118 protein-coding genes, 1 pseudogene and 1 riboswitch (2 of these 120 running past the window's edge) are annotated in these 115343 nt (G+C 36.3%); of the genes and pseudogenes, 100 read left to right on the top strand and 19 right to left on the bottom strand.

What is annotated here, in order from left to right; translation table 11 throughout:
- A protein-coding gene (locus KD050_RS02385) for a hypothetical protein (RefSeq protein ID WP_211894680.1) crosses the window boundary here: on the top strand, positions 1-106 show its 3' portion. The gene continues 95 nt to the left of window position 1, outside the view; 106 of the gene's 201 nt are visible here — the last part of the coding sequence; its start codon lies beyond the left edge, outside the window; it ends in the stop codon at positions 104-106.
- A 265-nt stretch (positions 107-371) separates the two neighbouring features.
- Positions 372-797, top strand: a complete 426-nt coding sequence (locus KD050_RS02380) for a hypothetical protein (RefSeq protein WP_211894679.1) — start codon at positions 372-374, stop codon at positions 795-797.
- 103 nt (positions 798-900) lie between these two features.
- On the opposite strand, the gene rpsT is transcribed toward KD050_RS02380, so the two are convergent.
- Complete coding sequence (gene rpsT, locus KD050_RS02375) at positions 901-1149, bottom strand: 30S ribosomal protein S20 (protein WP_090563860.1); 249 nt, start codon at positions 1147-1149, stop codon at positions 901-903.
- A gap of 148 nt (positions 1150-1297) precedes the next feature.
- On the opposite strand from rpsT, the gene gpr reads away from it, so the two are divergent.
- The 26 genes from gpr to recO all read left to right on the top strand — a co-directional run bounded on the left by gpr (position 1298) and on the right by recO (position 26983).
- Complete coding sequence (gene gpr, locus KD050_RS02370) at positions 1298-2314, top strand: GPR endopeptidase (RefSeq protein WP_211894678.1); 1017 nt, start codon at positions 1298-1300, stop codon at positions 2312-2314.
- Positions 2315-2369: 55 nt separating this feature from the next.
- Positions 2370-3185: a stage II sporulation protein P gene (gene spoIIP, locus KD050_RS02365; protein WP_211894677.1), complete on the top strand. Its 816-nt coding sequence runs from the start codon at positions 2370-2372 to the stop codon at positions 3183-3185.
- A gap of 235 nt (positions 3186-3420) precedes the next feature.
- The gene (gene lepA, locus KD050_RS02360) at positions 3421-5250 is read left to right on the top strand and encodes a translation elongation factor 4 (RefSeq protein ID WP_211894676.1); all 1830 of its coding nucleotides are present in this window, start codon (positions 3421-3423) and stop codon (positions 5248-5250) included.
- 271 nt (positions 5251-5521) lie between these two features.
- Positions 5522-6655: a radical SAM family heme chaperone HemW gene (gene hemW, locus KD050_RS02355; RefSeq protein ID WP_211894675.1), complete on the top strand. Its 1134-nt coding sequence runs from the start codon at positions 5522-5524 to the stop codon at positions 6653-6655.
- Positions 6656-6750: 95 nt separating this feature from the next.
- Positions 6751-7788, top strand: a complete 1038-nt coding sequence (hrcA, locus tag KD050_RS02350; RefSeq protein WP_211894674.1) for a heat-inducible transcriptional repressor HrcA — start codon at positions 6751-6753, stop codon at positions 7786-7788.
- Positions 7789-7803: 15 nt separating this feature from the next.
- Positions 7804-8346 (top strand): nucleotide exchange factor GrpE, encoded by a 543-nt coding sequence (grpE, locus tag KD050_RS02345; protein ID WP_211894673.1) that lies wholly within the window; start codon positions 7804-7806, stop codon positions 8344-8346.
- A gap of 41 nt (positions 8347-8387) precedes the next feature.
- Complete coding sequence (gene dnaK / locus KD050_RS02340; protein ID WP_211894672.1) at positions 8388-10214, top strand: molecular chaperone DnaK; 1827 nt, start codon at positions 8388-8390, stop codon at positions 10212-10214.
- Between the two features lie 324 nt (positions 10215-10538).
- Positions 10539-11663 carry a molecular chaperone DnaJ gene (gene dnaJ / locus KD050_RS02335; RefSeq protein ID WP_211894671.1) on the top strand — a complete coding sequence of 375 codons (1125 nt, stop codon included), beginning with the start codon at positions 10539-10541 and terminating at the stop codon, positions 11661-11663.
- 14 nt (positions 11664-11677) lie between these two features.
- Positions 11678-12622 carry a 50S ribosomal protein L11 methyltransferase gene (gene prmA / locus KD050_RS02330; RefSeq protein ID WP_211894670.1) on the top strand — a complete coding sequence of 315 codons (945 nt, stop codon included), beginning with the start codon at positions 11678-11680 and terminating at the stop codon, positions 12620-12622.
- A gap of 11 nt (positions 12623-12633) precedes the next feature.
- A complete protein-coding gene (locus KD050_RS02325; RefSeq protein WP_211894669.1) occupies positions 12634-13374 on the top strand; it encodes a 16S rRNA (uracil(1498)-N(3))-methyltransferase in 741 nt (246 codons plus the stop codon).
- A gap of 15 nt (positions 13375-13389) precedes the next feature.
- A complete protein-coding gene (gene mtaB, locus KD050_RS02320) occupies positions 13390-14730 on the top strand; it encodes a tRNA (N(6)-L-threonylcarbamoyladenosine(37)-C(2))-methylthiotransferase MtaB (RefSeq protein ID WP_211894668.1) in 1341 nt (446 codons plus the stop codon).
- A 90-nt stretch (positions 14731-14820) separates the two neighbouring features.
- Positions 14821-14979, top strand: a complete 159-nt coding sequence (locus KD050_RS02315; protein WP_211894667.1) for a hypothetical protein — start codon at positions 14821-14823, stop codon at positions 14977-14979.
- 239 nt (positions 14980-15218) lie between these two features.
- Entirely contained in the window at positions 15219-15890 is a 672-nt protein-coding gene (gene deoC, locus KD050_RS02310; RefSeq protein WP_211894666.1) for a deoxyribose-phosphate aldolase, read from the top strand.
- A gap of 302 nt (positions 15891-16192) precedes the next feature.
- Positions 16193-16366: a 30S ribosomal protein S21 gene (gene rpsU, locus KD050_RS02305; protein WP_016426884.1), complete on the top strand. Its 174-nt coding sequence runs from the start codon at positions 16193-16195 to the stop codon at positions 16364-16366.
- A 314-nt stretch (positions 16367-16680) separates the two neighbouring features.
- Positions 16681-17955, top strand: a complete 1275-nt coding sequence (locus tag KD050_RS02300) for an NfeD family protein (RefSeq protein WP_211896178.1) — start codon at positions 16681-16683, stop codon at positions 17953-17955.
- Complete coding sequence (floA, locus tag KD050_RS02295; protein WP_093060609.1) at positions 17952-18950, top strand: flotillin-like protein FloA; 999 nt, start codon at positions 17952-17954, stop codon at positions 18948-18950. The genes KD050_RS02300 and floA overlap by 4 nt, the downstream gene beginning before the upstream one ends.
- Before the next feature lie 22 nt (positions 18951-18972).
- Positions 18973-19407 carry a hypothetical protein gene (locus tag KD050_RS02290; RefSeq protein WP_211894665.1) on the top strand — a complete coding sequence of 145 codons (435 nt, stop codon included), beginning with the start codon at positions 18973-18975 and terminating at the stop codon, positions 19405-19407.
- A 51-nt stretch (positions 19408-19458) separates the two neighbouring features.
- Positions 19459-19701, top strand: a complete 243-nt coding sequence (locus KD050_RS02285) for a hypothetical protein (RefSeq protein ID WP_211894664.1) — start codon at positions 19459-19461, stop codon at positions 19699-19701.
- Positions 19698-20804, top strand: coding sequence for a sporulation protein YqfD (locus tag KD050_RS02280; RefSeq protein ID WP_211894663.1), 1107 nt, complete (start codon positions 19698-19700; stop codon positions 20802-20804). Before KD050_RS02285 ends, KD050_RS02280 begins: the two co-directional genes overlap by 4 nt.
- Complete coding sequence (locus KD050_RS02275) at positions 20801-21754, top strand: PhoH family protein (protein ID WP_211894662.1); 954 nt, start codon at positions 20801-20803, stop codon at positions 21752-21754. Before KD050_RS02280 ends, KD050_RS02275 begins: the two co-directional genes overlap by 4 nt.
- A gap of 133 nt (positions 21755-21887) precedes the next feature.
- Positions 21888-23993: an HD family phosphohydrolase gene (locus tag KD050_RS02270; protein WP_211894661.1), complete on the top strand. Its 2106-nt coding sequence runs from the start codon at positions 21888-21890 to the stop codon at positions 23991-23993.
- A 20-nt stretch (positions 23994-24013) separates the two neighbouring features.
- A complete protein-coding gene (gene ybeY, locus KD050_RS02265) occupies positions 24014-24499 on the top strand; it encodes an rRNA maturation RNase YbeY (RefSeq protein ID WP_211894660.1) in 486 nt (161 codons plus the stop codon).
- Entirely contained in the window at positions 24486-24851 is a 366-nt protein-coding gene (locus tag KD050_RS02260; RefSeq protein WP_211894659.1) for a diacylglycerol kinase, read from the top strand. The genes ybeY and KD050_RS02260 overlap by 14 nt, the downstream gene beginning before the upstream one ends.
- A 23-nt stretch (positions 24852-24874) precedes the next feature.
- Positions 24875-25273: a cytidine deaminase gene (locus KD050_RS02255; protein ID WP_370627216.1), complete on the top strand. Its 399-nt coding sequence runs from the start codon at positions 24875-24877 to the stop codon at positions 25271-25273.
- Entirely contained in the window at positions 25257-26177 is a 921-nt protein-coding gene (era, locus tag KD050_RS02250) for a GTPase Era (protein WP_211894657.1), read from the top strand. Before KD050_RS02255 ends, era begins: the two co-directional genes overlap by 17 nt.
- Before the next feature lie 17 nt (positions 26178-26194).
- A complete protein-coding gene (recO, locus tag KD050_RS02245; protein WP_211894656.1) occupies positions 26195-26983 on the top strand; it encodes a DNA repair protein RecO in 789 nt (262 codons plus the stop codon).
- An 886-nt stretch (positions 26984-27869) separates the two neighbouring features.
- Here recO and KD050_RS02240 read toward each other — a convergent pair.
- The gene (locus KD050_RS02240; RefSeq protein WP_211894655.1) at positions 27870-29252 is read right to left on the bottom strand and encodes a glycine--tRNA ligase; all 1383 of its coding nucleotides are present in this window, start codon (positions 29250-29252) and stop codon (positions 27870-27872) included.
- Positions 29253-29575: 323 nt separating this feature from the next.
- Here KD050_RS02240 and KD050_RS02235 point away from each other — a divergent pair, with 323 nt between their 5' ends.
- The 9 genes from KD050_RS02235 to KD050_RS02195 all read left to right on the top strand — a co-directional run bounded on the left by KD050_RS02235 (position 29576) and on the right by KD050_RS02195 (position 39308).
- Entirely contained in the window at positions 29576-30214 is a 639-nt protein-coding gene (locus KD050_RS02235; protein WP_211894654.1) for a transcriptional regulator CcpN, read from the top strand.
- 11 nt (positions 30215-30225) lie between these two features.
- Complete coding sequence (locus KD050_RS02230) at positions 30226-31035, top strand: pyruvate, water dikinase regulatory protein (protein WP_211894653.1); 810 nt, start codon at positions 30226-30228, stop codon at positions 31033-31035.
- A gap of 216 nt (positions 31036-31251) precedes the next feature.
- Positions 31252-33081 (top strand): DNA primase, encoded by a 1830-nt coding sequence (gene dnaG, locus KD050_RS02225; protein WP_211894652.1) that lies wholly within the window; start codon positions 31252-31254, stop codon positions 33079-33081.
- A gap of 28 nt (positions 33082-33109) precedes the next feature.
- The gene (gene rpoD, locus KD050_RS02220; protein WP_211894651.1) at positions 33110-34234 is read left to right on the top strand and encodes an RNA polymerase sigma factor RpoD; all 1125 of its coding nucleotides are present in this window, start codon (positions 33110-33112) and stop codon (positions 34232-34234) included.
- Positions 34235-34320: 86 nt separating this feature from the next.
- The gene (locus KD050_RS02215; RefSeq protein WP_211894650.1) at positions 34321-34878 is read left to right on the top strand and encodes a hypothetical protein; all 558 of its coding nucleotides are present in this window, start codon (positions 34321-34323) and stop codon (positions 34876-34878) included.
- 877 nt (positions 34879-35755) lie between these two features.
- Positions 35756-36895, top strand: coding sequence for an acyl-CoA dehydrogenase family protein (locus KD050_RS02210; RefSeq protein ID WP_211894649.1), 1140 nt, complete (start codon positions 35756-35758; stop codon positions 36893-36895).
- 150 nt (positions 36896-37045) lie between these two features.
- Positions 37046-37408, top strand: a complete 363-nt coding sequence (cccA, locus tag KD050_RS02205) for a cytochrome c550 (RefSeq protein WP_211894648.1) — start codon at positions 37046-37048, stop codon at positions 37406-37408.
- Between the two features lie 88 nt (positions 37409-37496).
- A complete protein-coding gene (locus KD050_RS02200) occupies positions 37497-38186 on the top strand; it encodes a tRNA (adenine(22)-N(1))-methyltransferase (RefSeq protein ID WP_211894647.1) in 690 nt (229 codons plus the stop codon).
- Between the two features lie 3 nt (positions 38187-38189).
- Complete coding sequence (locus tag KD050_RS02195) at positions 38190-39308, top strand: Nif3-like dinuclear metal center hexameric protein (protein WP_211894646.1); 1119 nt, start codon at positions 38190-38192, stop codon at positions 39306-39308.
- Positions 39309-39353: 45 nt separating this feature from the next.
- Here KD050_RS02195 and KD050_RS02190 read toward each other — a convergent pair whose 3' ends face one another.
- Both KD050_RS02190 and vrrA read right to left on the bottom strand, forming a co-directional pair.
- Entirely contained in the window at positions 39354-40331 is a 978-nt protein-coding gene (locus tag KD050_RS02190) for a 4-hydroxy-3-methylbut-2-enyl diphosphate reductase (protein ID WP_211894645.1), read from the bottom strand.
- 67 nt (positions 40332-40398) lie between these two features.
- A complete protein-coding gene (gene vrrA / locus KD050_RS02185; RefSeq protein ID WP_211894644.1) occupies positions 40399-40899 on the bottom strand; it encodes a VrrA/YqfQ family protein in 501 nt (166 codons plus the stop codon).
- A gap of 104 nt (positions 40900-41003) precedes the next feature.
- Here vrrA and KD050_RS02180 point away from each other — a divergent pair, with 104 nt between their 5' ends.
- Together KD050_RS02180 and KD050_RS02175 are read left to right on the top strand one after the other, a co-directional pair.
- The gene (locus tag KD050_RS02180) at positions 41004-42302 is read left to right on the top strand and encodes a DEAD/DEAH box helicase (RefSeq protein ID WP_211894643.1); all 1299 of its coding nucleotides are present in this window, start codon (positions 41004-41006) and stop codon (positions 42300-42302) included.
- A gap of 12 nt (positions 42303-42314) precedes the next feature.
- Entirely contained in the window at positions 42315-43199 is an 885-nt protein-coding gene (locus KD050_RS02175) for a deoxyribonuclease IV (RefSeq protein ID WP_211894642.1), read from the top strand.
- 102 nt (positions 43200-43301) lie between these two features.
- Here the strand turns inward: KD050_RS02175 and KD050_RS02170 are convergent, their stop codons facing one another.
- Positions 43302-43478, bottom strand: a complete 177-nt coding sequence (locus KD050_RS02170; RefSeq protein ID WP_211894641.1) for a hypothetical protein — start codon at positions 43476-43478, stop codon at positions 43302-43304.
- Positions 43479-43665: 187 nt separating this feature from the next.
- Here KD050_RS02170 and KD050_RS02165 point away from each other — a divergent pair, with 187 nt between their 5' ends.
- From KD050_RS02165 to KD050_RS02155, 3 genes are read left to right on the top strand one after another with little or no spacing between them, the layout of a single operon-like run.
- A complete protein-coding gene (locus KD050_RS02165) occupies positions 43666-44433 on the top strand; it encodes a metal ABC transporter ATP-binding protein (RefSeq protein ID WP_211894640.1) in 768 nt (255 codons plus the stop codon).
- Entirely contained in the window at positions 44430-45278 is an 849-nt protein-coding gene (locus KD050_RS02160; RefSeq protein WP_211894639.1) for a metal ABC transporter permease, read from the top strand. Before KD050_RS02165 ends, KD050_RS02160 begins: the two co-directional genes overlap by 4 nt.
- Positions 45275-45685, top strand: coding sequence for a Fur family transcriptional regulator (locus KD050_RS02155; RefSeq protein ID WP_211894638.1), 411 nt, complete (start codon positions 45275-45277; stop codon positions 45683-45685). The genes KD050_RS02160 and KD050_RS02155 overlap by 4 nt, the downstream gene beginning before the upstream one ends.
- Before the next feature lie 334 nt (positions 45686-46019).
- On the opposite strand, the gene KD050_RS02150 is transcribed toward KD050_RS02155, so the two are convergent.
- The 4 genes from KD050_RS02150 to KD050_RS02135 form a co-directional block, all read right to left on the bottom strand.
- Positions 46020-46598 carry a hypothetical protein gene (locus tag KD050_RS02150; RefSeq protein ID WP_211894637.1) on the bottom strand — a complete coding sequence of 193 codons (579 nt, stop codon included), beginning with the start codon at positions 46596-46598 and terminating at the stop codon, positions 46020-46022.
- 12 nt (positions 46599-46610) lie between these two features.
- Positions 46611-47735: a flavodoxin-dependent (E)-4-hydroxy-3-methylbut-2-enyl-diphosphate synthase gene (ispG, locus tag KD050_RS02145; RefSeq protein ID WP_305080234.1), complete on the bottom strand. Its 1125-nt coding sequence runs from the start codon at positions 47733-47735 to the stop codon at positions 46611-46613.
- Positions 47736-47828: 93 nt separating this feature from the next.
- On the bottom strand, positions 47829-48149 hold the full coding sequence (locus tag KD050_RS02140) for a hypothetical protein (protein WP_211894636.1): 321 nt from the start codon (positions 48147-48149) through the stop codon (positions 47829-47831).
- Positions 48150-48198: 49 nt separating this feature from the next.
- Positions 48199-48699, bottom strand: a complete 501-nt coding sequence (locus KD050_RS02135; RefSeq protein WP_211894635.1) for a DUF1189 family protein — start codon at positions 48697-48699, stop codon at positions 48199-48201.
- A gap of 172 nt (positions 48700-48871) precedes the next feature.
- Between KD050_RS02135 and KD050_RS02130 the strand changes: the two genes are divergently transcribed.
- From KD050_RS02130 to phoU, 9 genes are all read left to right on the top strand, one after another.
- Entirely contained in the window at positions 48872-50503 is a 1632-nt protein-coding gene (locus KD050_RS02130; protein ID WP_235753903.1) for a Na/Pi cotransporter family protein, read from the top strand.
- Positions 50503-50982 (top strand): DUF456 domain-containing protein, encoded by a 480-nt coding sequence (locus KD050_RS02125; RefSeq protein WP_211896175.1) that lies wholly within the window; start codon positions 50503-50505, stop codon positions 50980-50982. Before KD050_RS02130 ends, KD050_RS02125 begins: the two co-directional genes overlap by 1 nt.
- 273 nt (positions 50983-51255) lie before the next feature.
- Positions 51256-51864: a superoxide dismutase gene (locus KD050_RS02120; RefSeq protein ID WP_211894634.1), complete on the top strand. Its 609-nt coding sequence runs from the start codon at positions 51256-51258 to the stop codon at positions 51862-51864.
- Between the two features lie 126 nt (positions 51865-51990).
- Entirely contained in the window at positions 51991-54192 is a 2202-nt protein-coding gene (locus KD050_RS02115; RefSeq protein WP_211894632.1) for a peptidoglycan D,D-transpeptidase FtsI family protein, read from the top strand.
- A 963-nt stretch (positions 54193-55155) separates the two neighbouring features.
- Positions 55156-56133 (top strand): PstS family phosphate ABC transporter substrate-binding protein, encoded by a 978-nt coding sequence (locus KD050_RS02110; RefSeq protein WP_211894631.1) that lies wholly within the window; start codon positions 55156-55158, stop codon positions 56131-56133.
- Positions 56134-56197: 64 nt separating this feature from the next.
- The gene (gene pstC, locus KD050_RS02105) at positions 56198-57166 is read left to right on the top strand and encodes a phosphate ABC transporter permease subunit PstC (protein WP_211894629.1); all 969 of its coding nucleotides are present in this window, start codon (positions 56198-56200) and stop codon (positions 57164-57166) included.
- 1 nt (position 57167) lies between these two features.
- Complete coding sequence (gene pstA, locus KD050_RS02100) at positions 57168-58046, top strand: phosphate ABC transporter permease PstA (RefSeq protein ID WP_211894628.1); 879 nt, start codon at positions 57168-57170, stop codon at positions 58044-58046.
- A gap of 27 nt (positions 58047-58073) precedes the next feature.
- Positions 58074-58874, top strand: a complete 801-nt coding sequence (gene pstB, locus KD050_RS02095) for a phosphate ABC transporter ATP-binding protein PstB (RefSeq protein ID WP_211894627.1) — start codon at positions 58074-58076, stop codon at positions 58872-58874.
- Between the two features lie 19 nt (positions 58875-58893).
- The gene (gene phoU, locus KD050_RS02090; RefSeq protein WP_211894626.1) at positions 58894-59553 is read left to right on the top strand and encodes a phosphate signaling complex protein PhoU; all 660 of its coding nucleotides are present in this window, start codon (positions 58894-58896) and stop codon (positions 59551-59553) included.
- 680 nt (positions 59554-60233) lie between these two features.
- On the opposite strand, the gene KD050_RS02085 is transcribed toward phoU, so the two are convergent.
- Together KD050_RS02085 and KD050_RS02080 are read right to left on the bottom strand one after the other, a co-directional pair.
- On the bottom strand, positions 60234-60704 hold the full coding sequence (locus KD050_RS02085) for an MltG/YceG/YrrL family protein (protein ID WP_211894624.1): 471 nt from the start codon (positions 60702-60704) through the stop codon (positions 60234-60236).
- The gene (locus tag KD050_RS02080) at positions 60704-61054 is read right to left on the bottom strand and encodes a hypothetical protein (RefSeq protein ID WP_211894623.1); all 351 of its coding nucleotides are present in this window, start codon (positions 61052-61054) and stop codon (positions 60704-60706) included. The genes KD050_RS02085 and KD050_RS02080 overlap by 1 nt, the downstream gene beginning before the upstream one ends.
- Before the next feature lie 174 nt (positions 61055-61228).
- On the opposite strand from KD050_RS02080, the gene rpmG reads away from it, so the two are divergent.
- The 5 genes from rpmG to KD050_RS02055 all read left to right on the top strand — a co-directional run bounded on the left by rpmG (position 61229) and on the right by KD050_RS02055 (position 65541).
- Positions 61229-61378: a 50S ribosomal protein L33 gene (gene rpmG / locus KD050_RS02075; protein WP_090563747.1), complete on the top strand. Its 150-nt coding sequence runs from the start codon at positions 61229-61231 to the stop codon at positions 61376-61378.
- A gap of 59 nt (positions 61379-61437) precedes the next feature.
- The gene (locus KD050_RS02070) at positions 61438-62022 is read left to right on the top strand and encodes a 5-formyltetrahydrofolate cyclo-ligase (protein WP_211894621.1); all 585 of its coding nucleotides are present in this window, start codon (positions 61438-61440) and stop codon (positions 62020-62022) included.
- Between the two features lies 1 nt (position 62023).
- Complete coding sequence (locus KD050_RS02065; protein ID WP_211894620.1) at positions 62024-62218, top strand: YqgQ family protein; 195 nt, start codon at positions 62024-62026, stop codon at positions 62216-62218.
- A 223-nt stretch (positions 62219-62441) separates the two neighbouring features.
- The gene (locus KD050_RS02060) at positions 62442-64346 is read left to right on the top strand and encodes an LTA synthase family protein (RefSeq protein WP_211894619.1); all 1905 of its coding nucleotides are present in this window, start codon (positions 62442-62444) and stop codon (positions 64344-64346) included.
- A gap of 91 nt (positions 64347-64437) precedes the next feature.
- Positions 64438-65541 carry a YqgU-like beta propeller domain-containing protein gene (locus KD050_RS02055; RefSeq protein WP_211894618.1) on the top strand — a complete coding sequence of 368 codons (1104 nt, stop codon included), beginning with the start codon at positions 64438-64440 and terminating at the stop codon, positions 65539-65541.
- Positions 65542-65594: 53 nt separating this feature from the next.
- Here KD050_RS02055 and KD050_RS02050 read toward each other — a convergent pair whose 3' ends face one another.
- Positions 65595-65774 (bottom strand): DUF2759 domain-containing protein, encoded by a 180-nt coding sequence (locus tag KD050_RS02050; RefSeq protein ID WP_090563737.1) that lies wholly within the window; start codon positions 65772-65774, stop codon positions 65595-65597.
- Positions 65775-65928: 154 nt separating this feature from the next.
- On the opposite strand from KD050_RS02050, the gene KD050_RS02045 reads away from it, so the two are divergent.
- A complete protein-coding gene (locus tag KD050_RS02045) occupies positions 65929-66570 on the top strand; it encodes an MBL fold metallo-hydrolase (protein ID WP_211894617.1) in 642 nt (213 codons plus the stop codon).
- Between the two features lie 379 nt (positions 66571-66949).
- On the opposite strand, the gene KD050_RS02040 is transcribed toward KD050_RS02045, so the two are convergent.
- Together KD050_RS02040 and KD050_RS02035 are read right to left on the bottom strand one after the other, a co-directional pair.
- Entirely contained in the window at positions 66950-67192 is a 243-nt protein-coding gene (locus KD050_RS02040) for a DUF2626 family protein (protein WP_211894616.1), read from the bottom strand.
- A 142-nt stretch (positions 67193-67334) separates the two neighbouring features.
- Positions 67335-68015 (bottom strand): helix-turn-helix transcriptional regulator, encoded by a 681-nt coding sequence (locus KD050_RS02035; protein ID WP_211894615.1) that lies wholly within the window; start codon positions 68013-68015, stop codon positions 67335-67337.
- 175 nt (positions 68016-68190) lie between these two features.
- Here KD050_RS02035 and comGA point away from each other — a divergent pair, with 175 nt between their 5' ends.
- The 12 genes from comGA (at position 68191) to KD050_RS01975 (ending at position 77684) form a co-directional block, all read left to right on the top strand.
- Positions 68191-69207 (top strand): competence type IV pilus ATPase ComGA, encoded by a 1017-nt coding sequence (comGA, locus tag KD050_RS02030; RefSeq protein WP_211894614.1) that lies wholly within the window; start codon positions 68191-68193, stop codon positions 69205-69207.
- The gene (gene comGB / locus KD050_RS02025) at positions 69194-70252 is read left to right on the top strand and encodes a competence type IV pilus assembly protein ComGB (RefSeq protein WP_211894613.1); all 1059 of its coding nucleotides are present in this window, start codon (positions 69194-69196) and stop codon (positions 70250-70252) included. The genes comGA and comGB overlap by 14 nt, the downstream gene beginning before the upstream one ends.
- A gap of 10 nt (positions 70253-70262) precedes the next feature.
- The gene (comGC, locus tag KD050_RS02020; protein ID WP_211894612.1) at positions 70263-70577 is read left to right on the top strand and encodes a competence type IV pilus major pilin ComGC; all 315 of its coding nucleotides are present in this window, start codon (positions 70263-70265) and stop codon (positions 70575-70577) included.
- Positions 70570-71025: a competence type IV pilus minor pilin ComGD gene (comGD, locus tag KD050_RS02015; RefSeq protein ID WP_370627158.1), complete on the top strand. Its 456-nt coding sequence runs from the start codon at positions 70570-70572 to the stop codon at positions 71023-71025. Before comGC ends, comGD begins: the two co-directional genes overlap by 8 nt.
- Entirely contained in the window at positions 71015-71323 is a 309-nt protein-coding gene (locus KD050_RS02010) for a hypothetical protein (RefSeq protein WP_211894609.1), read from the top strand. Before comGD ends, KD050_RS02010 begins: the two co-directional genes overlap by 11 nt.
- A complete protein-coding gene (gene comGF, locus KD050_RS02005) occupies positions 71302-71757 on the top strand; it encodes a competence type IV pilus minor pilin ComGF (protein ID WP_211894608.1) in 456 nt (151 codons plus the stop codon). Before KD050_RS02010 ends, comGF begins: the two co-directional genes overlap by 22 nt.
- Entirely contained in the window at positions 71735-71932 is a 198-nt protein-coding gene (locus KD050_RS02000) for a hypothetical protein (protein ID WP_211894607.1), read from the top strand. The genes comGF and KD050_RS02000 overlap by 23 nt, the downstream gene beginning before the upstream one ends.
- A 115-nt stretch (positions 71933-72047) precedes the next feature.
- On the top strand, positions 72048-72560 hold the full coding sequence (locus KD050_RS01995; protein WP_211894606.1) for a shikimate kinase: 513 nt from the start codon (positions 72048-72050) through the stop codon (positions 72558-72560).
- A gap of 116 nt (positions 72561-72676) precedes the next feature.
- A riboswitch (glycine riboswitch) is annotated at positions 72677-72771 on the top strand.
- 156 nt (positions 72772-72927) lie between these two features.
- The gene (gene gcvT, locus KD050_RS01990; RefSeq protein ID WP_235753902.1) at positions 72928-74031 is read left to right on the top strand and encodes a glycine cleavage system aminomethyltransferase GcvT; all 1104 of its coding nucleotides are present in this window, start codon (positions 72928-72930) and stop codon (positions 74029-74031) included.
- Between the two features lie 24 nt (positions 74032-74055).
- On the top strand, positions 74056-75402 hold the full coding sequence (gene gcvPA / locus KD050_RS01985) for an aminomethyl-transferring glycine dehydrogenase subunit GcvPA (RefSeq protein ID WP_211896173.1): 1347 nt from the start codon (positions 74056-74058) through the stop codon (positions 75400-75402).
- Positions 75395-76855: an aminomethyl-transferring glycine dehydrogenase subunit GcvPB gene (gcvPB, locus tag KD050_RS01980; protein WP_211894605.1), complete on the top strand. Its 1461-nt coding sequence runs from the start codon at positions 75395-75397 to the stop codon at positions 76853-76855. The genes gcvPA and gcvPB overlap by 8 nt, the downstream gene beginning before the upstream one ends.
- 304 nt (positions 76856-77159) lie before the next feature.
- Positions 77160-77684, top strand: a complete 525-nt coding sequence (locus tag KD050_RS01975) for a DinB family protein (protein WP_211894604.1) — start codon at positions 77160-77162, stop codon at positions 77682-77684.
- Positions 77685-77779: 95 nt separating this feature from the next.
- Here the strand turns inward: KD050_RS01975 and KD050_RS01970 are convergent, their stop codons facing one another.
- From KD050_RS01970 to KD050_RS01960, 3 genes are all read right to left on the bottom strand, one after another.
- A complete protein-coding gene (locus tag KD050_RS01970) occupies positions 77780-78160 on the bottom strand; it encodes a ribosomal maturation YjgA family protein (RefSeq protein ID WP_235753901.1) in 381 nt (126 codons plus the stop codon).
- A gap of 59 nt (positions 78161-78219) precedes the next feature.
- Positions 78220-79494 carry an AAA family ATPase gene (locus KD050_RS01965; protein WP_211894602.1) on the bottom strand — a complete coding sequence of 425 codons (1275 nt, stop codon included), beginning with the start codon at positions 79492-79494 and terminating at the stop codon, positions 78220-78222.
- 65 nt (positions 79495-79559) lie between these two features.
- On the bottom strand, positions 79560-79943 hold the full coding sequence (locus KD050_RS01960) for a rhodanese-like domain-containing protein (RefSeq protein WP_211894601.1): 384 nt from the start codon (positions 79941-79943) through the stop codon (positions 79560-79562).
- A gap of 101 nt (positions 79944-80044) precedes the next feature.
- Here KD050_RS01960 and KD050_RS01955 point away from each other — a divergent pair, with 101 nt between their 5' ends.
- The 5 genes from KD050_RS01955 to efp all read left to right on the top strand — a co-directional run bounded on the left by KD050_RS01955 (position 80045) and on the right by efp (position 86099).
- Positions 80045-80881: a lipoate--protein ligase family protein gene (locus tag KD050_RS01955; protein WP_211894600.1), complete on the top strand. Its 837-nt coding sequence runs from the start codon at positions 80045-80047 to the stop codon at positions 80879-80881.
- 159 nt (positions 80882-81040) lie between these two features.
- The gene (locus KD050_RS01950) at positions 81041-83602 is read left to right on the top strand and encodes a vitamin B12-dependent ribonucleotide reductase (protein ID WP_211894599.1); all 2562 of its coding nucleotides are present in this window, start codon (positions 81041-81043) and stop codon (positions 83600-83602) included.
- Between the two features lie 363 nt (positions 83603-83965).
- A complete protein-coding gene (locus KD050_RS01945) occupies positions 83966-84388 on the top strand; it encodes a hypothetical protein (RefSeq protein WP_211894598.1) in 423 nt (140 codons plus the stop codon).
- A 73-nt stretch (positions 84389-84461) separates the two neighbouring features.
- Positions 84462-85523 carry a M24 family metallopeptidase gene (locus KD050_RS01940; RefSeq protein ID WP_211894597.1) on the top strand — a complete coding sequence of 354 codons (1062 nt, stop codon included), beginning with the start codon at positions 84462-84464 and terminating at the stop codon, positions 85521-85523.
- A gap of 15 nt (positions 85524-85538) precedes the next feature.
- Positions 85539-86099, top strand: coding sequence for an elongation factor P (gene efp, locus KD050_RS01935; RefSeq protein ID WP_211894596.1), 561 nt, complete (start codon positions 85539-85541; stop codon positions 86097-86099).
- A gap of 486 nt (positions 86100-86585) precedes the next feature.
- Here the strand turns inward: efp and KD050_RS01930 are convergent.
- Positions 86586-86769 (bottom strand): annotated as a pseudogene (locus tag KD050_RS01930) (IS1595 family transposase); the annotation flags it as partial.
- Between the two features lie 378 nt (positions 86770-87147).
- Between KD050_RS01930 and KD050_RS01925 the strand changes: the two are divergent.
- From KD050_RS01925 to KD050_RS01830, 20 genes are all read left to right on the top strand, one after another.
- The gene (locus KD050_RS01925; RefSeq protein WP_211894595.1) at positions 87148-87357 is read left to right on the top strand and encodes a SpoIIIAC/SpoIIIAD family protein; all 210 of its coding nucleotides are present in this window, start codon (positions 87148-87150) and stop codon (positions 87355-87357) included.
- 401 nt (positions 87358-87758) lie between these two features.
- Positions 87759-88670, top strand: coding sequence for a stage III sporulation protein AE (locus KD050_RS01920; protein WP_211894594.1), 912 nt, complete (start codon positions 87759-87761; stop codon positions 88668-88670).
- 498 nt (positions 88671-89168) lie between these two features.
- Positions 89169-89306, top strand: coding sequence for a hypothetical protein (locus tag KD050_RS01915; protein WP_211894593.1), 138 nt, complete (start codon positions 89169-89171; stop codon positions 89304-89306).
- Position 89307: 1 nt separating this feature from the next.
- A complete protein-coding gene (locus tag KD050_RS01910; RefSeq protein ID WP_211894592.1) occupies positions 89308-89838 on the top strand; it encodes a SpoIIIAH-like family protein in 531 nt (176 codons plus the stop codon).
- Between the two features lie 171 nt (positions 89839-90009).
- Positions 90010-90507: an acetyl-CoA carboxylase biotin carboxyl carrier protein gene (accB, locus tag KD050_RS01905; RefSeq protein ID WP_211894591.1), complete on the top strand. Its 498-nt coding sequence runs from the start codon at positions 90010-90012 to the stop codon at positions 90505-90507.
- A 13-nt stretch (positions 90508-90520) separates the two neighbouring features.
- Positions 90521-91873 (top strand): acetyl-CoA carboxylase biotin carboxylase subunit, encoded by a 1353-nt coding sequence (gene accC, locus KD050_RS01900; protein WP_211894590.1) that lies wholly within the window; start codon positions 90521-90523, stop codon positions 91871-91873.
- A 15-nt stretch (positions 91874-91888) separates the two neighbouring features.
- Entirely contained in the window at positions 91889-92281 is a 393-nt protein-coding gene (locus tag KD050_RS01895) for an Asp23/Gls24 family envelope stress response protein (RefSeq protein ID WP_211894589.1), read from the top strand.
- Between the two features lie 123 nt (positions 92282-92404).
- On the top strand, positions 92405-92782 hold the full coding sequence (gene nusB, locus KD050_RS01890; protein ID WP_211894588.1) for a transcription antitermination factor NusB: 378 nt from the start codon (positions 92405-92407) through the stop codon (positions 92780-92782).
- A 27-nt stretch (positions 92783-92809) separates the two neighbouring features.
- A complete protein-coding gene (gene folD / locus KD050_RS01885; RefSeq protein ID WP_211894587.1) occupies positions 92810-93667 on the top strand; it encodes a bifunctional methylenetetrahydrofolate dehydrogenase/methenyltetrahydrofolate cyclohydrolase FolD in 858 nt (285 codons plus the stop codon).
- A gap of 441 nt (positions 93668-94108) precedes the next feature.
- Positions 94109-95467 carry an exodeoxyribonuclease VII large subunit gene (gene xseA, locus KD050_RS01880; RefSeq protein ID WP_235753900.1) on the top strand — a complete coding sequence of 453 codons (1359 nt, stop codon included), beginning with the start codon at positions 94109-94111 and terminating at the stop codon, positions 95465-95467.
- Positions 95468-95472: 5 nt separating this feature from the next.
- On the top strand, positions 95473-95694 hold the full coding sequence (gene xseB / locus KD050_RS01875; protein ID WP_211894586.1) for an exodeoxyribonuclease VII small subunit: 222 nt from the start codon (positions 95473-95475) through the stop codon (positions 95692-95694).
- Complete coding sequence (locus tag KD050_RS01870; RefSeq protein WP_211894585.1) at positions 95687-96571, top strand: polyprenyl synthetase family protein; 885 nt, start codon at positions 95687-95689, stop codon at positions 96569-96571. The genes xseB and KD050_RS01870 overlap by 8 nt, the downstream gene beginning before the upstream one ends.
- An 87-nt stretch (positions 96572-96658) precedes the next feature.
- Positions 96659-98554 (top strand): 1-deoxy-D-xylulose-5-phosphate synthase, encoded by a 1896-nt coding sequence (dxs, locus tag KD050_RS01865; RefSeq protein WP_211896171.1) that lies wholly within the window; start codon positions 96659-96661, stop codon positions 98552-98554.
- On the top strand, positions 98551-99369 hold the full coding sequence (locus tag KD050_RS01860; RefSeq protein WP_211894584.1) for a TlyA family RNA methyltransferase: 819 nt from the start codon (positions 98551-98553) through the stop codon (positions 99367-99369). Before dxs ends, KD050_RS01860 begins: the two co-directional genes overlap by 4 nt.
- Positions 99370-99471: 102 nt before the next feature.
- Positions 99472-99921 (top strand): transcriptional regulator AhrC/ArgR, encoded by a 450-nt coding sequence (gene ahrC / locus KD050_RS01855; RefSeq protein WP_211894583.1) that lies wholly within the window; start codon positions 99472-99474, stop codon positions 99919-99921.
- 16 nt (positions 99922-99937) lie between these two features.
- Positions 99938-101641 (top strand): DNA repair protein RecN, encoded by a 1704-nt coding sequence (gene recN, locus KD050_RS01850; RefSeq protein WP_211894582.1) that lies wholly within the window; start codon positions 99938-99940, stop codon positions 101639-101641.
- Positions 101642-101735: 94 nt separating this feature from the next.
- Complete coding sequence (locus KD050_RS01845) at positions 101736-102695, top strand: SpoIVB peptidase S55 domain-containing protein (RefSeq protein ID WP_211894581.1); 960 nt, start codon at positions 101736-101738, stop codon at positions 102693-102695.
- Between the two features lie 611 nt (positions 102696-103306).
- Entirely contained in the window at positions 103307-104098 is a 792-nt protein-coding gene (gene spo0A, locus KD050_RS01840) for a sporulation transcription factor Spo0A (RefSeq protein ID WP_211894580.1), read from the top strand.
- Between the two features lie 436 nt (positions 104099-104534).
- Entirely contained in the window at positions 104535-106106 is a 1572-nt protein-coding gene (locus KD050_RS01835) for a flagellar assembly protein A (protein WP_211894579.1), read from the top strand.
- On the top strand, positions 106099-106818 hold the full coding sequence (locus KD050_RS01830; RefSeq protein WP_211894578.1) for a glycerophosphodiester phosphodiesterase: 720 nt from the start codon (positions 106099-106101) through the stop codon (positions 106816-106818). Before KD050_RS01835 ends, KD050_RS01830 begins: the two co-directional genes overlap by 8 nt.
- A gap of 3 nt (positions 106819-106821) precedes the next feature.
- Here the strand turns inward: KD050_RS01830 and KD050_RS01825 are convergent, their stop codons facing one another.
- Positions 106822-107073 (bottom strand): DUF2627 domain-containing protein, encoded by a 252-nt coding sequence (locus KD050_RS01825; protein ID WP_211894577.1) that lies wholly within the window; start codon positions 107071-107073, stop codon positions 106822-106824.
- Positions 107074-107201: 128 nt separating this feature from the next.
- Here KD050_RS01825 and KD050_RS01820 point away from each other — a divergent pair, with 128 nt between their 5' ends.
- The 6 genes from KD050_RS01820 to KD050_RS01795 form a co-directional block, all read left to right on the top strand.
- The gene (locus KD050_RS01820) at positions 107202-109223 is read left to right on the top strand and encodes a sigma 54-interacting transcriptional regulator (RefSeq protein ID WP_211894576.1); all 2022 of its coding nucleotides are present in this window, start codon (positions 107202-107204) and stop codon (positions 109221-109223) included.
- Positions 109224-109297: 74 nt separating this feature from the next.
- Positions 109298-110392, top strand: coding sequence for a branched-chain amino acid dehydrogenase (bcd, locus tag KD050_RS01815; protein WP_211894575.1), 1095 nt, complete (start codon positions 109298-109300; stop codon positions 110390-110392).
- A gap of 93 nt (positions 110393-110485) precedes the next feature.
- Positions 110486-111916, top strand: a complete 1431-nt coding sequence (lpdA, locus tag KD050_RS01810) for a dihydrolipoyl dehydrogenase (protein ID WP_211894574.1) — start codon at positions 110486-110488, stop codon at positions 111914-111916.
- 170 nt (positions 111917-112086) lie between these two features.
- On the top strand, positions 112087-113100 hold the full coding sequence (locus KD050_RS01805; RefSeq protein ID WP_211894573.1) for a thiamine pyrophosphate-dependent dehydrogenase E1 component subunit alpha: 1014 nt from the start codon (positions 112087-112089) through the stop codon (positions 113098-113100).
- The gene (locus tag KD050_RS01800; RefSeq protein WP_090563651.1) at positions 113100-114083 is read left to right on the top strand and encodes an alpha-ketoacid dehydrogenase subunit beta; all 984 of its coding nucleotides are present in this window, start codon (positions 113100-113102) and stop codon (positions 114081-114083) included. Before KD050_RS01805 ends, KD050_RS01800 begins: the two co-directional genes overlap by 1 nt.
- Before the next feature lie 18 nt (positions 114084-114101).
- Positions 114102-115343, top strand: partial view of a dihydrolipoamide acetyltransferase family protein gene (locus KD050_RS01795; protein ID WP_211894572.1) — the 5' portion only. It continues 63 nt past the right edge of the window; the window shows 1242 of its 1305 coding nt (coding positions 1-1242); the start codon lies at positions 114102-114104; the stop codon falls past the right edge of the window.

Here is a 115343-nt window from a genome sequence, read left to right as displayed (position 1 = left end):
TTTATTAGACCAAATGGTAGGAGCTTCGATGGGTATTGTACTTCTTATTGCAACTTTGATTTGGAGAAATATATTTGTTAAGCGCATGGCTGCAATAGTGAAATAAAAAGCTGATAATCTAATCTATAGTTGAGTTCGAACGAATTAAAATTAAATTAAAAAAGAAACCATTTTGAACAAAGTCTTTTATAAAAAATGGTTTCTTTTTTGTCCCCAAATATGAGTTTGTTTTGAACATACTTTTTTTAAAAAAAGTTACACGAGATTGACCTGATATTCTAAAAGTTAGTAGAAAAAAGAACAAATTTTGAAACTTTTTGAATATTCTAACGTAATAATATTACATTTATTTTACGTTTAGGAGGGATATTATGAACATCGTATTTATGGTGATTTTTACAGGTATAGCTATAACAGTTTTATTTAAAGCAGCCCATCTATTATATTTATTATTCAAATTGGGTTTCAGCTTCGAAGTAATCAAATTCCTAGTCGTCCTTGGGGTCATGACTACCTTTTCAACGTTCATATTAGTTGGTACAGATTTTAGTACGGCAGGTTTCATCATATTTTCACTTATAGGCGGTGCTATGTTACCTTCTTTATCCGACATGACAAAGATGAAGCCGAAATCTCACTACGGTAAAAAGAAGCCTGTAAGTGTATCTGAAAGCAACTACGCATGGAGCTACTATGGTGGTGGAAATGGGGATTGTGGAAACGTAGGTTTTAGTAATGGTAGCGCTAGTTTTAATAGTGATAGCGGTGGTGATTGTGGTGGTGGCGGCGGTGACTAACTTCACAATAACAGAAATAAATTTTATTAAATCTTATTAATCTGCCAAATATTTTAAGCATAAAATAAAGACTGTCCGATTTAATCGGCCAGTCTTTTTTTTATTACGCTTTTTTCATTAATTGAGACTTCTTACGAGAAGCTGCGTTTTTATGAATTAAACCTTTTGAAGCTGCTTTTTCAAGTTGTTGAATAGCAGTTTTAATAAGATCTTTTGCGTTTTCGTCGTTATTAAGAGCAGCAGTATCAGCTTTTTTCACAGCAGTACGCATTGCTGATTTTGCTTTTGCGTTTTGAGTGTTTAATCTCTCATTTGTCTTAACACGTTTAATAGCAGATTTAATGTTTGGCATACCTTTCACCTCCTAGTAAGGTCTGAGATGATACATTTCTTTCTAATACAACAAGCATTATTTTAACAAACACAAAAACAAATTGCAATATATAAATGCAAAGAATATTTACTTGACACTTCGACCACACTAAATAAGAGGTGATATTATGTGGGGAAGAACTGATTTATTAGATGAATCGGATGAAATGGTAAAGCATCGTACACATGAGGAAAAAAACAAACTCACAAATTCAGAAGGTATTACATTTGATGAAAATCGTGAAGGCGCAGTACTTATTACATCAATCGAAGTAAATGAAGAGGGCGAGAAAAAAATAGGGAAAAAGAAAGGTAAATATATTACGTTAACGGACTTGACGGTGAGTCCAGATAGTGAGGATAGCTTCAAGCCCATTGAAAAAATATTTATCGAAAAGCTCAAAGAGATGCATCATGATTTAAATCTAACGAAGGATTCAAAAATATTAATCATAGGATTAGGTAACGCGACTATAACACCTGATGCAATTGGTCCAAAGGCAATTGAGTATTTACAAAGTTCTTCACTAACCGAAAGTGCTGAACGAGTAAAAGTGGTGATGTATGCTCCAGGGGTAACTGGACAAACCGGTTTTGAAACTAGTGATTTTGTTGAAGCAATTAGTAATGCTTATAAACCGGATTTAATCATTGTGTTAGATGCTTTGGCAGCCAGAAATAGCGAACGTCTATGCAAAACGATTCAACTAACGAATACAGGAATTCATCCAGGATCAGGTGTAGGTAACCAACGAAAAGAAATTTCAGAAGAAGTATATGGGGTTCCTGTAACCGCTATTGGCATTCCGATGGTTGTAGATGGACCAGTTTTATACGCTGACGCAATGGAGCAAGTCATTCATTATATTGGTTCTAAGGTTGAAGAAAAAGGGAGACCTTCTTCTGCATTAGCTGTCACGCCAATGGTATCTAGTAAAAAAGCGAACATTGACAACTCTGTACTTCAACCAATTTTTGGGGAATGGGTTACGTGGCCAACGGAAGAAAAAAGAAAATTATTTGAAGAAGTATTTGTCGGGAAAAATCCATCTTTATTTGTAACCCCTAAAGAGACGGATGCCTGGGTTGAACACTATGCATATATTCTTTCTAATGGAATAGAAAGTTGGATTACAACAAGATAAAATTGTTCTAAAAATGCAGCTCTCTTCATACGATTGTGTGAGGAGAGTGGAAATTATGGCTAAGTCCTTAAAGAATGTTGTTAGCATTTTATTACTTTTATTTTTAGCACCAATTATTATTGCAACCGTCCAAACGCCTCTTTTCCCGGTACAAAAGCAACAATCAGAAACAAAAGAAGTAATACCAAAAGAGGAAGGCACTGCTGTTGTCTATGCAGCACAGTTAGAAACAAAAACTGTTGTTTCCGAAATTTTAGAACCTAAAAAAGCATTTGTCTATTTTACCCATTCTCAAGAAGCCTATAAGCCTATATTAGCTGCTAAAGGCGAAAAAATCGCTACCTATCATCCAGTAAACAATATTACGTCATTTCAAGAGCAGATCACTAATCAATTCGCATTCCATCAGTTAGAAACTGATATTTTGGGACCCGAGAGTACGGGGAATGCAAAGCAATATGATTCGATACGACCTTTAGTTCAAGAAGCAATTGGGCAAAAAGAATATGATATTATTTTAGACATTCATAGAGATTCCGCAAAAGCAAATGTGACGACGCTTATAAGTGGAGAAGAAAGTTACGCTAAATTTATATTCGTTATTGGCCGAGAGCACCCAAACTATAGATGGAATGAGCAGCTTGCACAAAATCTCTCTAACCAATTAAATAAATTAGTACCTGGAATTTCACGTGGAATATTACCAAAAGAAGGAAAGGGAGTAGACGGTGTATATAATCAAGACCTTTCCAAAAATTTACTCAATGTAGAATTGGGTGGCATTGATAATAATGAACAAGAAATAAATCGTTCGATTGCGATTTTAGCAAAAGCGTTATCTAATATGTTAAACGAAGATTTACCTTTATAAGTATAAAAAGAGACGAAGCAAATCATAGATGCTTCGTTTCTTTGTGTAAGGAAACTATACTCGTAGATTGTGTTATGTACGGGTTTTTGATAAGATTAAAATCTGGCAAAAAATAATTAAGATTAATTATTATCAAATTAAATGATTTATAGTGTACATACAATAATACAGTTATATTTTTTTAACAATCCTTTATCTGTTATAATGCAAGTAGTTAAATTAGGAGTGAACAAGTATGAATAATGATGATAGACTAGCACGACAGAAGAAAATACGTAACTTTTCGATAATTGCCCATATTGACCATGGGAAATCGACACTTGCAGATCGCATATTAGAGCGAACACAAACAGTAACATCTCGAGAAATGCAAAGCCAATTACTCGATTCGATGGACCTAGAACGTGAACGCGGTATTACAATTAAATTGAATGCAGTTCAATTGACTTATAATGCAAAAGACGGAGAAGAATATATTTTCCATCTTATTGATACACCAGGACATGTCGATTTCACCTATGAGGTATCACGAAGCTTAGCTGCCTGTGAAGGAGCAATTTTGGTTGTAGATGCAGCACAAGGTATTGAAGCGCAAACACTTGCAAATGTTTATTTGGCTTTAGATAACGACCTCGAAATACTACCAGTTATCAATAAAATTGATCTTCCAGCAGCAGATCCAGAACGGGTAAGAGGCGAAGTAGAGGACGTTATCGGTCTGGATGCTTCAGAAGCGGTTTTAGCTTCTGCGAAAGCTGGCATTGGTATCGAAGAAATTCTTGAACAAATTGTAGAAAAAGTACCTGCCCCAACTGGAGATCCAAATGCGCCTTTAAAGGCATTAATATTTGACTCTTTATTTGATCCTTATCGTGGAGTTATCGTCTATATTCGAATTATAGATGGGACGGTCAAACCAGGCGATACGATTAAAATGATGTCTTCGGGTAAAGAATTTGAAGTGGTAGAAACGGGAGTATTTACACCTAAAACAACTCAACGTTCTGAGCTGACTGTTGGGGATGTTGGTTTCTTAACCGCGTCTATGAAAAATGTAGGGGATTCAAGTGTCGGTGATACGATAACATTAGCTGAAAACCCTGCAACTGAACCTTTAGCTGGATATAGAAAAATGAATCCGATGGTATTTTGTGGATTGTATCCAATCGATAATACAAAATATGTAGATTTACGTGATGCTTTAGAAAAATTACAATTAAATGACTCAGCACTTGAATTTGAGCCAGAGACTTCTCAAGCGTTAGGATTTGGATATCGCTGCGGTTTCCTAGGACTACTACATATGGAGATAATTCAAGAACGTATTGAACGTGAATTTAAGATTGATTTAATTACTACTGCACCTAGTGTTATTTATGATGTGAAACTTACAAATGGAGAAATTCTAAAAGTGGACAATCCATCTATGATGCCAGATGCACAAAAAGTAGAAAAAATTGAAGAGCCATATGTAAAAGCATCTATTATGGTCCCTGAAGATTACGTTGGTTCAGTTATGGAACTTTGTCAGCGCAAACGTGGTAACTTTATTACAATGGATTTCTTATCAAAAGCTCGCGTGAATATTATTTATGAGATTCCATTATCAGAAATAGTTTATGACTTCTTTGATTCGTTAAAATCAAGTACTAAGGGATACGCTTCTTTTGACTATGACTTAATCGGATATAAAGAATCTAAATTAGTAAAAATGGATATTCTGCTTAACAGCGAAAAAGTGGATGCGCTTAGCTTTATCGTTCACCGTGATTTCTCTTACGAACGAGGCAAGCTAATAGTTGAAAAACTAAAAGCCTTAATACCGAGACAGCAATTTGAAGTTCCTGTACAAGCTGCTATCGGTCAAAAAATTGTCGCCCGGTCAACTATTAAGTCAATCGGTAAAAACGTCTTGGCTAAATGTTACGGGGGAGATATTTCTCGTAAACGTAAACTTCTTGATAAACAAAAAGAAGGTAAAAAACGTATGAAGCAAGTAGGTTCTGTGGAAGTTCCTCAAGAAGCATTTATGGCTGTACTTAAGATGGACGAGCCTAATAAGTAACAAAACGAAGGAGGAGGCACTAGCAGCCTCCTTTTTCCTTTATCCCCCATTAACTGGCAGTATAGCTTCCACTGCAGGACTTGACAGATGCAACAAAGCGGAAGTCGGAGAACAAATGCCCGTAAAAGACGAATGGTTTGGACCAACAGGATGCTGGTCATTCAGGCATTCCCCACGTAGCGGCGATATTTGCATGAATTCAATTTTTCAATCAGTGGGGAAAAACTCTCACTGATTGAAGTTTCATTTATATAAGAAAGTAGGGATAGTTATGGTACGAGGCGTATATATACATATTCCTTTTTGTCATCAAATATGTAATTACTGTGATTTCAACAAATTTTTCTTTCAAAACCAACCGGTTGATGAATATATAGAATCGCTTGGAAAAGAAATGGAATTATGGCGAAATGATCTTAAAAAAGCTACTATTGATACAATATTTATTGGCGGGGGAACCCCGACCTCTTTATCCGTAAAGCAATTAGAACGGTTATTAACATTAATTCATCAGCATATACCACTGGAAAATGTAATGGAGTTTACTTCAGAAGCAAATCCGGATGAGCTAACACTTGAAAAAATGCAGTTAATGCGTAAATTTGGTGTAAATCGCTTAAGTATGGGTGTTCAAACCTTTGATCAAGAGCTATTAAAAGTATTAGGTAGAACTCATTCTAATGATCATGTTTATGAGGTGATAGAATATGCCAAACAAACTGATTTTCCTTCTATTAGCATTGATTTGATGTATGGTCTTCCCAATCAAACAATGGACCAATGGAAAGCATCCTTGCAAGAAGCGTTCCGCTTAAAAATTCCGCATATTTCTGCCTATTCTCTTTTAGTAGAACCAAAAACCATCTTTTATAATCTTCTATCCAAAGGGAGACTATCTCTTCCTGGCGAAGACTTAGAGGCAGAGATGTATAGTTATTTATTAGAGGAAATGAAGAATCATGGTTATTCTCAATATGAAATAAGTAACTTCGCGTATGAAGGAAAAGAATCGAAGCATAATTTACTCTATTGGAACAATGATGAATATATTGGATTAGGTGCAGGGGCACATGGATATGTGAACGATGTAAGATATTCGAATCATGGTCCGTTAAAAAAATATATGCAAACAATTGATTTAGGGGACAAACCTCTCATGATGCAAAAAGAAGTAACTAAAGTGGAAAAAATGGAAGAAGAAATGTTTTTAGGGTTAAGGAAGAATGAGGGAGTATCTCTTGAAAAGTTTGAGGAAAGATACGGACTGACCCTTAGAGAAGTTTACGGAAAAGAACTTGACGATTTAATTTTAAAGAACTTACTATTCATACAAAATAATTTTGTGAGGCTAACTACACGCGGAAGATTTATTGGAAACGAAGTGTTTCAATATTTCCTGAAATAATTAAAGCTAAATCGTTGACAGTTTTCTGTAGATTTGATAAGTTTTATATGAGTATTAGCACTCTCTTTGAACGAGTGCTAACAGAGGTGATAATCATGCTAACAAACAGGCAATTATTAATATTGCAAGTAACGGTAGATGATTTTATCGAAACCGCTCAACCAGTTGGATCTCGTCAGCTTTCGAAAAAGGAGGAAGTACCATTTAGTCCTGCTACTATTCGAAACGAAATGGCAGATTTAGAAGAAATGGGCTTTTTAGAAAAAACGCATACTTCGTCTGGTCGCGTCCCTTCGCAAAAGGGCTACCGTTATTATGTCGATAATATGTTAACTCCACAAAGAATTTCGCAAAATGAGATAAAACAAATTCGTTCTATTTTTGAAGAACGAAAGGTGGAGACGGAGCAAATAATTCGTAAATCCGCTGAAATAATATCGGAACTAACGAATTATACCTCTATTATGTTAGGGTTAGATGTTAGGAAACATCGTGTTAAAAGATTTTCAATTGTTCCACTTTCAAGTGATTCTGCTGTAGCGATTATTGTTACGGACAGTGGGCATGTAGAAAATCGAGTATTTTCTATCCCTGAAAATTTTCAGGCATCAGACATCGAACGTATGGTCAATTTGATTAACGAGCGACTGGTAGGAGTATATCTGCATGAGCTACCTGCAATGCTTGAAGCAGTTACTATGACAGTGCTGCAACAAAATAGCGGCCGTCTAAATCATCTTTTTGGATCGCTCAACCAAGCGATGACTATTGAGCATGAAGACAAAGTGTATTATGGTGGGAAGCTGCAAATTTTAAACCAACCAGAGTTTAATGATGTAGAAAAAGCACGAAATATTATGAATTGGATGGATCATGTAAGTCAAATTCCAGGTATTTTCCATTTGGATAAAAAAGGCATCCAAATCAGGATCGGCTCAGAAAATAATGATCTTGCCATGGAGGGATGTAGTGTTATTACTGCATCATACGGCATTGGTGAGGAACAGATGGGTTCGATTGCAATTATTGGTCCAACCAGAATGGACTATAGGAGAGTCGTGTCATTACTAGATATCATGAGTGGTGACTTGTCTAGAGAACTATCGAGAATATTACATGGACATCATGGATAAGGAGAGTTGCAAACAATGGCAGAAATCAATGATGAAAAATTAGAAGAGCAAGAAGTAAAAGAGAATGCTCAAGAAGAGCCTGAACAGATCGATGAAGTAGTTGAAGAAGTAGATGAACTAACTCTAGCTAAACAGCAAATAGAAGAAGAGCAAGATAAGCTTATTCGCTTAAGAGCAGACTTCGAGAATTATAAACGTCGAGTACAGCTAGATAAAGCATCCGATTATAAATACCGTGCGCAATCGGTTTTAATGGATATACTACCTGTCCTTGATAACTTTGAAAGAGCACTTGCTGTTGAACCAACTACTGAGGAAGCAACTTCTTTAGTAAAAGGAGTGGATATGGTATACCGCACTTTACTAGAAGCAGTTAAAAAAGAAGGATTGGAACAAATCGAAGCAGAAGGTGTAGCATTCGATCCAAACTTCCACCAAGCAGTAATGCAGGAGCAAGATGACTCAAAAGAATCTGGAATTGTGCTTCAAGAGTTGCAAAAAGGGTACAAGTTAAAAGACCGTGTATTAAGACCTTCCATGGTCAAAGTAAATGAATAAAAAAAATGAATATCCAAGTTATTTATTAGGAGGAAAACTAAATGTCTAAAATTATTGGTATTGACTTAGGAACAACAAACTCATGTGTATCTGTATTAGAAGGTGGAGAACCAAAAGTAATTCCGAATCCAGAAGGTAACCGTACAACTCCATCTGTTGTAGCATTTAAAAATGGTGAAAAACAAGTTGGGGAAGTTGCAAAACGTCAATCTATTACAAACCCAAATACAATTGCATCTGTTAAGCGTCTAATGGGGACAAACGAAAAAGTTTCTGCTGAAGGAAAAGATTACACTCCACAAGAAGTTTCAGCAATGATTCTTCAATACTTAAAAGGTTTTGCGGAAGAATACTTAGGTGAAAAAGTAACGAAAGCAGTAATTACAGTTCCTGCTTACTTTAATGATGCAGAACGTCAAGCTACTAAAGATGCTGGTCGTATTGCCGGACTTGAAGTAGAACGTATTATCAACGAACCAACTGCAGCAGCACTTGCATACGGTTTAGATAAAATGGATCACGATGAAAAAATTCTAGTTTACGATCTAGGTGGCGGTACATTTGACGTATCTATCCTTGAACTTGGAGATGGCGTATTCGAAGTACTTGCAACTGCCGGTGATAACCGTCTTGGTGGGGATGACTTTGACCAAGTATTAATGGATTACCTAGTGCAAGAATTCAAAAAAGAAAATGGTATCGATTTATCTAAAGATAAAATGGCAGTTCAACGTCTAAAAGACGCTGCTGAAAAAGCGAAAAAAGATTTGTCAGGTGTAACATCAACTCAAATCTCACTTCCGTTCATCACTGCAGGAGAAGCTGGACCACTTCACTTAGAGATTACAATGACTCGTGCGAAATTTGACGATTTAACTGCTCATTTAGTAGAGCGTACAATGGTACCGACTCGTCAAGCGATGAAAGATGCAGGATTATCTGCTTCTCAAATTGATAAAGTAATTCTTGTTGGTGGATCTACTCGTATTCCAGCAGTACAAGACGCTATTAAAAAAGAAACTGGCAAAGAACCACATAAAGGTGTAAACCCAGATGAAGTAGTAGCTATGGGTGCTGCTGTACAAGGTGGAGTTTTAACTGGAGATGTAAAGGACGTTGTACTTCTTGACGTAACACCACTTTCTTTAGGTATTGAAACAATGGGTGGCGTATTTACTAAACTAATTGAACGTAATACAACAATTCCTACTTCAAAATCACAAACGTTCTCCACAGCAGCAGATAACCAACCTGCAGTAGATATTCATGTACTTCAAGGTGAACGCCCAATGTCTGCGGACAACAAAACACTAGGACGTTTCCAATTAGCGGATATTCCACCAGCACCACGTGGTGTTCCACAAATTGAAGTGACATTTGATATTGATAAAAATGGTATCGTAAATGTTAAAGCAAAAGATCTTGGAACTCAGAAGGAACAAAATATCACGATCCAATCAAATTCTTCACTTTCTGATGAAGAAATCGAGCGTATGGTAAAAGAAGCAGAAGCAAATGCTGAGGCAGATAAAGTACGTAAAGAAGAAGCAGAAGTGAAAAACGAAGCGGATCAATTAGTATTCATGACAGAAAAAACATTAAAAGATCTAGAAGATAAAGTTTCAGAAGAAGAGAAAAAATCTGCTGAAGATGCAAAAGAAGAGTTAAAAGCTGCTTTAGAAGCTGGAAACTTAGAAGATATCAAAACGAAAAAAGATAAATTAAATGAAATTGTACAACAACTTACAATGAAGTTGTATGAACAAGCACAAGCGGATGCTGCAGCAAATGCAGATCAAGCTGGTCCTTCTGATGACGGTGTAGTAGATGCAGAATTTGAAGAAGTAAACGACGATAAAGACAAGTAAGTTTGTTAAAGTGTCGGTAAGCAAAAAGTCAAAGACCGTTTCCGGCTTTGGCTTTTCTTACTGTATAGGAAAAACATGAATGACTTATTTCTTATATGTGGAGGATTAACTTCATTTTACTAATATCAATTAAAATGACGAACGTTTATGTGATGTTATAAGCTGTTAGTAGGTTATTGAAGCCGTGCCCGCGGAAAGCGTACGCCTGGAGCAAATCAACATTTAATTGATTCGGATGTTTTAATTTTCAAAGTTTTGCTATTAGGATTTTGTACATGGTACAATTATTCCTATGTGCAAGTTATCAGAGCAGGAGAGTGAAAGATGAATAAACGTGATTATTATGAGGTTCTTGGTATTTCTAAGAGCGCAACTCAAGACGAGATAAAAAAAGCATATCGTAAGCTTTCGAAACAATTTCACCCAGACATTAACAAAGAAGCTGGAGCAGAGGATAAATTTAAAGAAATTTCCGAAGCGTACGAAGTATTAAGTGATGAGCAAAAACGTTCATCTTATGACCAATTTGGTCATGCGGGTCCTAACCAAGGATTTGGTGGCTTCGGTGGTAGTGCAGATGGATTTGGATTTGAAGATATCTTTAGTTCATTCTTTGGTGGGGGAGCCGGATCTAGAAGACGTGATCCGAATGCTCCAAGAAAAGGAAATGACCTTCAATATTCGATGACCATTGAGTTTGAAGAAGCAGTGTTCGGTAAAGAAAAAGAAATAGAAGTGTCTAAAGAAGAAAATTGTGAAACATGTTCTGGATCAGGTGCAAAACCTGGTACAAAACCAGAAAAATGTACACATTGTAATGGACACGGTCAAGTAAATGTTACCCAAGATACCCCATTCGGCCGTGTGCAAACAAAACGTGCATGTAATCACTGTCAGGGAACAGGTAACATTATTAAAGATAAATGTGCTACTTGTCATGGTAAAGGAACAGTCAATAAACGTAAAAAAATTAAAGTTACAATACCAGCTGGTGTTGATGATGGTCAACAATTACGGGTTAGTGGCCAAGGAGAACCTGGTGTAAACGGTGGGCCAGCAGGAGATTTATATATTGTCTTCCGTGTGAAAGCAGATCCTCGATTTGAACGTGAAGGCGATGATATTTATTATGAGTTGCCTCTAACATTTGCTCAAGCAGCGCTAGGTGATGAAATTGAAGTTCCAACAGTACAAGGAAAAGTAAAACTAAAAATTCCGGCTGGAACTCAATCGCAAGCGAATTTCCGATTAAAAGGAAAAGGCATAAAAAATGTACATGGCTACGGTGTTGGAGATCAGCATGTAATTGTTAAAGTAATTACTCCGAAAAAGCTAACAGAGAAACAAAAACAGTTATTACGTGAATTTGCGGAAATCAGTGGAGATATTCCTGAAGAGCAAGGCAGTTCATTATTTGATAAGATCAAGAAGACATTAAAAGGCGAATAAAGGAGTTGGCGCAAGTGAAATGGTCTGAACTATCCATCCATACTACAAATGAAGCGGTTGAAGCGGTAAGTAATATTTTGCATGAAGCTGGTGCAAGTGGTGTAGTTATCGAAGACTCAGATGAATTAGGAAGAGAAAGAGAAGATGTATTTGGTGAAATTTATAGCTTAAACCCAGATGATTTTCCAGTAGATGGCGTACGCATAAAAGCTTATTTAGCAGAAACCAGTTTTTTATTAGAAACAGTGGAAGAGATCAAACTTGCTATCAACAATTTAACAAAATTTGATATAGATCTAGGACATAACGTTGTAACAGTTCAAGAGGTTGACGAAGAGGATTGGGCTACTGCATGGAAAAAGTATTACCATCCCGTGAAAATCTCTAATCGTTTTACCATTGTTCCGACTTGGGAAGACTATGAACGTGTGAACACGGACGAATTGATCATCGAGCTTGATCCAGGAATGGCATTTGGAACAGGTACACATCCAACAACTGTTATGTGTCTCCAAGCTTTAGAGAAAACTGTCCAGAATGCTTCAAGTGTTATCGATGTAGGAACTGGTTCTGGTGTACTTTCTATCGGTGCTGCAAAACTAGGAGCATCTAAAATCCATGCACTAGATTTGGATGAAGTAGCTGTTAGATCTGCAATAGAAAATATTGCGTTAAACAAAGTAGATGATGTTGTTCAAGTAACACATGGTAATCTTTTAGATAATGTCAATGAACAAGCGGATATTGTCATAGCGAACATATTAGCAGAAATAATCATGACTTTTACAGAAGATGCATTCACAATTGTAAAAGATGGTGGATTATTCATCACTTCCGGAATCATTGCAACGAAAAAAGATGATGTAAGAGATTCTTTACAACAAGCAGGATTTGAAATCGAGGAAGTTATGATGATGGAAGATTGGGTTACAATCATTTCTAGAAAGCCTGTTAAATAAAGGAGATTGTCATGCAACGTTATTTTACAAATGAACCCGTAAGTGAGAATAATACAGTGACAATTACCGGAGATGATGCGCATCATATGATTCAAGTGATGCGCATGTCACCAGGTGATCTAGTTTTTGTTGTTGCAAATAACCAAACGTACACGATGGAAATTTTAGATGGTACTTCAAAAACTGTCCATTTAACAGTAAAAGAAGTTCTTGCCAATACAAATGAAATGCCGAAGAAAGTATCACTTGTTTGCGGTCTTCCAAAAGGAGACAAGCTGGAATTGATCACTCAAAAGGCAACAGAACTGGGAATGTATGAATTATTCCCGTTTGAAGCAAAAAGGTCTATCGTAAAATGGGATAACTCTAAAAACGAGAAGAAGGTAGCGAGATTACAAAAAATTGCTAAAGAAGCAGCTGAGCAATCTCATCGTTCCACTATCCCACAAATACATAATCCAATCTCTTTAAAAGAGTTATTAGAAATATCCAAAACATACGATGTAAAGTATGTAGCGGATGAAGAAGACGCAAAGATTGAGGAACGACAAAAGTTTGCTGAACAATTAAAAAAAGTGTATGATAAACAATCGATACTCATCGTATTTGGCCCCGAAGGTGGACTAGATCGAGCAGAGATAAAGCTATTATTAGAAAATAATTTTCAGACAATTGCGCTAGGACCTAGGATTCTTCGAACTGAAACTGCACCGTTATATGCGCTGTCAGCAATTTCTTATGAATTTGAATGAAAGAGGTGTGAGAACTTGTCATCCGTTGCATTCCATACGTTAGGTTGTAAAGTAAATCACTATGAAACTGAAGCTATATGGCAATTATTTAAAGAAAATGGTTATAATCGTACAGAATTTGAAAAACAGTCTGATGTATATGTTATAAATACATGTACAGTAACGAATACAGGGGACAAAAAAAGTCGCCAAGTTATTCGTCGTGCAATTCGCCAAAACCCTGATGCTGTTATTTGTGTTACTGGTTGTTATGCACAAACCTCTCCTGCAGAAATCATGGCAATACCAGGAGTAGATATCGTAGTGGGTACTCAAGAACGCACCAAAATGTTGGATTATATTGAACAGTATAAAACTGAGCGTAAACCGATTAATGCTGTAGGAAACATTATGAAAAACCGAGTATATGAAGAATTAGATGTGCCTTCTTTCACAGACAGAACCCGAGCATCTTTAAAAATTCAAGAGGGCTGTAATAATTTCTGTACTTTTTGTATTATCCCTTGGGCTCGTGGTCTTATGCGCTCAAGAGATCCAGAAGAAGTAGTTAGACAGGCGCAACAATTAGTAGATGCTGGTTATATGGAAATAGTTCTTACAGGCATCCATACAGGTGGATACGGAGAAGATCTAAAGGATTATAATCTAGCTCAACTTTTAAGAGATATTGAAAACAACGTCAAAGGTTTAAAACGCCTGCGTATTAGTTCGATTGAAGCAAGCCAATTATCGGACGAAGTGATTGATGTATTAAGAGATTCTAAAATTGTTGTAAGACATTTGCATATTCCTATTCAATCTGGTTCAGATACTGTATTAAAAAGAATGCGTAGAAAATATACAATGGAATTTTTTGCGAATCGATTAGACCGTTTAAGAGAAGCGTTACCTGATCTTGCTATTACTTCGGATGTTATTGTTGGCTTCCCGGGTGAAACAGAGGAAGAATTTATGGAGACGTTTAACTTTATCCGTGACCAAAAATTCTCCGAGCTCCATGTATTTCCATACTCAAAACGTACTGGAACACCTGCTGCAAGAATGGATAACCAAGTAGACGAAGAAGTGAAAAATGAACGAGTTCATCGATTGATTACCTTAAATAATCAGTTAGCTGTAGAGTATGCTTCCAGATTTGAGGGCGAAGTACTTGAAATTATTCCAGAGGAAGCTTATAAGTCAGATTCAGCATCTAATATGGTTGAAGGCTATACCGATAATTACTTAAAGGTTGTCATCCCTGGATCCGAGGATTTAATCGGAAAATTAGTTCGTGTGAAAATTACGAAAGCTGGTTATCCATACAATGAAGGACAATTCGTTCGGGTACTAGATGGAGTAGCTGAGTTAGTATAATCTAAAACCGGTGATAATATTTCACCGGTTTTTTTTGTATAAGATAAAATAATTTAAATATAAGAAAATGGATACATAGGAGGTTCTACTTTGGAAGCATTAACGGCTTTATTGCCAGGCTTACTATTTTTATTTTATTTCGTTCCAGTAATTTTTGTCATCTGGTTCATGGTTACTATAGTGAAACAGCTAAAGGCTCAAACAAAGTTGCTTCAACAAATTCATGAGAAATTAAATAGTACGGAATAAATGGTGACAAGTAAAGAAAAGATACTATTAGTAGTTCTATCTAAACTAATGTGAACTACTTCATGTTACGCATGGGTCTTACGGAAATGACGCTGAACTTCTTAATTACCTGTTCCAATTAATATCGTTATTAGTATGTTTTATTTCAGATAAAAAGCAAAATAACCACTGCACTTGCACTTTAGTGCAGACTAAGAGTATTATTAAGAGGTACGTACATCTTGAAAGGGGAATAACAAATGACTGAAAATATTGCAGCATTAATCGATCATACATTACTAAAACAAGACGCAACTAAAAATCAAATTGAAAAATTATGTGAGGAAGCGAAAACATATAATTTTGCATCGGTATGTGTTAATCCTACATGGGTAAATTTAAGTGCATCACTACTAAAAGAAAGTCCAGTGAAAGTTTGTACTGTAATCGGATTCCCTTTAGGTGCAAGTACATCAGCAGTTAAAGCATTCGAAACAACTAATGCTATTGAAAATGGTGCAGATGAAATTGATATGGTATTAAATGTTGGTGCATTAAAAGACCAAGATTATAACTTAGTACAAAATGATATCGAAGCAGTAGTTACTGCTGCAAAAGATAAAGCAATTGTTAAAGTTATTTTAGAAACTTGTTTATTAACAAATGAAGAAATTATCAAAGCAAGTGAATTATCTAAAGCAGCTGGTGCAGACTTTGTAAAAACTTCTACTGGTTTTTCTACTGGAGGAGCAACAGTTGAAGCGGTAAAACTAATGCGCGAAACTGTAGGACCAAACTTAGGAGTGAAAGCTTCTGGTGGAGTAAGAAACTTAGCTGATGTTGAAGCGATGGTTGAAGTTGGAGCAACACGAATTGGTGCAAGTTCTGGAGTAGAAATTGTAAAAGGTTTAGAAAGTAAATCTGATTATTAATTTATAATTTGGCGTAATTGCTTCCGGATTTTGAAATGAGCATCGACCTACGTGAGGTAAATCGGTTAGCCATTGGCGACATGTATGCGACGTAAGTAACTAAAAAATCTTTGTTTAACTCCTTTCAAAATCTGTGATATCTACTGTACGCTAACTTGATTTTGATGGAAGTTTAAACTTTAAGTTAAATTAAGTTAAATTTATCTCAAAGTATTGACCAAGTCTCTACTATACGGTATAATTTTTTAGTACATAACACTTGGTTATGTACTTGACGTGTGTTCGGAGGGAGGGAAAAAGAGATGTCAAAAACTGTCGTTCGTAAAAACGAATCGCTTGAAGATGCTCTTCGCCGCTTCAAACGTACTGTATCTAAAAGTGGTACAATTCAAGAGGTAAGAAAGCGCGAGTTTTATGAAAAGCCAAGCGTAAAGCGTAAAAAGAAATCTGAAGCTGCCCGTAAACGTAAATTCTAATTAATTTTAATTTACCAAGCTTCGAAGCTATGGTTTCTAAAACCTGAGCGGAAACGTAAAAAGAAATCAGAAGCTGCACGTTAACGTAAGTGGTATTTTATCCCAACCATCCCTACGTTCAAAACACGTACTTTATGATTAAAATTTACAATTATGTAAACCGAGAAAATTTATTTTCTCGGTTTATTTTTATTTTATGAAACTTTTTGTTAGCTCCTCCGTAAATAAGAGTATACATATAGAAGAAAGGAGGTTAAGTGGTGAAATTGTCTCGTTATGTCGTTTCTCTTTGTTTATTGATCTTATCATTTGGAATGATGATCCCTGTTATTACAGCACAATCTACGGAGGTTTATAAAGTACCTGTATACAAAGAAGTAGAAAAAGGATTATATGCTTTTCTTAAACGTTCTATCCATGAAGCTGAAGAGGCTGGTGCAGAGGCAATTATTTTCGAGATTAATACACCTGGAGGCTTTGTAGATTCTGCAGAAGATATTGCTAATTTATTGGACTCAACAACGATTCGTAAAATTTCGTATATTAACTCGGAAGCATTATCAGCGGGTGCTTATTTAGCGCTTCATACGGATGAAATTTATATGTCTCCAAGTGGAACAATCGGTGCAGCTGCAGTCATTGAAAGTAGTGGAAACACCGCTGATGAAAAGGCGAACAGTGCTTGGAAGGCTAAAATGAAAAACGCTGCCGAGCTAACCGGGAAAAATCCTATTTATGCTCAAGCAATGGCAGATGATTCAGTTGACTTACCTGAATACAGAGCTCCTGTTGGAAAATTATTGACACTGACTTCAGCTGAAGCTCTAGAAGTAGGCTATTCAAAAGGAACGGTTAGTTCGTTTGATGAACTACTTCAAGTTACTAACCTTGCTGGAGCAAAAGTGATAGAAACAGAAGAAACCTTTATGGAATCGCTTGCTCGATTTATAACAAATCCAATCATAGTACCGATCTTATTATCTATAGCTAGTTTGGGTTTAATCGTCGAGCTTTATTCACCTGGGTTTGGTGTTGCAGGTACAATGGGACTTATCTCGTTAGTTCTGTTCTTTTTCGGACATTTAGTTGCAGGTCTAGCTGGTTATGAAACAATAATTATTTTTGTTATTGGTATCATACTTATTATTGGAGAGTTCTTCCTGCCCGGAGGAATTAGTGGTATATTAGGGGCGGCAGCTATTATTGTGAGTATAGTATTAGCTGGTGGCGATATCGAGCAAATGATTATCGCTGTTATTATTGCTTTATCAGTAGCTATAGTGGGAATGGTGATTATTATGAAGTTCTTTGGTAAGGAACTAAAAGTGTTGAATAAAGTGATTCTGTCGGATGCGACAACAACAGAAAAAGGATATGTTTCCAATAAAAATCGGGTGGAACTAGTCGGTAAAGTTGCCGTGACAATGACACCACTTAGACCTGCTGGAACTATACGTATCGATAATGAAAGAATTGATGCTGTTTCTGATGGAAGTTTTATTGGGAAAGACAAACATGTTAAAATTATTAAAGTGGAAGGCTCTCGTATAGTTGTACGAGAAGCAGTAGAAGGGGAGGCAACAGAATGATTACAGGTTCAACAATTACATTAATCGTCGTTATTGTACTGGCATTTATTGTACTATCGGTATTTTTCACATTTTTCCCAATTACGTTATGGATTTCTGCATTAGCGGCAGGGGTAAAAATTAGTATTTTTACATTAGTAGGGATGAGATTACGTCGAGTTATACCTTCTCGTATCGTTAATCCGTTGATCAAAGCACATAAAGCAGGGCTTGATGTTGCTATCAACCAATTGGAAAGTCATTACTTAGCTGGCGGTAATGTTGACCGTGTTGTTAATGCTTTAATTGCTGCACATCGTGCTAATATTGAACTAACATTTGAAAGAGCAGCAGCAATAGATCTTGCGGGTCGTGACGTATTAGAAGCGGTTCAAATGTCTGTAAATCCAAAAGTTATTGAAACACCATTTATCGCAGGTGTTGCGATGAACGGTATTGAAGTTAAAGCAAAGGCACGTATTACAGTTCGTGCTAATATTGACCGATTAGTCGGTGGTGCTGGTGAAGAAACAATCGTAGCCCGTGTAGGGGAAGGGATTATTTCTACAATTGGTTCTAGTGTAAGTCATGAAAGAGTACTAGAAAATCCAGATTTAATATCTCAAACGGTTTTAGCAAAAGGCTTAGATTCTGGAACTGCCTTCGAAATTCTATCGATTGATATTGCGGACGTTGATATAGGTAAAAATATTGGTGCCGAACTACAAACGGAGCAAGCAGAGGCAGATAAGAAAATTGCCCAAGCAAAAGCAGAAGAACGTCGTGCAATGGCTGTAGCATCTGAACAAGAGATGAAAGCGAAAGTTGTAGAGATGCGTTCGAAAGTAGTAGAAGCGGAAGCTGCTGTTCCATTAGCTATGGCTGAAGCATTACGTGAAGGTAATATTGGTGTGATGGATTACATGAATTACAATAATATCAAAGCAGATACTGGTATGAGAGATTCTATTAGTAAAGTCGGCGGAGATAAACCTTCTACTGACGAGCTAAAATAATTGCGGAAAGGAGGCGATCTCCTTGGAAGCTTTCATCCCTATAATCATCGCAGCACTTTTTAGTCTTTTCTTTTCAAATAAGAAGAAAGAACCAGACAAAAAAACTGTTGAAAAACCTGTAAATAGAACTCCAATGCGTAAAACTGTTTCAGAAAATCCATTTAAAGAATTAGGTGATTTTGCTAAACAGTTTACGAGTGAACGACAGCAGGAGATGAAAACAAAACCTCCTATTGTGAAAGAAGTGCCTGTAATAGCTGAGAAACAGGAGCGAGAGGTTAAACGAAATCAAGGGGTGGCAAGAACTTCTGGTAGATTAAGTACCCATCAGGAAAACGCACCTCTACGTCAAGTATCTACACCAGTAGTAAACACTATACTACCAAGTAATGAGGACGAATTGATCAAAGGAATTATTTTTTCCGAAATACTCGCTCCACCAAAATCCAAAAGATAACTCATGAACACCTCCTTACATGCATAAATTCATGTAAAGGGGTGTTTTTTTGTGAAGCAATTATTTCCACTCCATGCGAGTATTATGGTAGATAGCTTTGATGATATTATATTGGATTATGCATTTTCATTGGTTCGCTTAAAAGAAAATAGTATTGTCTGTACGTATGACCATTTTCTTTTAGAAATTCATGCCGAAAGCTTGCATATAAAATCAATGTCTAGTGATAGGCTACATCTTCATGTGCAAAATCTTCAGTTCTTTAATCTTACTAGGAAGGAAAAAACGGTATGAGGCGTCTTATTAAAATACAAGCACCAATTTCTACTGATCAACTTACTCTTTATAAAAGTTTAAAGGATCAAAATATCGAAGTGTATCAGCTTCATACAAATGAGAATCATATAAGTTTTTCGATTCAAGCAAAAGATTTGAAGGCTTTTCGGAAAGTAAGGAAAAAACTAAAACTGTCGATCAAATTAGAGGATGAACTAAAAGAGAGTACTATTTCTATTTACTCGGCATCTGTTATAGGGGTTATCTTTTTCTTAGTAATACCCGTAATATTTGCGCAATTCATCTGGACCATTCATATTGATTCGGATTCACCTGAAAGTAACATATTGCTAACTGAACAATTAAAAGAAATGGGTATTAAAGAGAGAATGATTGCATCTAAACTTCCAGCGGAGCAAGAGATACGTCAAAAAATATTATTAAAGCATAAAGAGTATTCTTGGGTACACTTTTCAAAATCAGGCGCCAACTTTACAGTGTCTCCAATGCTGGCACCTCCGCAAACAGAAAGAGTGCTTGAGGATGCACCTGCTGTAAATCTAGTTGCCAAGAGAAGCGGAGTCATAACAGACTTTTCTCTATTAAAAGGTGTGAGAGCAGTTGAAAAGAATATTGCTGTGAAAAAAGGAGATGTCCTAGTAAATGGGTTTGTAACCCAAGGAAACAAGAGGATTATTACGAGCGCAGAAGGAAAGGTTTATGCCAGTTATTGGATAGAGCTATCATTTGAGCTTCCAACACAAGTTGCTGTCATTAATCCGAATGCAAAAGAATTGATCATACAAAAAAAAGTGGATGACAAGCAGATCTTTTGGAAGGAAATACAGTTACCTGCTTTCATTCAAAAGTATGTTCAGGCTGGTTATGTACAAAAGAATCATCAAATAACCTATTCTCTGACAGAGGAATCTATTGAACATCTTATACGACCTCTGCTATTTCAAAAAATTATTAAAGAATTACCAACTGGAACACAATTATTAGAGGATAAAGTTTTACAGGTATCAATACAAGATGATAAAGTAAAAGGGAAGATACTTTTACTAATTAATGAAAATATTGCAATACCACATGTTATACCCCAAGGAGACGGAGCATGAGCGAACAAAAACAACTAGATATTAATTTGCAAGATCCTGCCGAGGCTGTAATGTTACTTGGCATTTCTGATAAAAATGTAAAGCTTATTGAAGCAGAGCTAAAAGTTCAACTCATTACTAGAGGTGAACAAATTCAGATTATTGGTGAAGAAAAAAATGTGGAAGACGCTAGACAGTTGATGATTCAACTATTGGCAGTAATTCGAAAAGGCATCAATATTAATTTGCGCGACGTATCATCTGCAATTGAGATGAGTTTGAATGGTACAATTGAATATTTTTCTAGTTTATACGATGAAGAAATTGCACGAAATACAAAAGGTAAAGCTATTCGAGCGAAAACAATTGGACAAAGAGAGTATATCCAGGGAATCAGACATACTGATCTTACTTTTGGTATTGGACCTGCGGGTACTGGAAAAACATATTTAGCTGTAGTAATGGCAACACAAGCACTTAAGAATGCGCATGTGAAAAAAATCATTTTAACACGTCCAGCAGTCGAGGCTGGTGAAAGTCTTGGTTTTCTACCTGGAGACTTAAAAGAAAAGGTAGACCCTTATTTAAGACCGTTATATGATGCATTGCATGATGTGTTGGGTACGGAACAGACAGATCGTCTGATGGAACGAGGGACAATTGAAATTGCGCCTCTAGCTTATATGAGAGGTCGTACATTAGATGATGCTTTTGTTATTTTAGATGAAGCTCAAAATACAACAAAAGCTCAAATGAAAATGTTTTTAACACGTCTTGGATTTGGTTCTAAAATGGTAATCACTGGTGACAAAACTCAAATTGATCTACCAAAAGGTGCCGAATCTGGTTTAATCGTTACGGAAAAAATATTGAAAAATGTTGCGGGAATTCATTTTCAATATTTAGAGCAAGGGGATGTAGTGCGTCACCCACTAGTTGCTAAAATTATACAAGCATATGAAGAACAATAATAATTTGAATAACTAAAAAAGAGGCAGCGGTCTAAGTTTAGACGGTTGCTTCTTTGTATTAGGGAAATATTAGTGAATTGTGAAAAGAATAAGGTATAATGGAATAACCAGTTGGTGGGGGGGATGAGAATAAATGAAAAAAATCCTGATAAAGTGGAGAGAATGGAGAAATCATAAGTATCTCCCTTTCATCGTCACTATTATTACAGCCATATGCTTGTTCTTTTTATTAATCGGAAATGTAAAGGAAAGTAAGTATGATTTTCAGTTGTTCCAGCTTTCACCTGATACAATAAGAGCAGTTAAAACAATGGAAGACACTGTGAAAACAGAAGAAGAACGTAAAAAAACGGAGCAGGAGGTTCCTGCTGTTTATCAATTTCAAGACGAAACCTCTGCTAATCAAGCGGCAATAACAGAGTCTATTTTTGATAGTGTCTTGCATGTAAAAGAAAATGCAAATCCAGAAGAGGATACAACAGCTACTTTAGTAGCCAAACTGAAAAAAGATATGGAAGAATTGGCAGAGAATGCGAGTTATGTACCTCTTAACGATGATATGTTAGCCATACTAATAAAACAGAATAATATCATTTTGGATGATTCAAAAAAGAAGTTATCTGAACTTGTGGAGACAATCTTAAGTGAACCAATTCGATTGGAAAATATATCTATTGCAAAAGAGAAAGTTGGTCAGCAAGTAAATAACACTTTTATTTATTCACAAGATTATAAAAATGTACTCGCAAGTATTGCAAAAACCTCAATTGTTGCAACAGAGGTAGTAAATGAGAATCTAACGGAGGAACGTATAGAACAGGCAAAAGCAAGCGTTGAGCCGACTCGTATACTTCAGGGGCAAATACTTGTTCAAAAGGGTGAAATTATTGATAGAGAGGTCTATCGACAGCTTGAGTTGCTTGGTATGCTTACAAATAAGTCGTCCTATAAGCCATATCTTGGGGTGGCTGTATTTGTAGGACTAACGATGTGGGTGTTATTCGGACAAACAATTATTAGAAAAGAAAAGACTATAAACAACTCAAAAAATTTAATCGTTGTTGCTTTTAGTGTCATTTTATCAGTACTAATGATGAAGGTGATTCAGTCTGTAGCATATAATTTTGATGTAATTATAGTGTTTTTATTTCCTACAGCGATGGTTGCGATGCTTGTTTATTTATTGGTAAATGAACGTGCAGCTTATATTTCTAATTTTGTGTCTGCCGCATATGCTGGTATTATCTTTCAAGAAGGTTATACAAACGTATTTCAAATGGAAGCTTCGTTATACATATTATTTGGAGGGGTTGCAGGTATTTTCGCGATGCAACGGATGCATACAAATTCCCAAATATTACGGTCTAGTCTCATCGTTTCTTCTATTAATATTGTGTTTATCATATTTTATTTACTAATGACGAAGGCATCCTATGAATTTACAGATATATTATTTTATATTGGAGCAGCTATGCTGTCTGGGGTACTATCTGGTGCTATGACTATTGGGATACTACCTTTCTTTGAATCTATCTTTGGCATACTATCTACTATGAGACTCATTGAATTATCCAATCCTAACCATCCTTTGTTGAAGAAAATATTAACCGAGACACCCGGCACATATCACCACAGTTTAATGGTGGCCAATTTAGCAGAAGCTGCTTGTGAAGTAGTTGGTGCTAATGGATTACTCGCACGAGTTGGTTGTTATTATCATGATATAGGTAAAACAAATCGACCAGGATTTTTCATCGAAAATCAAGTAAACGGTTATAATCCACATGATAATTTGTCACCAGAAGCAAGCAGAGATATTATTATTGCACATGCGGTGGATGGTGCGAAGATTTTGCGGAAACATAAATTACCGAAAGAAATCGTAGATGTAGCAGCGCAACATCATGGTACAAGTTTGTTGAAATTCTTTTATTTTAAAGAAAAAGAAACAAATAGTAATGTAAAAGAAGAGCAATACCGTTATCCAGGTCCAAAACCGCAAACAAAAGAAATCGCGATTATTTCTGTAGCTGATAGTGTAGAGGCGGCTGTTCGCTCGATGAAGGAACCAAATGCTGATAAAATTCAAAAAATGATACAGTCTATTATTAAAGATAAATTATTAGATGGGCAATTCGATGAATGTGATCTATCTTTGAAGGAAATAAAGAAAATGGAAGAAAGTTTTTGTACAACGATGAATGGAACATTCCACTCGCGGATTGAATATCCCAAATAATGAAGTGAGGAGCTAAAAATATGCTAGAACTAGATTTGATGGATGAGACAAACTCTGTACCCGAGGAGACCTTAGCTCTTGTAGGAAAAGTATTGCAGTCAGCTGGAGAACAGCTTTCGGTTAAAGAAGGCAGTGAGGTTAGTGTAACATTTGTGTCGAATGATGCTATCCAAGAGATTAATAAAACCTATCGCAATAAGGATGTTCCAACCGATGTTATCTCCTTTGCTATGGAGGAAATGGGTGAAGGAGAAATAGAAATTTTGGACGCTGATATTCCGACAATGTTAGGAGATATTATCATTTCTGTACAACGTGCAACTGAACAAGCTGAATCTTATGCGCATTCTTTTGAACGAGAGTTATGCTTTTTAGCGGTTCATGGATTTTTACATTTATTAGGGTATGATCATGGGACGGAAGAGCAAGAAAAAGAAATGTTTGGCTTACAAGAATCTATTCTACAGGCTTTTGGTTTGAAGCGTGAAGGCCATGAACTTACGTAAATTTTTTCGGTCGTTTATATATGCTGCAAATGGAATTTATAGTGTAGTAAAAAGTGAACAAAATTTTCGGTTTCATGTATTTGCTGCAATGGTTGTTGCGATAGCCGCATGGATGACAGGTTTATCGCGAATAGAATGGATAATCATTGTTATATCGATTTTTGGTATGTTCATGATAGAATTAATAAATGCGTCCATAGAACGTGTCGTTGATTTGGTAACACCGGAATTACACCCGTTAGCTAAACAAGCAAAAGATTTTGCTGCGGGAGCATGCTTGATATATGCTATTTGTACTGTAATTGTTGGTTTAATCATATTTATCCCGAAATGGTCGGGTATCATATTATAGAGGTGAATTAGTTGAATAAAGAAATGTTATTAGAAGCATCCAAAACAGCAAGAGAAAAAGCGTATGTTCCATATTCGAAATTTCCAGTAGGAGCAGCACTTTTAACAAAAGATGGAGAAGTAATTCATGGCTGCAATATTGAAAATGCATCGTTTGGGTTAACAAATTGTGCAGAGCGTACTGCAATCTTTAAAGCGGTATCTGAAGGGAAAAAAGAGTTCGCTGCTATTGCAATTTCAGGCGATACAGAAGGACCCATTTCTCCTTGTGGAGCATGTAGACAAGTTTTAGCTGAATTTTGTGATAAAGATATGCCTGTTTACTTAACAAATTTAAAGGGAAATGTATCGGAAACAACGGTTGCAGAATTATTACCTGGAGCCTTTACAACGGAGGATTTAGATTATGCTGCAAAACAATGAGAATTATAAATCAGGATTTATATCGATAATAGGTAGACCAAATGTAGGGAAGTCTACATTTTTAAATCGTGTAATTGGGCAAAAAATTGCTATTATGAGTGACAAGCCTCAAACAACTAGAAACAAAGTACAAGGTGTTCTAACTCTAGATAACAGTCAAATGATCTTCATCGATACACCGGGGATTCATATTCCAAAACATAAGCTTGGTGACTTTATGCTTAAGGTTGCTAAAAATACTCTTCGTGAAGTAGATGTAATTATGTTCATGGTAAACGCAGTAGAACCAAGAGGGAAAATCGACGAGTATATTATGGAGATGCTAGAAAAAAATGAAACACCAGTATTTCTTGTGATCAATAAAATTGACCAGGTTCATCCTGAAAAATTAGTTGATATTATTGAATCATATACAAAAAAATATGACTTCGCTGAAATTCTTCCAATTTCTGCTCTGCAAGGTAATAACGTAGATAAACTACTTGAAACAATTCAATCATATTTACCACAAGGACCACAATACTATCCAGCCGATCAAGTAACGGATCACCCAGAAAGATTTATCATTTCAGAGCTAATTCGTGAAAAAGTTTTACATTTAACGAGAGAAGAAATTCCGCATTCAATTGCTGTTGTAATTGATAAAATTAAAAAAGAAGAAGATACGGAAAAAGATATGATTCGTGTTTCTGCAACGATTGTAGTAGAAAGAGATTCCCAAAAAGGAATTGTCATCGGTAAAAAAGGTGCTTTACTTAAAGAAGTTGGGACAAGAGCACGTAAGGATATCGAAATGCTTTTAGGAACAAATGTGTACTTAGAGCTTTGGGTAAAGGTACAAAAAGATTGGCGAAATAAATCAGCCCATTTGAAAGATTATGGTTTTAGAGACGACGAGTACTAAGAAAGAAGGGAAGGCAATTGCTACAAAAAGTAGAGGGTATTGTCTTACGAGCTTCTTCTTATGGCGAATCCAACAAAATTGTTACCATTTTTTCACGTGAATTAGGGAAGCGAGCAGCTATGGCTCGAGGGGCAAAGAAACCAACGAGCCGTTTAGCTTCAATCTCTCAGCCTTTTACGTACGGCTATTTTTTGATTCAGCAGGGAAGAGGAATGGGTACTTTGCAGCAAGGTGAAATTATTGACTCCATGAGATCTATTCGAGAAGATATTTTTGCTACAGCATATGCAAGTTTTATAATGGAATTAGTAGATAAGTTAATCGATGATGAATCGCCGAAGCCGCAGTTATTCGAAATCTTGCAGCAGGCGTTACATGCAATTTCAGAGGAATATGATCCAGAGGCAATCAGTTTGTTTGTGGAATGGAAGCTTCTCCCTACAGCAGGTATTTATCCAACTCTTCACCAATGTACGAATTGCGGTGCAACAGATGGAGAATTTGCTTTTTCTTTTTCTCAAATAGGATTTCTTTGTCATCGATGTTTTTCAATTGACCCATATATCATAAGGCTTTCTCCATCTCAGGTGAAGCTTATCCGAACCTTTTATACAGTTCCTATTGATCAGGTAGGTAAGCTGACACTCAAAAAAGAAACAAAGGGCTTTATCAAAAAAATTGTCCGAACTATTTATAGTGAACAAGTAGGTATAAGATTAAAGTCACAAAATTTTTTAGATCAAATGGAGAAAACCCCAGAGTTTTTCACACCTAAAAAAGAAGATCCAAGTCCCGAAGAAGAATAATTCTTTGGGCTTGGATTTTTTGTTGTATGCACCGGAGATATAATCTTTTTGTGTAAATTAAATATAGGATTAATTAGGTATAGCTGTGATTTCCGTTTCACGCGGACGCTTTCCGCGGGCGTTGCCTCAGCCTCCTCGCTACGCTGCGGGGTCTTCACCTAACGCTGTTCCCGCTGGAGACGCCGCGTTACACTCCAATCAATAGGTGAGTGAATCTTAACTTTGTGATGTAGTAGAGTAAGTGTTATAGGAACGATGATCAAAGAAGGTAAGTCATAGTGAAGTGATAGTAAACCTATGATCTCCGTTTCACGCGGACGCTTTCCGCGGGCGAGGTCGAGCCTCCTCAGGCCAACAGGATGTTGGTCACGAAGGCGTTGCCACACGAGGTGGCGTTCTTAGCCTTCGTTCCTTTAAATTGCTCACTGCGGGGTTTCGACTTTCTCGCTGTTCCCGCTGGAGTCGCCGCGTTACACTCCAATCAATAAGTGAGTAGATTTTAATATTAAGATTAAGCAGAGTGAGTGTTATAGAAACGAAGATTGATAACATTTAATGTGAAACATCATTTTCAGAGCAATTACCTAGGAGTGCGCCTTCCAAGCCGGAGAAGCGCGAAGAATGAAACTTCAAAAAGGATGAAGGAGCGAGCCGCTTTTGCTGCGACGACCTTCGCGCAGGAGCAACAGCGACCATTCTTGAAGGCTCATGCGTAGCGTGCGGCAAGCGCACAACCGTATAGAACGCATTTCAATGGATTCATCTTTCTTATTTTACTGGTAAAGCAAAACGCAAGAATGTTGTTCAGATTGATGAACATACATTCTTGCGTTATTAGTCTGACATTTTTTCACTCAAAATTGAGTTAGTAGACAGTATATTTTTATTAAAACTGTAAGTGCTCTTCGATATAAGCTTTTACATCGGCAATTGGCATTCTTGTTTGTTCCATTGAATCACGGTGACGTACAGTGACCTGGCCATCTGTTTCTGAATCGAAGTCGTAAGTGATACAGAAAGGAGTTCCGATTTCATCTTGTCGACGGTAACGTTTACCGATAGACTGAGATTCATCATAATCCACCATGAAGTGCTTACTTAAATCTGAGAATAAAGCCGTTGCACCTTCAGACAATTTTTTGGAAAGTGGTAAAATTGCAGCTTTAACTGGTGCTAATGCAGGGTGGAAACGTAATACTGTACGAATATCTCCACCTTCTAATTCTTCCTCATCAAATGCTTCACAAAGGAATGCTAATGTAACACGGTCAGCTCCTAGAGATGGTTCGATACAGTATGGTACATATCGTTCATTAGTAACTGGGTCAATATAATTGAAATCTTCCCCAGAATGTTCCATATGCTGTTTTAAATCAAAATCCGTTCTATCTGCAATACCCCATAGCTCACCCCAACCGAACGGGAACTTATATTCAATATCTGTTGTTGCGTTTGAGTAATGAGAAAGCTCGTCTTCCGAATGGTCACGTAAACGAATAGTATCCTCAGACACACCTAGGTTTAAGAGCCATTCTTTACAATAATTACGCCAGAATTCAAACCACTCCATATCTTCGCCAGGCTTACAGAAGAATTCTAGTTCCATTTGTTCGAACTCTCTAGTACGGAATGTGAAGTTACCAGGTGTAATTTCATTACGGAAACTTTTACCTACTTGTGCAATTCCGAATGGCATTTTTTTGCGCATAGAGCGTTGAACGTTTTTATAATTCACAAAAATACCTTGTGCAGTTTCAGGGCGTAAGAAGATTTCATTTGTAGAAGCTTCTGTTACCCCTTGGAACGTTTTGAACATTAAGTTGAATTGACGGATTTCTGTGTAATCGAAAGCACCACATGATGGACAAACAACATTGTGCTCTTTCATGATTTCTTCCATTTTCTCAAATGAAAGGCCGTCAATTACCATTTCAATACCTTTTTTGTCTAGTGCATCTTCAATAATTTTATCTACGCGGTGACGTGATTTACATTTTTTACAGTCAATCATTGGATCATTAAAGTTACCAATATGACCGGATGCTACCCAAGTTTTTGGATTCATCAAAATAGCTGCATCTAAACCTACGTTATATGGTGATTCTTGAACAAATTTTTTCCACCAAGCTTTTTTGATGTTGTTTTTTAGTTCCACGCCAAGGGGACCGTAATCCCATGTATTAGCTAGACCACCATAAATTTCAGATCCAGGAAATACAAAACCTCTTTGTTTTGCTAAACTAACTACGTTTTCCATTGTAATTGTCATTTGAAAACCTCCATAAAATTTTGTGTTTTACCCGGAAAACAAAATAACTCGCCTCCGGGCAATTGTGCCCGGGGACGAGTTATTAACCCGCGGTTCCACCCCGATTGATTGTTAAAAAACAATCCTCTTTAAAAGCATAAGCTCTGAGCTGCCGTTTTCCTACAATGTGGGCTTTCACTGTCGCCACTCGCTTATGGTGTAGTACTTATAATGCTCTTCAACGCTTTATTATTTGTAGCTATTGTATCACGAGCTACTTTACTTCGCAATCACCTAGGAAATAGTATATAATAATTCAGTATGAAGTATAACACTTTGAGGCGGTGAGTCCAATCGAACTCAACAAACGGCAAAATGAAATTTTGGACATAGTAAAAGGAAACGGTCCTATCACTGGCGAACAAATTGCGGAGCGACTTAATTTAACTAGATCCACATTACGTCCAGATCTAGCTATATTAACGATGGCAGGCTTTCTAGATGCTCGTCCACGTGTGGGGTACTTTTATTCTGGCAAAAAAACAAGCCAAGCTATTTCAGATAATATAGCGCAAATGATGGTGAAGGATTTTCAATCTATACCAGTAGTTGTTGATGAAGGCATGACTGTGTATGATGCTATATGCCATATGTTCTTAGAGGATGTAGGATCATTATTTGTATTAGATAAAAATTCATTACTTTCAGGAGTTCTTTCTAGGAAAGATTTCTTACGTACAAGTATTGGTAACCAAGATTTGAACAAAATTCCAGTACATATGATTATGACAAGAATGCCTAATATCACATATTGTTTGAAAGAGGATACACTTTTTGAAGTGGCCAAAAAATTAATGAATCGACAAATCGATTCATTACCAGTTGTAAAAGAAGGTAAAGAAGGGTTAGAAGTTATTGGTAGAATTACAAAAACTAATATTACCCGGGCCTTTTTATCTTTAGCCGATGACCACGATCTATAAGGAGTGAAACGATGAAAATGCTAAACCTGTTTATAGTCTCGGATTCCATTGGAGAAACGGGCGAACTAGTAGCAAAAGCGGCAATAAGTCAGTTTAGACCTGGTCTACAGCATACTAAATTCAAGAGATTTACTCATATTGATTCTTTAGACCATATTAAAGAAATTACAGAACTTGCTAAAGAGCAAGGAGCTATAATCTTGTATACACTTGTGCAAACTCAAATGCGTCAAGCATTAATAGAGTATTGTAAGTTATACAATTTAGAGTCTGTCGATTTAATAGGGCCGGTTATTAATCTATTTGAAAAAGAATTAGATGAAAAACCTTTTGAAGAACCTGGTTTGGTAAGGAAGTTAGATGAAGACTACTTTAAAAAAATTGAAGCAATCGAATTTGCAGTAAAATATGACGATGGAAGAGATCCTAGAGGTTTACTCCAAGCCGATATAGTTCTTATAGGGGTATCACGAACTTCTAAAACGCCATTGTCACAGTATTTGGCGAACAAAAGATTTAAAGTAGCAAACGTTCCACTTGTACCAGAAGTTGAACCACCAGAGCAACTTTTCCAAGTAGACCCAGCTAAATGTGTTGGATTAGTCATTACTCCAGAAAAACTTAATTTTATTAGAAAAGAAAGATTAAAAGCAATTGGTTTAAATGATGATGCAAGTTATGCTAAAATAGAAAGAATCAATGAGGAAATTATCCACTTCGAGAAAATCGCTAAAAAAATTGGTTGTATAGTAATTGATGTGACGAACAGAGCGGTGGAAGAAACTGCTAATGTAGTAATCAATCATATTCAACAAAAATAATTTGGAAGATTTTTAAACCGATTCACACTTGTGAAAAGGTTTTTTCTATTGTATATCGAATATATAAAGATAGATTAATAGTTTAAAATGTTTTATAATAGTTATTTGTGGAAAATAACTATTATGAAATTATTTCTATGATTTTTTTGTCGATTCTTGCAGGATTTTTCTTTCCTTTCACGAATTATTAAAGTAGCAAGCAAAGATGGTGAAAAAGTGTCGGGTCGTATAGAAGAAGAGGTAATCGAACAAGTTAGAAATAACAATGATATTGTCGACGTCATAAGCGAATATGTTCAACTCACCAAAAGAGGTCGAAACTATTTTGGTCTATGTCCTTTTCATGGTGAACAGACACCATCTTTTTCAGTAACACATGAAAAGCAAATTTTTCATTGCTTTGGTTGTGGAGCTGGTGGGAATGTAATTACATTTTTAATGGATATTGAAAATCTCTCTTTTCAAGATGCTGTTAGTAAACTTGGTAGTCGAATTGGTTTGACTATTGAAGAAAGTTCTTCTGGCGATACAGAGTCAAAAGCACCTGTGTCAAAAGAGATTTCCTTAATGAAAAAAGCGCATGAGTTTGCAAGTGACTATTTTCATCATTTACTGCTTCATACAGAGGAAGGAGAAAATGCATTACATTATCTCGAAGAAAGAGGGTTTTCTAAAGAGATTATCGAAAAGTATAAAATAGGGTGGTCTCTGCCAAAATGGGATGCATTAACTACGTTACTTGAACGTAAAGGTATGGATTTACAAGAAATTGAGAAAACTGGTCTCATTATCCGAAAAGAAAATGAATTAAAGTATTTCGATCGGTTTCGTGGGAGAATTATGTTCCCAGTTTTTGATGAAACTGGGTATGTTATTGCCTTTTCCGGTAGAATACTTGAAAAGAATGAAAATGAAGCTAAGTATCTAAATAGTCCAGAATCTCCAATATTCCAAAAAAGCCAGGTGCTTTATAATTTAGATAAAGCAAGATTAGACATTCGAAAACAACGTAATGTGATCGTATTTGAAGGTTTTCTAGATGTTATTGCTGCATCTAAGGCAGGTATCGAGAATGGAATTGCAACTATGGGTACCGCATTGACGTCTTCTCATATAACCAAACTAAATAGACTTACTTCTCATGTCACGCTTTGTTTTGATGGCGATCGTGCCGGTATGGAGGCAGCTAAAAAAGCTTCTACAGCATTGCAAGCCCATCAAATACAAACGGAAATTGCAATTATTCCAGATGCAATGGATCCGGATGACTATATTAAAAATTATGGGGAAGAAGCATTTCGAACAAAGATTATTGAAAAGCCGCATTCCTATTTGTCATTTATGATGATTGTTTCAAAAAGAGACAAAAATTTTAATAATGAAAATGATACTTTACAGTATATCCAAGAGATATTGGAAATACTGAGTGATAGAAGTTCTTCAGTTGAACGTGATTTGTATATTCGTCAACTTTCACAAGAAACTAATGTATCAGAAGAAGCTATTTACCAGCATTTACGTAAAATTCAAGGGAAAATAGCAAAACAATCTAAGCATGAGTCTTCTACTCCTTTAACAATTAAACCTGAGATGCCGAAGATCAAGAAATCGATATCCGCAGACGAAAGAGCAGAGCGAATATTACTTTCCCATATGCTTCATAATCCTAGCGTAATTGATATTGCAAGAAGGAATTTAGAAGATCAATGTTTTATCAGAGATGCTTATGAAGTTGTATTTGTTCGATTAACTGGATTTTATGAAGAGTATCCAGATGGTGACTATCAACGTTTTTTAGAAGTATTAAATGATGCGGAATTAAGAAAAATAGTAATGGAAGCAGCGCTCTCAGAACGTGATCCAGAGCATGAAACAGAGGAAGTCATGGACTGTTTGCGCCATATACGAAAATACCGGATTGAACTACGTATTTCACGTAAGTTACATGAAGCAAAAGAAGCAGAAAAAATGAGTGATATTTCCAAAGCGTTGGAACTGGCTCAAGAAGCGATACAGTTGAGAAAGTCTTTGGGAACTTTAGAGTAACTATCCGGTAGTAAAAGGAGGAATTCTTATGGCGGACAAGTCCGAACGTACAAAAGAATCAGAAATTGAATTATCATTAGACGAGGCAAAAAAACAATTAATCGAATTAGGTAAAAAAAATGGTGAGCTGACGTATCATGATATTGCGGAAAAATTAGCCCATTTCGAACTTGAATCTGATCAAATCGAAGAGTTCATTGACAATCTTGAAGGTAGAAATATTGAACTTAGCCGTAAAGATGGTGATGAGGAAGATTTAGATCGTTTAATGAAAGGGAAAGAAGAGACCTTTGATTTAAATGATCTAAGTGTCCCACCCGGCGTTAAGATCAATGACCCCGTTCGTATGTACTTGAAGGAAATAGGGCGAGTAGACCTATTAAAAGCTTCTGAAGAGGTTGCTCTTGCTGAGCGTATTGAACAAGGGGATGAAGAAGCTAGAAAACGTCTAGCGGAAGCAAACCTTCGATTAGTTGTAAGTATTGCAAAACGTTATGTAGGGCGCGGAATGCTATTTTTAGACCTTATCCAAGAAGGTAACATGGGGCTCATCAAAGCTGTAGAGAAATTTGATCATCGTAAAGGATTCAAATTCAGTACTTATGCAACATGGTGGATTCGTCAAGCAATCACACGTGCAATTGCAGACCAAGCTAGAACAATCCGTATTCCTGTGCATATGGTAGAAACAATAAATAAATTAATTCGAGTTCAACGCCAATTATTACAAGATTTAGGTCGTGAACCTTCTCCGGAAGAAATTGGGGAAGAAATGGACTTGCCAGCAGAAAAAGTTCGTGAAATATTAAAAATTGCTCAAGAACCTGTTTCTTTAGAAACTCCTATTGGAGAAGAGGATGATTCTCATTTAGGTGATTTTATAGAAGATGCAGATGCACAGTCTCCTTCTGATCACGCTGCCTACGAGCTTCTCAAAGAGCAATTGGAAGATGTTTTAGATACACTAACAGACAGAGAAGAAAACGTGTTGCGCTTGCGTTTCGGTCTGGATGATGGTCGTACGAGAACCCTTGAAGAGGTTGGAAAAGTATTTGGAGTTACGCGTGAGCGTATTCGTCAAATCGAGGCAAAAGCACTACGAAAACTGCGTCACCCTTCTAGAAGTAAACGTCTGAAAGACTTTTTAGAATAGAATGGAAGGCATCCACTGCGGATGTCTTTTTCTATATTCTATAAATCCTATAATACTGGTTTTACCAGATGAAAAGAGGACTAGATATGTCGCTGCAGCGTAAGCAAATTATAATGAATGAAATTGCTTTTTGGAAAAAAAACAGGCTTCTACCCGAACATTATTGTGATTTTCTTTTGGCGTTATACGCCCAAGGAGAGAATCAGGAAGACGAACAAGTGGAGAATGCCTCTAAGGCAGTATTAGCAAAAAAACAAAAGTATAAAGTAATACTATATTCAGTAATTGGTATATTAACCGCATTATTATTAGCATCCATGTTTGTCGTTACAACAGCAATTTTTATACCTATTATTCTTGTCGCAATTGCTATTCTATCCTTTTTATACATAGCTATTAAACTAGTAAAAAATAAATCTATAATGGCGCCACTACTATTTGTATTTTCGGCTCTATTGTTATTAGCATTATCCTTTAAAGTATGGGATATATACTTCGGAGATGATCCATTAGTATTGATCGGGTTAATCTTTGGAAATTGTCTATTATGGCTATTTTCTGGATTACTTCTGAAGCTAGTGTATTTTAGTATTTCCGGGATATTAGGACTGCTATTAATCATTGGTTATTTTATTTTCATTTAATCACATTACATAAAACAACAATATCTATAATATGCCAACAATTATTCACATATGTGACTGATTGTTGGTATTTTTTATAGGATTAAAAAGTATAAATTTTTGGCGTCTGAACTCAATGATCTACGTATACACATATCTTTAATGATTAAATCTATCTAATAATACTTCTGATTCCCGTTTCAGGCGGACGTTTTCCGCTCAGAACGGCTTCAATCTATTCGGGCCAAAAGGATGTTGATCACGAAGGGGCGTTTTGAGTATTTGTTCCATAAAAAGTTTCTGCGGGGCTTTCAGTTCGTACTTTTCCTGCTGGAGTCGGTGCTATACACTTCAGTCAATAAATGGTGTAGTAATCAACAATAAGATTTAGCATTGCATTTTCCAGGATAATAGTAGAAATTATGTAGTCATCCAAATAGCATTCATGGATTTTAATAACCTACCAATGTGATTAAGAAAGTAGTTTTGCTTTAAGAATAGTGGACATATAGAGAAATAGTAAGTATTTATTCAATAGATAGGGGGTGCATGAAATTGTATCTTCAAGCGCTTCTTCTGTGTGAAGGAAAGAGTTTCTTTCCTTCTTCCTAAAAATATTTCGATCCTGTTTCTAAAGACTGTAGGAGGGCGGCGGACAGAAAGGTATAAGATTACCGAGAAAAGAGAGGTTGTCGTGACGTGAGCCATGACCAGCCTCTCTATAAAATCAAACGGTAATAAAATTGAAACCAATCTGTCCAAAGCCCACTGAAAACGATAGAAACAAGTTTTGGTCTTAGAGGATGCTTTCGCTTTTCTTATAATAAATCTTTGAATTTCTTATATTTTTAGTATAATAGAAATGTAAGCGTTTTTATTTACAAAGGGGATGGAAGAAATGAATTTTGATTTGACACAGGAACATAAAATGATCCGTAAAACAATTCGTGAGTTTTCGGATGAGGTTGTAGCGCCAGGAGCAATTGAGCGCGATAAAACGAAAGCATTTCCAAAAGAAATCTTTAAACAGTTGGCCGACATGGGGATGATGGGCTTACCGTTTTCAGAAGAGTATGGCGGAGCAGGTGCAGATACAGTTAGTTTTGCAATCGTTACGGAAGAGCTGAGCAGAGCATGTGCTTCTACAGGTATTACCTATTCTGCGCATATATCGCTAGGTGGTGCTCCACTTAATCTATTTGGTACAGAAGAGCAAAAACAAAAATACTTGGTTCCAGTTTGTACAGGAGAATCATTTGGTGCTTTTGGGTTAACAGAGCCTAACGCAGGTTCAGATGCAGGTGGTACACAGACAACTGCAAAAGAAGATGGCGATGATTTTGTTATTAATGGAAACAAAGCGTTTATAACGAATGCTAGCTATGCAAAACACTTAGCATTAACAGCTATTACTGATGTCAAAGATGGGAAAAAAGAAATTTCTGCTATTATTGTGCCAACGGATTCAGAAGGATTCACTGTTATAGATAACTATGAGAAAATGGGGCTGAATGCTTCTAACACAACTGAGCTAGTATTAGAAAATGTACGAGTGCCCAAGGAAAACTTGTTAGGTGAGAAAGGGAATGGATTCAAACAATTCTTAGTAACACTTGACGGTGGTCGGATTGGCATAGGTGCAATGGCAGTAGGAATTGCACAAGCCGCTTTCGACAGAGCACTCCGATATTCTAAAGAGCGCAAGCAATTTGGAAAGACGCTTTCTGAATTCCAGGTAACTCAATTTAAATTGGCAGATATGGCTATGAAAATTGAGCTTGCACGTACAATGGTACACAAAGCGGCATGGTTAAAAGATCAAGGACGTGCATTTGGTAAGGAAGCATCTATGTGTAAACTATATGCATCCGAAATTGCAATGGAAGTAGCAGATCAAGCTATTCAAATACATGGTGGATATGGCTATATGAAAGAGTATGAGGTAGAACGATATATGCGAGATGCTAAATTACTTGAAATTGGTGAAGGGACTTCTGAAGTACAGAGGATGGTAATAGCTCGACATATTGGTTGTTAGATGTAGAAAAAACGCGAAAAATTATGTCCAAATTGTCACAATGTAAGAAAACTTCTCCCCTAGGACTTTTAGTTTTCCCTAGAATGCAGTACAATATTAATGTTGACTAATTCTATATTAGAAAAGATTGTATTAAAGGGAGGGTTAACTATGCAAAGAAATCCAATAATTCCATTTATCTTAATTATGGCTTTTGGTATTGGTTTAATTTTCTTCTTGTCTATGGACGGTGTAGGTAACAAAGAAGAAATGGCTGCAACTGAAGAGCATGCAGAAGGTGGAGAAGATGCATCTGCTGGTGAATTTGATCCGGAAGCTCTAGCTCAAGGAAAATGTATCGGTTGTCATGGTAATAGTTATGAAGGTGGGATGGGCCCATCATTAGTTGGAACTTCATTGTCTGAAGACGAAGTCAAAGACGTTTTAGCAAACGGTAAAGGTTCTATGCCACCTGGTTTAGTACCTGCTGAAAACATTGACGCTATGGCAGCATGGGTTAAATCTTTAGAATAGTATTTGACTAAAAGACCTTCGATTCTGTAAAAGAATCGAGGTCTTTTTTCTTTTTTGCTATAATAGATAATGAAGAGGTGTTGTAATAATGAATGCAAAAAAATTATCGGAAAGACTGAGAACGGTCGCTTCCTTTGTGAGAGAAAATACTATTTTAGCGGATATTGGTAGTGACCATGCTTATTTGCCTTGTTATTTAGTACATGAAGGCATTATTTCAAAAGCTATTGCAGGGGAAGTAGTAAAAGGTCCATTCGAATCTGCCCAAAAACAAGTGATAAGTGAGGGGCTACAAGAAAATATTGAAGTACGTTTCGGTAACGGATTAGAGGTAATCTCAGAAGGGGACAATGTTCAAACAGTTACTATAGCTGGAATGGGTGGTCCGCTTATAGCATCTATTCTAGAATCTGGAAAAGAGAAACTTTTCAAAGTAGATACACTAATTTTACAACCTAATATACATGCCAAAGCTATACGAGAATGGGCTATTCAAGAACAATGGAAGATAGAACAGGAAGTAATTCTGGAAGAACATGATAAAATTTATGAGATTCTTGTATTAAAAAAAGGCAGCATGAAGTTATCAGAAAAGGAGTTATTAGTTGGTCCTATTTTAAGTAAAGAAAAGTCTCCTGTCTATCAAAAGAAATGGAGCAATGAATTAAATGAGTGGCAAAGAATTGTAAATGAGCTAAGTAAAATACCAGGAACTGAGGTACAACAAAAGAAACAAGAAATTGAATCTAAAATTGCCTTAGTGAAGGAGACTTTATAAACGATGAAGGAAACAAATGGACAACATATTATTTCCCTTTTCGAACAATGGGCACCAAAATCATTGGCAGTCGATGGAGATCCAGTAGGCTTACAAATTGGTACTCTAAATAAAACTATAACAAAAGTTTTGGTTACCTTAGACGTGAATTTGGATACGGTAGAAGAAGCGATTATAAGTGGTTGTGAGCTTATTATTGCTCATCATCCTCCAATTTATCGAGGATTGAAAAATATGCGAACAGATTTACCTCAAGGTATTTTAATCGAGAAATTGATAAAACATGATATTGCTGTATATGCTGCACATACGAACTTAGATATCGCCGCGGGAGGGGTAAATGATTTACTCGCTACTGCTTTGCAATTAGAGAATATAGATATCCTAGAGCAAACTACCTCGGAACAATTGATGAAGTTAGCAGTATTTGCCCCGAAAGAATCCACAGATCTAGTAAGAAATGCTTTAAGTGTTGCTGGTGCAGGTCAAATCGGGGATTATTATTCATGTAGCTTCACCTCAGCTGGAGAAGGAAGGTTTAGACCTTCGGACTTAGCAAGCCCTTATATTGGTCAAGCGAATGAATTAGCAATAGTGGAAGAGGATAAAATTGAAGTAGTTTTTCCTGTTTCTATGAAAAATAATGTGTTAAAAGCATTGTTAACAAATCATCCATATGAAGAGCCCGCATTTGATTTACTATTGTTGGAATCAGAAGTAAATAAAAAAGGTCTCGGAAGAATTGGGACATTGCCTGAAAAACTAACCTTATCTGCATATGCTCAAGTAGTCAAACAGCAATTAAATGTACCTTTCGTTAGAGTTGTAGGTGATTTAACGAAGGAAGTTCAGAAAGTTGCTGTACTAGGTGGAGATGGCAACAAATATATACAGACAGCTAAAAGAGCAGGCGCAGATGTATTTATAACAGGCGATTTATATTTTCATGTAGCCCAGGACGCAGAGGCTGTTGGATTATCGGTTATTGATCCAGGACATCATGTAGAGCAGATCATGAAAATTGGAGTTGCGGAATATATGACAGAGGTTTGCATTCAAAACAAACTCTCAGTTGAATTCATCCCCTCTAAAATTTCAACGGAGCCCTTTCAATTAATTTAATATGGAATGCTATAGAAAAAGCTGCTCAATTGTGAGCAGCTTTTCCTATTTAACTGTATAGGGTTCAATACGATTTACCGGTTTTGGTATTTTAATTTTAGGAAGTATTTTTTCTGATACTGTTTTTTTCGTTGTATCATGAGTTTCGGGATCGTTTGGATCATATTTTTCTAGAAATTGAATTACTTCTTTTACAATAGGAGTTGGTGTGGAAGCGCCTGCAGTTACAGCTACATGAGAAATATTGTCCAACCATTCCAATTTTAAATCAGAGATGTCGCCAATTCTGTAAGAAGGAGTTCCAGCGATTTCCTCTGAAACTTGTGTCAGTCTGTTAGAATTATTACTCATTGGATCGCCTACTACTATTAAAAGTTCTGCTTCACCAGCTTGTTCAGCAACTGCTTCTTGTCGAACCTGAGTAGCCAAACAGATTTCTTTATGAACTTCAATATGTGGGAATTTCTCTTCTAATTTTTTCATTAGATCCACAACATCCCACTGTGACATTGTAGTTTGATTGGTAACGAGTAATTTATCTGTCGAGATTGTTAAATTTTCAACATCCTCTATTGTTTGAACAAGATGGACCTTGTCAGGTGCTACACCAATTGCACCCTCTGGCTCTGGATGTCCTTTTTTGCCGATATAAATTATATCGTAGCCTTCAGCTGTTTTTTCACTTATGAGGTCATGAGTAACTGTAACATCCGGACATGTTGCATCTATTGAAACTAGCCCCTTTTTACGAGCTAATTCTTTTACTTCTGGTGAAACACCATGAGCGGTAAAAATAACAGTACCTGTATCAACCTTCGATAATATATCTAAGCGATTTTCTCCGTCTAAAGTAATTATTCCATCCTTCTCAAATGCATCTGTTACATGTTTATTATGAACGATCATTCCCAAAATATATATAGGCCTTGGAAGAGAAGTGTCCAGTGCAGCATTTCGAGCAATAACCATTGCATCCACTACACCGTAACAGTATCCCCTAGGCGAAATTTTTTGTACTTTCATTTTACGTAACTCCCTTCAATACGAGCATACTCATATTATAACGGAGCACATGGGTGATTACAAAATTTTAAATTGGTGGCTGGAAAATTCGAGGTATGGATGCTCCGGTTGGTAAAGAAGTAGCTGCTCTTGCGGCTGTGGATGCGGCAGAAGCACTAACATTACCGGCAGCTGCAGTTGTAGCAGTTGCAGCAGCTGGAACAGACTGAAAACCACGATATAATTTCAACAGAGCTGGAACGTTTTGAATCATAGGAGCGAATTGTCTAACCATAGGCGTAAGCTGCTGAGCGGTATTTAAAAATTTGTCAGCTGTTTGTAAGTAGCCCATAGTTTTGGACATTGGTTGGCCCATTGGTTGACCCTGCTGAAAGCCTCCTGTGGGTGCTGATTGGAACTGACTAAAAAAATTAGTTGCCGGTCCTGCGGGTGCAGGTGGTGGAGGAGCCTGTTCACCTCCAAAAAAATTGAAGGAATTATTCGGAACATTCTGGGGACTGGAATTGGACATGCCAAAAAAATCATTTCCCCGATTTTGGGCGAACGGATAAAAAGATTGGTAGCGCATTTTTTCATCTCCTTTCGAACAACAAAGACTATTCTATTCTATGCAAATTATACGTTTTATGTACAATCGTGGTACAATAAAGAAATGTGAGGGAGTGACGTAGGATGTCCAAATATACAGATTATAGTTTTCAGCCTTTTTTAGTAGATGCAATTGAAAAATTAGGCTTCCAAGAACCAACGCCAATTCAAAAAGAAATGATTCCACTTGTTTTAAAGGGGAAAAGTGCGATTGGTCAAGCACACACTGGAACAGGAAAAACACATAGTTTTTTGATCCCAATTGTTGAAAAAATAGATGCTAGTAAAAAAGAAGTACAAGCAGTTATTACATCACCAACAAGAGAGCTTGCAACACAAATTTATAATGAGTTGAACAAGCTAGTAGAAGGCACAGAAATTCAGACAAAATTATTTATTGGTGGGACGGACAAAGCCCGTTCAATAGAAAAACTAAAAACACAACCACAAATTGTTGTTGGAACACCAGGTAGACTTCGTGATCTTACAGTAGAGCAAGCGTTACTTGTTCATACTGCAAATGTTTTAGTTGTAGACGAAGCGGATTTAGCTTTCGATCTTGGATTTATCAATGAAATCGATCAATTTGCGTCTCGTATGCCTGAGAAGCTAGAAATGTATGTTTTTTCTGCTACAATTCCAGAAAAATTACAACCTTTCTTAAAGAAATATATGGATTCACCAGTCCATATCAAAATAGGCGAAAAACGTCGTGTAGCAGAGGGTATTGAATTTATTGTAACTCCAGTTCGAAGTAAATCTAGGAAGAAACGTTTACTGGATGTTATGGAAGGTATAAATCCCTACCTAGCCATTATATTTGCAAATACGAAACAACATGCAGATGAAGTAGCAAATTATTTACAAGGTAATGGTGTTAAAGTTGGCGTGGTACATGGTGACATATCACCTCGTGATCGTAAACGTGTGATGAAACAAATACATGATCTAGAATTTCAATATATTGTTGCAACGGATTTAGCTGCACGAGGGATTGATATTCCTGGAGTCAGCCATGTTATCAACTATGAACTTCCAGATGATTTAGAGTTTTTCGTTCACCGTGTAGGAAGAACAGCACGTGCTGGGATGACAGGTATCGCTATTTCATTATATGAACCATCGGACGAGGATGCTTTAGTACGTCTTGAGAAAATGGGTATTCCTCTCGAACATAAAGATGTGATTAATGGAGAATGGTCAGAGCTTAAGGAGCGCCACGCACGAAAAAACCGTACTAAAAATGAAAATGAGATAGATGCAAAAGCTAAGGCCCTAGTTCGTAAGCCTAAAAAGGTAAAACCTGGCTACAAGCGTAATATGAAATGGGAAATGGATAAAGTGAAGAAAAGAGAGAGACGTATTAAAAACCGTAAGAAATAAGGAGTTGCTATCATGTTATTAGGTTCACATGTTTCTATGAGTGGAAAAGAAATGCTGCTGGGTTCGAGTAAAGAGGCTGCATCATATGGTGCAAATACATTTATGATTTATACAGGAGCACCACAAAATACCAGAAGAAAACCAATTGAAGAATTGAATATTGAAGCTGGTATTGCACATATGAAAGAAAATGGGATGTCCAATATCGTCGTTCATGCTCCTTATATTATTAATTTAGGAAATACAACAAAACCGGAAACTTTCGCGCTTGGTGTAGAGTTTCTACAAAAAGAAATTGAAAGAACTGCGCATATAGGTGCCAGTCAAATTGTTTTGCACCCAGGAGCCCATGTAGGAGCCGGTGCAGATGCTGGTATCGCTAGAATTGTTGAAGGTTTAAATGAAGTACTAGCAACCGAATTCCCTGTTCAAATAGCTTTAGAAACAATGGCTGGAAAAGGCTCGGAATGTGGTCGAACATTTGATGAACTTGCACAAATAATAGATGGGGTTGTAAACAATCATCGATTATCCATTTGCATGGATACTTGTCATATTCATGATGCTGGTTATAATATCGTCCATGATTTTGATGGTGTCCTAAATGAGTTCGATAAAATAATTGGTATTGATCGTTTAAAAGTACTTCACATCAATGATAGTAAAAATGTATGTGGTGCAGCAAAAGACCGTCATGAGAATATCGGTTTTGGTGAAATTGGATTTGAGGCATTACAATATATCGTGCATCATCCACAATTGATGGAACTGCCGAAAATTTTAGAAACACCATTTGTTGGCGTAGACGCTAAATCAAAAGAAGCCCCATACAAACATGAGATTGAAATGCTTCGTACAAAACAGTTTAATCCAGAAACTATTGATGCATTACGTTAAAGTGAAACCTCAATCAGTGGGGGTTTCATCCCCACTGACTATTAGTTAAACCATTCGGTCTGACCGTTAATACGGTAAAAAATTTTAAGGCATTATCTTCTTTTAGCCAAAAGAAGATGGTGCTTTTTCTTTTATTTCTTTATAAAGGTCCATTGCACGTTGTTCTCCAAGTATTTGAATCAATTTTTGTTGAATTGCGAGTGGTACTCCAAAAACAAGCCAGGAAAGTGAAATTTCTTTTAATAGTGGATGGACACTTTTCAACTCTCTGTCTGACAATTGTATATCGAAACCTCTTACAATTGTTTTAAATTCCTTTAATGTACATGTTTGAAGCTGTTGAATAAATTTATGGATATCCAGAAAAACATCCTTTCAAGCAATTTTTATTTACACATAGTGCATTATGGATTATACTAAAAACTTGTAAATCGTAATCATTCTTAATTAGAATCGAGGAATAATAATGGGAACCCCATTTATCAGCTTAAATAATATTTCGTACCAATATGAACAAACAAAGGCGTTAATCGACATTAATCTAACGATTGCAGAAGGTGACTTTTTAGCAATTATTGGACCGAATGGCTCTGGGAAATCCACATTATTAAAAATAATACTAGGGCTATTAAAACCGACAAAAGGAGAGGTACTTCTTTTTGGAAAGCCGGTCTCTCAGTTTAAGGATAAAGAGCGCATTGGGTACGTTTCACAAAAATCAAATTCATTTAATACTGGTTTTCCAGCTACTGTAACAGAGGTAGTAAGAAGTGGTTTGGTAAAGAAAACAGGATTATTTCATCGTTATCCTGCAAATGTTGATAAACAAGTGAAGCAAGCATTAAAATCAGTAGGTATGGATGAATTCTCTATGAAAAATATAGGTGACCTTTCCGGCGGGCAGCAACAGCGAGTCTTTATCGCAAGAGCGTTGATCAGTAATCCGAATGTATTGATATTAGACGAGCCAACAGTAGGAGTAGATAGCAAAAATGTAAAATCGTTTTATAATATGTTAAGTCATTTAAATCGGGAACATAATATTACGGTTGTTTTAGTTACACATGATGTCGATGCAGTATCCAAAAGTATTAGTCACGTGGCCTGTTTAAATCAGCGAATTCATTTTCACGGCTTTAAAAATGAAATGGATCAGATGAGTGACGAACAATTAGAGGCTTGGTATGGACATGCAGTTCGTAAAGTCGATCATCAAAGTGAGGTAAGATCATGATTGAGTCTATTTTTCAGTATGAGTTTTTACAAAATGCCTTTGCCTCAGGCTTAATCATTGGTTTTATTGCTCCACTATTAGGTGTATTTATCGTTGTACGCAGACTTTCGTTAATAGCAGATGCATTGAGCCATGTTACTTTAGCAGGTATTGCTGGTAGCCTATATTTAAGCCAAACCTTCGGGGCATTAGCTTTATTAAACCCTCTGTATTTAGGAATTGTAGCATCGGTAACCGGCTCGTTGTTTATTGAAAGATTAAGAAGATTATATAAACACTATGAGGAACTTGCTATACCAATAATCATGTCTGCTGGTCTTGGTTTTGGTGCAATTTTTATCTCATTAGCAGAGGGATTTAGTTCTGACTTATTTAGTTATTTATTTGGTTCTGTATCGGCAGTAAGTCGTCAGGATTTATGGATTATTATTGGTATTACTTTTATTGTAATATTATTTTTAAGTTTATTTTTTAAGGAATTATTTGTGCTTTCTTTTGATGAGGAATATGCGAAAGCATCAGGTCTTCCAGCTAAATGGATTCATGTTTTATTTATGATTGTGACTGCATTAGTTATTGCAGGGTCTATGCGAATTGTTGGTATCTTACTTGTATCCTCACTTATGACATTACCCGTTGCTGCTGCTATGCGTATTTCAAAAAGCTTTAAACAAGCGATTCTGCTATCTGTAATATTCGGCGAGTTGTCTGTTATTGTCGGTTTAGTTAGTGCATTCTATTTAGATTTAGCACCAGGTGGAACAATTGTAGTTACATCGATTATCATTTTACTTCTAACTATTTTATCGAAAAAGATAGGGAGCAAGGGAGCTGTTTCAGGGTGAATATAGAAAAAGCATGGGACATTCTTAAAAATGAAGGATTTAAAAAAACAGATAAACGTGAGCAAATACTCAGTATTTTTTCAGAAACAGAAAAATATATAACAGCTAAAGACATTCTTAATGTGATGAAAAAAGAACATCCTGGGATGAGCTATGATACAATTTATAGAAATTTAAGCACATTTGTAGATTTGGGGATTTTAGAAGAAACTGAGTTAACAGGGGAGAAACATTTTAGAATGCAGTGTGAGGCTGATCATCATCATCACCATTTCATCTGCATGTCCTGCGGTAACATTAAAGAAATTCCATTTTGTCCAATGGAAGTACTACAAAATGCAATACCTGGATACGAGATAGAAAATCATAAATTTGAAATCTACGGCAATTGCCCTTCATGTCATTAATAAAAAGTAGTGTAAACCAGCATATGGTTTGCACTATTTTTTTGATATTTTGCTAAACATGTTTGACATATTGTGAGGTGTTTATATGTGAAATATAATGACAAGGGAACGTAAGGAAAAACCTGTCTCAAGATGAACTTGCGCAGCTTTGTCGGGTAATAAACGAAAATCAAATTAACTCCCTACTACAAATTATATTCTAGGCGAAATCCGAACAATGTTGATTTCTGCTCCTGGCGAAATAGAAAGCAGTAGTATCAGTTAATCCGCAACATGATTAACTATATTTACTTATCTATAAAAAAGGCTAACCTCTGAGAGGTTAGCCTTAAATTTATTTTATTGACATTGAAAATTCCTTTTCAATCCATTTATTCGCTTCAATCCAATTATTTACTCGGATAACGCGAGATGGAACTGGCAACTGATTATACGGAGTATTAAATAATAACACTGGAATATCAAGTTCCTCACTAATTTCTACTGCGTTATCATGTTTGTCTTCGAAAAATGCGTGAACACCATGTTTACGAGCAGTTTCAATTTTGTTATGTGTTCCTATTAACTCAATGTGATCGTATAACAGTTCTTGTTGTTTGAACCAATCTAACGTAATATCCATCACATTATCTCCACGAGCGGAAATGAAATATAACTCGTATTTTTCTTTCCAAGCCGATAATACAGCGTGTGCATCTGGTTGAATAGGCGAAGTAGCATAAATGATAGGTTCTGCTTTCTTAAACCATTCATAGAAATCCTTCTCACTTACAGGAAACGCCTTTGTTAAATCATATTCTTTTATATCCTCTAGCTGTAAATTACATTTAAATGCTTCGTTAATATGGGGAAGCAAAGAAGTAGGGGATGTTACTGTCCCGTCTATATCGATACCAAATCGTATATTCGTCAATTGCACCATTCCTTACGCTTGTTGTTTTTCTTGATCTTGCTGTTCTTCTAGTTCTTTATTTGCAAAATATTCTGCAGCAATCTTATCTATTTCAACTTTTAGTTCCTCTACCATTGTTTCTTCAGGTACTTTACGAACTGTTTTGCCCTTCATGAATAACAGACCTTCTCCACGTGCGCCTGCGATCCCTATATCAGCTTCACGAGCCTCACCAGGACCGTTAACTGCGCATCCAAGTACTGCAACTTTAATAGGTGCTTTAATTTTTGAGATGTATTCTTCCACTTCATTTGCAATTTTTATTAGGTCAATTTCAATGCGCCCGCATGTAGGACAAGAGATTAAAGTAGCTGCATTAGAAGATAATCCAAAAACTTTTAGTAATTCGCGAGCAACTTTAATTTCTTCTACTGGGTCTGCACTTAAGGACACACGCATCGTGTTACCGATTCCCATACTTAACAGTGTTCCTAATCCAGCAGCACTTTTGATAGAACCTGAGAAAAGTGTTCCAGACTCAGTAATTCCTAAATGCAGAGGGTAGTCAAATGCTTCTGATGCTTTACGGTAAGCTTCAACAGCAAGTGTTACATCCGATGCTTTCATAGAAACGATGATGTCATGAAAGTCTAAGTCTTCTAGAATTTTAATATGATGTAACGCACTTTCTACCATTCCATCAGCTGTAGGGTAACCGTATTTTTCTAAAATCTTTCTTTCTAGGGAACCAGCGTTTACCCCAATTCGAATTGGAATCCCTTTTGCTTTAGCTGCATTAACAACCGCTTCTACTTTTTCTTTACGCCCAATATTACCTGGGTTAATACGTATTTTATCAGCACCTTGCTCAATCGCAATTAGCGCTAACTTATAGTCAAAGTGTATATCCACTACTAAAGGGATATTAATACGTTTTTTTATTTCTCCGATAGAATATGCTGCGCGTTCATCTGGACATGCGACACGTACGATTTGACAGCCGGCTTCCTCTAATCGTAGGATTTCAGCAACTGTTGCTTCTACGTCATGTGTTTTTGTTGTTGTCATACTTTGTATAAATAGCTCATTGCTTCCACCTATTGTTAAGTTTCCAACTCGCACTGGACGAGTTTTGGAACGATGAATTATTCCACTCATGAAATTCTCTCCTTCTTGAGGCATATGCCATCACTATCCATCATTTTATCAGTCTTTTGAATGAAATGACAAGAAAGAAAGCTCTACTTTACATTATTTACATTCCGCAGACAGTGCATAAACAGGTAACAATACATTTTCTCCTACTTTGAAGGACTGATTTATAAAATGCGGATTTAGATTATAAAAGTCAGTTAGTCTCTCTGTGAAAGTGATAGATTCATTAGAAGGATATAGAGAAAATAAGGAATGTAGTGTATCTCCCGCGACAATTTCTACTGTTATATAATCTAATTTTTTTTCACATTCAACTGGCTGAGAAGAGTAGGCAAGTGGGATGGTTCCCTCGATTAAATCTACTTTTACGATATAAAAAGAAATGAGTAATAGAATAGTTGCTACGAATATTTTCATATTAAAACCCCCTCTACCTACTCTATGCAGGGTAAAGGGGTACTATGTATTATCTTTTAACTGGATAGTATTTAGTTGCTGAAATGATAATTACTAAACTTATAGTATAGATTACGAGTTGAATATAGTTATTAGAAAGTTGTAGTATAGCAAAAATGATAGATAGCAACATCGGAATCGTATTTGCAAATAAAGCCGTTCTCCAAATATGACGATAATCACCTTTTCTTTTTCTAATGTGAAGGATGATACTCCCTATGTATGCAAATATACTAATACGAACAAAAATAAATAAAGTATTCAATACAAATAAGAATATAAAGGAGAATGGATATAAGAGCCATTGAATCTGAGAAAAGTACTCAAGTAATCCTTCCATCGATTGTTGTTGGTCAGAAATTCCGTTAAGAAAATAAACAAAAGAGATAATGGACATGATTAATATATAAATAAATATATATTGCATTACTTTCCCAATCGGAATAAGTCGAAATGCAGCCATTTTTTTGGAACTATATAAGCTAGATTTGAACAGTTGTAATAAACTCAAATGATGTCACCCTTTCACTTATATTCTAACATCAAAGATACGGAAAACAAAAAGTAGAAATTACTTTGTTAAGAAATTGTAAATAATATTTGAATCTATTTACAATACCTTCATTATTAATGAATAATAGGTATGTATGTGAAAATTGTCGAAAACGGGAGTTGAGTATTAAGTGGAATTAAATTGGCAAGAAATGCTCTTTCAATTTTTTGGTGGATTGGGTATTTTCTTATTCGCCATTAAATTTATGGGTGATGGTCTTCAAAAAGCTGCGGGGGATAGACTTCGTGACATTTTAGATAAGTACACAACCAATCCTTTTATGGGTGTTTTAGTCGGTATTATCGTTACTGTTCTTATTCAGTCTAGCTCGGGTACGACGGTTATAACAGTTGGGTTAGTTAGCGCAGGATTTATGAAGCTAAGACAAGCAATTGGAGTAATTATGGGTGCCAATATCGGTACAACTGTAACTGCTTTTATCATCGGCTTCGATGTTGGTGGATATGCTTTACCTATAATGGCTGTTGGGGCATTTCTTTTGTTCTTCTTTAAGAAAAACAAAATTCAAAATTTAGGAGAAGTTATTTTTGGTTTTGGTGGGTTGTTCCTTGGACTCGAACTGATGAGCGATGGGATGAAGCCTCTAAGAGAAATGACTGCTTTCACTGACTTTACACTTAGTATGAGTGATAGCCCTATTCTTGGAGTATTTGCAGGAACAATTTTTACATTAATCGTTCAAAGTTCGAGTGCAACTGTTGCAATTTTACAAGGACTTTATGCAGAAAACCTTCTTTCATTATCAGGCTCTCTGCCAGTTCTATTCGGAGATAATATTGGTACAACTATTACAGCGATACTTGCTTCTTTAGGTGCTTCAGTTGCAGCCAAACGCGCAGCAGCTACACATGTACTATTTAACGTCGTCGGTAGTATAATATTTTTAATTTTGTTGACGCCTTTTACAATGTATATACAGTGGATATCTGGAGTGCTTGATTTGGAAAGTAAAATGCAAATAGCATTTGCCCACGGATCTTTTAATGTAGCTAATACGATGATACAATTCCCGCTTATTGGTGCATGGGCTTATCTTGTTACAAAACTTATTCCAGGAGAAGATGTCTCAATTGAATATAAACCAAAACATTTAGACGTTCACTTTATTGAACAATCACCATCCATTGCAATTGGACAGGCAAAAGAAGAAATATTGCGTATGGGTGCTCTAAGTGTTCAAGGACTAGAAACAACTTATTCTTATTTAAGAACGAATAACAAAAAAGAAGCAGCCTTAGGCTATCAAATAGAAGATGCTTTGAATAATTTAGATCAGAAAATTACAGATTATCTCGTACAGATATCTTCTCAGTCTTTATCAGCACAAGATTCTGCTCGACATAATATCTTAATGGATACGGTACGAGATGTAGAAAGAATTGGGGATCACTTTGAAAATATTATTGAATTAATCGAATATAGAGAAGTGAATCGTTTAATTCTTACAGAAGATGCTATAAAAGATGTTTCAGAAATGTTTGAGCTTACAATAACAACAGTTTCGAAAGCATTGGAAGCATTAGATACGAACAATGTTGAATTAGCGCAAAACGTGTCGGAGCAAGAAAATGTAATTGATAAAATGGAACGTCAGTTTAGAAAAAATCACATACTTCGCGTAAACGAAGGACATTGCTCTGGTCAAGCGGGAATTATGTTTGTAGATATTTTGAGCAACCTTGAGCGTATAGGTGATCACGCTTCTAATATTGCAGAAGCAGTTTTAGGTAAAAGAATATGATAGAAATTATCGGTTGGATATTAATCGTTATATGTTTCATCGTCGCCTTTGTCGGAACGTTCTATCCAATAATTCCATCAGTAGTGTTTATGCTTTTGGGATATGTGGTATATGGGTTGTTTTTTTCCTTTACAGAGCTAACATGGCTGTTTTGGGTAATTCAAATTTTGTTTGTTGTATTATTGTTTAGTGCAGATATGGCGGCAAATGCTTTTGGTGTGAAAAAGTTCGGTGGCACTAAAGCTGGGGTTTGGGGAAGTACAATTGGACTGCTTTTTGGTCCATTTGTTATTCCTGTAGCAGGTATTTTAATAGGACCATTTATAGGGGCCGTTATTGCAGAATTAATCGTTACGCGCCTTGGTTTAAAACAAGCAATTAAGTCAGGTGTAGGTTCTTTAATTGGTTTTTTAACTTCATCTGTAGTAAAAATTATTATTTTAGTCATTATGCTCATTGTGTTTGTTTTCTTCGTATAAAGTGAAACTTCAATCAGTGGGGAGTATCTTCATCCACACTGATTGTTGGTTGAACCATTCGAGCGTTTACGGGCAGTTGATTTTAACTATACGCTTCAATTCTTGGACAAGGCGTTGAAATTGGAAGTGATTACTGCCCGTTAATGCGGAATAAGTTCAGTCAAAAGTATGATAATAATTATTTTAGTCGATTTTAATTGAACGATTGTTCATAGTTTGATACGCTAATACATGGAAAGAATTTTCTAAAATATTTTTTAGGAGGAAACAATAATGGCATATGAATTACCAGAATTACCTTACGCATATGATGCACTAGAACCACATATCGACAAAGAAACGATGAATATTCATCACACTAAACACCACAATACTTACGTGACAAACGTAAATAATGCGCTTGCAGATCATTCTGATTTACAAGGCAAATCAGTGGAAGAGTTAATCGCAAATTTAGATGCTGTTCCTGAAGCAATTCGTACGGCAGTTCGCAACAATGGTGGCGGACATGCTAACCACTCATTATTTTGGCAAATCCTTTCACCAAACGGTGGCGGAAATCCAACAGGTGAATTAGCTACAGCAATCGATGCTAAATTCGGTAGCTTTGATGCATTTAAAGAAGAGTTCGCTAAAGCAGCTACAACTCGCTTTGGATCAGGTTGGGCTTGGTTATCAGTAGCTAATGGAGAATTAGAAGTTTCTTCTACAGCGAACCAAGATTCACCGATTATGGAAGGTAAAACTCCATTATTAGGTTTAGACGTATGGGAGCATGCTTACTACCTAAACTATCAAAACCGTCGTCCTGACTACATCGGTTCATTCTGGAATGTAGTAAATTGGGATGAAGTATCAAAACGTTTTGCTGCTGCAAAATAATAATATTGGTTTAGCAGTATAATTTGCATAATAATTGAAACTTAGCACACACTTTTTCGTCTAAAAGTGTGTGCTTTTTATGTTACACTATACTTAAGGAAATTATTTAATAAAGAAGGTGATCTCATGCGAAAAATTCCAAATAAACGTACACAAAGTATGAAGGCTAAACAACGAGCAAATATTACTTTTCGTATGAACATACTGTTTTTCTCGATATTTGTACTTTTTACAATGCTTATTCTTCGCTTAGGCTATTTACAAATAGTAAAAGGAGAAGATTATACGCGAGCTTTAGCTCGTACCGAAGAAGTCCCGGTAAATACTAGTGTACCCCGCGGTCGAATTTTCGATAGTGAAGGGCGAATAATGGTTGATAATCTTCCTCAACGAGCGATTACGTATACAAAAATGCAAACAACGAAATCAAAAGAAATGTATAAAATTGCAGAAACATTAAGTATTCTAATAGAAAAGAAACCAAACGGTATTACCAAGAGTGATTTGCAGGATTTCTGGTTAACAAAATATCCAGAGGAAGCACTTGAATTGGTGACAGATAAAGAGCGTAAAGCAATAGAAGCAGATGAAGAATTAGAAAAAAAAGAGCAAAATAGAGCAATCGACCGTTTGACTAGAAGTAGAATTACGGATGAACAACTGAATTCCTTTACCGCAGATGAATTGGAAGTCATTGCAATTTATAGAGAAATGGCTTCTGGATATGCATTATCTCCTCAGATTATTAAAGGGGATGACGTGAAAGAAGAAGTTACAGTTGAAGAATTTGCACGGGTCTCTGAAAGACTAGGTGATTTAGAGGGAGTAAATACTACAACAGATTGGAGAAGAGTAAAAACTTCCTCACTTGCTATATTAGGCTCAACTACATTACCCAAAGTAGGTATTCCAAAAGACCGATTAGATTATTTTCTATCTCGAGACTATTCTCGAAATGATCGTGTAGGAACAAGTTATATTGAACAACAGTATGAGGAAGTACTCCAAGGTCAAAAAAGTGTTGTCAAAAATATAACTGATGGAAAAGGAAGAGTTATCGATATTCAAACAGTTTATGAAGGAGAACCAGGAAAAGATTTAGTGTTAACAATGGATAGTGAAATTCAATTAGCACATGAAGAAATTCTAGCAGAAGAACTACTTAAATTGAGTAAAAACAATGGTGCTCAATATTTGCAAAATGCTTATTTTATTATGATGGATCCATATACTGGGGAAGTACTTTCACTAGTAGGTAAAAGAATTGGGAAAAATGAAGATACAGGTGCAAAAGAAATCAAAGACTACGCATTTGGTGCATTTACTAATGCATATGAAGTGGGGTCCACAGTGAAACCAGGTACAATACTTACAGGTTATCGCGAAGGGGTATTAGAAATCGGAACCTCACTAGTAGATGAACCAATCCGTATAAAGGGGTCGGAGCCAAAAAGTTCTGTATTTAACCGATCCGGAAGTATACGGATGACTGATTTACAAGCACTAGAGCGTTCTTCAAACGTGTATATGTTTAAAACAGCTTATGGAATTGCGGGCAGTACTTATCGAGCAAATCAGTCTATTAACTTTGGGACAGATGCCTTTCTTAAAATGAGAAGTGGATATGCTCAACTTGGACTCGGAGCATTAACAGGAATAGATCTGCCTGGAGAAGTGAACGGGAGCACTGGTGGATTTGAAGATGGTAAACTATTAGACTTAAGTATTGGACAGTTTGATACGTACACTACATTGCAACTAGCTCAGTTTGCTTCTACTCTTGCTAATGGTGGTAGTAGAATTCAACCTCATGTAGTTAAGGAAATTAGAGAGCCTTCTGAGGATGGTGTCCAACTAGGTAAAGTAGTAAAAGAAATGACTCCAAATATATTAAACACAGTAGATAACACTCGTGAGGAGATTGAACGTGTTCGTCAAGGTATGAAACTCGTGTATTTTGGTGATAGAGGAACGGCTAGAGGCGCTTTTTCAAATGCCCCATTTACTGGTGGAGGAAAAACAGGAACTGCTCAATCTAGCTACTTTGATGCAGAATTATGGCGAACATTTGGTACTGTAAACTTAACTCATGTTGGTTTTGCCCCATATGATAATCCTGAGATAGCATACGCACTTGTTATCCCACATGCTTCATTGGAATCGTCATATAAAACAAATTATTCTACGGCAATAGCGCGTAGACTTGTCGATAAATATTTTGAAATCAAACAAAAAAATAATGCAACATCAGTAAGTGATTCCACTTCTACTTCTCTTATAAAACCAGCATTCACAAATGCAAAAATAGATGAAGAAGAAACAGAATAATTAAGCTAATAATAGAGAACAAAAGGGAAGTGAGTCGATCACTTCCCTTTTATTTATGAAAGTATAAAATTTTGTGCCTTGGATTCAGATATCCAGTTTTTTAAAGGATAAGTTCTATTTAATAATACTTCTGATTTCCGTTTCAACGCACTTTCATGTTTCGAAGCTAGCACAGCGATGCAGAAACAGGAGGTCGCTGACCGCTGGTAAGGCCGAGCCTGCTTGTTCGCTACGCTCCCTGCTGGGGCTCTACTTTCTGATTGGAGTCTCAACGCTTCACTACAATATAAAAAGGGTGTAGTACTCAACCATAAGAATTAGCGAAGCATCTCGCTAGATGAAAGAATTAATTTAACATAATAATCATCCTAAAGTCGCTGATTAATTAAGTAAGCTATTTTCTTTTAAAATTCTGCTGAAATTTTCATCATTTTTACGTAGTGAAAATACAAAGTAATTGTAAGTGTGTATTCAATATAGAAAAATAGGTGCGCCAGAAATTATATCTTCTGGTGTTTTTTTTATATGTAAGGAAGAATTTCTGCCCTTCTTCCCAGAAGGATTACTAAACTTGGACCTATAGTTGAAGAAGAGCGACGGACAGATAAATGCTATAAGATTATTGAAAAAAGAAATGCTGGTCTTGACCTTAGTCACGACCAGCCTTTTAAAAATAGAGCAAAAATCTGTCCATAGCACTTCGGAAACAATAGAAACAGGTTTTGACTTTAAAGTGTGGATGCACTTTTCTTCTTCTTCAAATATCAATTGTCCTTCTATGGACAAATCTGTACTTTCTTCTATATAAATGATTATTACTCCATAAACTCCACTAAAATTTCAAACTTCACTCCCATTTCTATTTACAAAAGCTTTACACTCCATTCATACAGACTAAATATACAACCTTTAAAGTAAAGCTTGTAAGAAAAAGAAAACAAAACATATAGGGGGATTTACCTGATGAAAAGCTGGAAGTATTTTATGATGACAACAATGGTTGGTTCGGCACTTGCTCTAGGAGCTTGTGGAGATGATTCAACTACAGACGAAGTTGAGAACGAAACTGGTACAGAAGAAGCTGCAACAGGTGATACTCAAGATGAAGCAGTTCTAGAAGGACAAGTTTCCGGTGATGGTTCAAGTACAGTAGCACCAATTATGGAAGCACTTGTTGAAGAATATGCAGGAGTACAAGATAAAGTTCAAGTAACTGTTGGGGTATCAGGAACTGGTGGAGGTTTTGAAAAATTCATCGCTGGTACAACAGATTTCTCAAATGCATCTCGTCCTATTAAAGACGAAGAGAAAGCAGAATTAGAAGCAGCAGGAATTGATTTTACAGAATTTAAACTTGCAAATGATGGTTTAACAGTAGTAGTAAGCAAAGATAATGACTGGGTTGAAGATGTAACAGTAGAAGATTTAAAGAAAATGTGGATTGAAGATGGAACGACAAAAAAATGGTCTGACATTAATCCAGATTGGCCAGCAGAAGAAATTGTCTTCTACTCTCCTGGTACAGATTCCGGAACTTATGACTATTTTGATGAAGTAATTCTTGATGAAGCAGATCTTGTAAAATCTGCAACGCTATCAGAGGATGATAACGTATTAGTACAGGGTGTCCAAGCGGATAAAAATGCAATTGGTTTCTTTGGTTATGCTTACTACTTGGCAAACCAAGATACTTTAAAAGCAGTTAAAATTGAGGGTGTTGAGCCTAATAACGAAACGATTGAATCTGGTGAATATTCACCACTTTCGCGTCCATTATTCACTTATGTAAGTAACAAAGCGCTTGCTGAAAATGCTGCATTATATGACTTCATGCAATATTCTTTAGAAAATGCAGGGGATATGGCTGAAGCAGTAGGATATGTTCGTCTGGCAGATGCTGAGTATGATAAGGGTCTATCTACTCTAGAAGGTTTAAAATAAGTTGCTATATAGGTAAACGGAAAATGTAAGGAATGGGTAGCTCCTGCTACTCATTTCTTGCGTTATGGTAAAAGGGGGATTCACCGTGAGTCAAAAGCATAGTGCCCAAAAGCTTTCGGTACAAGAGCTTATCCAGAAATCGAGTGGCAAAAAGCAGAAGAAATTAATAGAAAAGATGATTCCGATTATCCTATTATTGATAGCTTCTGTCTCTGTCCTAACGACATTTGGAATTGTTGGAACATTGATTGTTGAAACGTTCATATTTTTTAAAGAAGTAAAAGTTACAGACTTTTTATTCGGTACAGAATGGTATCCTTTTGCAAATTCAGAACAATTATTTGGAATACTCCCATTGATAGCGGGTACGTTAAAGGTAACTGCTATTGCAGTTATAGTTGCTGTACCATTTGGGATTGCATCAGCAATTTTCTTAAGTGAGTATGCTTCTGATAAATCAAGAAGAATTATTAAACCTATTTTAGAAGTATTAGCGGGAGTTCCTACAATTGTATATGGATTCTTTGCTCTAACATTTGTTACGCCTTTGCTTCAACAGTTTATACCGGATTTAAAAATCTTTAATGCACTAAGTCCTGGGATTGTGGTAGGAGTTATGATCTTACCAATGATTGCATCATTATCAGAAGATGCAATGTCCTCCGTTCCTAATTCGATACGCGAAGGTGCTTTAGCTATGGGTTCAACCAAATTAGAAGTAGCGTTGAAGGTAGTTTTACCAGCAGCACTTTCAGGAATTACGGCTTCAATAGTATTAGCAGTTTCTCGTGCAATTGGTGAAACAATGATTGTTTCTCTAGCAGGTGGCTCTACACCAAAGTTCGATTTCAATGTAACAGAATCCATCCAAACAATGACTGCGTATATTGTTCAGGTTTCATCTGGTGATGCGGGTTATGGAACCACAATTTATTACTCGATCTATGCAGTTGGATTTACTTTATTCCTCTTTACTCTGTTAATGAACTATCTTGCTCACGTTATTTCTAAAAAGTATCGGGAGGAATATTGATATGAGATATGTGAATCATGAAGCGGTTGTAAAGAAAATGAACAAACGATTAATTGTAAACCGTGTTTTCAAAACGATATTTTTTGCTGCAACTTTATTTGCCTTATTAGTTTTGGGAGTGCTTTTCTACCGTATCATCTCTCAGGGAGTAGGTTATTTAACACCTGAATTTTTCCAGAACTTCGGCTCACGTATACCTGAAAAAGCAGGTATTAAAGCAGCATTAATTGGTTCTATATGGTTGATGTGTGTAGTTGCACCAGTATCTATTATTCTTGGTGTTGGGACAGCTATTTATCTTGAAGAATATGCTACAAAAAATAAATTAAATGATTTTATTAGAATGAATATTTCTAACTTAGCAGGTGTTCCATCTGTAGTGTTCGGTTTATTAGGTTTAACGATTTTTGTTCGGGCTTTGGCACTCGGAAATAGTGTGTTAGCTGCTGGCTTTACAATGAGCTTGCTCATACTACCAGTCATTATTGTTGGGGCGCAAGAGGCAATAAGAGCTGTCCCGCAAGATGTGCGTGAGGCTTCATATGGTATGGGAGCGACAAAGTGGCAAACCATTATTAATATTGTTTTGCCCTCCGCTATACCAGGTATTTTAACTGGCGCAATTTTAGCACTTTCCCGTGCAGTAGGAGAGACGGCACCTTTAGTAGTAATTGGTATTCCAGTAATTGTTCACTTTCTACCGGATAATTTACTAAGCCAATTCACTGCACTACCGATGCAAATTTATGATTGGGCGAAAAGACCTCAAGAGGCCTTCCAATACGTTTCATCGGCGGGAATTCTTGTGCTCATGATTTTCTTGCTAATTATGAACTCAATTGCAATCTTTATCCGAAATAAATTCCAAAAACGCTATTAAACACGATGAATTTTAGGAGGAACTTAAATGGTACAATTGTTAGAAAAAGGGTCAGCAAGTCAAAAGGAAGCATCTAGTATTGTATACGATACACAAAAGTTAAACTTATGGTATGGAAATCATCACGCACTTAAAAATATCGATTTAAAGATTAAAGAAAATGAAGTTACTGCTATAATCGGACCATCTGGCTGTGGTAAGTCAACCTATATTAAAACGTTAAATCGTATGGTAGAATTAGTACCTACAGTTAAAACATCGGGAGAAATTCTGTATCGTGAACGAAACATCTTTGATGCAAATTACGGAGTAGAGGAACTACGTACGAAAGTGGGGATGGTTTTCCAAAAGCCTAATCCATTTCCAAAGTCTATTTATGACAATATTGCTTATGGTCCGAGAATACACGGTATAAGAAACAAAAAGGTTTTAGACGAGATCGTTGAGAAAAGTTTACGTGGAGCTGCTATATGGGATGAAGTGAAAGACCGTTTAACAACGAATGCTTATAGTTTATCTGGCGGTCAGCAGCAACGTATTTGTATAGCTAGATGTCTTGCTATAGAACCAGATGTTATTTTAATGGATGAACCGACATCGGCACTCGATCCAATTTCCACACTTAAAGTAGAGGAATTAATACAAGAGCTGAAAGAAGATTATTCAATCATTATCGTGACACATAATATGCAACAAGCTGCACGTATTTCGGATAAAACAGCATTTTTCTTGAATGGGGAAGTTGTCGAATTCGATACGACAGATGTTATTTTTTCAACGCCTGAAGATAAACGGACAGAAGATTATATATCAGGTCGTTTTGGATGATGAAGGGGGTTATTCTAACATGGTAGGAAGAGAGAAGTTCGATGCAGATCTGAAATTGGTTCAGTCTTTGTTACTGGAGTTAAGTAATACAGCTATTGACACATTAGACAATTCTATGAGTTATCTTTTTGAGAAAAATATTGAAGGTGCACTGGCCATACTTGATAATGATGAACATATTAACCGTATGGAAGAAGAAGTGAATGATCGAGTAATTTTGTTAATAGCAAAACAACAACCAGTTGCAACTGATTTACGAAGATTAATGGTGCTTGTCAAAATTGCTGCAGATATGGAGCGAATTGGTGATTATGCTTGTAATATCGCAAAGGAAACTATTCGTATTGGTAAAGATGAGCATATTGAGCCAATAATTTTGCTTGAAGAAATGCGCATCAAAACAATTAAAATGCTTAAACAGGTTCTCGATGCATTTACGAACGAGAATATGGAGGAAGCTAAAAGTATAGCTAAATTGGATGATGAAGTGGATGAAATGTACGGGCATATTATTCGGACACTTCTCACTACAGGAGTGAATAATCCTATCCATCTAAGTCAGGTAACTCAATTATCATTTGTGTCACGTTATTTAGAGAGATCTGCAGATCATGCAACAAATATTGCAGAACGCCTTCTATATTTATTAAAAGGTAAGCATTACGAATTAAATAATTAAAACATGATAGTAAATGAAAAACGGTAGATACCTAATTGAGGTATCTACCGTTTTTCATGTGAAATCTACTATTCATGGAGCTTCTAAGAGCCGTAGAGCCTATATTACTGCTGATTTCCGTCCCAGGTGGACGCTTTCCGCGGGGTCTCGACTTTCTCGCCGTTCCTGCTGGAGTAGCCACCTTGCACTCCAATCAAATAGCTGGCAGTACTCCACTTGAAGATTTGGCAAAGCATATCGCTGAGATTAGAAGATGAGCCAAAGTTAATGTTGAGATAAAATAATTTGAAATCGCTGATGAAGTAGAAATACTGTAATTAAATGATAGACGAAGGCAAACAATTTTCTTTTACTAGTGGAAATAAAGAAAATAGTAAGTGTTTACACAATAAAGAAGCGAAATAGCTCCAGATATTGTATCTTCTGGAGCTTACACAAGGAAAAGGAAAGTAGCTTTTCTCTAGTTATCAAAAACCGAACTAACTTGTTTCTAAACGTTGTAGAAGGGCGACGGACAGATAAATGCCAATAGATTACCGAAAAAAGAAAGGCTGGTCGTGACCCCAGTCACGACCAGCCTTTCAAAAAAATTACGGTAATAATATAGCGACTAGACTGTCCTAAACGCTTCGAAAACGATAGAAATAGGTTTTGACCTTATATTGGCGCCGTGCGCATTTTTAGCGAGTGATAGTTTCAGCAATTTGTTTTAAAGACATGGAGGAGTTAACCTCGTAGTTTCCTACTTGAATGCGTCCTGCTAATTCTTGATCAGAAAAATAATTATCCAAATCCACTTTATTTAGTATAATACCAGCATCTTCTAATTTTGCACTAATCTCCGAGGATGTCATACCTATTTGAATGGAGAGAGTCATCGATGCTTCAGATGGAGTATGTTCAGAAGTTGGTTCGGTTACAATAGTTTCTTCTGGTGCACTTGTTTTGACTTGTTGTGCATTATTCAAATCTAGTTGTAGCGCTGCTAGTTGTTTTTTTACATCTGAAAGTTCCTGTTGAGCTTGATCATAAGCATCCTTAGTTATTGCGCTTGTAGAAGTAATATCTTCTTTTACGACGAATCCTTCTATTTGAAATGCTGCTCCAGCAAGAAATAAGCCAATTCCTATATTCCGAATAGTCTTATTCATCACTTTCCACCACCAATTACGTATTTTATTTCATCAATGGTTAAAGAGGAACGGTCACTAATTTCTTTTAACGAATAACCTTGTTTATGCAATTCCAGCACTTGATTTTTTATAATATCATGGATGACGTGCTTCGTTTGTTTTTTAACCGGTATAGAGACTTTTGAAGATTCGATAAGTAGTTCTTCCTCTACTACTTTAAGTCTTCGCTTGATAGCGTTCGTTTCTTGATAAACCGTGAACGATAGGTCTTCTAATTCCGACTCCATTTTTTTGGAGGAGTCCTTGAAGAAAAAAGAAATTGTTATTAATACAACTCCAATAAACATTATAATGATGGAAAAGTCCATAGTATTCACCTCTATTGTTATATTCCTATACTCATACTACCATATCCGAAAAAAAATTGAATAATTTCCTGTATTAATAGTAGATTTTATTTGGATATATGCTATAATTGGTTAGTCGTATAAATCATGCTCAAGTTTTATATTTAATCCTGACAAAGAGTGGGAGGGACAACCATGCGCGTTAATATTACATTAGCTTGTACAGATTGCGGAGAGCGCAACTATATTTCTAAGAAAAACAAGCGTAACAATCCAGAACGTCTTGAACTTAAAAAGTATTGCTCACGTGATAAGAAAATGACTCTTCATAGAGAAACTAAATAATAACCTAAACCAAAACCTAGTATGGTTTTGGTTTTTTTCTATTGTTTGGAGGTATAACAATGACAAAGAAAATTATGAGAAACGCTATGAGAAAGCAGTTAACATCTTTAGATGAGGTTACATATAATAATTACTCAAAACAAATTGAAGAAAAGTTTTTACGACAAATAGCAGTTTTAGACGCTTCCACTATCGGATTAACAATATCTAGCTTCCCTGAAGTGGATACATGGAGTATAATAAAACAATTATGGAGCATGGGAATAAATGTTGTTGTTCCTAAATGTTCACCTTTGGATAGATCAATGATATTCTACCAAATCCAAAATTTTGACCAATTAGAACGCGTTTATATGCACTTACTTGAACCTAATCCTCTTACGTCTAAAGCGATCATTCCTCAGGAGATTGATATACTAGTCGTTCCTGGGATTGTATATAGCGAAACGGGATACCGGATAGGATATGGTGGAGGCTATTATGACCGTTTCTTAACGAATTTTAAGGGAGACACACTGTCATTGGCATTTGATATTCAAGTGGTGAAAAACGTTGAATATGATGTATTTGATTTACCTGTAGATAAAATCATTACACCGAACGAAATTTTTTTGTGCAAACAGATTCGCGAGAAGGATGAATAGTATGAATTCAGTATACGACGTTATGCAACTTTTAAAACGATTTGGTATATATGTATATACGAAAGATCGACTAGCAGATTTAGAAATAATGGAAGATGAAATAAGAGAGCTATATAAAATGCAAATGATTGAGGCAAAAGACTTTCAAATAGCCATTTTGTTACTGAGACAAGAACAAAGTAATAGTAAAATTTAGAACACGTCAGAGTTGATTCTACTCTGACGTTTTATGTTTTTATAAAAAAATGAAACTTTTTACTGGTTGAATCCGTCTTATATAGGGTATGGTATGAAAGACTTGTACAATTGTATCAAAATCCTTATTCTTTTATATTGATTTATTGTAAAGAAAGGATTAAGATAAGTTCTGTTACTTTTAACATATTTAACTAAAGAGTAAAAAAGGGGAGGGTGTAGGCATGAAGAAGAGAAATTGGCCAACACATTCTATTCTGATTCTTGCTGTTGTGGCAACATGGATAAAAACCTATATTGTTTACCACACCAGCTTTGACATGGATATTGAAAATTTGATGCAACAACTGATACTTTTTATAAATCCGCTTAGTTTTTTACTATTTATCTACGGACTTTCATTGTTCTTTAAGAGTCCTAAAGGTAGAAATAGATATATAGTAATTTCTAGTATAATACTTTCAGCTGTTGTATATGCTAATGCAGTATTTTACCGTTTTTTCACAGATTTCATTACAATTCCGGTGCTATTTCAAACAAGTAATTTTGGCGATTTGGGTTCATCGGCAGCAGAAAGTATCTTTTTAACAGATATTTTCTATTTCACAGATGTTGCCATCATCATTATTGCATTAAAGTGGTTGAAAATTGGAGACAAAGTTACGCTTGTTAAGCCTGCTGTAAGAAGAGCTTATTTTGTAATGGTTGCAGCAATTCTATTTTTAAACTTAGGTTTATCTGAAATTGAACGACCACAACTATTAACACGAAGCTTTGATCGTGAGATGCTTGTAAAAAATATTGGACCGTATAACTATCATTTATATGATATATATATCCAATCTAAATCACATGCTCAAAGAGCGCTTGCCGATGGTAGTGAGTTAGTAGAAGTAAATAACTATGTTCGATCTAACCAAGTAGATGCTAATGAAAACATGTTTGGTGTTGCCAAGGATCGTAATTTAATCGTAGTTTCGATGGAATCCTTACAATCTTTCGTTATTAATAATGATATGAATGGTCATGAAGTTACTCCATTTTTAAATTCACTAACGCAAGATAAGGACACATATTATTTCTCTAATTTTTATCATCAAACTGGGTTAGGAAAAACGTCCGACTCTGAGTTTTTACTAGAAAATTCTCTATATCCATTAGGTGGAGGAGCGGTATTCTTTACGCATAGTGGAAACACATTCCATTCGATGGCAGAAAGCTTAAATGAAGAAGGATATTTTACAAACGTTTTGCATCCTAATAACAAAAGTTTCTGGAATCGAGATATTATGTATAGAGCATTGGACATTCAAAAGTATTATGATGAACAAAGTTTTGTAGTGAACGAAGAGGATGCTGTTAACTGGGGTATGAAGGATATTCCTTTCCTAGAGCAATCAGTCGATTTGATGGCAGATATGCCTCAGCCATTTTATTCTCGTTTAATAACCTTAACAAATCATCATCCTTTTACTTTGGATGAAGAAGATAAGCTTATACCAGAGTATAATTCCAACTCTAATACACTCAATAGATATTTCCAATCTGTTCGATATATGGATGAAGCATTGAAACTATTTTTTGAGGACCTAAAAGAACAAGGATTATATGATAACTCTATCATCGTTATGTACGGAGATCACTATGGTATTTCTGAAAATCACAATAAGGCAATGGAGCAATATTTAGAAAAAGAAATAACTCCATATGAATCAGCGAAACTTCAACGTGTTCCACTATTCGTTCATATTCCAAATAGTGGAGATGGTAAAGAAATTACTGAAACATCTGGTCAAATCGATTTGCGTCCAACGATTTTACATGCCTTAGGCGTTGACACATCTAAAGATATGCAGCTTGGAGCAGATTTGTTCTCAGAAGAGCATGAAGAATTTGTTGTGTTCCGTGACGGTGGATTTGTAACTGACAAAGTTGTATATGCTGGTAATGCTTGCTATGATAATACTACCGGTTTGCAAATAGAAGTAGATAGCTGTCAGCCTTATATAGATAGAGCTACTCAGGAACTTGGCTATTCCGATCAAATCATTAATGGAGATTTATTGCGCTTTTATGATTTGAAGACTGGGAACTTGCTTATTAATGAGGCATTAAAAGAAGATGAATAAGAAAAAGCACGGACATTTATTTTGTCTGTGCTTTTTATATGAAACAAAATGGATTTACATTCGTCTATTATGTTAAGAAGGGGGGAGTATGTTGAAGAAAATTGTTATATTATTATTTTGTATCATCTTCCTTCAAGCTTGTACGGAAAAGGAAACAAAAATTCCTAAAGTAGATCAGGAGAATGAAGATAAAATACCATCCGATATTGGTGAAGTTGAAAAAAATGCAGAGATACCATCTATTTTGTTGGATAACAATGCCCTTCATAGTGTAGTAGGATGGTTGTCTAACGAAGAAGTAGTTTTTATTGTTGTGGAAAAGGGGCAATGGTTAGTTAAGTCTTATAGTGTTTCAACAAATAGTTGGCGGACAATTTATACTACGACTACTCCGATTATTCAAGGGACCATTCATCCTTCTAAAGAAATGATTTTATTACATACTTCCAAAGATTCTTCATCCGCAGAAATTCAATTTTTACATAAAAATGGATTTGTTCTTCAAAGCCTATCGTTTGAATCCGCAGAAATATACATGGATTGGCATCCTACAAACCCAAACTTAGTTGTTTTCTCAACATTTTATGAGGATTGGTCTTATAGTACATTCGTATATGATGGAGCCACACAGGAGTTAACTTCTATCGAAATAGAAAACCCGTTTGTGAAATGGTATGACGAGGAAAATTTAATGGTTTTTAGATGGTCTGACTCTGGCCTAGATGGGAGTGAACTTTTTCTTTACTCAATCTTAGATGAAACCTTAAAAAGTACTGGTGAAGACAAGGTATTAGATGTGACAAATATTGGAGAAGCGATTGTTTATGTTCAAATAAACGAAGAGCAAAAAGAATTTGAGTATCGTTTTGAAGAGTCGAATGGTACTAAAAAATTCGAATGGGTAACCCCTGCAGTTTCAAATTATTCCGAATGGGTCACCCCAACTATGTCTATAATTTCACCAACAGAATTTATCTTACTAAATGCTAAAGAGTCTAGAAATCAGGATGATATTAGCCAAAAGAGTGTTCTTTCAAAGATTTCTTTAGATGACCAACAAATATTCGGGGAAATGGATGAACAGCCTATTTCTTGCTCTCCTAATGGAGAAATTTGTTTAGGAGGATATACAAAAGAAACTTGGATTTCTACAAATCCTTTGGACGAGAAGAAATGGATTTATTTAAATGAATAGAAAAAAAGCTGCTATACATTTAAGTGATGTATAGCAGCTTTTTTCATTTGGTTTTAGTGTAAGCTTGGTGGGAAGCCTTGGTTCACGATTGTCATGACTGTAAAGAAGCCAAAAACAGCGAATGTACCAAAGTTAAATAGAACCCCTAACACATTCTTTTCTTTAAAAGCTTGATAAGTGCCAACTACAGCTAAAAGTGTAACTAGTCCAAAGATAACCATTAATAAGTTCATGAAAAGACACTCCTTTCGACATCAGAAAATGAATGTCGCATTTGCATATTCCTCTTCTATTGTAATTCTTAATGTTAGTTTTGTCGAGTAGAAAAGTGGTGAATTATTGAACAATAGATGATATATCGTATAAGATAAGTAAGAGGTGATTATTATGTTAAACGTTAGAACTTATCCACTAGGTTATATTCAAACAAATTGTTATATTGTTTCAAATTCAACGAAGCAATGCCTAATCTTTGATCCAGGAGGAGAAGGGGAGAAAATAATTAGCGAGCTTCATCGATTAAAGATGAAACCGTTAGCTATTTTATTGACTCATGCACATTTTGACCATATTGGAGCTGTTGAACAAGTGAGAGGAAGTTTTGATATTCCAGTGTATATCCATTCATCAGAGAAAAAATGGTTGGGGGATCCTTCAAAAAATGGCTCATCAAAATATGCAGAAATCCCGTCAATAATTTGTAATGAGGCAGATTTTTTATTAAATAATAGTGAGTCAGAGTTGAAAATTGGTGAATTCCATATGGAGCTTTTACATACACCAGGACATTCACCTGGTAGCTTAACCTATTATTTTAAACAAGAAAGCTTTGCAATTGTGGGAGATACACTTTTTCAAAACAGTGTCGGACGGACAGATCTTCCAGGAGGTAACCAGTCCGAACTTATGAAAGCCATTCATACAAAACTTTTAACGTTGCCAGAAGCAACCCTTGTTTATCCAGGGCATGGTCCTTCGACAACAATAGAAGTCGAAATGGAGTCGAATCCATTCTTAAATGGATTTTAATACATTTATTTGAATCATTTAAAAATACGGATGTTTATGTGATATCCCAATTTTTTATTAGTTTTTAAAGTCAATTTCGTTGATTTTCGTTATAGGCGATGACTCCGCGAGCGTAGCACGATCAGAAAGCCCCGCAGAACGATTAAAAGGGACAAAGGCTAAGTGCAACCATCATGTGGCAACTCCTTCTTGACCAACATCCAGTTGGTCGTGCTCGTGGAAAGCTTCCGATTGTAGCAGAGTTCAACGTTGTTCGGATTTCGCTATGCAATATAGCTTTAACCTTTTAGGTGGAAATAATACAATAATAAACAATAGATTATATAAAAAGATAAAAAAGCAGCTCAATAAATTGAGCTGCTTTTTTGGGAACAAATTATTAATGTCCTGCACCTGGTACGTGCATGAATGTCGTGTAATATGTAAATCCTGCGAAGAAGAACATTAAGTAAGCTCCGAAGATGTACATATACATACGTTCTGAAAGGTTTAAGAACCCTAAAAGAAGGAATAATCCCGTATTTGCTAAAAATAGTAAAGAAGCTTCTGGCATATCACCTAAATAAAACATAACTGCAAAAATCCCTGTCCAGAAAGCCATTACTTTATACATATTGCCCATTTGTAGTCCCTCCTTTTACAAACCATACAAATAATTCTCATATTTATTATAAATGAAAGTGTTCGTACATGTAAACTGATTATTAGTTTTCTTTACACATTATACTCTGCATTGTCACAAATATGTATTATCTATGCATTCATTATAGAACTTCTATTTGATATACGCAATTGCTACAGTGATTTTGTTTGCTTTCCAGCTGAATGAATTCATTATTAGGGAACAAAGCATCAAACTGTCCTTTTAAAAAAGATTCATGAATACTACAAATTATATGTGGATGTTTGGATAGTTGTCCTTTATAAGGACAATTAAAAATAGAGAATGTAATAATTTGTTTACCTTCTTTATTCTCGATATTAGGAATATAACCCACAGAGAGGGCTGCAGCAGATAGTAGCTCTATTTTTTGTTCGAAGCTCGGATCTGCTAATAATGACTGTTGTATAGAATTGTATCCAGAAGTATAACTAATTTTTTTGGCTTTATCAAGCGCTTCTGTGCCCATAGTTTCTACTAATTCTAATAACCACTCTAACAGCAAATGATTCTCTTGTTTAGGAAAACTTAAGTAAATAGGTTGTTCTGCAAGTTTATAAATACGCGCCGGACGACCGCCTTTTTTATTATTAAGTAACTCAGAAGTAACTAATTTAGATTCATTTAGTTTAGTTAGATGGAGTCTCGCTACATTAGGATGGATGCTGAATTGTTCTGCAATTTGTTGTACATTTACTGATTGTACTTGTTTTACGATATATAGATAAATAGAATACCTTGTTTCATCTGCTAAAGCATTTGTGAGCTTTAAAGTATTTGGCATGCAATTACCTTCTTTCTGGTATTAGTTACTATTATAATCAAGAACGAAAGAATAATAAAATCATTTTTAAATAACAGAAAATTTAAAAAACTACTTCCTTTTTTATAAATAGGGAAGTATAATACTAAGTACAAGCTGTTTGCGGTCGCAACTTGTATCTGGGGAAAGGAAACTTATGCAACAAGTAGAAAATCTAATAGAACAAAAATGTTTTCGTTTACTTATAAAAGCCCATAAATTTGGTGCATCCGATTTACACGTCATTCCTAACGAAGAAGACTACATCTATTACTTTAAAAAAAATTCTCAGATGTTTGAAGCGGGCAAGCTCCCTTTGAATGTAGGAGAGCGTATCATTTCATTCTTCAAGTTTTTATCCTCTCTTGATATCAGCGAAAGAAGAAAGCCACAAAGCGGTTCCTTTCAACAAGTATTCAATTCACATAAATTCTCATTTCGTGTTTCTACACTTCCCTCCATTTTTGGAAAGGAAAGTATGGTAATTCGCCTCCAACAGCATGACAACGCCAAAATTATTCATTCTCTGTCTTTATTTAGAGATACAACGGAAAAAATTGTAGAACTTGCGAATAATCGTCAAGGACTAATCTTATTCGTTGGACCTACTGGATCTGGAAAGTCCACTACAATGTATTCGCTTACCAAATATTGTGCAGAAAATTTAAATCGACATGTAATTTCTTTAGAGGACCCAGTAGAGAATAGTCAATCTCACTTACTTCAAATCCAAGTAAATGAACGTTCAGGAGTAACTTATTCTACAGGTTTAAAGGCTATACTGCGCCATTCGCCAGATGTGATTATGATAGGGGAAATTAGGGATGAGGCCACAGCTAAAGCTGCTATACAAGCAGCGTTAACAGGTCATCTAGTTGTATCAACCATTCATGCAAAGGACGGTGTAGGATCTCTTTATCGTCTATTAGATTTAGGAATCACCACAGAAGAGTTAAGGCAAACCATTACCGGTATCGTTACTCAAAGACTAGTTGTTGCTTCAGTAGGGGTAGAATCTGAATTATCAGCTGTGTTTGAAATACTTTCAGATGAATTGTTAGAGGAAGCATTTCAATCTATGCTCTCAGGGAAAACTTACCGTATTCCGTACACTCTTTCCTTATCCTATCAAATTGAGAGAGGGGTAAGAGAAGGTGTTATTGAAAAAGGTTAAAGTTTATTTGGAAAGGAAGCGTCAAATAATTCCATCAAATATGCATTCCTCGTTTTTGAGTAGACTAAGTGATCTCTTGATGGAAGGATATACATTTCACGAATCGGTCAGTATGTTATTACCGTTTCATGTGAAAGATTCAAAGGCAGTTAGTAAACGAATAACTGAAGTACAACGAAATGGATTAGCCGTAGTTGATGTATTTAAATTATTAGGGTTTCCAAGTCGATTATTGTTGCCATTGAATCTTGCTTCTGTTCATGGTCAATTACAACAAACAATTGCTGTATTGAGTGTGAATACTGCATTTTTTGAAGGTGCAAAAAAACGTTTAAATAACTTATTGATGTATCCGGTATGTTTATTTATGATACTTTTTTTATTGTTTACGATGTTTAGAATTTACTTTTTACCAAATATGGAGTCTTTAATTGGTTCTAAAGGAGATGAGTCATCAGACAATTCCTTGACTTGGACAGGTTATCTTTTGCAAATGCCCAATATATTTTTCGTAACTGCGATAATTAGTTCCTGTCTATTAATTTTATCCTATAGGATATTGAAAAAGCTCCCCATAGAGAAGCAACACTTGATTTATTTGAAATTACCTATAGTGAGAAGCTGGTATCGTTTACTACTTACAAGAGTTTTTGCAAGAGAGATGGGTGGACTCATGGAAAGTGGTATGTCATTACAACAATCATTGGAGGCACTAATTTCTCAAAAGGAACATAAAGTGCTCCGGTTTATCGGAAAACAAATGAAAGACAAGGTTGTACATGGCGAATCGTTTTCTCAGGCTGTTTTCCTCTTAGACTCTTTTACAGCAGAATTATTCCATTTTGTTGTGCACGGCGAAAATAGTGGTTATTTAGGCAGAGAGCTATCTCTCTATAATGAGTTTCTTAGCCAAGAAATTGAAAGCAAGCTTTCTCGTTATATAAGTATAGTTCAACCAACCTTATTTTTAATTTTGGCTGTTTTTATCATTGGTGCTTATTTGGCAATATTATTGCCTATTTATAACATGATTAACATTGTATAAAGGAGAAATTATGAAAAAACTACTGAAAAATGACCGAGGTTTCACTCTGGTGGAAATGATGATTGTTTTGCTTATTATATCTGTGTTGATTCTTATATCAATCCCTAATGTGACAAAGCATTCTGCAAGTATCGATGAAAAAAGCTGCCAAGCATTTGTGAAAATGCTGGAAGGTCAAGTCGCAGCATTTAAAATTGAACATAAAACAATACCTACATTGGTAGAACTTGAGACAGGAGGTTATTTGCCTGGTGAAAACACAACATGTCCTAATGGGGAGACTGTTACGATTGATCCTGCTACTGGGAAAGTGACTAGTGAATAAGTTCGTGTTGACGAAATTTAAGCTGAACGAGAAGGGATATACATTGATTGAAATGTTACTTGTTTTAACGATTGTAATGGTGGTATCTTCTTCAGTTCTATTTATTACTTCTACAAAGATGAAGGATATGGAGGAAGAGAGATTCTATCGGCAATTACATTTAGATATTTTGAGACTTCAAGCTATCTCTATTGGTGAAAATAGGTATACTTATTTAAATTTTCCTAACAACCGAACGCAATATAAGGCAGAATCAGCAGGTACTGTCTGGTTCGAAAACGATTTACCAAAAAATATGCGTTTAAGTGATGAAAGTACTTTAAAAGTGATTTCATTTCATCCAAATGGTAATATAAACAGTTTTGGAAACTTATTGTTTGAAACCGAGAGAGGTGTGAAGCGAATAACCTTTTATATAGGTAGAGGTGTGATAAATTATGAAAAATAGTCATGGTTTTTCCTGGCCAGAGACAATTTTATCATTAAGTATTACTTTTCTAATTAGTACTACAATATTGCCGGTAGTAAATAGCATGATTGTTCAACTAGAAGATAAAAAAAGAGATTATCATTCGTCTTTAGTCATGTATGAAATTGCAAAGTTGTATACCGCAGAAAATATTCCAACTGGAGCTATGCAAGTAGATGGAGTTATCTATTCATATGATATTAATGACGAAAAAATTTGTATTGACTATGAAGGGATGCGAGAGGAGCAGCGTAAATGTGTGCCAATTATAAAATGAAAATCCGTGACCAATCAGGTTACACGTTACTGGAGGGGATTCTTCATTTAGCCGTATTTATGCTTTTTGCTCAAGTGTTGGTAGGTACTATGTGGTGGTTAACTAAAACGGAGGCAAATGTGACCGATACTACAGAAACAGAATGGGCGTTGTTCATCCAGTATGTAGATTCTTTTTTAACCGAAGTGGACTCTATAGAAGTTTATGAAAATTCAAGAGGGATTACGATCAGAAAAGGTCAAACAAATTATAAAGTGGAGTTATACAAAAACTTAATACGTAAAATAAAAAATTTGGATGGTCATGAGCAGATGTTATTAAATATTGAATCTCTATTTGTTGAAATGGAAGGAAACTCATTGCTAATGAAGATGAATTTTTTAAATGGTGTAGAGAAGGTGCATGTATTTTATGTTACATTTCGTACAGAATGAAAGAGGGGTATTCCTACCAGCTGTAGTTATACTTTTGCTGGTTGTAACTGTCTTGTTGCTGTCCATTATTGCTGCGTATCAATCCAAGTATCAAACATATGATGCTTTAGAGATGTTTTATACTGATGCAACAATTGAAAAATTAGAGGTATTCCATCGACAAAATACGCGATAGTTTCCATTTAACTCTTTTTTTATAGTTGTAATAAAAAAAGCCACTCTCTATAATAAAGAATAACTTGATGATATTATGGCACCGAGAAAATTGGAACTTAGTGAGTTGGTGAATCGTGTATAAAGTATATTTAGTAGGATTTATGGGAAGTGGCAAAAGTGCAATCGGTAGAAGATTGAGCTTCTTTTTAAAAATGCCCTACTATGATATGGATAAGGAAATTGTAAGATTACAAAATAGAACAATTCCTGAGATTTTTGAGCAAGAAGGAGAAGCGTACTTTCGGAAAGTAGAGACTGACTTTCTTGAAAATTTTCGGAACGAATCGTGCATCATTTCGACAGGTGGTGGGGTTGCCATGAACGAAAAAAATATTGAAGTGATGCGAAGAACTGGACTTGTACTTTATTTAGATGCAACTTTTGAAGATATTTGGATGAGAATTAAAAACGACAAAAACAGACCGATTGTGCAGAACAGTACGAAGGAAGAATTAGAACAACTGTTTAAAATGAGGAAGTGGTTTTATAAAAAGGCTGCGCATATAACGATTCGAACAGAACATAGACCACTAAGACAAATTACAGAGTATGCTGGATACCAAGTGAATCGACTCAAAGGCGGATGATATATGTTATTTTCGTCAATAACGTTCGCCTTTAGTCGATTTTATTAAAAAGTATTGCTTATAATTCACTTGAATGTTAGGATATAGACAAAGAGTGAGTTATACAGATATCGCGGATGATTATACGGGGAGAGAACGCACTAGTTGCGTCGCCGAAGGAGCAAGTAATGTAAATTATGAATCTCTCAGGCAAAAGAACTCGTATAGGACGCAACTCTGGAGAGCGCTTTCGTTTTTACTACGTGAAGCCACCAAAGAGGAAAGCCATTTTTGGTAAACTTTCAGGTCCCAGGACAGAGAACCCTTGTTTTCCCAAAGGGGTTATTCTGTCCTTTTTTGTATGGAAATAGTGAAGGAGGAGATTATTTTGGCAGAAAAGTTGAAACGAACACCTTTATTTGATGTATATGCAAATTACGGAGGAAAGACCATTGACTTCGGAGGATGGGAACTTCCAGTCCAATTCTCAAGTATCAAGGCCGAGCACGAAGCAGTGAGAACGAAAGCTGGATTGTTTGATGTTTCTCATATGGGAGAAATAATCCTAACAGGTACAGATAGTGAAGAATATCTTCAAAACATTATGACGAATGATGTCTCAAAATTAGTAGATGGGCAGGCACAATACACAGCCATGTGTTATAAGGATGGCGGAATTGTAGATGATTTATTAATTTACAAAATTGAAGACAATCATTATCTTCTTGTTGTAAACGCTGGTAATATCGAAAAAGATTATAAATGGATGCAGGAAAATGTAATTGGAGATGTAACACTAGTAAATAAATCAGAAGATTATGGTTTACTTGCTTTACAAGGACCGTTAGCTCAGGTCATTTTACAAAAGCTGACTACAAAAAGTTTGGATGAAATTGGATTCTTCCGTTTCGCAAACAATGTTGAAGTTGCTGGTAAAAATGTGATTATCTCACGAACTGGCTACACAGGGGAAGATGGATTTGAAATATACGCTTCTGCTAATGATGTAACAGATCTATGGAGCAGTATTCTCGATGCAGGTAGCGAGGAAGGTATTCTTCCATGTGGTTTAGGTGCTCGTGATACTTTGCGTTTTGAAGCTTGTTTACCACTTTATGGTCAAGAATTAACAAAAGATATTTCGCCACTTGAAGCTAATATTGGTTTTGTCGTAAAACTAAAAAAAGAACAAGATTTTAATGGTAAATCAATCTTACTTGAACAAAAAGAGAACGGTGTACCAAGAAAAAGTATTGGTATCGAAATGATTGATAAAGGAATTCCTCGTACGGGATATCCAGTATTTGTAGATAACAAGCAAATTGGGCATGTTACATCCGGTACACAATCACCTACTCTTAAGAAAAATATTGGTTTAGCTATAATTGACGCAACATTTGCAGAACTTGGGCAAGAGGTAGAAATTGAGATAAGAAATAAACGACTAAAAGCAGTTACAGTAGCAACTCCATTTTATAAAAGAGAAAAATAAGACATAGAAAGAGGTTGTCCATTGATGAAGCATCGTTATTTACCAATGACTGAGCAGGATCAAAGAGAAATGCTAGATGTAATTGGCATTTCTTCAATTGATGAATTGTTTGCAGACATTCCCGAAAAAGTTCGTTTTAAAGGTGAGTATAATATTAAACCTGCGAAAGCTGAGTCTGCCTTGTTAAAAGAGTTGAGTCAGCTTGCGGCGAAAAATGCAGACAGTAAACAATTTGCATCTTTTTTAGGTGCTGGTGTTTATGATCATTTCAAACCTATTATTGTTGATCATGTAATCTCTAGATCTGAATTTTACACTGCTTACACTCCTTATCAACCAGAAATTTCGCAAGGGGAATTACAAGCTATCTTTGAATTCCAAACGATGATTTGTGAGCTGACGGGTATGGATATAGCAAATTCTTCTATGTATGATGGTGGTACTGCACTAGCTGAAGCCGGTAACTTGGCCGCAGGGCACACTCGCCGTAAAAAATTGGTCGTTTCTGAGGCAGTACATCCTGAATATGTCGATGTTGTGAAAATGTATGCAAAAGGACAAAATGTTCAAGTAGTTACTGTTCCAACAAAAGATGGAGTAACGGATTTAGCGAAACTAGAAGAATTAGTGGATGAAGAAACAGCGGCTGTTTTAGTTCAGTATCCAAATTTCTTCGGTCAAATTGAAGATTTGGCGAAAGTGGAGCAATTGACTCATGCGCAAAATGCATTATTCGTTGTTTCTGCAAATCCGCTTGCACTTGGTGTATTAACACCCCCGGGTAAATTTGGAGCAGATATTACCGTAGGAGATGCACAAGTCTTTGGGATTTCCGAAGCCTTCGGTGGGCCTCACTGTGGATTCTTTGCAGTAAATTCTAAACTTATGCGTAAAGTTCCAGGTCGTTTAGTAGGTGAAACAACGGATGAAGAAGGGCGTCGTGGGTATGTATTAACTTTACAAGCTCGTGAACAGCATATCCGTCGTGATAAAGCTACTTCAAACATCTGTTCAAATCAGGCTTTAAATGCACTTGCGGCTTCAGTAGCGATGACTGCACTTGGTAAAAACGGTGTAAAAGAAATGGCCACTCAAAACATCGTGAAAACACATTATGCAAAACAATCCTTTGAAAAAGCAGGATTTGAGGTGCCATATCAAGGGGCTCATTTTAACGAAATCGTTGTAAAAGTAAACGGTTCAATTGCAGATGCAAATAAAGGACTGCTTGAAAAAGGAATTATCGGTGGTTTTGACTTAGGTCGTGTCAGTACTGAACTTAAAAATCATGTATTAATTGCTGTAACAGAACAGCGTACAAAAGAGGAAATAGATGCACTCGTGCAAGAAATGGGGGCTCTTCATGCATAAGGATAATCAACCACTAATTTTTGAAATTACAAAAGAAGGTCGTGTAGGATATAACCTACCTGAACTTGATGTACCTGAAGTAGATTTATCAACTTTATTACCAGAAGGTATGCAACGCGTTGAAGAAGCTGAATTACCAGAAGTATCTGAGCTAGATATTATGCGTCATTATACAGCATTATCGAATCGTAATCATGGTGTAGATACAGGATTCTATCCACTTGGATCTTGTACGATGAAATACAATCCGAAGATTAATGAGTCAGTTGCTCGTTTCCCAGGTTTCGCAAATATTCATCCGTTACAAGATGAATCTTCTGTTCAAGGTGCAATGGAGTTAATGTACGATCTTCAAGAGCATTTAATCGAAATTACTGGAATGGATGAAGTGACTCTTCAACCTGCTGCAGGCGCACATGGTGAATGGACTGCTCTAATGATGATTCGTGCATTCCATGAAGCGAATGGGGATACACATCGTACAAAAGTAATCGTACCTGACTCTGCACATGGAACAAACCCCGCTTCAGCAACTGTTGCAGGTTTTGATACGATTACAGTTAAATCGAATGAGGATGGCTTGGTAGACTTGGAAGACTTGCGTCGTGTTGTAGGTCCAGATACTGCTGCATTGATGCTAACAAATCCAAATACATTAGGTTTATTCGAAGAAACTATTTTAGAATTAGCTGAAATTATCCACGGTGTTGGTGGTAAATTATATTATGATGGTGCGAATTTAAATGCAGTTATGTCTAAAGCACGTCCAGGGGATATGGGCTTTGACTGTGTTCACTTGAACTTGCATAAAACATTCACAGGTCCACATGGCGGTGGAGGTCCGGGTTCAGGTCCGGTAGGGGTAAAAGCAGATTTAATTCCGTTTTTACCAAGCCCAGTGCTAGTAAAAGAAGATGACAAATATACATTTGACTATAATCGTCCTCAAACTATTGGACGCGTAAAACCTTTCTATGGAAACTTTGGTATTAATGTTCGTGCATACACGTATATTCGTTCAATGGGTCCAGATGGTCTTAAAGCGGTAACGGAGTATGCAGTATTAAATGCAAACTATATGATGAGACGTTTAGAGGAACATTTCGACCTTCCATATAATCGTCATTGTAAGCATGAATTCGTTCTAAGTGGTCGTCGTCAAAAGAAACTTGGCGTTCGTACGCTAGACATGGCAAAACGTTTGCTTGACTTTGGTTATCACCCACCTACAATCTACTTCCCGTTGAATGTAGAGGAGGGTATGATGATCGAACCAACAGAAACAGAGTCAAAAGAAACACTAGATGCTTTCTGTGATGCGATGATCCAAATTGCGAAAGAAGTAGAAGAAAATCCAGAAATCGTTCAAAATGCTCCGCATACTACGGTTATTAACCGTTTAGATGAAACAAAAGCTGCTCGTAAGCCAGTATTAAGATATACAAAAGCATAAAGTGAAACTTCAATCAGTGGGGAGAACTATTCTCCGCTGATTGAAAATGGAACTCAGGAAACTAACGCCGCGTCGCTTTTCGTCTATGTTCTACGACGGGCTTTTATGGGCAGTTGTCTCCCACTTATGCTTTGTACTTCGGTTAAGTCTTGGAGCGGGGGCATTATTGTCCGTTAATGCGGAAAAAAAGTAAGAGTGCGATTCTCCCGAGGATCGCATTTTTTGCCATTCATTTATTCTGATTAAAGGAATTATTAAACTTACAGTGGAATATATAAATAACTAAGTTGAGGAGGTTGTACAGATGCAAAAAATACTAGGAAAAGATGAGTTTGCGCCATATTATCAAAGATATGTTGAATTAGTTCCTGAAGGGGATTTTCATAATCTTTTGGTGGAGGGAATTGATAAAACTAGTAACTTGGTTTCCCAGATACCTGAAGGGCAGGGAATGTTCCGTTATGCCGATAATAAATGGACTATTAAAGAATTGCTTGGCCATATGGCAGACACAGAACGAATAATGGCTCATAGACTATTATCAGTTGTACGAGGAGATGCAGTTTCACTCCCTGGTTTTGACGAAGAAACATATGTACAAGCAGCCTCATTTAATGAGCAATCGATAAATGATTTACTACAAAACCTACAAGCTGTTCGTAAATCGACTATCCATCTTGTAAAGAGCATAGATGCTGACAGCTTGCTAAAAAGTGGAACCGCGAATAATAGTAATGTAACTGCCCGAGCAATTATTGTGATAATCCTTGGTCATGAGCTACATCATTGTAATATTTTGAAGGAACGTTATTTATCAACTGAACAATAAAAAACAAGGCAGTTCGAAAATCGCCAATTTAGCCAAAATAGCAAGAAATATAAGAGGCACAAATGTTGTTTAATCAACAATGTGTCTCTTATATTTTATGGTTTTCCATGTTTAACCCTCTTATTTAAGAAAGAAAACCATTTATCCATCACATAGGCTATAACAATACCAATAGTGTACCGTATTAAATCTACTCCAAGAAAACCTTTGCCGAGTATAAGAGCACCTAGCAAAGTATCGCGAATTGTATTTATCCAATCTGCTTGATAGAGCTGACTAAACTCAATAAAAAAACAAAAAATAAAGCTTAGACAAAACGCCGTATCCTGACTTTTATGCACAAAGATAAACCGAAAAAGAAAATATATCATGATTGCCCAAAGTGTATCGCCAGCATGAATCACGATAAAATTAGGCAGTGCATTAATATATCTACTAGCTAATCCAAGACCAATGGAAAACAAAATAGCGATCACATAGTAAATCCTTATCGGCTCATTAGTAAAATTCAAATTGTATCACTCAAGTCTCATCATTAGTAGTTAAACCCAATTGAATTTTCATCGTTTTCCCATTTGTTTTTATTCGTTCGGTTATTTTGCTTCGTTAATTCTTCGATTCGCTTCTCGTAGTCTAACTTGCCATCATAGTGCCAGTTCAGTGCAATGGACATATACAATTCGTTTAATTGGGACATAGAAAGCCCTTTAGAGAGCTTGGCCATCTCTTTCACTTGTTCATCAGAGAAAATTCCTTTGATATCGAGTTTATGTAAATAATTTTGTCGTACTTTTTCAGGTGGAGAAGGAATTTCATATGCTCGATCAAAACGACCCGCGCGATTAATGAGTGCAGGATCTATTTTTTGAGGGTAGTTTGTTGTCCCTATGATGAATAGTCCTTCTCTGGATTGGGCACCGTCCAGGGTGTTTAAAAAGACCGAGCGAGTATATTCTGGCATGGAGTCTATATCCTCAATAACTAAAATTGCAGGTGCTAGCCTCGTAACAATACCAAATACCTCTTGGATGGAATGACTACCAGTAAACTCCGTAATCTGCCAGTAGACAACCGGAGCTTTCGTGGATCCTGTAATAGATTTAACTAAAGTAGTCTTCCCGTTGCCCGGTGCGCCATAAAGCAAGATTCCACGTTTGTAGGGAAGTCCGTATTCTTTGAAAAAATGCCCATCTTGTTTAAAAAATTCATCAATCGAACGAAAAATATCCTGCTTAATACTCTCTGCTAGCAGCACATCATCTCTACTCACAGCAGCTTGCTCTCCATAATTTCTCCGTTGGACACCATTTTCCGTATCAACAAGATAAGTAACGGACTGCATTAACAATTGTCGTAGCTTTTCGTTAATTTCCCGTAAGAAATCTAACGCCTGTTCTACAGATGTTGAAAAAAATTGATATTCTGGCCATGTATTTCCACCAGAATAGTTGAATGCAAGAGTTAATGCCACATTATACTGTGGAAAGAAAATAAGGTTGTTGTCAAAGGTTTCCAAAACCTCTAATTTATTTTCAAAGGATAATTGAGACTTACTGGAAATTTTCCTCTGAGACTTTGTCTCGAATATGGAACATAACACTTCGTAATGAAGCAAGTCTTTTTCCATCATTTCTAACAAATTCCCATCCAGTTGAAGGATGGATTCACCAATATCGATAGATTGCCATCTTTCACTTGTATGTTCGTTCAATAAAGTAATAATTCGTCTAGAAACAATAGCAAAATCCTCATAATGCGGGTGAGTCATTCTAAAATCTTCTGTATGAGCAAATAAAATATGTTTTTGCATCTAAACCCTCCAAAAATGTATGGATGAAAGAAAAAAGGTTCCTCTTTATAGAAGAACCTTATGTATTACTTAGATTTGACTTTACCAGACCAAGTTTTAAAACCACCTTGGAGTTGGTTCAGTTGTGTATAACCTTTTTTCTTTAAAAACATCGCTGCACGAGAACTTCTTGCGCCACTTTGACAATATAAGTATACTGGTTTGTCTGGACGAATTTCTTTGAAGCGTTGACGAAGTTGAGAAGAGGGGATATTTCTTGCTCCCAAAATATGTCCACCATCAAATTCTTTCGGTTCACGTACATCAATGAGCTGTGCTTTACGATAACCCTCGATGAATTGCTCTTGCGTAAGGTTAGTTACGGCTTTCTTTAAACGATATGCTGAGATTCCAGCATAGACTAAAAGGACAACAAGTATAGCGATGACAAAATACAATAATTCTAACACGGTCTTTCCCCTTTCTATGTTTCCTATTCATTATAAAAGAAGTGCTAGATACAATTCAATCTATTTGATAAAATGATACACGTTGTGAAGGGAGAGATTCGATGGAAAAAGAAAAATGGTACTTCATAAATTCTGGACCCTGTAGTCCATCTTATAATATGGCAATGGACGAAGCATTACTTGATTGGCATAGTGAGGGTCTTATTCCACCGGTTATTAGATTTTACGAATGGAATCCAGCTACATTATCAATTGGTTATTTTCAAACGGTTGAAAAAGAGATTGATATGGAAGCTGTGCAAAGATTAGGACTTGGTTTTGTGCGTAGACCTACCGGGGGAAGAGGGGTACTTCATGAACATGAACTTACATACAGTGTGATTGTTACAGAGAGCTACCCGAGTATGCCTGCAACTGTTACAGAAGCTTATCGTGTTATTAGTGAGGGTTTACTCTTAGGATTTCAAAATCTTGGTTTAAATGCTTATTTTTCTGTTCCCAATACAGATGAACAAAAAGAAAATTTAAAAAAACCAAAATCTGCAGTATGTTTTGATGCACCGAGCTGGTACGAACTAGTTGTAGAAGGAAAAAAAGTTGCTGGTAGTGCGCAAACAAGACAAAAAGGTGTTATTCTACAACATGGTGCAATTTTACTTGACCTCGATGAAGATAAATTAATACAGACGTTTAAATTTTCTTCTGACGAGGTAAGAAATAAAGTGAGAAAAGGCCTATCTCAAAAAGCTGTCTCCATTAACAAAATAATATCAAAACCGATAACGATTGAAGAATGTAAAGCTGCCTTTAAAAAAGGATTTGCAGATGCATTGGAGATTGAGTTGGTAGAATATAAATTAACGGAAGAACAGCAAAATTACGTAAAAGAATTAGAGACGACAAGATATGACAATGATGAATGGAATTTTAAAAAATAAAAGTAACAATGTCTTATAGTAAAAATGAAATATAGGAAATTAGTTCTTATATTTAAAATCCCTAATCTATTTGCTTTACCTTCTACATGTTGTGTCGTATTATTAATAAAACCACTACATATTGTGTCAATCGCAATTTGTAGAAAGGAGGAAGAGTAAATGGTAACAACCAAAAATGAAACCAAACTTACTTTAAATGTCGAAGCATTAAACAAAGATATTCAACTATTTCCACAAGTACACCCCATTACACAAGATATGACACTTACACATAAAGGTGTGTCAAGACTTGTCATGATTGATCGCTACTCCTTTAAGGATACAGAAAAGAAAACGTTAAAAGCAGGGGATTTTGTCGTTTTAACAGTGAAAGAAGATCCTAAATTCCCAGCTCGTGGTCTAGGCTATATCGTTTCTATTAACGAACAAGCAAAAACAGCTGAGGTGCAGATCGAAGAAGATTACCGAAGTGCGATTGACGATGCGGTTAAAATCGAGACTGGAATTATTACTCGTCCTTTAAGTGTTATTGAAAAGCCTCTTGAAGTTTATTACGAGCAAATTGCAAAAAGAAATGCAACTGGACTTGCATCAGTAGAAAAAACAGAAGAAAAACGTGGGGAATGGTTTGAGAAATTCTACCAACAACTAGTTTCTTTGAAATTCATCCCGGCTGGACGAGTACTATATGGTGCTGGAACAGGAACAGATGTAACCTATTTTAACTGTTATGTAATGCCATTCGTTGCAGATTCTCGTGAGGGGATCAGTGACCACCGTAAGCAAGTAATGGAAATTATGAGCCGTGGCGGTGGAGTTGGTACAAACGGTTCTACTCTAAGACCAAGAAATACCTTAGCTCGCGGAGTGAACGGAAAATCATCTGGTTCTGTTTCATGGTTAGATGATATTGCTAAACTTACTCATCTTGTAGAGCAAGGGGGATCACGCAGAGGCGCACAAATGATCATGCTAGCAGATTGGCACCCTGATATTGCAGAGTTTATTATTTCGAAAATGCAAAATCCGCGTATTTTACGTTTCTTGATTGAAAATACGAATGATGAAACGATTAAACAACTTGCGAAGGACAAGCTTAAATTCAAACCTCTTACTATCCAAGAAGAAGCCATGTATCAAGGTATTACTAATTATAAAACGATACCAGGTCTAGGTGGGTTTAATGATGAGATAATACGTGATGCGGAAACCAAATTACGTGATGGCGGAACTTATTCTGTGCATAACTCTGAGTTTTTGACTGGTGCAAACATCTCCGTCACGCTTACTGATGATTTTATGAAGGCAGTGGAAGAAGACGGCGACTTTGACTTGCGATTCCCAGCAACTGAAGCTTATTCACCGGAAGAGATGGATTTCTACAATGAAAATTGGCATAAAATCGGCGATGTTCGCGAGTGGGAAAGAATGGGATACGAAGTTCGTACCTATCGCACTGTAAAAGCGAAAGAGCTTTGGAACTTGATTAATATTTGTGCTACTTATTCAGCAGAACCAGGTGTTTTCTTCATCGATAATGCAAATGAAAAAACAAATGCAACAGCGTACGGACAAAAAGTTGTCGCAACTAATCCTTGTGGCGAACAACCACTTGCACCTTATTCTGTATGTAACTTGGCTGCTGTGAACTTAGCGCAATTTGCAAATAAAGAAACAAAAACAGTTGATTATGAAGCGTTAAAAGAAACAGTTCGTGTGGGTGTACGTATGCAAGATAACGTTATCGATGCAACTCCATATTTCTTAGAAGAAAATAAAATACAAGCACTAGGAGAAAGACGTGTAGGTTTAGGTGTTATGGGTCTTGCCGACTTGTTAATCTATTGTGAAAAAGAGTATGGTTCTGATGAAGGTAATGTTTTAGTGGACGAAATCTTTAAAACAATTGCAATTGCTGCATATGAAACATCTGCTGGACTTGCCGTTGAGCGTGGAAGCTTCCCATTCCTAACTGGTGAAACAGAAGAGGAAACAAAACGCTTACGTAAAGCATTTACGGAAACTGGATTTATGGAATCTATGCCGGAAGAAATTCGACAATCTATTTTAGAAAATGGTATTCGGAATTCTCATTTGTTAACTGTAGCACCTACCGGGTCTACTGGAACAATGGTTGGCGTTTCTACTGGACTTGAGCCGTATTATTCATTCACTTATTATAGAAGTGGGCGTTTAGGTAAATTCATCGAAGTAAAAGCAGACATTGTACAAGAATATTTAGAGCGTAATGAAACAGCTGAGGAAGAAAATCTTCCGAATTGGTTCGTTACTGCTATGGAGCTTGCTCCAGAAGCACATGCAGATGTGCAATGTATAATTCAGCGCTGGATCGACAGTTCTATTTCTAAAACGGTCAACGCGCCACGTGGATATACGGTTGAACAGGTAGAAGGCGTGTACGAGCGTTTATATCGCGGTGGAGCTAAGGGTGGTACTGTGTATGTCGATGGAAGTCGTGACTCGCAAGTATTAACGTTAAAAGCCGAGGAAAATACATTAGAAGATCATCCGAAAGAAGAAAGAGTAGAAAAAAGACATGTGGTTTTAATAGATACAATTCAAGACTTACGTTCAACTAATGTAACAATTGGTTCTGAAGTTGGTAATACATGTCCTGTTTGTCGTAAAGGTACTGTTGAAGAAATGGGTGGATGTAATACATGCACCAATTGTAATGCCCAACTAAAATGTGGGTTGTAAAGAACAAAAGCGGAAGCGCCTATGTCTGCCCCGAGAGGTAAATGGGGAATGGGGTAGGTCTGCAAAGTGCGCCACATCCTGTGGCAAAGCAGACATGACCCGCATCGTGCGTACCCGGGAGGCAGCTCCTAAGCCACCACAAACGTACTTGTTTGCGACGAGCTTTGCAAAGGAGTAAGGCGCTGGAGTCTGGACGAAGATTCATGTGTAGAATGTTATCCACCTTGCCATAGATTTCATGTTTTTCTATAAAACAATAAAAGCACAAGCTGATAAGTCCTTATCACTTGTGCTTTTATTTGTTTTCCTAGGTTTAATAACTAGCTCATTCGCTTAAACTATGGAAAAACAAAGGAGATTGACATGAAAGGATTATCGATTAGTACTAGTCTAGTTGCGGCGTTAACAACAACCGTTCTATTTAAACTCCTAGATTATTTCAAGTTTATTAAATGGAACCCTATAGGATATACGAAGACATTTCAGTTATTAAAAGAAAGCAACGTATATATTAAGTGGGTAATATTGTTTTTATTCATATGGGGAATTTGCTTTCTCTTATATTATGTTTGTTTATTATTTGCCAAGATTCCAGTGTCCATAACTAGTATTGCTTTGGGACTCTTAATCGCAGTTACACTTGAATGGATTATTCTAGATGCCGATTCTCTAGAGAAAACGATAAAAAAATTATCTATACCATTTATATGTATTGTGGTTGTAGTTGTTCGTTTCGTGATGGAATCAGCGATTTTTCACTCGCAAGACACCCCCCTTGGAAAATGAAAAATTTACCGTCCTCGCTTACTGTGATAAAATATATAGAGAAATTATTTTGATAATGAGATGAGGGCTAAAAATGAAATTAGGTAAATTACGTGCAGCACTTGAAGAAAACGGAGTCGACGCTTTATTAATAACGAATGGTTATAGCCGCCGATATATGACTGGATTTACTGGTACAGCTGGTGTAGCAATCATTTCTAAAAATGATGCGGTATTTATTACGGATTTCCGTTACACGGAGCAAGCAGCAAGTCAGATTAAGGATTTCCGTATTGTACAACATAAAAAAACAATGATCGAAGAAATTACTACTCAAGTTACAGATATGGGGATAAATTCTTTAGGATTTGAAAAAAATGATGTTACGTATAGCGACTTTGAACTATATAAACAAGCGGTACAATGCGATTTAGTGCCACTTTCAGGTCTTGTTGAAAAAATTCGCTTGATTAAGACGGACGAAGAGATTAGTATAATAAAGGCAGCTTGTCGTATTGCTGATGAAGCATATGAACATATCGTAACTTACATAAAACCTGGTATGACCGAGCTTGAAGTATCCAATGAATTAGAATTTTTTATGCGTAAAAAAGGAGCAACTTCCTCTTCGTTTGATACAATAGTGGCTTCTGGAACACGTTCAGCACTTCCACACGGGGTTGCTTCGAATAAGGTCATTGAAAATGGAGATTTTGTCACATTAGATTTCGGTGCATTATACAATGGGTATATTTCTGATACTACACGTACGTTGGCTGTTGGGGAACCAAGTGATCAATTGAAAGAAATTTATCAAGTAGTCCTCGACTCTCAACTATTGGCTTTAGAAAAAGTTAAACCTGGAATGACTGGAAAAGAAGCAGACGCTATTGCTAGGGATTATATAGCTTCAAAAGGTTACGGTGAAGCATTTGGTCACTCATTGGGTCATGGGATAGGGTTAGAAGTACACGAGGGTCCAGGATTATCATTCCGATCTGATATCGTTTTAGAGCCGGGTATGGTAATTACAATTGAACCTGGTATTTACTTGCCTAATATTGGTGGAGTGCGAATCGAAGATGATGCTCTTGTTACAGAGAATGGTTTAGAAAAGCTAACGCATTCGACAAAAGAGTTACTAATTTTAGCTTAATTTGGAGGGAAAATAATGATTTCAGTAAATGATTTTAAAACAGGCTTAACAATTTTAGTCGATGGTGTACTATACCGAGTATTGGATTTCCAACATGTTAAACCAGGTAAAGGCGCAGCATTTGTACGTTCTAAATTGAGAAATTTACGTAACGGTTCAGTGAATGAAAAAACTTTCCGTGCTGGAGAAAAAGTAGAAAAAGCACAAATTGATAACCGTAAAATGCAATATCTATATGCTAGTGGTGATCAGCATGTATTTATGGATACAGATTCTTACGAACAAATCGAACTAAGTGAAAACCAAATCGAGTACGAACTAAAGTTTTTACGCGAAAATATGGAAATACATGTAATTCAATTCCAAGGAGAAACACTAGGAGTAGAATTACCGAAATCAGTAGTTCTTGAAGTTACTGAAACAGAACCAGGTATTAAAGGTGATACTTCAGGTGGTGGTTCTAAAACTGCTAGTCTTGAAACTGGTTTAATAGTAACAGTACCATTGTTCATCAATGTTGGAGATAAACTAATCATTAATACAGATGAAGGCTCATACGTATCAAGAGCTCAATAATTTAAAATTTATATTCTATGAAGGGTCTCACACTTGTGAGGCTCTTTTTTAATGAATGAATAAATAATACTACTGATTTCCGCGGGCTTGGCTTCAGCCACCTCGGGCCAACAGGATGTTGGTCACGAAGGCGTTGCCACACGAGGTGGCGCACTTAGCTTTTGTCCCTTTTAAACGCTACTGCGGGGTCTTCAGCTCAAGCTGTCCCGCTGTAGTCGCCGCCTTCCGCTCCAATCAATATAATGTGTAGTACTACATTTATAGATATGGCATAGCTTATCGCTTAGATGATAATAGTAGTCAAGGTTAATATAGAGATAAAACCGTCTAATGGACAGTAAAATACATGAGGTTGGAAGATATATTTCCCCGCTCATTTTTTTTTGCGTTTTTTTCCTATGAAAGAACATGAATAATCTTGGCAACTAGAATGCGAAGTTACCTAGGCTTAACTTATGTAATTACCAAGATAAGCATTTACTTTTACTTACTCCAATCGCTTTCCATTTTCCTATTGTCGAGAAATTAAAACTACACTAAATATAATTGTAAATGAAACACCATTAAAACGAATTGATCCATTTCTTTAAGCGGGATGGTAATTATTAATATTAATGAGGTCGTTGATGCCTTTCTTTACATATTCTTTCTTACTGCCGATTATAACAATTTTTACTCACCGAGCTTCCACCAGATATATTTTGAACCTATTAGAGGACATTAATAATGGCTACATTCTTTGTTGATTGCGGTGGAAGGTGGCGACTCCGGCGTGATGAGTGAGACAAATGGGACATCACAACGGAAGCGAAGCTACGGTGATGGCCCATCGCTCACCCCGCGGAAAGCGTCCACCTGAAACGGAAATCAACAGTATTATTGCATAGATGATATTCTTCAAATTACATACCTTACTAAATCTATGGAATGGAAGAAACAAGTCTATCTAAAGCCTCAAAAAAGTAAAATCATTTAAAAGCTCTTGAACTTTTCTTTCATATTCCACCTAGCGCCATCATATGTTGTTGATATGGAAGGGGGAGGCATTGTGGAACTTCACGATGTACTTCGAGTTGCAGGAATTGGTATCTTAATAGCTATTCTTCACTTGTTCTTTGAATCTACAGGTAAAAAGGAGTATGCATTTTTTTTGTTTTTTGTTGGTTATATATATATGACAATTGAATTATTGCGACTGTTGAGACTATTTTTTTACGAAATATCTACATTTTTAGAATGGCTTATGATGACGAGTTAGCAAATGGTCATTTACATAACAATTATTCTAGCATTTGTTTTACTGCAACTAATTAAAGAATCATACCCTCGCATTCATTCAATTGTATATACGATTTATATTTTTCTTTTTTTAACTTATATATTCACCGTATTTATCATTCCTTATGTCTCCCAATACATCTCCGTCGTACCAGCGAACCTACTACCCGTCTTTAAACTACTTTTATTTTCAGTCGTCTTATTATTTCTTTCACAAATAATCGAAGACCTTCTTTTGGACTATGAATATACAAGCCTTGCTTCTATATTCACTTTTACGACAAAAGCTATTCTCCTTATTGTCTGGCTGAATCATATGAAGCAATTCTATGACAAGTTTTTATCACTTTTGGGACTACTTTCTTGAAGGAATGAACAGCAATGGAAGAAATAATAATGTCTTTACTGAAGCCTATCAAAGAGGTAGCGCAAACATTTTCGTACATGCTATTATTCGGATTTGCCTTTATCTGCTTAGAGTGGTTTATTCCGTCCAGCAAAAGATTATTTAAATTATTATTTATGTTAATAATATGTATCTATTGTCTAGAACCAGCTATTAGAGCATTAGAAATGATTCAGGCAATGACGTCTGAATTAGTGACTCTCTTCCTAGGTATATATCCAATTCTGACACTGGGAATTGCTGCTTCAGGAGGAGCATTTTTAATAACCTCATGGAATCCAGCTGTCATGTTATTTGCATCCTTTACTACAGTATTAGCGGGGAAAATTTTAATACCTGCTATTATGGCTGCATTTATATTTGATTTGATCAGTAGAATTCATCCTTCTACTTCATTTTCAAAAATGTCTGATCTCATCCGTTTAACTTTAATAGGTTCCACTTCTATTATTCTGCTCTTATACAGTATTTTCATGTCAGTAAATGGTTTGATTACGTGGTCTGTAAGTGGCACTGTCAACGAGACTGTGAAGCGGCTCATTCAAAATAATATTCCATTTGTCGGATCTTTACTGACGGAAAGTATCAGCACGATGAAAAACTTTTCTTCTTCAGCTTCTGTTATAACCGGAAATGCAGTTATTTTATCGGTGTTAATGTTAGTTTCTATTCCAACCATACAAACAATTCTCATTGCTTTTTTGTACCGTTTACTTGGCGCTATTTTAGAACCTTTTGTAGATGGCAATATAAGTGGACTATTAGATGATATCGGAAAGACACTTTTTGTTCTTTCCATAATTTCCGTATTAATCGCATTTACATTTTTCTTCACGATTATATTAACAATGTTATTTGCAAAACTATTAATAAGTGGGAAAGGATAGTAACCATCGTTACGACACTTCTCTTTGGCATTCTATTAATCGTTCTAGTGGGCGAGCTACTGTCTATTCTACTGGAGCATACAGACAAGGAACGATCGGGATTTCTTGTGAAAATTGCGATAATCTATTGGATTATGTGCTTTCTCTTCATATAAACAGGTTGTCTTGCATAAAGTATTGTATCCATCATGAAAAGAAGGGTGAATCACCATTTCAGTTAAACAAAAACCCACTTTTCGTTTTGTTGTCATTTGTATAGCTGTTCTTTTCATTAGTCTACTTTTTTCTGACTTACTTACTCGTGATGGGGAAAGCAATAATGAAACTGAAGTTCCAACCTACCAAGATTCGGAAAATCTAATATCCATACTAGAGAAGATTAACGGGGTAGGAAAGGTTGCAGTTTATTTCCATTACGATGTTAGTTCTGAAAACACTTCGGAAAGTGATGTTTCATTTTTCCAGTGGACAAGTGACAGTAAAGGGAACAAAGAGGAATTGATTGGAATACTAGTAGTTGCGGAAGGGGCGAACGATAAACGTATACAAAATAGTTTGGTAAAGACATTATCATCTGTATTGCAGATATCTCCACATCGAATTGTGATAGAAGAAATGGAATTGGAGGATAAATAATATGAATAAAAAGAGATCTGTATGGTTTTTAACATTATTTAGTTTAGTAGCAGTAGTGACAGTTTTTTATGTATCGGATCGACCATCACCATTCGATGGAATTGCTCTATTTTCCGATGACACGTTAGATGAGGTAGGGTTAGTAGAAACTTCTTCGACAAATGAAGAATCATTTGTTTCTCAAAGTAATGCATTTGAAGAAATGAGAATGGAAGTAACAGAAAAACGGAGTCAACTAACTGAACAATTAACTAAAAAAGTAGGTTCCAATGAATTTACAGCAGAACAAAAAGACGAGGCTTATAACCAAATTGAAGAACTAGTTAAAATTGATTCCACAGAAGCGATGTTGGAGTTAATCATCAAATCATTAGGATATGATGACGCACTAGTGCGTATAGAAGAAAGTGATGTTTTAATAGATGTTGTGGCAAATGAACAATCGACTAAAAAAGCATCTGAAATTATTTATGCAGTTAAGCGTGAGTGGCCGAAAGCTTATAATGTTGAAGTTAATTTTAATGGCCAATAATCTATAAGAAAATTAAAAAATACTTAATATATAGCGATATTGAAGAGTGCCTGAAGGGGCGCTTTTTTTTATTATTTCAGAATAATTACCCCTATCTATTTCAAATTTACACGAAAACGTCTAAAATAGAATATGGAGCAATTAATAATTAGATTAAAGGGGATTAACTAAATGAAGATTCAAGAAATAAGAGAAATTATAAAACTAATCGATCAATCGTCACTAGATGAATTTTTATACGAATCAGAAGGTACAAAGATTAAATTGAAAAAAAATGAAAAAGGTTTTGTCAATTCATCTAGTGAAACCTTTGATAGTTCATCTATTGTAGAACAACCAAAACAAGTAGAAGTGAAAGCACCTATTGTTCAAGAGATACCAAAGGAATTGGTTGTTGAAGAAGCTACTGACAGTGTTGTGGATAGCTCGTTACATACAATTATTTCACCGATGGTTGGAACATTCTATCAATCCTCTTCTCCCGATGCATCTGCATTCGTAGAAGTTGGTACAAAAGTGTCGACTGATTCTATCGTCTGTATCGTAGAAGCAATGAAGCTGTTCAATGAAATTGAAGCTGAAATTGAAGGAGAAGTTGTAGAAATTCTTGTGAAAGATGGACAATTAGTTGAATATGGTCAACCTCTGTTCCTCGTTAAAGGAAACTAAGAAAGGAGCAAGGATGATGAAAAAAGTACTGATCGCAAATCGCGGAGAAATAGCTGTCCGTATAATACGTGCATGTAAAGAATTAGATATCGAAACTGTTGCTGTGTATTCTGAAGCAGACCGTGAAGCACTTCATGTGCAAATAGCTGACGAAGCTTACTGTATAGGTCCGAGGCTTTCAAAGGATTCCTATTTGAATTTCTCCAACATCCTAACTGTAGCTAAACTTACTGGTTGTGAAGGAATTCATCCTGGTTATGGATTCCTAGCAGAAAATGCCGAGTTTGCAGAGCTATGTGAAGAATGTGGTATTAAATTTATCGGTCCAACTTCTTCTGCTATTAAAAGCATGGGGATTAAGGATGTAGCAAAAGAAACAATGCAAAAAGCAGGAGTACCAACAGTTCCAGGATCTAAAGGTATTGTTGAAACCGATGAAGATGCATTGAAAGTTGCTAATGCAATAGGATTTCCTGTGATTATCAAAGCTACTGCTGGTGGCGGTGGTAAGGGAATCCGTGTCGCTAAAGACGAGGAAGATCTCCTAAAAGGGATTAAAATAACTCAAAAAGAAGCTGCAGCTGCATTTGGTAACCCTGGAGTTTACTTAGAGAAATATATTGAGGTATTCCGTCATGTGGAAATACAAGTGTTAGCTGATGCTCACGGAAATGCGGTTCACTTAGGTGAACGCGATTGTACCGTTCAGCGTCGTATGCAAAAGCTAGTGGAAGAAGCACCATCTCCTGCATTGTCTGAGGAGCTTCGCGCTGAAATGGGAGCAGCAGCTGTGAAGGCAGCACTTGCTGTTGGTTATGAAAGTGCAGGTACAGTAGAATTTATCTTTGATCATATAGAACAAAAATTCTACTTTATGGAAATGAACACACGTATTCAAGTAGAGCATCCTGTCACAGAAATGATTACAGGTGTAGATTTGATCAAACAAATGCTCTTAGTTGCTATTGGAGAAAAATTGCCATTCGAACAAGAAGATATTAAACTTAATGGATGGGCAATTGAATGCCGTATCAATGCGGAGAACCCTGCGAAAAACTTTATGCCTTCTCCAGGCCTAGTTGAGTTTTATTTACCTCCGGGAGGTTTAGGAGTTCGCGTAGATTCAGCTGTATACCCAGGTTATACGATTCCACCGTTTTATGATTCAATGGTTGCAAAGCTTATAGTCCATGCTGCAACTCGAGAAGAAGCAATCGCTAAAATGAAGCGTGCACTAAGTGAATTTGCTATCGAAGGGGTAGAAACTACAATAGAATTCCATTCGAAGCTCATGAGTCATGAAGTATTTGTATCGGGTGATTTTGATACTAAATTCTTAGAAAAATATGATGTAATGAATTCATAATAAGGAGTGAAGGATATGACAGAAACTACTGAACAAAAGTTTGTTCAAATGACTCCTGAAGGAAAAGAATATCTAGGGACAATAGAAATTGCTCCCGAAGTAATTACAGTGATTGCTGGAATTGCTACAAATGAAGTTGAAGGCATTGCTGGTACACGAGGAAACTTTGCTGCAGGTGTAGTAGAACGTTTAGGGAAAAAAGTACATGGCAAGGGTATTAAAACGGAGATAAATAATGATGGATTGTTTATCGACGTATATTGCCTTGTGAAATATGGTTCATCTGTGCCTACAGTTGCAAGAGAAGTCCAATCACAAATTCGTCAAGCGATCGAAAATATGACGAGTTTAACACCTAAAGAAGTGAATGTACATATTACAGGTGTTCAATTCGATACAACAGAATAGAATAGAAGAGAAAGAGCTATTAGGAAAAATAGCTCTTTCTCTTTTTTTGACTTTCTAATACACATACTACAAAAAAATATGCTATGATTGTCTAGATAGTTACATTTAAAGGAGAACTAAATAATGAAACGAAGACAAGCGAGAGAATTAGCATTACAAGCTCTATTTCAATTAGACAATCATGAAATTTCCATAGAAGAAGCTATTGGACATGTTACGGAAGAACAAGATTCTTTTTTGACACAAGTAGTGACTGGAGTCGTGAATCATAAAGAGGAAATAGATGCTTCTTTAACAGATAAACTAGAAAACTGGTCGCTTTCTAGACTTCCGAAAATTGAACGTACAGTACTGAGAATTGCTGTATTTGAATTACTATTCACTGAAGAAACACCGGCTAAAGTAGTGATCAATGAAGCACTAGAAATTTCTAAAGTATTTGGTGACGAGAAGTCAAGTCGTTTCGTAAATGGTGTTTTATCCAAATATGCAGAGCAATAATCTACATTGACTTAAGGAGCGTTTGAATTGTCTACTAACAAAATTGATGGAAAACAAATTGCAGGATTAGTTACAGAAAAAGTGAAAGAACGTGTTGAAAAACTAAAATCTAAAGGTGTCGTTCCAGGATTAGCAGTTGTTTTAGTTGGAAGTAATCCTGCATCACAAACATACGTAAACAATAAAGCAAAAACTTGCGAGCGTTTAGGTATGTACTCCGTGCTAATAGAGTTAGACGAAAATATTTCTGAAGATGAACTTCTTAAAAATGTAGAGGCACTTAACCAAGATATAAAAATTCATGGTATTTTAGTTCAACTACCATTGCCTTCGCAAATTGATGAGGACAGAGTAATTGCAGCTATTTCTCCGCAAAAGGATGTTGATGGTTTCCATCCAGAAAATGTTGGGAAAATGATGATTGGTCAACAATCTTTCCTTCCTTGTACACCTTTTGGCGTTATGAAATTACTCGAATACAGTGATGTTGAGATTGCAGGAAAACATGCTGTTATTATTGGTCGTAGTAACATTGTTGGTAAACCGATGGGTCAGTTATTGTTACAAAAGGATGCAACAGTTACTTACTGTCATTCTAGAACAAAAGATTTACACTCTTTTACTAAACATGCGGATATTTTAGTTGTAGCAACCGGTAGAACTAAGATGATAGATGCTAGTTATATAAAAGAAGGAGCAGTTGTCATTGATGTAGGCATCAACCGAGATGAGAACAACAAGCTCTGCGGAGATGTGGACTTTGCTTCAGCACAAGAAGTAGCTTCTAAAATTACTCCAGTTCCTGGTGGTGTTGGTCCAATGACAATCGCAATGCTTATGGAAAATACTTGTTTAGCGGCTGAAAATACATTAACTAATAAATAATTGGTGAGCTGTTTTTCTATGAAAGACAGCTTTTACCTTGGAGTAACTGTAATTCTTCTATAGCTAGGCGCTTGCGCTGCGCTTTTCTTGAAGATTAAGAAAAAAATGCTTTCCGTTACATAAATCCAGACTCAAGCTATTATTGTAGAATAAAATCATGCAATAATGCTGCTGATTTCCGTTCCAGGCGGACGCTTTCCGCGGGCAGAACATGTGCCTTCTAACTAGAGCATACTTGGTTTATTAAAAGGAACGAAGGCTAAGAGCGCCACATCGTGTGGCAATGCCTTCGTGACCAACATCCTGTTAACCCAAGGAGACTGAAGCCATACCTGCGAAAAACGTCCGCCGTTGAGGAAATCAACGGTGTTTCTATGGTTCCTCTTCTTAAAAGGTATGGGCGTCTGCCGCTTTTCTTATTATACTAATGGAGTTGTTTTTGTGACTACAGAGCCGAGTAAGTACTTAACTGTAAAAGCCTTAACCAAATACATAAAACGAAAATTCGATGCGGACACGCATTTACGAGATGTGTACGTAAAAGGGGAACTATCCAATGTGAAGGTTCATTCCAGCGGACATATCTATTTTACGCTTAAAGACGATGCTGCTCGAATCACTTCCGTCATGTTCGCGATGAATGCCAAATCATTAAAATTTGTTCCTGAAAGTGGCATGAATGTCCTCGTGCGAGGAGATATAAATGTATTCGAAGTAGCTGGACAATACCAGTTATACGCTGCTACTATACAGCCAGACGGTATAGGGGAGCTTTTTTTAGCATTTGAACAATTAAAAAAGAAATTACAACAAGAAGGACTCTTCCATCCAAGTCGTAAAAAACCTATACCAACTTTTCCTAAAAAAATTGGTGTCGTTACTTCTAAAACTGGAGCAGCTATTCGAGATATCTTAACAACGTTAGAACGTCGTTATCCAATTTCTGAAGTTATCGTATTTCCTAGTATCGTTCAAGGACCTCAGGCTGCTCCTTCTGTTGTAAAGTCCATTGAAAAAGCAAACCAAACAGGTGATATGGACGTTTTGATTGTTGGACGAGGTGGTGGTTCCATTGAGGACCTTTGGGCTTTCAACGAGGAAGTAGTAGCAAGAGCCATTGCAAACAGTCGAGTTCCAATCATAAGTGCAATTGGTCATGAGACAGATACAACTATTGCTGATTTTGTTTCGGATTTAAGAGCACCAACCCCGACAGCAGCAGCTGAAATGGCGGTGCCAAGCAAAGAAAATCTTATGCAAAATATCTTATCATTTCAATCGGCAAGTTTACATTTTATTACCAAGCGGATAACAGATGAAAAAAACAGATATAAACGGGCAATGGAATCACCGGTAATGGCAACCCCTGAAAAATTATATCGTCCTTTTATTGAAAGGTTTGTTCGTACAGAACAACAGCTACAAAGAGAAACTAACCTTCTTTATAAAAGTAAACAACGTGATTATTTACAGGTTCAAAATAGATTTTCCCAATTATCTCCACAAAAAGTAATTGATCAACATCATAAATCTATTCAGACAATTACTAATCAATTGAACCTAGCATCAATATCCACGTTTGAAAAACATCGTCAACAATTTGTTAGTTCTATTCGAACATTAGAAGCTTTAAATCCATTAAAGATAATGGATCGAGGATATAGTATTATTTACAAAGAGGGTAAACTAGTTAAATCCGTAGAAAATGTAAAAAAAGATGATTCTATATTTGTTACATTAAAAGATGGTCAATTAGAAGCTATCGTTCAACGAGTTGATGTGAAAGAAAGTGGGGACTAATATAAATGACTAAGAAGGAAATTCTATTCGATGAAGCAATGCTGCAATTAGAAAATATAGTTCGTCAGTTGGAACAAGGTGATGTACCTTTAGAAAGCGCTATAGAACTTTATCAAAAAGGTATGGAACTTTCCAAAGTATGTAGTGACAAGTTGCAAAAAGCAGAAAAGCAGCTAGTTACATTTATGGACGAAAACAAAGAAGATGCTGGTGCATCCAATGAGTAATCTATTAACTTCATTCATTCAAACCAATCAGCCACTTATTGAAAAGACATTACATGATCTTATAAAAGATTTAAAGGCACCAGCGCCATTAAAAGATGCTATGTATTATTCACTTCAAGCTGGTGGGAAAAGAATTAGACCGCTGTATACACTTGCAGTTTTAAAAGAGCTAGATTTTCGAAATGATGATGCCATTATTGTCGCAAGTACGATTGAAATGATCCATACGTATTCACTTATTCATGATGATTTACCTGCGATGGATAATGATGATTTACGACGTGGAAAACCAACCAATCATATAGTATTTGGGGAAGCACTTGCAATATTAGCGGGAGATGCGCTTGTAACGATTGCCTTTGGTATTATTGCTAGACTTTCAAATATATCCCCGAAACTGAAAGTAGATTTGATCGAAAAGTTAAGCTTTTCTGCGGGTGCAGAAGGTATGGTTGGCGGCCAAGTATTAGATATGCTAGGGGAAGGTCAAACCTTAACTTTGGAGCAGTTAGAAGAGATTCATGTAAATAAAACAGGTGCCCTCTTGTCTTACAGCATTTTAGCCGGAGCTATCATTGCAAATGTTCCGAGTGAAATAATGAATGCATTAGAAAAGTATGCATTTCATATTGGTCTTGCATTTCAAATTCAAGACGACATTCTAGATGTAGAAGGTACATCGGAGCAATTGGGGAAAACTGCTGGTAAAGACTTAATAAGTGAAAAAAATACATATCCTTCAATTTTGACGATGGAAGGTACGAAAAAAGAACTACAAAATCAATATAACCAAGCTTTTCAAGCTTTAGAGAATGTTCAAATGCATAATGGTTTACTGGTAGAGTTGGCCAATTATATTACGAAAAGATCAAAATAGTAGCGAATAATTTGTTTTTTAAGCATTTATTGCTATGATATTAACTAGTTGTAAAGAAGGAAATCTAATAGAAGGTGTGTGATGGCAATGGATTTAACTTCAATTTCTAGCCCATCCTTTTTAAAAAGTTTAGATAATGAACAATTAAAGGAACTTAGTGAAGATATTCGATCGTTTTTAATAGAAAATTTAGCGGTAACAGGTGGGCATATTGGGCCGAACTTAGGAGTAGTAGAACTAACAATTGCTTTGCATAAATCATTCAATAGTCCAGAAGACAAATTTCTTTGGGATGTCGGACATCAAGCATATGTCCATAAAATTTTAACAGGGCGTGCGAGTCAATTCGATACACTGCGTCAATTTAAAGGATTATGTGGATTTCCTAAGCGTATTGAAAGTGAACATGATGTATGGGAAGCTGGACATAGCTCAACTTCACTTTCTGCTGCTATGGGTATGGCAAAAGCTCGTGATATTCAAAACAAAAAAAATTATGTTGTACCAATAATCGGAGACGGTGCTCTAACGGGTGGTATGGCATTAGAAGCTTTAAATCATATTGGACATGAAAAAACGGATATAACCGTTATTTTAAATGACAACGAAATGTCTATTGCACCCAATGTAGGAGCTCTCCACAATGTATTAGGTAGATTACGTACACATGGAACCTATAACAAGGCAAAAGATGAACTAGAGTCATTACTGAAAAAAATCCCAGCAGTTGGTGGGAAACTTGCAGGTACAGCAGAGCGAGTAAAAGATAGTCTAAAGTATTTACTAGTTTCCGGAGCGTTTTTCGAAGAACTAGGATTTACTTATCTAGGACCAATTGACGGTCATGACTTTGAAGCATTAGAGGAAAACCTACAATATGCGAAGAAGATGAAGGGACCAGTACTCTTACACGTTATAACGAAAAAAGGTAAAGGCTATAAACCTGCGGAGCTTGACAAAATCGGCACATGGCATGGAACAGGTCCATATAAAATGGAAACTGGTGATTTGATAAAATCAGCTTCAAAAGGACCTTCATGGAGTGCACTTGTAGCAGAAACTGCAAGAAAGCTAGCAAGAACTGATAAACGTATAGTAGCGATTACTCCTGCAATGCCAGTCGGTTCCAAATTAGAAGGGTTTGCTTCTGAGTTTCCAAATCGTATGTTCGATGTAGGTATTGCAGAACAGCATGCTACTACAATGGCGGCAGGTTTGGCTGCAGATGGTATGAAACCGATGCTTGTTATCTATTCAACATTCCTTCAACGTGCTTATGATCAGGTGCTTCATGATATTTGCCGTCAAAACTTAAATGTTGTGATTGCTATTGATCGAGCTGGTTTAGTTGGAGCAGATGGAGAAACACATCAAGGGGTATTCGATATTTCTTTCTTACGTCATATGCCAAATATGGTCATTATGATGCCTAAAGATGAAAATGAAGGACAGCATATGGTCAAGACTGCTTTCGAATATTCGGATGGACCAATAGCACTTCGTTATCCAAGAGGAAATGGTCTTGGTGTGCCAATGGATGAAGAATTGAAAACTATTCCAATCGGTTCTTGGGAAGTATTAAAAGAGGGTACACAGGCGGCTATACTGACATTTGGAACAACTATCCCAATGGCTATGCAAGCTGCAGAAATACTTTCGCAAAGTAATATTTCTGTAGAAGTGATTAATGCACGCTTTATAAAACCGTTAGATTCAAAAATGCTCCAAGATCTACAATCTCGTAATATTCCTATTATTACATTGGAAGAGAGTGCTCTTCAAGGTGGTTTCGGTAGTGCAGTAATGGAGTTTTATAATGAAAATAATCTTCAGGCAAATGTACATCGTATAGGAATACCAGACATCTTTATCGAACATGGTGAAGTAAATCAATTACTAGAAGAAATTCACATTACTTCTGACGAAATTGTAAAAGTAGTGAATAGAAAAGTAAATGAATCATCAAGGTATATTTCATCATGACTAAAATACCGAAAGAACGGGTAGACGTATTATTAGTTGAGCAAGGATTATTCGAAACGAGAGAAAAGGCTAAACGTGCTATTATGGCCGGGCTTATTTATAAAAACGAAGAGCGAATCGATAAACCTGGAGAAAAGGTGGAAGTTACCTCCGTTTTAACTGTAAAAGGTCAGGTATTAAAGTATGTAAGCCGTGGTGGATTAAAGCTAGAAAAAGCACTAGAACAATTTGATTTGAGTATTGAAGATAGAATCATGCTTGATATCGGTTCTTCTACAGGAGGATTTACGGACTGTGGTTTACAAAATGGTGTCAAGCATGCCTATGCTTTAGATGTAGGGAGCAACCAATTAGCTTGGAAAATTAGGCAAGATGCTCGTGTAACTGTTATGGAAAAAACGAATTTTAGATACTCAACCCCAGCAGATTTTTTAGAAGGTTTACCATCGTTTGCATCGATTGACGTATCATTTATTTCCTTAAAGCTTATTTTTCCGACTTTAAAAACAATTTTAGTACCTAATGGCGATGTGATTGCCCTTGTAAAGCCTCAGTTTGAGGCAGGCAAAGATCGTGTAGGGAAAAAAGGTGTCATCAGGGATAAATCAGTGCATGTAGACGTTTTGAATGACATAGCTCATTTTGCGGAAAATCAGCATTTTCGTTTAAAAAATGCTTCTTTCTCTCCTATAACTGGTGGAGAGGGAAATATCGAATTTTTATTTCATCTCACGAATATCGTAGGCGAAGAATTTCCACCGCATCAGATTGATTTTACAAAACTAGTCAACGAAGCACATCAACTACTTAAATAACTTGCGGCTCTTGTAAAAGAGTCGCTTTTTTCTTGTTACTTTTCCAATCAAATGCTATTGTATAAAGTAAATAGTATAAATATACAATGAGGTGAACCCGATATGAACAAGGGACAACGACATATTCGCATAAGGGATATTATTGCAAAACACGAAATTGAAACACAGGATGATTTAGTCGATTTTCTAAAAAATGCGGGATATAATGTCACTCAGGCTACTGTTTCGAGAGATATTAAAGAACTTCATTTAGTTAAAGTTCCATTGCCTAATGGTAATTATAAATATAGTTTACCTGCTGACCAACGCTTTAATCCTACACAAAAACTGCGAAGAGCATTGTCTGATGCATTCGTTAGTATTGATGGAGCAAGTTACTTTTTAGTGATGAAAACGTTACCTGGTAATGCCCACGCAATAGGTTCTTTAATTGATTACTTAGATTGGTCAGAGATTTTAGGAACTATTTGTGGAGACGATACTTGTTTAATCCTATGTAGGCAGGAACAAGATAGTCAAGTTATCAAAAATCGCTTACTCGAAATGCTTTAAAGTGAGGTGAAAACAGTTGTTGAAGGAACTAACGATAAAAAACTTTGCCATTATTGATGAATTGACCGTCAGTTTTGAAGAAGGGCTTACTGTGCTTACTGGAGAAACTGGAGCAGGAAAGTCTATTATTATTGATGCTGTACATTTGTTATGTGGTGGGAGAGGCTCACATGAATTCATTAGACATGAAGCTAAAAAAGCCGAATTAGAAGGCTTATTTATTATTTCTAATCCCGGGCATGGTGTTGTTAAAAAGCTGGCAGACGTTGGTATTGATATTGAAGACGAATCTATTATTTTAAGAAGAGATATTAACCAGTCAGGTAAAAGTGTCTGTAGAGTAAATGGGAAACTTGTAACAATTGGTATTTTAAGAGAAATTGGTGCTTCTTTAATAGATATTCATGGGCAGCACGAGAGTCAAGAATTGATGGACGATAAAGCCCATATCCATTTGTTGGATCAATTTGCTGGAGAAAATCTAAAAGAAGTGAAAGAATCCTATCAAGAACTTTATAAACAATATAAAAAGTGGAAAAAAGAACTCGATAAACTATCGGAGAACGAACAACAGATTGCACATAAGATTGACTTGTATACGTTCCAAGTAGAAGAAATAGCCGATTCGAATCTAGTTATAGGTGAAGAGGATCAATTACAGGAACAGAAAAAGAAATTACAAAATTTCCATAAGGTCTTCGACAAAATGAGTAATGCCTATGATGCTATTTTGACCGAATCCAAAGGTCTAGATTATATAGGTACAGCAATGGCTGATCTTCAGGATATAGCAGATGTTGATAAAAATATGCAGGAACTTAGCGAAAACGTGTCTTCAGCTTTTTACATATTGCAAGATGCAGCATATCAGTTAAAAAATGAGTTAGATGAGATGGAATTTGATAACAATCAACTTCAAATCGTGGACGAGCGTTTAGCAACTATCCAAACCTTAAAACGAAAATATGGTTCATCAATTGAAGAAATTTTACAATACAAAGATCAAATTCAATACAGCTTAGATCAGTTGGTAAATCGTGATGAGCAAATTCAAAAAATGACAGAAAAAATACGTCAAATTGAAATTGATTTAGAATTAGAGGCTATTGATTTAACGGATAAACGTAAAAACGCTGCAAAATTATTAAGCGTTGCCATCATGGAGCAATTACAAGAATTATATATGGAAAAGGCTACTTTTTCGGTTATGTTTCATGAAACAGTTAAACCAGTCTATAATGAAAATGGGTTAGACGACTTGTCTTTTTATATTTCAACGAATGTAGGCGAACCTCTGAAGGCATTAACTAAAATTGCTTCGGGTGGAGAGTTATCACGTATGATGCTTGCACTTAAAAGTATTTTCTCTAAGCATCAAGGCATTACATCCATTATTTTTGATGAAGTTGATACTGGAGTAAGTGGACGCGTTGCCCAATCAATAGCAGAAAAAATTTCAGGGATTGCCTCGAACTCGCAAGTGCTTTGTATATCTCATTTACCACAAGTTGCAGCGATGGCGGATCAACATTTAATGATTAAAAAAGAGGTCAGTGGTAATCGAACTTTTACTGTATTAGAAGAAGTACAAAATGATAAACGAGCAGAAGAACTAAGTCGGATGATGTCTGGTGCTGAAATTACAAGCACAACGTTACAGCATTCGAAAGAACTTTTAAAATTAGCGGAAAATCGCAAAAAAATTATAAGAAATCTGTGAAGACCTTGCAATTAGAGGTCTTTTTTTTTATCAATTATTTACCTTTCATAGGCGACATTTTGTAGGACATAGTATCAATATAGGGAGGTGAAATATGAAGAAAAACTATCGGAAATGGTCGCTAATGCCACTACTCTTCTTTACTCTATTCTTCGCGAACAATTCAGCTTTTGCAGAGCAAACTTCAGTGGTTCCACTCGGGCAGTCTATTCAAATTGATTTACAGTATGGTTCCGTTTTTGTAAGTAGTGATGTTTTACTTTCGGATGACGAATGGCTGCGAACAGGTGATGCGATTCATCTTATCAACGATCAGCCTGTGACAAATCTTATGGACGTAAAAAGTCATATAAAAGATAGTACACAAATTATTATCCAGTATGAGCATAAAAAAGAAAAGTATACGAAAAGTATCAGTCCAACTCAAATGGTGAAATTACTTCCTTTTTTGAAAGACGCAACAGAAGGTATTGGCACTTTGACTTATTTTGATCCGATTACGAAAGAATTTGGTGCATTAGGTCACCAAATAGTGGACCAACAGTCTGGAATTACTCCGAACTTCTCGGAAGGTTCCATATATTTATCCTCAATTGAGCAGATAAAGAAAAGTACGCCGGGAAAACCTGGCTATAAAATAACATCCCATCAATCAAATACATTACCAATTGGTGGTGTAAATGAAAATAATGTATACGGTGTTTTCGGAAAATTGGACAATAGTGCGTTAGAAAATATATCCTTGCAACAGGTGGAAATTGTAGATCAAGAAGATATAATGACAGGCAAAGCAGTTATGCGAACCTCAATCGATGGTCAAAAGGTACAGGATTTCTCAATAGAAATTTCTTCAGTAGAAGGTCATATATTTCAATTTACAGTAACCGATAAGAAGCTCATTCAAAAAACAGGCGGTATCTTACAAGGCATGAGTGGAAGTCCAATCATACAAAAAGATAAACTAATCGGAGTCGTTACTCATATGTATGTAGATAAACCAGAAAATGGTGCAGGGTTAGCAATAACCGAAATGATGAAAAAGAATCCTAAATGAATTAGAAAAATTAGGTATACCAAAGCTTATTTCTAGCGTTTTCAGAAGGCTTTGGACAGACTTGTTATCGATTGATTTTTTATGAGAGGCTGGTCGTGACTGATGTCATGATCAGCCTCTCTTTTCTCGAAAATATTAAGACGTTTATTTAAGTACAACACCTTTGATTGAAGAGTAAGGTGGCGAACCCAGCGAGTTCAAAAAGACAGATGAGACATCGCAAACGCCTAGCAGTGATGGCTTTAAATTGCGGAACATGTCTGCCCCAACAGAAATCAGCAGTATTATTTATTTGTTAAAGTATCATGAACCAGTGTTCAGTATATTTATGAAAGCATCTGAAACGACTCGTGATGCATGCGCGAGACAGTTGTTTAAAAACGTACTTTCTGTTTTGACAAAAAATAGACCATTTTTAGGACTATCCTTTTTACTCAATTAGGTATAATATGGTATAAAGATTATTCGACATTAATGTTGCAATATTCGAAAATTTGTCGCAATATAACGAAAATGTATTATAAAAGCCTTATTTTTAATAAGATTGAAGGATTTAAGAAAATTAAAGAGAATAGTACCTAAGTGAAAAAATACAAAAGGTGGATGAGAAAATGGAAAAGATAAAAATTGCAATTGTGGATGATAACAAAGATTTAATTCGTACAATGGGATCTTACTTCGATCAGCACCCGGAAATTGAAATAATTGGCACAGCAGTAAATGGGAAACTTTGTTTGGAACTTTTGGATAATATTCAACCAGATGTATTACTACTCGACATAATTATGCCGCATTTAGATGGAATTGCTGTTTTAGATAATCTACAAAAAGACAATAAACTTAAGGATATCCAAGTAATTATGTTGACTGCCTTTGGACAAGAGGATGTTATGAAACAAGCAGTAGATTTAGGTGCATCCTATTTTATGCTAAAGCCTTTTGAGTTTGAACGCTTAGTAACTCAAATCAAACAAGTAGCAGGCAAAAAAGGTTTTGTTCAAGAGGAACCTGTTAAAGCTAATCCCGAAAAAGAAGCATTGCAAAATAAGCGGATGATTGACAATACAATAACAAATGTTATTAAAGAGATTGGCGTTCCTGCTCATATTAAAGGATACTCTTACCTGCGTGAGGCTATTCAAATGGTTTATAGCGATATTGAATTGCTAGGTTCAATTACGAAAGTTTTATATCCAGAAATAGCTAAAAAATTTCAAACGACACCATCCCGTGTAGAACGAGCAATTCGACATGCTATCGAGGTAGCATGGAATCGCGGAAACTATGAAACTATTTCTAAATTGTTTGGATACACAGTACATCACTTAAAATCAAAACCTACTAATAGCGAATTCATCGCAATGATCGCCGACAAAATTCGTATGGAGAATATGGCTAGTTAATCGTTGATATTACTGAACTTATAATAAATATAAAACCAACATTTTATAGAATCTTAACTAGATACAATTTTCAAGACCTATAAACTATTACTAGCAAAACCAACGAGTTTTTTGATTCGCTGGTTTTTTTATGTCCAATAAAGTGAAGAAATAATAAACCAACAGAATTAGAATATGTCTGGGAAAAAGCTTGTTCTTTCAGAAGCACTTATAGAAACAAGGATATTTTAGACTGATAAGGTTTATGAGGGTAGTTACTTTGTACCCTTTATAGTAGGTCTAGTGCAAGACTAAATATCTGTTTAATATCAAGTTAAACTAGTTAATAATAATAACGATTAGGTATTAATAGCGATATTTTTCGCAAAAACAAAATTTTTATCACACTATTTTTAATAGTGAGTATAATAAATGATGAGAGGAAGTGTTTAGAGTTATGTTAATCATTGAGAATGATGAAATAATGCTTTCTGCCGAAAATGGACGAGTATTTATGACTATTAAAAGCGATCATTATAATCTAAAAAAAGTGGATGAGTTAACTAGAAATCATCCAAGACTGAAAATTTCTAATTTCATGGCTGTAAAAAAAGCTGTAGAAAGTGGTTCACATGATCCTATTGAATTAGGTACCTGGATAGACAGTATGGAGTTAGAAATAAGCAGTGATAAAATGCAAGCGTTACTTACTATTTACGAATCCCCGAACTTTATACAAGAGAACATAGAAAGTCTTCAAATGAATATACAAAAACTACTTCAAGACAATCAAATTGTATTTGGTCACCAGCCATTAGACTTACCCGCGATTAAAACAGGTAAATCATACATAATTGCAGAGGGACTACCACCTCAAAAAGGTGCCGATGCTAAAATTTCTTATTTGCAACAAGCGGAAAAGACACCAGTGATCAATGAAGATGGTAAAGCAGATTACTTTGACATGAACTTCCTCGTAGAGATTAATGAGGGATCTTGGCTTGGCGAAAAAATTCCTGCTCAGCAAGGTGTGGCAGGTAAGAATATTTTTGGCGAAATGGTACCTCCAATAATGGGGGATGATTTTCCTTTAAAATATGATAATAAATCTGCATATGAAGTGGAAGAGGAAGGGAAAACGGTTCTTCGTTCAAAAACAAAAGGAGTAATTGGAGAAGTTAATGGAATACTTACGGTCCAAAAGCATCTTATCATCGACGGTGATGTTGGATTGGAGACGGGAAATATAAAATTTGACGGTTCTATCCAAGTTAGAGGAACTGTAATGGCTGGATACTCAATAGTAGCTTCAGGTGATATTTCTATTGAATCGAACGAAGGTGTTCATGCGGCTGAACTTATAAAATCGACCGAAGGAGATGTGTTCATTAAAGGTGGTATTTTCGGCAGAGGGGTCACAGCGATTGAGGCACATCATAATATATTTGTTAAGCACGCAAATGAATGTTCGCTAGAGGCAAAAGACGATATTCACATTGGGTTTTATTCATTGGGAGCTACAATTTTCTGTGATAAACTGGTTCTAGATGAGCGCAAAGGGAAAATTATTGGTGGTAAGGCTATTGCCATCAATTCAATTACTACTGCGTATACGGGTAACAAGTCAGAAAGAAAAACGGAATTGATTGTCCAAGGAATAGATCGGAAAATCTTAACAGAAAATGCCAAAACAAAAGCACAAGAAATGATGAAGTTACAGGAAGAAACAACAAAGATTAATTTTAGTTTGAGTCAATTAAGTCAATTTAAAAACTCAATGTCTGTACAACAAGTAGCTATATATGAGCAAACGAAGCAAAAACATAATGAAATTCAGCGTGAGGTTAAAGAGTTAGATGAGGAGATTCAACGTATTTTGAAAATGTTAAGACAAACGTCAGATTATTTTATCCAAATTACAAGAGAAGCAAATCCAGGAACTATTATTCAAATTGGAAACAAGTCCTCCTATCTAACGAAACAAACCCAAGGGAAATTTAAATTGGAAAATGGGGAGTTAAATGTCTAATATACCTGTGTATGCTCATCGTGGTGCAGCATTCAAAACAGTAGAAAATTCCATGAAAGCGTTTAAAAGAGCTGTGAAGCTAGGTGTAGATGGAATTGAACTAGATCTACAGCTTTCTGCAGATGGCGTGCCTTTTGTTACTCATGATATCGATTTTTTTCGACTAGCGGGAAATAAAAGAAGAATTACGGATATGCTTGCAGAGGAAGTTCTGCAGTTAAAGCTTGGAAGAGTGTTTTACCGCAAGTTTTTATATACTAGAGTAGTGACCTTTGATGAATTCATCCATTTTGTGACCCCTTTAGGGATAAAATTAAATATCGAATTGAAGGAATCCTTTCTTGGTAAAACTGAAAAAATTAGAGAAGTTGTAGAAAAAGCATCAAACATTTCAGATGTCCACTTTTCTTCCTTTGAATTTAGCGTGCTAGAAACCATACATGCTATGGAAAGAGAAGTCCAAACAGCATTTATTGGCAAAAAAAACTCTGATTGGGATTATGTATTGTCTATTAAAGAAATAGATGCAATTCACTTCAACAAAAAATTTTATGATACTGATTTGATGAAGAAAGTTTGGGATGCTGGTTATCCTATGCGCTTTTATAACATAAAAGGTAACGAAAAATATATTCAAAATCCGCATGAATCTGTGATTGGATGGATCACTGATTATCCCGAAAAAGTAATACAACAACAAAAAAGACGCTGACTTTTATAAGTCTACGTCTTTTTTCTTTTGAAATCGTGGAGCTACTTTCCCATTTTTACGATCCCGGTTCAATAAGAAACCTGCAAAGAAGCCTAATCCTAGAACCGTAAATATTAATCCGCTTATAAATTGTATGGCCAAGCCACCAATAGGGAGGATTTGCAATCCGAAAAATGTATCTCTCATTAATTTAATCCCAAATGCTGCTAAAATTCCAGGAATTAATAACACGATTAAAGCCGCTAAACGAGCCATTTTTTTCACTCCTGTTCTTACTAATTTAATTTTACTATCAACAATATGATTGTCAACGAAAGAAACTTGCGTTATGATAAATGAGAAGTGCAATAAGTTGCAGATGATTAATGGGGGTGTGCATATTCTTGCAAAATATTCTTATAGTAGGCGCTGGTAATGGAGGATATGCACTTCTGAAGTTGATACAACAGGCTGAATACCTTCAAGTAAAAGCCATTGTAGACATTGATGAAAAAGCTCCCGGGTTAAAACTTGCAAAAGAGATCAATATTCCTACATATAAAGATTGGAAGCCTCTCCTTAATGGAGATATTCAGATCATCATTGATGTTACGGGAAACCAAGAGGTATTTCATGAGCTTCTTGCAAATAGACCTGCCACTGCGGTATTAATACCGGGCGAAATTGCCAACTTAATTGTTTCACTTTTAGAAGAAAAAAATAAGTATATACACATTATTGATCACAAAACGATTATGCAGGAGTTAATCTTCAATTCAGTTGAAGAAGGTATGATTGGGATTGATGATCAAGGTATCGTGAATCTATTCAACAAAAGTGCAGAAAAAATGACCCAAATATCCGTGGAAAATGCCATGGGAAAACATGTACATGAGGTTATCTCATTAAGCGAATTACCGAGAGTGTTCGATACGGGGCGTGTCGAACTAAACAAAGAACTGATTCTTGAAAGCGGTACCAAAATTGTCACCTCGCGTTATCCAATGATTAATGAAGATGGAAAACAGGTCGGTGCATTTGCAGTTTTTAAGGATATTTCGGAAGTAGTTCGACTAGCTGAAGAAATTACAAACCTAACAGAAATACAAAAAATGCTTGAGGCTATTATTTATTCAAGTGATGATGCAATTTCCGTTGTGGATGAAGAAGGTAAAGGCATACTTATTAACCCAGCCTACACAAGAATAACTGGATTTAGTGAAGCCGAAGTAATTGGGCAACCTGCGACAGCGGATATTTCCGAAGGGGAAAGTATCCACTTAAAAGTGTTGCAAACTCGCAAGCCTATTCGTGGTGTTAATCTAAGAGTAGGGAAACTGAAAAAAGATGTTATCGTCAATGTCGCGCCTATCATCGTTAACCAACAGCTAAAAGGTAGTGTCGGAGTTATACACGATATGACTGAGATGCGAGGGTTAATGAAAGAATTAGATCATGCTCGTACGCTAATCAGAACGTTAGGAGCAACTTATAGCTTTGAAGACATCGTCGGTACATCTAACGAAATAAACTTCACAATTGAGCAAGCTAAGCTAGCAGCAAGCGTTTCAGTAACGGTTCTTTTAAGGGGAGAGGTCGGTGCTGGAAAAGACTTATTTGCTCTTGCTATACACAGCGAAAGTAATCGATCGAGTTATCCGTTTCTTCGTGTAAACTGTAGCTCAGTGGAAGAGCATTTGCTAGAAACAGAGTTATTTGGATCAGAAAAAGATGGGTTTATACAACCTGGAATTTTTGAACAAGCTACAAATGGAACCATTTTCTTGGATGAAGTTGGGGAACTTACGAAAAAGACACAGGCAAAGCTGCTACGTGTTCTTAGAGAAAATGCAATCATTCGGGTAGAAGGAACGACGTCTATACCTGTAGATGCGAGAATCATCGCATCGAGTAGTTTGAACCTCGAAAAAGCAATGCTTGAAGGTACTTTTAGAGAAGACTTTTATTATCAATTGAATCGAATGCCAATACATATTCCTTCCTTACGCAATCGTAAGCAGGATATTCCGGCAATAGCTGAGCATTTACTTGTGAGATTAAATCAAGAATTTGGCCGAAATATAGAAGGATTTTCAGAAGAAGCAATGGAGAGTTTACTTCTATATGATTGGCCAGGGAATGTTCGGGAGCTTGAAAATGTCATAAGTCGTTCTATGATTTTTTTACAGCCAAATGATCGAATACTAGAAGAGGATCATCTACCGAAATCAATGCTAGTATTACCAAGTGAGGACAAGGGAGAGACTTCACTTGGCACGTTAGCAGAACAAATGGATGAAATGGAAAAGAAGGTATTGGCACAAGCATTAAAAGTTTCTGGGGGAAATAAATCACGAACCGCCAAACAACTTAACATTTCACTCCGCACTTTATATTACAAGTTAGAAAAATATCATTTAGCATAAATGGGAGTCACTTCAAACAATAGGGGTATTGAATATATAAGTAAGGCCCATTTAACTACTAGGAGGAACTACACATGGAAATTTTTAAATATATGGAAACTTATGATTACGAACAATTAGTATTCTGCCAGGACAAAACTTCAGGTTTAAAAGCGATAATAGCAATTCATGATACAACTTTAGGTCCAGCACTTGGTGGGACACGTATGTGGAATTATGCGACTGAAGAAGAAGCGATTGAGGATGCATTACGTCTTGCAAAAGGTATGACTTATAAAAATGCAGCAGCAGGTCTAAATCTTGGTGGCGGTAAAACCGTAATTATTGGAGATCCATTAAAGGATAAAAATGAAGAAATGTTCCGTGCTTTTGGTCGTTTCATCCAAGGGTTAAATGGTCGTTATATTACAGCTGAGGACGTTGGAACAACTGTCGCGGATATGGACTTAATACATGAAGAAACTAACTATGTGACTGGAATTTCCGAAGCATTTGGTTCTTCAGGGAATCCGTCACCGGTTACAGCTTACGGTGTTTACGTTGGGATGAAAGCAGCTGCTAAGGAAGCATTTGGCTCTGATTCTTTAGAAGGTAAAACAGTAGCTGTACAAGGTGTAGGAAATGTAGCGTATACACTTTGCGAATACCTACACAAAGAAGGAGCTAAACTAATCGTTGCAGATATTAACCAAGCATCTGTTGACCGTGCAGTAAATGCTTTTGGAGCAGTTCAGGTTGATGTAAACGATATTTATTCACAAGAAGCAGATATTTTTGCGCCATGTGCTTTAGGTGCGATTATTAATGATAATACAATTCCACAACTAAAAGCGAAAGTAATTGCTGGTTCAGCAAACAACCAATTACGTGATACAACACATGGGGATGTAATCCATGAAATGGGCATTGTCTATGCACCGGATTATGTTATTAACTCAGGTGGCGTTATTAATGTAGCTGACGAATTGTATGGCTATAATGCGGAGCGTGCGATGAAACGTGTAGCTACTATTTATGATAAAATTGAACGTATTTTTGAAATTTCAAAACGTGATGGTGTTCCATCATATGTTGCTGCTGACCGTTTGGCGGAAGAACGTATTGCACGAGTAAGTAAATCTCGTAGTCAATTCCTACAAAATGGCAAACATATCTTAAACGGACGTTAATACAACAACTAATTTCATCTATTGAACTAAGTGGCCGTCTTTCTTTTAAAGTAAAGCGGCCTTCTTAGATGGAAATTAAAGGAGATGGTAAAGTTGGCAAAAGATTATGATGTAGTAATTATCGGTGGCGGTACTGGCGGTTATGTTGCTGCTATACGCTCGGCTCAACTTGGATTAAAAACAGCAATCGTTGAAAAAGGAAATTTAGGTGGTACTTGCTTACATAAAGGTTGTATTCCTAGTAAGGCGTTACTTCGTAGTGCTGAAGTGTATGCAACTACTAAAAATCATGCTGCGGACTTTGGTGTAAATACTGGAGAGGTAACACTCGACTTTAGTCGAGTACAGGCACGTAAAGAATCTATCGTCAACCAATTACATCAAGGTGTGCAAGGCTTGATGAAAAAAGGTAAAATAGATGTTTATGAAGGTACTGGAAGAATGTTAGGACCTTCTATTTTTTCACCCTCTCCAGGTGGTACTATATCTGTAGAGATGAACAATGGTGAAGAAAATGAAATGATAATCCCTAAAAATGTAGTTATTGCTACTGGATCTAGACCACGCACTTTACCTGGTTTAACGATTGACGGAGAATTTGTCATGAGCTCCGATGAAGCCCTAGCAATGACAGAGTTACCAAAATCAATTCTAATCGTAGGTGGCGGAGTTATTGGAATTGAATGGGCATCTATGCTTAATGATTTTGGAGTAGAGGTAACAGTGGTCGAATATGCAGATCGTATTATACCAACAGAAGACAAGGATATCTCGAAAGAAATGCAAAAGCTGCTAGCTAAAAAGGGTGTAACATTTGTAACAAGTGCAAAAGTACTCCCAGAAACACTAGAAACAAAAGAAAAAGAAGTGAAAATTTCTGCAGAAATAAATGGTGAAACGAAAGCCTTCACAGCAGAAAAGATGTTAGTTTCTGTTGGCAGACAAGCAAATGTAGAAGGTATAGGCATTGAAAATACAGATATCGTTGTAGAAAAAGGATTTATCCAAGTGTCAGAGACATTCCAAACAAAAGAATCTCACATATATGCAATTGGAGATGTAATCGGTGGACTTCAACTAGCACATGTAGCTAGTCATGAAGGGATTACTGCGATCGAACATATTGCTGGTAACGAAATCTCACCAATTGACTATACATTAGTTTCACGTTGCATTTATTCGAATCCTGAAAGCTCAAGCGTTGGTATAACGGAACAACAAGCAAAGGATAAAGGATTTGATGTAAAGGTTGGTAAATTCTCATTTAAAGCGATTGGAAAAGCACTTGTTTACGGTGAATCAGATGGATTTGTGAAAATTGTTGCAGATAAACAGACAAATGATATTCTAGGGGTTCATATGATTGGACCACACGTAACCGATATGATTTCAGAAGCTGGTTTAGCAATGGTTCTTGACGCAACACCTTGGGAAATTGCACATACGATTCACCCACACCCTACACTAAGTGAAGTAATGGGTGAAGCAGCACTAGCTGTAGATGGCAAAGCTATTCATATGTAGAAAAGCGCATGCACCCACTTAAGCCTCAAAAAGTGCCGGAAGACATGGATAAAGGCACATTTTTCCTTTATTCACATGTCTCAAGCGACTCAGGCGGGCTGGGAGCTGGAGCTAAACACATGCTGAGTAAGAAGCAATTTGCTTGTATTTTAATAGAGGGGGAGTTCTAGATGACAACAAATCGTCATGAAGAATTAGGTTTAACAAATGAAGATGTGCTAACAATATTTGAAACGATGCTAATGGCACGCCGTATCGATGAACGTATGTGGTTATTAAACCGTGCTGGGAAAATTCCTTTTGTTATTTCTTGTCAAGGTCAAGAAGCCGCACAAGTGGGAGCAGCTTTTGCACTTGATAATACAAAAGATTATATTGCACCTTATTACCGTGATATGGGTGTTGTTTTACACTTCGGAATGACTGCCAAAGATTTAATGCTTTCGGCTTTTGCAAAAGCAGAAGATCCAAACTCTGGTGGTCGTCAAATGCCAGGACATTTTGGTCAAAAGAAAAATAGAATCCTAACTGGTTCTTCACCTGTTACAACTCAGCTACCACATGCTGTGGGAGTAGCTTTAGCTGCGAAAATTGAGAAAAAAGATTTCATTACCTTTGTAACGCTTGGAGAGGGTTCCTCTAACCAAGGGGATTTCCATGAAGGGCTAAACTTTGCAGGAGTTCACGAATTACCATGTATTACAATGGTTGAAAACAATAATTATGCTATTTCTGTACCGTTTGAGCGTCAGGTTGCGAGTAAAACGGTTGCAGAACGTGCTTCCAGTTATGGCATGCCTGGTGTGACTGTAGACGGGAAAGATCCTATCGAAGTTTACCGAGTGGTGAAGGAAGCTGCGGATCGTGCACGTAATGGTGGTGGCCCAAGCTTAATAGAAGCAGTAACATATCGACTAACTGCCCACTCTTCTGATGACGATGACAGACAATACCGTACAGCAGAAGATATTGCAGAAGGTAAAGCGTTAGATCCACTTATTACATTCGCAAAATATTTGCGTGATTTAGATATTTTATCTACAGATTTAGAAAAAGAGATTAATGATCGTATTATGAAGGAAGTAAATGAAGCAACGGACTATGCAGAAAATGCTCCATATGCTGCACCTGAAGATGCTTTGAAGCACGTCTACGCAGAAAAACAAGAAGGGGGGAACGCATAATGGCAATCATGTCTTATATTGATGCAATCACACTTGCAATGAAAGAAGAAATGACTCGTGATGAACGCGTTTTCGTACTTGGAGAGGATGTAGGTCGTAAGGGTGGAGTATTCAAAGCGACAAACGGTCTCTATGATGAATTTGGAGAATATCGTGTGCTAGATACACCTCTTGCAGAATCTGCTATAGCTGGAGTTGGAATTGGTGCTGCTATGTATGGGCTACGTCCAATTGCAGAAATGCAGTTTGCTGATTTTATCATGCCTGCGGTAAACCAAATTATTTCCGAAGCATCACGTATTCGTTATCGTTCTAACAATGATTGGACTTGTCCAATCGTTTTCCGGGCTCCATTTGGTGGAGGAATACACGGAGCACTTTATCATTCTCAATCTGTAGAAGCAATTTTTGCTAACCAGCCTGGTTTGAAAATCGTTATTCCATCTACACCATACGATGCTAAAGGTCTGTTAAAAGCAGCAATTCGCGATGAAGATCCTGTTATGTTCTTTGAGCATAAACGTGCTTATCGTCTTATTAAAGGGGAAGTTCCCGAAGAAGATTATACAATTGAAATCGGTAAAGCAGATGTGAAGCGTGAAGGCGAAGATATTACGGTTATTACGTACGGTCTTGCTGTCCATTTTGCGCTACAGGCTGCAGAACGCTTAGAAAAAGACGGTATTTCTGCACATATTCTAGATTTACGTACAATTTATCCTTTAGATAAAGAAGGTATTATAGAAGCTGCTTCTAAAACAGGTAAAGTTCTGCTAGTAACAGAAGATAACAAAGAAGGTAGTATTATCGGAGAAGTTGCTGCCATCATCGCAGAAAACTGCTTATTTGACCTAGATGCACCGATTATGCGTCTTGCTGGTCCTGATATTCCTGCTATGCCATATGCACCAACGATGGAAAAATTCTTCATGATCAATCCAGATAAAGTCGAAAAAGCGATGCGCGAGCTAGCAGAATACTAATCGGGAGGAGGAAAACGAATGGCAATCGAACAAATAAAAATGCCTCAGTTAGGGGAAAGTGTAACTGAAGGAACTATAGAAAAATGGTTAGTAAAACCAGGCGATCACGTAAACAAATACGATGCTCTAGCTGAAGTTAACACGGACAAAGTAACTGCTGAAGTCCCATCCTCTTTTACAGGAATTATTAAAGAATTGGTCGCAAACGAAGGAGACACACTTGCTGTGGGTGAAATCGTTTGTACAATAGAAACAGAAGGTGGAGTTTCTGAGGAAATAGTCCAGGTAAAAGAGGCTGCTCCTGAAGAGCCAACTGCTGAAACTGTTAAACCTGCGGAAGTACAAAAGCATGCTGCACCTGTAGAACGTGAAAAAGGTTCTAAAGCACGCTATTCACCTGCAGTGTTAAAAATTTCACAAGAACATGGTATCGATCTTTCTCTTGTTACTGGTACAGGTAACGAAGGACGTATAACTCGTAAGGATTTACTGAAGATTGTTGAGAGTGGAGAAATTCCGGTAGCAAAAGTTGAACAGGAAGCTGTTCCTACACCATCGCCGGCCACACCTTCTTCAGCTCCTACGCCGAAAACTGCAGCTCCTAATGTTCCGGTGGCGGTTGGAGATATCGAAATTCCTGTGACTGGTGTGCGTAAAGCAATCGCAGCAAATATGCTACGCAGCAAACACGAAGCTCCTCACGCATGGACAATGATTGAAGTAGATGTTACGAGCATGGTTCAATACCGTGACTCTATCAAAAATGAATTCAAACAAAAAGAAGGATTTAATGTTACCTACTTCGCTTTCTTCGTGAAAGCTGTATCGCAAGCATTAAAAGAATTCCCAATGATGAATTCAATGTGGGCTGGGGACAAAATCGTTCAGAAAAAAGACATTAATATTTCTATTGCAGTAGCGACAGAAGATGCGCTTTACGTTCCAGTTATTAAAAATGCGGACGAAAAAACGATTAAAGGTATTGGTCGTGAAGTAAATGAACTTGCTGCAAAAGTCCGTTCTGGCAAGTTAAAATCAGACGAAATGCAAGGTGGTACATTCACTGTAAACAACACTGGATCATTCGGTTCTATTCAGTCTATGGGAATTATCAATTATCCTCAAGCAGCTATTTTACAAGTAGAATCTATCGTGAAACGTCCTGTCATTATGGATGGTGGAATGATTGCTGCGCGTGATATGGTAAACTTATGTCTGTCATTAGACCACCGTGTATTAGATGGCTTAGTTGCCGGTCGT

The sequence above is a fragment of the Psychrobacillus sp. INOP01 genome (assembly GCF_018140925.1).
Classification (GTDB): Bacteria; Bacillota; Bacilli; order Bacillales_A; family Planococcaceae; genus Psychrobacillus.
Note: the sequence above shows the minus strand (reverse complement) of the source record. Positions and strands in the feature narration are given on the sequence as shown.

Coding starts and splice junctions, on each gene's coding strand:
- KD050_RS02380 (WP_211894679.1), top strand. CDS start 372: ATGAACATCGTATTTATGGTGATTTTTACAGGTATAGCTATAACAGTT.
- rpsT (WP_090563860.1), bottom strand. CDS start 1,149: ATGCCAAACATTAAATCTGCTATTAAACGTGTTAAGACAAATGAGAGA.
- gpr (WP_211894678.1), top strand. CDS start 1,298: ATGTGGGGAAGAACTGATTTATTAGATGAATCGGATGAAATGGTAAAG.
- spoIIP (WP_211894677.1), top strand. CDS start 2,370: ATGGCTAAGTCCTTAAAGAATGTTGTTAGCATTTTATTACTTTTATTT.
- lepA (WP_211894676.1), top strand. CDS start 3,421: ATGAATAATGATGATAGACTAGCACGACAGAAGAAAATACGTAACTTT.
- hemW (WP_211894675.1), top strand. CDS start 5,522: ATGGTACGAGGCGTATATATACATATTCCTTTTTGTCATCAAATATGT.
- hrcA (WP_211894674.1), top strand. CDS start 6,751: ATGCTAACAAACAGGCAATTATTAATATTGCAAGTAACGGTAGATGAT.
- grpE (WP_211894673.1), top strand. CDS start 7,804: ATGGCAGAAATCAATGATGAAAAATTAGAAGAGCAAGAAGTAAAAGAG.
- dnaK (WP_211894672.1), top strand. CDS start 8,388: ATGTCTAAAATTATTGGTATTGACTTAGGAACAACAAACTCATGTGTA.
- dnaJ (WP_211894671.1), top strand. CDS start 10,539: ATGAATAAACGTGATTATTATGAGGTTCTTGGTATTTCTAAGAGCGCA.
- KD050_RS02325 (WP_211894669.1), top strand. CDS start 12,634: ATGCAACGTTATTTTACAAATGAACCCGTAAGTGAGAATAATACAGTG.
- deoC (WP_211894666.1), top strand. CDS start 15,219: ATGACTGAAAATATTGCAGCATTAATCGATCATACATTACTAAAACAA.
- rpsU (WP_016426884.1), top strand. CDS start 16,193: ATGTCAAAAACTGTCGTTCGTAAAAACGAATCGCTTGAAGATGCTCTT.
- KD050_RS02300 (WP_211896178.1), top strand. CDS start 16,681: ATGATGATCCCTGTTATTACAGCACAATCTACGGAGGTTTATAAAGTA.
- floA (WP_093060609.1), top strand. CDS start 17,952: ATGATTACAGGTTCAACAATTACATTAATCGTCGTTATTGTACTGGCA.
- KD050_RS02280 (WP_211894663.1), top strand. CDS start 19,698: ATGAGGCGTCTTATTAAAATACAAGCACCAATTTCTACTGATCAACTT.
- KD050_RS02275 (WP_211894662.1), top strand. CDS start 20,801: ATGAGCGAACAAAAACAACTAGATATTAATTTGCAAGATCCTGCCGAG.
- KD050_RS02270 (WP_211894661.1), top strand. CDS start 21,888: ATGAAAAAAATCCTGATAAAGTGGAGAGAATGGAGAAATCATAAGTAT.
- ybeY (WP_211894660.1), top strand. CDS start 24,014: ATGCTAGAACTAGATTTGATGGATGAGACAAACTCTGTACCCGAGGAG.
- KD050_RS02260 (WP_211894659.1), top strand. CDS start 24,486: ATGAACTTACGTAAATTTTTTCGGTCGTTTATATATGCTGCAAATGGA.
- KD050_RS02255 (WP_370627216.1), top strand. CDS start 24,875: ATGTTATTAGAAGCATCCAAAACAGCAAGAGAAAAAGCGTATGTTCCA.
- era (WP_211894657.1), top strand. CDS start 25,257: ATGCTGCAAAACAATGAGAATTATAAATCAGGATTTATATCGATAATA.
- KD050_RS02240 (WP_211894655.1), bottom strand. CDS start 29,252: ATGACAATTACAATGGAAAACGTAGTTAGTTTAGCAAAACAAAGAGGT.
- KD050_RS02230 (WP_211894653.1), top strand. CDS start 30,226: ATGAAAATGCTAAACCTGTTTATAGTCTCGGATTCCATTGGAGAAACG.
- rpoD (WP_211894651.1), top strand. CDS start 33,110: ATGGCGGACAAGTCCGAACGTACAAAAGAATCAGAAATTGAATTATCA.
- KD050_RS02215 (WP_211894650.1), top strand. CDS start 34,321: ATGTCGCTGCAGCGTAAGCAAATTATAATGAATGAAATTGCTTTTTGG.
- KD050_RS02210 (WP_211894649.1), top strand. CDS start 35,756: ATGAATTTTGATTTGACACAGGAACATAAAATGATCCGTAAAACAATT.
- cccA (WP_211894648.1), top strand. CDS start 37,046: ATGCAAAGAAATCCAATAATTCCATTTATCTTAATTATGGCTTTTGGT.
- KD050_RS02200 (WP_211894647.1), top strand. CDS start 37,497: ATGAATGCAAAAAAATTATCGGAAAGACTGAGAACGGTCGCTTCCTTT.
- KD050_RS02195 (WP_211894646.1), top strand. CDS start 38,190: ATGAAGGAAACAAATGGACAACATATTATTTCCCTTTTCGAACAATGG.
- KD050_RS02190 (WP_211894645.1), bottom strand. CDS start 40,331: ATGAAAGTACAAAAAATTTCGCCTAGGGGATACTGTTACGGTGTAGTG.
- vrrA (WP_211894644.1), bottom strand. CDS start 40,899: ATGCGCTACCAATCTTTTTATCCGTTCGCCCAAAATCGGGGAAATGAT.
- KD050_RS02180 (WP_211894643.1), top strand. CDS start 41,004: ATGTCCAAATATACAGATTATAGTTTTCAGCCTTTTTTAGTAGATGCA.
- KD050_RS02175 (WP_211894642.1), top strand. CDS start 42,315: ATGTTATTAGGTTCACATGTTTCTATGAGTGGAAAAGAAATGCTGCTG.
- KD050_RS02165 (WP_211894640.1), top strand. CDS start 43,666: ATGGGAACCCCATTTATCAGCTTAAATAATATTTCGTACCAATATGAA.
- KD050_RS02160 (WP_211894639.1), top strand. CDS start 44,430: ATGATTGAGTCTATTTTTCAGTATGAGTTTTTACAAAATGCCTTTGCC.
- ispG (WP_305080234.1), bottom strand. CDS start 47,735: ATGAGTGGAATAATTCATCGTTCCAAAACTCGTCCAGTGCGAGTTGGA.
- KD050_RS02140 (WP_211894636.1), bottom strand. CDS start 48,149: ATGAAAATATTCGTAGCAACTATTCTATTACTCATTTCTTTTTATATC.
- KD050_RS02120 (WP_211894634.1), top strand. CDS start 51,256: ATGGCATATGAATTACCAGAATTACCTTACGCATATGATGCACTAGAA.
- KD050_RS02115 (WP_211894632.1), top strand. CDS start 51,991: ATGCGAAAAATTCCAAATAAACGTACACAAAGTATGAAGGCTAAACAA.
- KD050_RS02110 (WP_211894631.1), top strand. CDS start 55,156: ATGAAAAGCTGGAAGTATTTTATGATGACAACAATGGTTGGTTCGGCA.
- pstC (WP_211894629.1), top strand. CDS start 56,198: ATGGTAAAAGGGGGATTCACCGTGAGTCAAAAGCATAGTGCCCAAAAG.
- pstA (WP_211894628.1), top strand. CDS start 57,168: ATGAGATATGTGAATCATGAAGCGGTTGTAAAGAAAATGAACAAACGA.
- pstB (WP_211894627.1), top strand. CDS start 58,074: ATGGTACAATTGTTAGAAAAAGGGTCAGCAAGTCAAAAGGAAGCATCT.
- phoU (WP_211894626.1), top strand. CDS start 58,894: ATGGTAGGAAGAGAGAAGTTCGATGCAGATCTGAAATTGGTTCAGTCT.
- KD050_RS02085 (WP_211894624.1), bottom strand. CDS start 60,704: ATGAATAAGACTATTCGGAATATAGGAATTGGCTTATTTCTTGCTGGA.
- KD050_RS02080 (WP_211894623.1), bottom strand. CDS start 61,054: ATGGACTTTTCCATCATTATAATGTTTATTGGAGTTGTATTAATAACA.
- rpmG (WP_090563747.1), top strand. CDS start 61,229: ATGCGCGTTAATATTACATTAGCTTGTACAGATTGCGGAGAGCGCAAC.
- KD050_RS02070 (WP_211894621.1), top strand. CDS start 61,438: ATGACAAAGAAAATTATGAGAAACGCTATGAGAAAGCAGTTAACATCT.
- KD050_RS02065 (WP_211894620.1), top strand. CDS start 62,024: ATGAATTCAGTATACGACGTTATGCAACTTTTAAAACGATTTGGTATA.
- KD050_RS02060 (WP_211894619.1), top strand. CDS start 62,442: ATGAAGAAGAGAAATTGGCCAACACATTCTATTCTGATTCTTGCTGTT.
- KD050_RS02050 (WP_090563737.1), bottom strand. CDS start 65,774: ATGAACTTATTAATGGTTATCTTTGGACTAGTTACACTTTTAGCTGTA.
- KD050_RS02045 (WP_211894617.1), top strand. CDS start 65,929: ATGTTAAACGTTAGAACTTATCCACTAGGTTATATTCAAACAAATTGT.
- KD050_RS02040 (WP_211894616.1), bottom strand. CDS start 67,192: ATGGGCAATATGTATAAAGTAATGGCTTTCTGGACAGGGATTTTTGCA.
- KD050_RS02035 (WP_211894615.1), bottom strand. CDS start 68,015: ATGCCAAATACTTTAAAGCTCACAAATGCTTTAGCAGATGAAACAAGG.
- comGA (WP_211894614.1), top strand. CDS start 68,191: ATGCAACAAGTAGAAAATCTAATAGAACAAAAATGTTTTCGTTTACTT.
- comGC (WP_211894612.1), top strand. CDS start 70,263: ATGAAAAAACTACTGAAAAATGACCGAGGTTTCACTCTGGTGGAAATG.
- KD050_RS02010 (WP_211894609.1), top strand. CDS start 71,015: ATGAAAAATAGTCATGGTTTTTCCTGGCCAGAGACAATTTTATCATTA.
- comGF (WP_211894608.1), top strand. CDS start 71,302: ATGTGTGCCAATTATAAAATGAAAATCCGTGACCAATCAGGTTACACG.
- KD050_RS02000 (WP_211894607.1), top strand. CDS start 71,735: ATGTTACATTTCGTACAGAATGAAAGAGGGGTATTCCTACCAGCTGTA.
- gcvPA (WP_211896173.1), top strand. CDS start 74,056: ATGAAGCATCGTTATTTACCAATGACTGAGCAGGATCAAAGAGAAATG.
- gcvPB (WP_211894605.1), top strand. CDS start 75,395: ATGCATAAGGATAATCAACCACTAATTTTTGAAATTACAAAAGAAGGT.
- KD050_RS01975 (WP_211894604.1), top strand. CDS start 77,160: ATGCAAAAAATACTAGGAAAAGATGAGTTTGCGCCATATTATCAAAGA.
- KD050_RS01965 (WP_211894602.1), bottom strand. CDS start 79,494: ATGCAAAAACATATTTTATTTGCTCATACAGAAGATTTTAGAATGACT.
- KD050_RS01955 (WP_211894600.1), top strand. CDS start 80,045: ATGGAAAAAGAAAAATGGTACTTCATAAATTCTGGACCCTGTAGTCCA.
- KD050_RS01950 (WP_211894599.1), top strand. CDS start 81,041: ATGGTAACAACCAAAAATGAAACCAAACTTACTTTAAATGTCGAAGCA.
- KD050_RS01945 (WP_211894598.1), top strand. CDS start 83,966: ATGAAAGGATTATCGATTAGTACTAGTCTAGTTGCGGCGTTAACAACA.
- KD050_RS01940 (WP_211894597.1), top strand. CDS start 84,462: ATGAAATTAGGTAAATTACGTGCAGCACTTGAAGAAAACGGAGTCGAC.
- efp (WP_211894596.1), top strand. CDS start 85,539: ATGATTTCAGTAAATGATTTTAAAACAGGCTTAACAATTTTAGTCGAT.
- KD050_RS01920 (WP_211894594.1), top strand. CDS start 87,759: ATGGAAGAAATAATAATGTCTTTACTGAAGCCTATCAAAGAGGTAGCG.
- KD050_RS01910 (WP_211894592.1), top strand. CDS start 89,308: ATGAATAAAAAGAGATCTGTATGGTTTTTAACATTATTTAGTTTAGTA.
- accB (WP_211894591.1), top strand. CDS start 90,010: ATGAAGATTCAAGAAATAAGAGAAATTATAAAACTAATCGATCAATCG.
- accC (WP_211894590.1), top strand. CDS start 90,521: ATGATGAAAAAAGTACTGATCGCAAATCGCGGAGAAATAGCTGTCCGT.
- KD050_RS01895 (WP_211894589.1), top strand. CDS start 91,889: ATGACAGAAACTACTGAACAAAAGTTTGTTCAAATGACTCCTGAAGGA.
- nusB (WP_211894588.1), top strand. CDS start 92,405: ATGAAACGAAGACAAGCGAGAGAATTAGCATTACAAGCTCTATTTCAA.
- xseB (WP_211894586.1), top strand. CDS start 95,473: ATGACTAAGAAGGAAATTCTATTCGATGAAGCAATGCTGCAATTAGAA.
- KD050_RS01870 (WP_211894585.1), top strand. CDS start 95,687: ATGAGTAATCTATTAACTTCATTCATTCAAACCAATCAGCCACTTATT.
- dxs (WP_211896171.1), top strand. CDS start 96,659: ATGGATTTAACTTCAATTTCTAGCCCATCCTTTTTAAAAAGTTTAGAT.
- KD050_RS01860 (WP_211894584.1), top strand. CDS start 98,551: ATGACTAAAATACCGAAAGAACGGGTAGACGTATTATTAGTTGAGCAA.
- ahrC (WP_211894583.1), top strand. CDS start 99,472: ATGAACAAGGGACAACGACATATTCGCATAAGGGATATTATTGCAAAA.
- KD050_RS01845 (WP_211894581.1), top strand. CDS start 101,736: ATGAAGAAAAACTATCGGAAATGGTCGCTAATGCCACTACTCTTCTTT.
- spo0A (WP_211894580.1), top strand. CDS start 103,307: ATGGAAAAGATAAAAATTGCAATTGTGGATGATAACAAAGATTTAATT.
- KD050_RS01835 (WP_211894579.1), top strand. CDS start 104,535: ATGTTAATCATTGAGAATGATGAAATAATGCTTTCTGCCGAAAATGGA.
- KD050_RS01830 (WP_211894578.1), top strand. CDS start 106,099: ATGTCTAATATACCTGTGTATGCTCATCGTGGTGCAGCATTCAAAACA.
- KD050_RS01825 (WP_211894577.1), bottom strand. CDS start 107,073: ATGGCTCGTTTAGCGGCTTTAATCGTGTTATTAATTCCTGGAATTTTA.
- bcd (WP_211894575.1), top strand. CDS start 109,298: ATGGAAATTTTTAAATATATGGAAACTTATGATTACGAACAATTAGTA.
- KD050_RS01805 (WP_211894573.1), top strand. CDS start 112,087: ATGACAACAAATCGTCATGAAGAATTAGGTTTAACAAATGAAGATGTG.
- KD050_RS01800 (WP_090563651.1), top strand. CDS start 113,100: ATGGCAATCATGTCTTATATTGATGCAATCACACTTGCAATGAAAGAA.